We start from the raw sequence: 115,343 nt of genomic DNA, 5'->3' as shown, positions 1-115,343 counted from the left end.
ACGCGTAAAGATGCCGAAAAATACTTTACCGATTATGCCAATGCGATTACCGAGTTAGGCGCCCAAAGCTATAACGAAAGTGAATCACCACGCCCAACGATTTCAATTAAGTTGTCGGCATTGCACCCACGTTACGAAGTCGCTAACGAAGACCGTGTACTAACCGAACTGTATGACACAGTTATTCGCCTGATTAAACTCGCGCGCGGGTTAAATATCGGTATTTCTATCGACGCCGAAGAAGTTGACCGTCTCGAACTGTCGCTAAAACTGTTCCAAAAACTGTTTAATTCTGAAGCCACTAAGGGCTGGGGATTACTGGGTATCGTTGTTCAAGCTTACTCTAAGCGCGCCCTGCCTGTGCTGGTATGGTTAACTCGCCTAGCGAAAGAGCAAGGCGATGAAATCCCGGTTCGCTTAGTTAAAGGCGCTTACTGGGATAGCGAGCTGAAATGGGCGCAGCAGGCTGGCGAAGCCGCTTACCCACTCTACACCCGCAAAGCGGGGACAGACGTTTCTTACTTAGCCTGTGCGCGTTACCTGTTATCCGACGCCACTCGCGGCGCGATTTATCCCCAATTTGCTAGCCACAACGCACAAACTGTAGCGGCAATTTCCGATATGGCGGGCGATCGTAACCACGAATTCCAACGTCTACACGGCATGGGACAAGAGCTGTACGACACCATTCTGTCGGAAGCGGGCGCGAAAGCGGTACGTATCTATGCCCCCATCGGTGCCCATAAGGATCTGCTGCCCTACTTAGTGCGTCGCCTACTGGAAAACGGTGCGAACACCTCGTTCGTGCACAAACTGGTCGATCCGAAAACGCCTATTGAGTCTTTAGTGGTTCACCCACTGAAAACCCTGACAGGCTACAAAACCCTGGCTAACAACAAAATCGTTTTACCTACCGATATTTTCGGTAGCGATCGCAAAAATTCCAAGGGACTCAATATGAACATCATTTCAGAAGCAGAGCCATTCTTCGCGGCCTTAGACAAATTCAAATCGACGCAGTGGCAAGCGGGCCCTCTGGTTAATGGTCAAACCTTAACTGGCGAGCACAAAACCGTGGTTAGCCCATTCGATACCACTCAAACCGTGGGCCAAGTGGCCTTTGCCGACAAAGCGGCTATCGAACAAGCCGTGTCTTCTGCTCATGCAGCTTTCGCCTCTTGGACCCGTACGCCTGTTGAAGTGCGCGCCTCGGCACTGCAAAAGCTTGCGGATCTGTTAGAAGAAAACCGCGAAGAACTGATTGCCCTCTGTACCCGTGAAGCGGGCAAGAGCATTCAAGACAGTATCGACGAAGTGCGTGAAGCCGTAGACTTCTGCCGCTACTACGCGGTACAAGCTAAGAAGCTGATGTCAAAACCTGAACTGCTCCCAGGCCCAACGGGCGAGTTAAACGAACTCTTCCTCCAAGGTCGCGGTGTGTTCGTGTGTATCAGCCCATGGAACTTCCCATTAGCTATCTTCTTGGGCCAAGTCTCAGCAGCCCTCGCTGCAGGTAACACTGTGGTCGCAAAACCCGCTGAACAGACGTCTATCATTGGTTACCGTGCAGTGCAGTTAGCACATCAAGCGGGTATTCCAACGGACGTGCTGCAATATCTACCAGGCACTGGCGCTACCGTAGGTAACGCACTGACGGCTGATGAGCGCATCGGTGGCGTATGCTTTACCGGTTCAACGGGCACAGCCAAACTCATCAACCGCACACTGGCAAACCGTGAAGGCGCAATCATTCCGTTAATCGCCGAAACCGGTGGTCAAAACGCTATGGTGGTTGACTCTACGTCTCAGCCAGAACAAGTGGTTAACGATGTAGTGTCTTCATCCTTCACCAGTGCAGGTCAACGCTGCTCGGCGCTGCGTGTACTCTTCCTACAGGAAGATATTGCAGACCGCGTTATCGATGTTCTGCAAGGTGCGATGGATGAGTTAGTGATTGGCAACCCAAGTTCAGTGAAAACCGACGTAGGCCCAGTTATCGATGCGACCGCGAAGGCTAACCTTGACGCCCATATCGACCATATCAAGCAAGTTGGCAAGCTGATCAAGCAAATGCCATTGCCTGCTGGTACTGAGAATGGCCACTTTGTGTCGCCGACTGCCGTTGAAATCGACTCAATCAAAGTGCTTGAAAAAGAACACTTTGGTCCAATCCTGCACGTGATCCGTTACAAGGCATCTGAACTTGCCCATGTGATCGATGAAATCAACAGCACAGGTTTTGGATTAACCTTAGGTATCCACAGCCGTAACGAAGGCCATGCCCTAGAAGTCGCTGACAAGGTTAACGTAGGTAATGTGTACATCAACCGTAACCAAATCGGCGCAGTCGTTGGCGTACAACCTTTCGGCGGTCAAGGTCTGTCAGGTACTGGCCCTAAAGCCGGTGGTCCACACTACTTAACTCGCTTTGTGACTGAAAAGACCCGCACTAATAACATCACCGCTATCGGCGGTAACGCGACCCTGTTGTCACTGGGTGATAGTGAAGAATAAGCTCTCTCACCTGTGAGAGTTGAACAAAAGCCAGACGGAGTCTGGCTTTTTTATTGGCTAATGAATGCTTATACCTTAAATTCAATTCGAGAAATGAGCACAGAAATCAGCGGCACCCTGAACTTTTCTGCCGTTACACTTTCAGTCGTGGCTTCTTTTTTCATCCTCTGAGACTTTCTCTGTCTCAATTCAGGCCAGTAGTTTTGGTAATGGTTCGTGGAGCCAATAGGCGGCATCATGGTTTCTAGCTATCGTATTCCCTCATTGCCTGCCGCAGGCCCTTGCACTGTTACACCAGTGACACGCCGTGAATACGTCCCTGTAGGCTCTACTAAAACATCCATGTTTTAGAAGGTCACTGGCGCAACAATGCTTGATTTGGTGCAACCATTGATAGTCGAGTAATGCCTGTCCTGACCTCATCTTCAATTTTGTCTTTTCGTTGCAAAATTTAACAATGGGTGTCTCGATAAATCGTTTCTATAATTACACGCAAAAACTACTTATGTTACTTTCGAATACAATTTGCTTACTTGCTCTATTTATAGTTTTTATTCTACAGTTGCGTAACCCAGTTACTCCAATAAGATTACTAAAATTGTGTTCAAAAACTTCGACAGAAACTAACTGTTCACCTTCAATTAGTTCATCACAAACATTGAATAAATCCAAGATAAGTAAACCACTATCGCGCCGGTAGTCTTTTGCCTCAAAAATTACTCTACTCGATTTAGTAAAAGCTTTGACCATTAAGTAGTCGGAATTACTACTCATATTGTTCACAACATGCAAGCTTGCTACTGGATTATTTATACAAGAGTATATATGTTCATCTGCGTTCAGTAGCATCAAGTCATTTAACTGTACAATAATATTGTGATTTTCGCACTCTACCCCTTTGATTTCACTTTCAAAAGCATTGTGTGATATATAAGCTAACCATGGCGTCAATGGCATAAAGTAAAATGGACTTTCGAGCTGTTCGCCTATGTACGTTTTTAGCTGTTGCGGGTAGAAGAACTTTGTAATATCTTCTCGGTTATAAAAACTCCGTATAACTGGCTTATCAGAGGTTAAGAAAGGGATTCGAGTGCTATTAATAATAATCACCGCACATTTATGTAATCGAGTTATAGCCTTTGTATTAGCTAAATATAAAAGCCGTTTTAATGAAATTTCACCGTAAAGAGTTCTATTAAGCTCCCCTCCTTCAAACATATCAGCCCACTCTGATACTTTATCCCATGATTTTTGGTATGTTTTTACTGAGCTTTTCGTTCTAAAAAACTGAACAGCTACAAACAATGAAAGAATCGAAAATATTTCATTAGAAAATTCTCCGTCGAGTAGCTTCTTTACTGCTTGAGCATAATGGCTCTCAATTACAGCAAGATAATTTTCGATAATAGGGCTTTCAGGGTTATCAGACTCTAAATTGTAAAACCTCGTCTCTGTAAAGAGACTATGCCCTAATCCTCTCATTTTCCAAGGTTTATCAAGGTCAGATGAATTAACGAACACACCAGCTTCAAACTCTTCTCTATCTTTTGATATAGAATCATCAATAAAGTGCTTAAGATAGGCTCTTGGTACGATATGTTGATTTTTTTTGTTAGCCACATTTAACCAAATGGTGTAAGTGAATTTATTCAGATACATTGACAGGTGTAGACATAAGACCGTCATTCCGCAGCTAATTCCAGAATTTAAATAGTGTGATCTGGCGATCAGCTTTTCATAAAAACTACGACACCATCTTGACCGCGATCGACAGTTTTGATCTATTACTGCTATTTGACGGTCTCAAAATATGTCTACCCATCCTGTTATTAAACGCTTAGATCACCTTGGTCTCATTGCCGCCTTTTGTCACGAAATTGGCCTGCCACGGATGATAGATGCCGTTATCCCAAAATATTCTGACCACAATGTTTCTCATGGTGACGCGGTATTGGCCATGCTCCTAAATGGACTTGGCTTTCATAGCAGAACACTGCACATGTTCTCGGACTTTTTTAAGACCAAGCCTGTATCTAAGCTACTCGCCAAAGACATTGAAGCACACCACCTGACTGATGATGTACTAGGCCGCACATTAGATGCTCTATACGAAGCCGATGTCTCAGCGCTCTATCAGGTTATTGCTGAGCGTGTTGTTGATAAACTGGGCTTGACGACCGATTCTGTTCATCTTGATATCACTAGCTTCCACGTTGATGGTGAGTATGCACAAGATGAAAACACCAACGTGATTAAGCTTGTAAGAGGTTATAGTCGGGATCATAGGCCAGAGCTTAACCAAGTCGTGCTTGAACTCATCTGTGAAAACCAAGCAGGTATTCCTGTTTACATGCAAGCACTGAGTGGTAACACCAATGATGCCAAGGCATTCGCTGAAGTCACTAAAAGACACATACATTGCCTAAAAGCCGCGCAAAATAGTCGTTACTTTATCGCTGATGCCGCTTTGTACACCGAAGAAAGCATCTCCTCGCTAGATGAGCAAAATCAAAAATTCATTACCCGTGTCCCCATGACCATCAAGCTCGCAAAACAAGCACTACTTGCGCTAGAGCCAGAGCAATTAAGCACTATCGGTCATGGCTACTCAGGATGTTGGATAGACTCGGATTACGGAAAGGTCAATCAACGTTGGTTGCTCGTTCACAGTGAACAGGCCACCAAGCGGGAAGAAATCACTTTCTTCAAGAACTTAGAGAAAAACATAGCAAAAGAAATCAAAGCGTTGGAAAAGCTAAGTAAAAAACCATTCGCTTGTGAAGTTGACGCAGAATTAGCGTTTAACGATTTCAAGAAACAATGTGACTTACTTGGGTTTGAACAAGGCACTCTCATCAAACAGCCGACTTACTCTCATTCGGGCCGCCCAAAGACAGATGAAGCACCGACAGGATACCAATACTTTATCGAAGCCGCCCCCTTCACCGACCTAGAAAAAGTAAAACTGGCTAAGCTCAAAGTAGGCATGTTTATCCTCGCGACGAATGACACCGACAATGAAGCACTCACCATGGCGGCTCTTCTAGCACATTACAAATCGCAACAAAAAGTCGAGCGCGGCTTCCGTTTTCTAAAAAGCCCTGAGTTTTTAACCTCTTCCATCTTCTTGAAAAAGCCTGAGCGCATTGAAGCGTTGCTAATGATAATGACGTTGAGCTTGCTTGTTTACGCTAGTTTAGAACACAAAATCAGAGAACAACTCGCACAAACCGAAGCGTTCTTCCCAAGTATGGTAAAGAACAAGACGACCTCCAGACCGACGGCACGTTGGGTCTTCTTGCAATTCGAAGGCATAGATACGCTAGAGATTAACGGCCAAAGGTTCATCACTGGACTTCAAGATCACCAAACACAACTACTCAAATTACTCGGTAGATTCTATGAGGTAGTTTATTCCTAAATTAGCTGCGGAATGTCGGATAAGAGGCAAACACTAATGAGTGTAGTGATGTGACATGGGATGGATAGTGTAGTGGTCAAGTAAAATTGGCCACGGTTTTAGAGTCATTCCAATATAAACGTTCTGACTCATTTGGCCTTAACCCACCATTATATTGATGAGGTCTGGTCTTGCTGTAATATCCAGTGATGTAGTTTGTGATCTATTTATGTGCTTCTATAAAATTCCCATAACCACTTGCGGGTATCCATTCAGATTTCAAACTTCTAAAGAAACGCTCCGTTGGTGCATTATCCCAACAATTTCCACGACTCATGCTTTGCTCAATCTGAAGATGCCATATTAATTGTCTGAATTTCAAGCTCGTGTAATGTGAGCCTTGATTAAAAAGACAGGACAGGCGCAGATCTTTGGAGATTAATAGCTCGCACAGTTGCTACAGAAGTTCACCATCCCCTCGGAGTTGCCGCAGGGCATTTGCGTTCGTTGCGTGCGTGAGCGAGGCATGGTCGTTCACGTGCATCCATGCACTTCACGACATTCAGGCATCCTGCCTATCAGATGCCGAGATAGCGTCAGTCGAATCAGGGACGAGCGTCTGACGCGATAGCATAAAAACGCTTAATGCCCAAAGGGTTTTCAACTCAGCTAGGGGCGTCTTGGAGCATCCAAGGAGGATAGGACGAGCATTCCTCCTTGGTCGACTCTTGATTAAAAATCAGGGGGTGAAGCCCCATGACGTTGATTCACCTCGGCCGTTAGGCCATGATTCAAGATTCGTGACACAACCCCAACACATTTTTCTCACTCACTTACCTGACAAGAATTTCCTCAAAACTGAGTCTCACTAAGCAAGAGGTTTCAAAGCCAATGTGAGCGGCTTCAAATTGTGAATAGGCGAGATTTGAAAGCGATATGAGGGGATTGCGCCTAAGAGATAAAAACCTTCATAATCGCCGTTCAATCAACTGATTTTTTACTTTCTCAACGTCACTTTCTCAAGGCAACTATGACATTCTCGCTATTAGATATTTCTGCATTGACGTGGTTTATCGTTTCTTGGGCTGGCTATACCGCTTTTGCCCGACGTAAGGCGAAGGATACCGACTGTATTGCCCGTGGCCTGCATAAGCACAGGATCTACTGGATGCTCGAACTGATGACTCGAGGCGTGCGGGTAGGCGATGCGGCGTTATTAGCGAACCTTGAACGCAATATTGCCTTTTTTGCCTCGACCACGCTATTCGTGCTCGCAGGGGTACTAACCCTATTTGCGCAGGTTGAACGCCTTGAGGCCGTGATTGCCACTATTCCCTATGCGACGCCACCAAATCATTCATTGGTACAAGTTAAATTAGCGTTATTAGTGGTCATTTTTGTGATGGCGTTTTTCCAATTTACCTGGTCGATGCGCCAATACGGCTTTGTGAACGTGATGATAGGCGCAGGCCCAATGGATAGCGAAGGCGCCAACGACAACCTCAAAGCCTACGCGCGGCAAATGGCAACGGTGCAAGACCAAGCCGCCCACTCCTATAACTATGGCCTGCGGGCTTACTACTTTTCGATGGCCGTGCTCTGCTGGTTCGTGCACCCTATCCTATTTATTTTGGCTAGCCTGTTTGTGGTGGTCACCCTCTATCGCCGCGAATTTAAATCCCGTGCTGTTATGGCCATTACCGCTGCGAAGGCACATTTAGGAACCGAATACCAAGCGCGAGAAACTCAGCGTCAATCCAAGTAGTCGTCATTTAGCCTGAGACTGCGCCAGTAAAGCGCAGTCTAATTCTTGTTCTATACTCATTGGGTTAATCACCAATCAATAATGGGAGTGAACCATGAGTGATAATCTGTTAACAGTGGATGAAGTGTGCAAGTTGCTGGATAAGAGCCCTGCGACGATTAAACGCTATGCGCGGGAAAACCTGCTCAGCAGCGTGAAAGACGGTGAAGAATTGCGATTCCCCGAAGAAGAGGTCAAACGTTACTTAGCCTTTTCGCAGCGCTTAGGAAGATAAGCCGCCGCGCCTTTGTCGATTCATCCCCAAATGGACTTGGGATGCCTCGCTTATCCTTGTATAGCCATCTGTAACTGTTTGTAAGATAAGAATTCTCGCTGTGATTCCTCTAGCCCAAGTTCTGCGGCTAAGGCGAGGAGCTGCGCTTCATAGATGGGCAACTTAGCTTCATCATTAGTCATGATTGCAAGCTCGGCAAAGTCTCCTAAACCTTCGAGCCAATCAAGCGTTAAATGAAATTCCCCGAGAAAATACACGCTGCGGCGTTTTTTAATCTCAAGCACACATTGATAGCCTAAAGTCCGTAGCATACTTTTGGCCTTGTTGGCATCCGTGATATTGACCGCCTCACAACGGTCTTTCTCGGGTCCTTTCACAATCCACAGCATGATGCCAGAGGGCTGCATCTCACGAATACACAGGCTTTTATGCTCCGCCGCTAACGACACTGAGGGCGAATCAAAATAGCAGTCATGCTCAAGATTATCCTCGAGCATCACCTCGGGGGATTTGGTGCTTAGGCGTGCCCAAAAGGCTTCACGGTCTGTAAGCCGATACTTAAGCTCAACCTCAAACTTGCCGTTAAAATGAGCGTTAATTTGCGGCGCAAGCTGTGCAGGCATAAAATTATTCATCAACTATCTCCATGATTACAACCTAGTTCAACCTAATCGACGATAAAGAGCCTGGTACGCCGCACATTCCTTGAGCAGACTTTGATGATTTCCTGAAGCAACGATTTTACCCTCAGCCATAAGGTGAATTTGGTCCATCTTGGCCATCGCCGTTAAACGATGGCTAATCATGAACAGAGTTTTATCCTTTGCAAATTCAAGTAGTAAACTTAGAATTTCCCGCTCGGTGCGCTTATCTAAGCCCTCGGTTGGCTCATCTAACAGTAACAAAGGCGCATCACGCAGCAATGCCCTTGCCACGCCAATTCGGCGCTGCTCACCGCCCGATAACTGCCGGCCGCCCTCGCCAATCCACATATCGAGAGGCTTGTCGCCTTTAAGTAATTCGCCTAAACCAACCTGTTGTAATACTTGGATAAAACGCTCGTCATTGGCGGTACGCTTTTGCCCTTCTGGCACAGGCAAGGCAATGGCAAGGTTCTCCCGCAGCGTGCCCGCGTACAGGTAAATCCGCTGGCTCACGACTGTCATCGCCGATCTTAATGCGCCCTCGCTATAGTCACTCAATTGATGACCATCAAGGTAAATCTGACCGCTTTGCGCCTGCCACTCTCGGGTAATTAAGGACAATAAACTGGATTTACCGCAGCCAGTGGAGCCCAATAGCGCCACCTTTTGGCCCGGCTTTATCTCGAGGGATAAGCCCTGAAGCACGTGCTGGCTTTCGCTATAACTAAATTGGATATCGCGGATCAGCAATCCACCAGAGGTCGCCTTAAGATCTGTATCTGTACTAAAACGAATATCGCTTTCTTGCTCGGTGATTTCGTTAATACGCGTTGCCGCCAGCACACAACCGGACAAATGTTGGAAGGCGCCCGCAATCGGCATCATCATTTCCACACAGGCCATAGTGGCAAACACCATCAAGGCGAACATCGGGCCGGGAGGCACGGCATCGCCCACGCCATTGGCGGCTAAAAATAGCATCATGATGAGTGCCGAGCCCGTCGCCAGGATCAGCATGGCTTGGCTTAAGGCGGTGATATTCGCCATCGCCCCTTGGCTAGCAAATAACGCCTGCTCAGCCTCGTCGAGCTTGTGTCTGTATCTGGCGTTTGCACCAAATAAACTCAGCTCCGCTTGGCCTTGTAATATATCGAGTAACTGCACTCGATATTGGCGTTTAGTCTCCAGCATATTGCGGCTAGGCGCATGCCCGAGACGATAAAACAACAGTGGTAGCAGCAGCCAAATCACCACTAAAAACAGGCACAAACTTAAGGCCAGCTTGGCATCAAACCATGCGAGGAACAGATACAAAAATGCCGTCATCAGCAAGGAAGCCGCCATCGGCGTCAGTAGTCTTAAATACAGATGGTCGAGCGTATCTATATCCGCCACGAGACGATTGAGCATATCCGCGCGGCGCAATCCTTGTAGATTTTTAGCGCTGAGCGGGAAGAGTTTTCGCCACGCCCACACCCGTAGTTCGGTTAATAATTTAAAGGTTGCCTCATGGGTTGCTAAGCGCTCACCGTAACGACTGGCCGTTCGCGCGATAGAAAGGAAACGCACGCCCCCCGCGGGAGTAAAAAAGTTAAAGGATTGGGAGCCGATAATAGTTAATCCCGCCACCGCCGTCGCCGATAAAAACCAACCCGACAACGACAATAAGCCAATCCCCGCCATCAAAGTGGTAAGGGTGAGCACTAGCCCAATAACCATCATTAACCATTGATGGGAGAACAATCGAATGAAGGGAAGGAGTATTCTCATTGTGCACCTCCCTCTGTTGTCCCTAACGCAATATCGACGCGAGTATCAGGCATTGGTGTATCCAGCTCAATATCGGCTACCGACTCGGTATTTTCATGCAACATGGTTTGGAATAAACCCGCCTGCATAGAAAGAGTCGCAAAGTCGCCTCGCTGGACAATCAATCCCTTATCTAAGACTAAGATCGACTGCATCCGATCGAGCTGATCTAATCGATGGGTCACCATAATGCACATCTTGCCCGCCATCGCACGGTTCAAGGTGAGCGTTAATAGTTGCTCGCTAACACTGTCTAAACTCGCGGAGGGTTCATCAAGGATAAACACCTGCGACGCCTGTGCTAGCGCCCGCGCCAGAGCTATACGTTGTGCCTGCCCAACCGATAGGGTTGATGATTGTTCACCGATAGCTGTCGCTAAACCAAGGGGTTGCATGCGCACAAATTCATGGATATTGGCTTGCTCTAACAAGTGCCACACCTGCTCGTCTGTAATATTAGGATTGGCTAGGGCTACGTTTTCCCGCACTGTGCCATGGAATAACTGTGGCTCTTGTCCAAGCCACGCTAATTGGCGCCGCCAGTAGGCAAAATCAATGCTGGAGAGCTCAACACCATTAATCAGTAACTTGCCTTCATAGGGTAAAAATCCTAATAGCGCGTTGAGTAAACTGGTTTTGCCTGCACCACTTGGGCCAACTAAGGCTAAATGTTCCCCCTGTTTCAATTCAAAACTAATGGGCCCTAATAAGCGGCTGCCATCAACGCTAAAGACCTCAAGTTCTTCAGCTATCAGGCTTTCAATCTTCTCAAGTCTGGTATCACCAACGACTGAGTCTGTTGGCTGAGGCTCGGGATGCTCAAGCAGAGTCATTAAAGCCTGCGCGGCACCAATCGCCTGCGCTTTGGCATGGTAGTGAGTGCCCATATCCCTTAACGGCTGATAAAACTCAGGCGCTAAAATGAGGATAAACAAACCGACAAACAGGCTAAAAGGTAAACCTTCATTCGTATTAGGCCCAATTTGAGCGTGCGCGCCATAGTAGCCAAAATCGAGGTGACCTAAGTAACTAAAACCAAAGTAAACCGCTAATACAGCAATCGACACCGCCGCAAAAAACTCCAGTACCGCCGAGCTTAAAAAAGCCATGCGCAGCACCGACATGGTTCGGCTGCGAAACTCCTCCGATGCCTTTTCAATCACCTTCAGCTCAGCATCGCCTCGATTGAATAGCTTTAAGGTCGCAAGCCCTTTTAATCTATCCATAAAGTGGCCACTTAATCTGGCTAAAGCATTGAAGTTTTTACGATTGGCATCAGCAGCGCCCATACCGACAAGGATCATAAACAGCGGGATAAGGGGCGCGGTTAACAGCAAAATCAGCCCCGCCGCCCAGTTGATGGGAAACACGGCGATGAGGATCAATAAGGGGATCACGCCAGCAAGCGTCATTTGCGGTAAATAACGAGCATAAAAATCTTGTAAATCTTCAACTTGCTCTAACACTATGCTTGCCCAACTGCCAGCGGGTTTGCCTTTAATAAACGCAGGGCCGAGCCGAGTTAATTTATCCATTACCACACTGCGGATCTGTTGGCGTAAACGCCTACCCGCTTCAAAACTGGCACGCTCGCGGCCATAGGCAAGTATTGCTCGCAATAACATTAAGCCAATCAAGGCCATAAAATGCGGCAGATAATCACTCGCGCTGATAACAGTCTGAGCGCTATCGGCGCCGAATCCGAGCAATCCATTACCAATAATCACACCATCGAGGAGAGTAGCAATTAAATAAGCCTGCACGATCAATGCAATAGCACTTAATATTCCACACCAGACCGAAAGTTTAAGAAACCAGCCACAGGCCTTTTTTTGCGACTTGAGCCAAACAAGAAGGGACTTTTCTAACGACTTATCCATGGTGCTCCAACAAAACCAACACTGCAGTAAATTGTAGAAATCGATCTAACGCTTACCAATCAATGCCAAGGACTTGCAATAAGCGAAAAGCTTCGATAGGGACGCAGTATCGCAGGCATCCCCAACAGATGAAACCTTGGACGTATCTTTTGCTAAAAGATTCACGAAAATGCGATGATGATCAATAAATTCAGATTTAGCTCACACAGATAAATACTTCACGCCTATAAACACTTATCTAGAACCACGTATTCGCACTCTCACATATCATCAAACTTAAAAATCTTTGTTGATTAGGGATAACCCTATTTAACGAGGATAAAGACTAAAATATTAGCTAACTGGTCATTAGCGAAATTGTTGGATAAGATAGGAATAATTTTCAAGGAGTTAGATAGCAATGACAAACAAACATTCCGGTTTCACGTTAATAGAACTTGTTGTTGTGATTATTATTTTGGGCATTTTGGCTGTAGTGGCTGCCCCCAAATTTGTTAATTTACAGTCTGATGCGTACAAAAGTCAGTTGTCGGGTGCATTGGCATCAATGAAGTCTGCGGTCACCTTATTCAAGGCAAAATCAGAAATCGCCAACACAGGTACGACTAATCGTGTGGTTTTCGATGGTATTCGGGGCGAGAATTACCAACCTTGGGCCGCAAGCAGTAGTGGCACAGCACCTAGTGCGGGCTACACAACACCACCTGAAATTTTTAATGCCGCAGGCTTAAGCGTGAATGATTGGTCCTACCGTATTTATACATCCAACGGCACCTATCAAGTCATTGCAACCCCAAAGCAAAAGTTAAATCTCGCGACCCCTACTCAAGCAGAGGTATCTGCAACTAATTGTTATATAGACTATAAATGGGAGACAACAGGTGTTCCGACCTATACTAAGGTTGACACAGGTTGCTAATCACTGAGGCTTGTTGACGTTTTGGGCGCAATCAAAACGTCAATAGTGCGCATGTAACCATATTTAGTGACCCTATTTCAGCGCTAAGGCTGAATACCACCGTATTTGACTAACACATGCCAAAGTAGCTTGAGTTCATGGGCTACTTGAGCACGATTACCTCGATCTCGCCAATGCTGGGGCGAATGGTATAAATCCCGCGCAGCAACCCCAATGGCATAAGCATCGACGCTATCGTCAATCGCAATACGTTCGGCCAGAGATGGCATAGTGGGTCCACGGAAATCGCTAGGGATCTGTGCCATATGCAGGCTAAAACCATTATGGTATTGCAGCTCAATGTCGTAACGGTCGCACAACTTAGTTAACGTTGCCCCGATTTCAGTCCCTTTAAAACTCGGATCGGCCACCAGCATGGCAATATCTTCATCGAGTGACACGTCACCGTGAATTTGCGCTTCGATATAATGATCAAGATTTGTCGACATCGGGCGTTCAAAGCGGGTAAGCAATGACGAATTAAGCTGATGCGCCAAATAATGAATCACATTTAGAGGCTTAAAGTCCGCCTTACCCAAGGCATAGTGGCGCTCAAAACTCTCGGTCAGCAGTGCCGCTAGCACATCATCAAAACAAGATAATGTCCCCTTTTCCTTAGGATTACGGTAAGAATCAAGGTAAGTAAAGGTCGAGCGCGTGAGCAATTGTGAGTGGGTGAGCAGATAACAACTGCCAAAACGCGGGGCGGGGCCATCCTGCCACATGCCTAAATCTAAAGCGCCATACTTAGGGCGGGATTTGGTTCCTTTATACACATCGCCAAATAGCTGATTTTCCCAATGATCCCTTGGTCCTCCAAGCTCAGGTGATAACTGCCCATTGGAAATATGGGTCTCGAACTGACTACGGTATTGCCCATCACGTAGAAGCCCTTCGGCGACTGTTAGACCTCGGCTGTCGATTCTGTCGGGATGGAAATGCAGTGCAACGCGGCCACACTGAAATAATTGCTTGAGTGCTAACTGCATCTCCTGCATGGGGATATTCGACATCTGCTGCACGTTTTTAATCACAGCCACGGCCTGCTCACTTCGCCCACGTGCAAGGCGTTCAATATGCTGTATTGCTGTCATAATCCACCCGCCATGAGGCGTTAATATTCCTGAGCAGAACTATCTTAAGAATGCAATGGTGCAGAATTCAACCTGCAAACGGAAAAACATCCCGTGAATCTTTACATATCCCGTTTATGAATATGTCTGGCCAACACTTTGGCAACCTATTGAGGAATCTTGTTAATTTTACCTCAAGTTGAACTACTTATAAGCAATCAAATTAACATAAACGTGATCTTTCGCTAAATACTGAACAAGATACTGATAGGTCGATAAATTAGCCACTAATGAAATAGGATTTTTATGCCTTTATACAACAAAATGCTTTCAGTCGTAGCACTGAGGCCCCTGTTAATGTAAGCTGCACGCCCGCCGTTCAGGCTATACCAAAGCAACGATGCGATGTTGCCACAAGAGATCCATTAATGAGTTTTTCCGCCTTAGGTTTATCCGCACCACTCCAAAAAGCCGTATCCGAACAGGGCTATGACACGCCATCTCCCATCCAAGCGCAGGCAATTCCAGCTGTACTAACGGGCAAAGACGTCATGGCTGCGGCCCAAACGGGAACAGGAAAAACCGCAGGTTTTACGCTGCCATTACTGGAATTACTCGCTAAAGGCCAAAAAGCCAAGTCAGGACAAACTCGCGCCTTAGTCTTAACGCCTACGAGGGAACTGGCGGCACAAGTTGGTGAAAGTGTTGAAACCTATGGTAAATATCTACCACTGCGTTCAGCCGTGGTCTTTGGTGGCGTGCCTATCAACCCGCAAATCAATAAATTACGTCATGGTGTTGATGTGTTAGTTGCCACACCAGGGCGACTATTAGATCTTGTGCAACAAAATGCAGTGAAGTTTAATCAACTTGAGATCTTAGTGCTCGACGAAGCGGATCGTATGTTGGATATGGGCTTTATCCGTGATATCAAAAAAATCCTTGCACTCTTACCCGCTAAGCGACAAAACCTGATGTTTTCAGCCACCTTCTCCGATGAGATCCGTGAGCTTGCAAAAGGGTTAGTCAATCATCCGGTTGAGATTTCCGTCACGCCGCGCAATGCCGCCGCAACGACGGTTAAGCAATGGATTTGCCCCGTTGATAAAACGCAAAAATCAGCCCTGCTGATCCAACTCATCAAACAGGAAAACTGGCAGCAAGTGTTAGTGTTTTCGCGTACTAAACATGGCGCAAACCGACTCGCGAAGAGCCTTATCCAAGCCGACATTAGCGCTGCCGCGATCCACGGTAATAAAAGCCAAGGTGCGCGCACTAAGGCCCTCGCCGACTTTAAGAGCGGTGAAGTTCGCGTATTGGTTGCGACCGATATTGCCGCCCGCGGTTTAGATATCGATCAGTTACCGCAAGTTGTTAACTTTGATTTACCTAACGTGCCTGAAGATTATGTGCATCGCATTGGCCGTACCGGCCGTGCTGGCGCCACAGGCCAAGCCGTTTCATTAGTCAGTAGTGAAGAAATTAAACTGCTTAAAGATATTGAGCGATTAATTAACCGCGTGCTCGAGCGCCAAGAAGTTGCAGGTTTTGGCCCCGTGCATGCTCTGCCCGAAACAACGCTCACTCCCCAAGGCAAAAATCATAAAGTAAAAGCCGTGGCAAGCCAGCGTAAACACCGCAGTGCAGGAAAACCTGCCCCACGATCTGGTTCTGGCCGTGATGTGTCTCAAACATCAAGCGTTCGAGATGGCTGCCACGATAAGCACAGCACGCCATCACGCAACAGCAATGAACATCATAATACCGAGGCAGCAGTTGCACGCTCGCCAAAACCAAAGAGTAAGCATCCTCAGCGCGATGGCGGCACAACTAACAGTGCAACGGCGGGGAACAATGCAAAAGCGAAACCGCATTCAGGTGCACAGCAACGTAGCCATGCAGAACGAAGCGACAAATCAAACAATGATGGACGCCGCCAAGAGCAACCCAAAGGCCGCCATCCACACAGTGCAAAACCAGCTTCGAATGAGCCGAAACAGCACTCACATCGCGCAGATAACCGCCCGAATCGTGTTAAGCCTTAATCGCGTTAACTAATAATCGCCGTTAAGCTTCAGCCAGTTATCCTAAAATACACAATAAAAATGCCCAGAGCCTAAGCGCTGGGCATTTTTATTTTACTAAACAAATTGATATCGATAGTGCTAAATCCCTAGACTGTGCGCACCTTAAATTGCAGCATCGCTTCACGTAATGAATTTGCCTGTTGGGAGAGTGACTCACTAGCTTTAGCCGTTTCAAAAGCGCTGCTAAGCACCGACTCACCTGAATCCCGTATGGTATTGATCCGTTCACTGATATCCTCAGCCGTGACAGCTTGTTCCTCACTCGCGGTAGCCACTTGCGCATTAGCCTGCGATAACTGGGTTAAGGCATCCGAAATCTCAAACAAGTTTTGTTTGATTTGATTGACTAATAGAGAGGAGTCTTTGATTTGTAATTCATTTTTACCAAATGAATCAACAGCTGATTTCGCATCAAGCACTAAAGTTTGAATAAGTTCACTGATTTCCTGTGTAGCCGTTTGGCTACGAGTTGCCAATGCACGAACCTCATCGGCAACCACGGCAAACCCTCGACCTTGCTCACCCGCTCTTGCCGCCTCAATAGAGGCATTTAAAGCTAACAAATTGGTCTGGCCTGCAATCGCATCAACTACAGACACAAAATTTAAAATTTTACCCGTACTGGCCTGTAACTGTTGGATCAGTTGACTGGATTGCTGAGCGCTAGCTACTAATTGTTGAGCAATTTTCTCACTCGCGTCAACAACGGCACAGCTTTCTTTCACTCGGCTTTCCGCTTGTCCAGAGGAGTAGGATGCACTCTCGGCGCTGCTAGCAACTTCAGTAATTGTCGCCGCCATTTGGGTCATGGAGGTGGCAACTTGATCTGTATCTTCCTGCTGACTAAGTATCGCTTTACGGTTATTTTCAGCTACAGCATTAAGCTCTGTAACCATAGATGCGATTTCTTCACTGCGACCAATCACTTGCCCAACGGTTTTACTGAGGGTTAGGGCCATTTGATTCATACTAATAGTCAGCTCGCCCAGTTCATCTTTCGATTCTACTGTTAATTCTCGGCTAAAGTTTCCCGACTCCATCATGGCTGCTGCATTACGCAGGCGCATAATCGAACGCACTATGTACTGACTAAAGGCGATTCCGATAACTAAACCTAAAATCAAAGCGATAGAAGAAATAACTATTAAGCCGTAAATGGCGTCTTGCTCTTCGTTCTCGGTAACAGTGACTGCTGTTTGTGTCATTTGCTCTAAACGCAACGCAAACTGGCTTAGCTGGGTATTAAATTCACCTTGGGTTTGTTCAAGTTCATTCACCTGTTGCACCAATGCCGCAGGATTAGTGCGTTGCTGGATTGCGGCGACCACGGTGGCAAGCTTTAGATCGTAATCTCGATAAACTCGAATAATATTGGTAATTTCTTGGGTTAACAGTTGTGTTTTATCTCGTAACTCTGAAGATTGGGGATATGCTAGCGCCTCATTGAGCATGGTTTGGGTCGACATCAACTCATTATTAATCCGCTCTTTATGTTGAATAACTTCTCCAATAAAGCCGTCAATTAATCGCTCCTGCGCTGAAACGGGTATCTCAGAGGCTCTGAAAGCCTTCTCAAGGCTAATCGAACTCTCAAGCTGCAAGATAGTAACTTCATTCGATAATTTCACTAATGGTATGTTTTCTAATGCAATTGTGTGAATTTCATCAGCAACCCGCTTCATTTTAAGCAAGCTAAATCCTGCTAATAACAGAATCAGTAGCAGCATAATGCCGATTAAACTGCCCATTTTATATCTGATCTGCAAATCTCTTAAGAAGCCAAGCATAAGGATGCTACTCCAACTGCCAATGTCTTATTTGTCTTTATTTAGCATAGTCGGAGTTTTTGGCTTTGCAGTGACGAGCAAGCATGACTAAACAAAAATAGTGGCAATCTGCAAACTTAACGTTTGAGTCTACGACTTAAGCATAAGGAAAATTTGAGACTGAATCTTGGTTAAGCTAAACCGCCATAATAAGAGAGTGGGATGCCATAAACGCCTGTGAAAACTTGCATTTGACGGGAAGATATCCGAAGATCCCAACGCCTTTTTATTGCGTTAAGCCCTAGATGACACACTCAACCTCGACCGACACGCTATTGCCCGATAGCCATAGCCAAATCCGCGCGCAATTTCCCACCCTCTCGCAAATGTTGGGCGATTATCCCCTTTGTTATCTTGATACTGCGGCCACCAGCCAAAAGCCGCAGTGTGTGTTAGAGGCAATGGCACAGTATTACCAATACGACAATGCCAATGTGCACCGTGCGGCGCACCAGTTATCGGCGCGCGCCACCTCAAGTTACGAGAAGGTGCGCGATCAATTGCAGGTATTTATCAATGCCAAGCGCCGTGAAGAAATCATTTTCACCCACGGCACTACTGAGTCCATCAACTTAGTCGCTTTTGGCTTAACGCCCCAACTCAAATCTGGCGACCTTATTTTGATCGACAGCGCCGCCCACCACGCCAACATTGTTCCGTGGCAGGAATTGGCCAAACGCACGGGCGCTATCATTAAACCTATTCCGCTGACTCAAGATTGCCGACTTGATCTTAATGCCTACCAAGCCTTGCTGGAACTGAAACCCAAGGTTGTCGCTCTGTGCCATGTATCCAACGCCTTAGGTACAGTGAATCCTGTTATCGAGTTAGTGCAGCAAGCCAAGGCACAGGGCGCCATCACCTTAGTCGATGGCGCGCAGGCCGTGGCACATTTAAGCGTTGATATGGCCGCCATCGATTGTGATTTTTATGTGTTTTCTGGCCACAAGATGTACGGTCCGACGGGTATTGGCGTGCTTTATGGCCGTTTCGAGATACTAGATAGCCTTACACCGCTGCTTACGGGCGGCGAAATGATCAAACGCGTCAGTTTTGATGGCACCGAATTTGGCAGTTTGCCTAATCGCTTAGAGGCTGGCACACCGCCGATCAGTGCAGTGATTGGCCTTGGCGCCGCTATCCGCTTTTTACAGCTAAGTCTTACCCCAGAGGTTAAGGCCCATGAAGCAGAGCTGCTTGAGTATTTGCAAAACCAACTACGCGCCCTTGGCGATGTGCATCTGTATGGCGCGCATCGCGATAATATTGGCACAGTCGCTTTTAACCTTGCCGATGAACATCATCAGGATGTGGGCATTTTATTAGATCAACAAGGCGTTGCAGTTCGCTGCGGCCATCACTGCGCCATGCCCTTAATGCAAATCCTTAACCTTAAAGGCTGTTGCCGCGCATCGATTGGTATCTACACCAATAAAACCGATATCGACCGCTTTATTGCCGCATTGGCCTCAGTTAAAGAATTGCTACTCTAAGCTTTATCCTGAAAGCCATCAGCAAAACAGATAAAAAGAGGATAGTTTCCCATGACATTGCCAATCATGCCCCCAGTAACCGATTTTGCTTACCAAGTTGAGGATGCTGCGACATTACTAGCACGGTTTGAGCAGGCACCAAACTGGCAGGAAAGATATCGCCAAATCATGTTGTTAGGTAAAGTATTACCGAGCTTAACCAATGAGCTTCGCCTTGAGTCTGCTCAAGTGAAGGGCTGCGAGAGTGATGCCTGGCTGTACCATATTGAGCAAGACGGTAAGCATTATTTTCTGGCCGATAGTGATGCGCGCATCGTGAAGGGGTTAATCGGTTTACTGTTGAGTGCCTGTCACGGCAAACAGAGCGACAAGATACTCGCCTTCGACCCTTCCGCCTATTTCAAACAATTAGGGCTAGAGGGCCAATTAAGTCCCTCGCGAACCAACGGCTTACATGCCTTAGCTAAGGCAATGATTGATGCGGTAAAACCCTAAATCAATCTGCGGGTTAAATCGACAAAAGAGGGATTTAATCAAAGACTTCTATGCTTTAACAGGGTATAAAGAAGTACAAATGAGCTTAATCTCAAGGAGAGTGCACGTCCATGAAGGCTATCAATCACCGTCGCCGAACTCTGCTCAAAGGCCTCAGTGCAGTTACTGGATTGAGCGCCGCCAGTGCATTAAGCCCTTTTGCCAGTTTCTCTAGTCTTGCAGCGCCGCTTCCTCCACGTGCACGGCGCTTATATATCGATGGTTTATCCTTTTTGCCCGATGATTTAGCCGATGTTCGCGCCTCAGGCCTCGATGCCTTTCTGTGTGATATCTCCGCCATTGAAACCATTGAACAAGCCGACGGCACCTTAAACTACAAGCGAACCTATAAAGCCTGCCTGGACAGCATCCAGCAAGCAGCAAAACGGGTGAGCGAGCATCCCGATATCCTCTTACAAGGCTTAACAGGACGCGACATCCAGCTTGCGAGGGAGAGCAATCGCACGGCAGTTTTCTTTCAAATCCAAGGTGCGGACTGTGTTGAAGATGATAGTGATGCCAACCAATGGGCCCGTGTCGATGAGTTTCATCGCCAAGGCCTACGCGCACTGCAACTCACTCACCATTATGGCAATACCTTTGCGGGCGGAGCGCTAGATAACGATGCCAATGGCGGACTCAATAAACCGCTGACGAATCATGGGCGAGCGCTTATCGCAAAACTCAACCAAGCCAATATATTAATCGATGTCAGCCACTCAAGCGCCCAGACCGCGTTAGATGTGGCTAAACTGAGCCGCGCGCCAATCGTTCAAAGCCATGGCGCGGCGCGCGGGATCGTTAAACATGCCCGTTGTAGCCCAGATGAAGTGATCCGTGCTATTGCTAATTCAGGCGGTGTTTTTGGTGTCTTTATGATGAGTTTTTGGCTCACCAATAAGGCCGTCCCAACGATCAATGACTATATCCGCCAATTAGAATATGTGGCCCGGGTCGGTGGAGTTGATTGCGTTGCCATCGCCAACGATTTTCCGCTCAGAGGTCAAGAAAACCTATTAGCCCTGAATAACGAGAATACTCAAGGTGTTAAGGAATACCAGGATTGGTGGTACAGCCTAAGGGCCAAAAAAGTATTAGGCTTTGATGCTGAGCCAAGGCATGTAGTGATCCCTGAGTTAAATCATATCGAACGCATGAGTCGGATTGATGATGCCCTAGCCAAGGCCCGCTTTAAGTCGACCGACCGCGACCGCTTTATGGGCGGCAACTGGCAACGAGTGTTAAATCAAGTATTAATCTAAATCCAATTGATTAAGCAGCGCTATCGCTCTACAGAAAACATTACTTATACCAAAGCATCATAAAATACCGCCAGCCATAGGGTTTCGCCCTCTAAACCAGTCGAAGCGACGCGGTGTTTTTCATGGGGCGTGATGGTGAGATAATCCCCTGGTTTAAGCGTTAACAACCTGCCTTGTTCAAATTCGAGTTGTGCCTCCCCTTTGAGCAACATCACCCATTCATATTGGGTTTGATCGTACCACTCTCCTGTGGGGGTCGAATGGCCTTTAGAGATAATGCGCTCAATCTTCACATTGCCATTTCCGGCAAGGGTTTCAAACACTTCTTGTGAAAGATCACTTGGGAGTGACTGATAAAAATTTTGTAGCATCATGAATCCAGATCTCGACTTAAGGGCAAGATAATCTATTGAGAAACCAAAGTATAACCCGTTATCATAGGCCTATTTGACTTAAGAAATTTACCAGATAAGTCAGTTGTATCATATGGATTTGGAGATGTTGACCTATGTCGTTGTTGAACGCATTTAAAGCAAAGTTGTTTAATACCAAAGAAAAACGCGGCGTCCAGCAAGACATTCCATCTCAAGCAGCTCGGCCGCAAGCCACTCAAGCAGCCTCCTCGTTTAAGCCTTATTTTAGCCTTGCCATCCAAGCCACTCCGGCGCAAGCCAATCGAGTGGATACTCAGGCAGCGATAAATCGATATTATTTTGATAACCCGCAAACCATTGAACTCCTTGGCTGGGAACATAAACATGAGTCCTGTACTTTTCACGATACTCAGTTTGACAGCATTGAGGTCAATGGACCTGGGCAATATTTTTATCTAGGCAAAGATAAAACCTGTAGTCTGCTCCCTCATCCCAATAATGCCCAGCAAACACTATGGCAAGTTGAACTCTATAACCAACAAGATTTAGTGACTTGCCATTTTATTATCGACTCAGCTCATACCGTTCAAGGCGATATGCAAGATTTCTCCAGCCTCACAGGGAAATTGCAGCGTACTTTACATCAAATTCATACCGAGCAAGGGCGCTCGCTGCTGAGGATAATCACCCTATCCCCTAACATCACTCAGGCGGTAGATTGCAATTACTTTGGTGAGCGCAACGGGATAACGCGCCAGCTCAATGCCTTAGGTGTACTGCAATTTGAGGGGCATTTCGTTAATGACCAACAACTTGGCCGCCAAACTTGGTACGACCATGAAGGAAAAATCAATCAAGTCGAAGAACGCCAGCTCGATGGTATGTTACTCACCTACTACCATAGTAATGGTCAGATAAGGGAAACCGCAGAAAAGGATAGCGAAGGCAATTATATCAATCAGTTAAAACGCTATTATGAATCTGGCAATCTATGGCTGACGCGCCCAATGGTGGCAAATCACATCCACGGAATTGAGTATATGTACTATGAGGATGGCAAGCTGCAAGCCGAATTAACCCATGATATGGGTCAGCCTGTTAACGAGCTTTGGTATCATCCCAATGGCAATCTTAAGCAAGAGGTCCACTTCAATCAGGTAGGCAAACGCATTGAGACTTACTATGAAGATGGCCAACTCGCGTGGCGAGTACAACTCAATTCACAGGGAGTAAATGAAGGCCTGCGACAAGAATGGCACCCCAATGGCGTGCTTGCAAAACAGCTCAATTTTAGTAACGGTATCGCCCATGGCAACAGTGAACAATGGTATCCCAATGGGCAGTTAGAACAGTGCATTCCCTTTGAAAATGGCCATGAACAGGGCCTTGCCACTTGGTACCATGAAAATGGCCAACTCGCCCTTGAAATCTACCTTGAAAAGGGCTTAAGAGAAGGATTATTTCGCAGTTACTATGAAAGCGGTGTCCTATCTGCCGAAGGTCAATATCGACATAATCTCTCGATCGCGCCTTTTATTGAATACTATGAAAACCAACAAATTCAAATGTATTTGCCCCATACCCAAGGCAATCGTGATGGCACAGCACGCTGGTTTTATGAAGATGGCACCATCCGCACTATTACAGAATATGTCGTTCGAGAGGGACAGGGTTATCTCAAACAAAGTAGCGCCTACAACAAGCAGGGCATCCTTGAATCCTTTGAGAGCCACTCAAATACTCGCTGCGGCTATCATCTTGAGAATAATCAAAGGCAATACTATCAAGAAGGCACTCCTGATACTCGGATAGAATACTATCAAGATGGGACAATTCGTTGGTTGTTGACTCGCTTAGAAGGGGAACGATACAGCTCAAAATCCTTTTCTGAACAAGGCAAACTCATCGAAACGGGTTTTATCACCTATATCGATGGTGATTACCTTGATGTCGGCCATTGGCAACGATTTACGCCTCAAGGGCAACTGTATCGTGAAGCGTGGCTCAGCGACGATGGTAAGCTCAATGAAAGCCGCCATTATTTTGATGGCGCAGAGGATACACAGGAACAAACTGCAACAATTCAAGCTGGTGCTGATAAAACTCACTTGAATCTTACAGAAGTGACTTCAACTGGAGCAGACACCGCAACCTGGCAGCAAGCAAAACAACCCGCTCCTATCCTCTCTTATCATTTAAAATTTGACCCAGATAGCCAACTCTACGCCATGAAGCGCTATCACCCCAACAGCCAAATCGCTGAGGAGGGTAACCTACACTTCCAAGGAGAAGAGCAATTTTGGGTCGGCATCCATAATCAATATGATGAGCAAGGTCGAATCACACTATCAGAAACTTACACTATGAGCGGCAAACCGATAGAACAGTCTAACGACCTAAACTACCGAGTATTAAATTGATTGGATATAAGCAAGCACACCTGCTTGCTTATAATATCTTGATATAAAAGTATTAAATCAAAAGACTACAGTGCGAAAGTGGCGATAGTCTTTTGGATCCCGACCACATCGGTGCCGCGCTTAAGCTCTTTTACCAGTGGCTCACTTCGACCTGAAATCCAAATTCTTAGCTCGGCATCCATATCGAAATGGCCTGTAGTTTCCACTTCGAAATGGGTGATGGATTTATAGGGCACGGAGTGATAGCTGGTTTTTTGGCCCGTGAGCCCTTGCTTATCAATTAAGATCAAGCGCTTATTGGTAAATACAAACAGATCACGGACCACTTTATAGGCCAGCTTTAATTCTTCCTGAATCCCCATGATTGGGCGCAGCTCTTCGGCCAGCTCCTGTAAATTCACCTCAGAAGCATTTCCGAGCAACCCATCTAATAGTCCCATGCTGACATCCTTTATTATTAAAATTTTTCAATAAAGTATCCTTTCAGTAACCCATAGGCAACAATGAGAAAGCTGAGCAGCTGAAAAACAATAAAAAAGGGAGCATTGAATGCTCAATGCTCCCTTACTATGAAGGCGTTAATTAAAGCGCTTTTTGGCCGCGAACCTGACGGTTTTCACCGACAACCAGCATCTCGCACTTAGGACAATCAAATACTAACTTAAGTACATCGTTACCGATTTCGAGCACCATAGGATCGGCCTTTATTCCCGGCACTTCCTTAGGACAAAGATTAAAGTTAAATCTCAGGCAGTGCTTAGTCACCATCAAAGGCACGTCTTCAGTCACGCCGTTTTTCTCGTAGGTATCTTGAATTTCAATCACGCCATGGCGTTGATAAAAATCCTTCGCCTTTTCGTTTGCCACGTTACCTAAGTAACTTAAGTGTTTGAATGGATACACAGCATCTTGGTTATATTTCCAAGGTTTTGGGCGCTGGTAACCTTCAACACGGGCAAGTTCTAATGCCGCTACCGCATCACGGCGCAGGCCGTTAAGGGTTGAAGCAGGCAGGAACCAAGGCTGAGCGGTTTCGATACTGATCTGGCGCGCCGTAAAATCGGTACTGCCAAGCTTCGATAATTGTGTACGAATCGTCTGCAAGGTTTTTTCAGCGTCGGTGGCGGGTGTCTTTTCGACTTCCAACTCAACCGTAGCACTGAGGCCGTAGATATCGGTTAAAGTCAGCGCTACGCCCATAGCGGTATCGGTTAAACGCATATCTACACCGATAATTCGCTTGGCCGACTCTTTCGCTAACAAGGCTTCAAATGCCTGATTATGGTTACGGTATAAAGTCATACCAACACGTAAATCCCGTGGAACTTGTAACACATGCAGCTTATGGCCTTCGGCGCGGTTTACCCGTAAACCTTGCAACTTGTCGTCGGACTGCTTTGCCATCGCATAATTGGGTGGAAAGTAAGCCAACCCATCACCGTTATTAAATTCGTGGGTTGAACTGACTTGAATAAAACCCTTACCAAGAGCAACCACTTTACCCACATCTTGGCCAATATATTTGGGCGAGCGAAAATCTTTAATCCCTTGGCTACGCTCATGGACAAAATAGTCGGTGCTGCCACGATTAAAGGTTTTTTCGGGATCTGGGGTAAACGTATGCTCAGTACGGCCATGGGATGAAGCCACAAACTCAGGGCGACGCGCCATAATGGCATCGAGTTTTTGGCGATAATGAGCAGTCACGTTTTTTACATAACTTAAATCTTTTAAACGCCCCTCAATTTTGAAGGAGCGAACACCGGCATCAATCAAAGCTTCGAGGTTATCGGTTTGGTTATTATCTTTTAATGAGAGTAAGTGCTCGTTTTGCGCCAACACATCCCCTTGGCGGGTCTTAAGATTGCCCGGCAGACGACACATTTGCGAACATTCGCCGCGGTTAGCACTGCGATTACTAAAGGCATGGCTTAAGTTACATAATCCACTGTAGGCCACACACAGGGCGCCGTGGATAAAGAACTCAATCTGCATATTGGTATGAGCCGCAACCTCACGGATTTGGCTTAAGCCCAACTCGCGCGCCAGTACCACCTGCGAGAATCCCACTTGCTCTAAGAAGGCAACTTTTTCGGGATTACGGTTGTCCATTTGCGTACTAGCATGCAGCGCAATCGGCGGCAGGTTAAGCTGTAAAACCCCCATATCCTGCACAATCAGCGCATCGGCGCCCGCGTTATACACATCCCAAATCAGTTTTTCTGCGGTTTCGAGCTCATCGTCCATCAGAATCGTATTGAGGGCGACAAACACTTGAGCATGATACTTATGTGCAAAAGCACATAGGCGAGCGATATCTTCCACACTGTTACCCGCCGTTGCACGCGCCCCAAATGCTGGACCACCGATATAAACCGCATCGGCACCATGGCGAATGGCTTCAATACCATAATCGGCATTTTTTGCTGGCGCCAATAACTCTAGACGGTTATTAACGTGAGAAAGTGTCTCAGGGGTGTAAATCTCTGGCTGGCTCATACTTCACAGGCTCAAAATGAACAATAACGAAAAAGGTGACGAGTATAACAAAAACTCAAATCCAGCTCTATCTGCAAATCATTTTTCGCTGGATTAAAGCGAGGCGAACTCAGGAGGAGAGACAACAAACTTGCACCCCAGAGCCGAGCGGAGTATCTTTGCCGCGCATTATTGAATAGGCGCGATTATGACTGATTTTATTTACCAACCACCAACAACTCCCTGGCTCGATGTGCTTTACCAAGATAAAGACATTATCGTCGTCAACAAGCCTTCGGGGTTGTTATCAGTGCCTGGTCGCGATCCCGCCCATTACGACAGTGTGTACGCCCGAGTAAAAGCTGAGCATCCGCATTGCCAAATCGTCCATCGCCTTGATATGGCGACCTCAGGTGTAATAGTGGTTGCGCTCATTCGTAGCGCCGAACGCGAATTAAAACGCCAGTTTCATGATAGAGAAACCAGCAAAACCTATCTCGCCAGAGTCGCCGGCCATGTCAAAAACGATACAGGTAGCGTAAATTATCCGCTGATCTGCGACTGGCCCAATCGCCCAAAACAGAAAGTTGACCACGACATTGGCAAGCCATCATTGACCCATTTTGAAGTGTTAAGCCGCGCCAAGCGCTCGACGCTGGTTAAACTCAAGCCGATTACTGGGCGCTCACACCAACTCAGAGTACATATGATGGCACTCGGCCATCCGATCCTAGGCGATGGCTTTTACGCCGATCCACTGGCCAAATCCTTAGCACCGCGATTATTACTCCACGCCGCAGAGCTTACGATCAAACACCCATATACGGGTGAACCTATGACATTCAGCGCTAATGCCTCCTTTTGCGAACCAGAAGGTGAGCAATGATCATTAAAAACAATTAAAAAACGCAAAAGCAGTAGCCATTCCCTATAAAAAAACGTAACTTTATGACAATTCATTATGTTATAGAGAGTTTATTTATGGAAACCGCATTTCAGCGTGATCAGCTAGATAACCATATCCTCGAAGCCTTAATGCAAGACGCGCGCACACCTTTTGCCGAACTTGCCAAACGTTTCGGCGTGAGTGCGGGTACCATTCATGTGCGTGTCGAGAAAATGAAACAAGCGGGGATTATCACGGGTGCCCAGATCACCATCAATCCCAAGGCACTGGGTTACGATGTCTGCTGTTTTATTGGAATTAATCTCAAAAGTGCTGGCGACTACCCCGCCGCCATCGCCAAGCTAAACGCCCTAGAAGAAGTGGTTGAAGCCTACTATACCACTGGCAACTACAGCATTTTTGTCAAAGTCATGTGCCAATCCATCGATGGCCTGCAACATGTGCTGATTAACCGCATCCAATCAATCGACGAAATTCAATCGACTGAAACCCTGATCAGCCTGCAAAACCCGATTACACGGGCAGTAAAGCCTTAATCAACCCACGAATATAAAGCTCAACAAACAGAACGATATATTGCAAAAGTATGACTTAAGTCTTTTTTACTTCAAAAGTGTTAACCGTACGATATTTTTGTGTTACAATTCCATTGCTAGCCACAAAATGCGCAGCATAATTATAACAATTTAGCTACAAGTGCGATTAATTTTGCACTACAAGCATTAATTGACAAGGAATGAAGTTGTGAAGACAAAACTATCTATCGCTATCTCCGCGGCACTATTATCAAGTGCTGCTGTTGCAGGTACAACTGCTCAGTACAATACAACCAATCAAACAACTGATAAGTATGCAGGCTTAAGCGTTACTAAAAATGATAGTAACGAACAAAAACAAGCTGTAGCTTGGATGGTAAAATTAAAGGCACCTTCTCTTGCGCAACAAAGCCAGCTAAAGGGATTTAATAAGCAATCGGTCATGAGCCAAATTGAAAGCTCTCAAACCAAAGTCAAAAATGCAATTAACAGCATGGATGCTGATTTAAAAATTGTTGCAACAACATCAAAATTAGTAAACTCGATTGTTGTGGAAGGTAATCATAAGCAAATTGTATCCCTGCTTAACAACGCTGAAGTAGCGGCTATTCTGCCAATCTATGACTACAAACTAGATGTTGCCGCAAGCGCTGAATACATCAAAGCAAAAGCAGTGATTGATGCAGGTATTGCCTCGGGTAAAGGTCAACGAGTGGCTGTGCTCGATACTGGCGTTGACTATACCCACAAAGCCTTAGGTGGCTCAGGATTAGTTGCTGACTACAAAGCAGCCGTCGCAGCAAAAAGTGAAATGCCAAACTGGCCACAAGGCAAAGTCATTGGAGGTTGGGACTTTGTTAATAATGATCCAAACCCAATTGATGTCAGAACCAATCATGGTACTCATGTAAGCCATTCTGTTGTTGGAATAGCTCCAGATGTTGAGCTGCTCGTATATTCAGTATGTAACTCTGGCTGTTCTGGTATCGCTCAATTAAACGCTCTTGAAGCCTCTATGGATCCAAACGGTGATGGAGACATCAGCGATCGCGTCGACACAGTTAACATGTCGTTAGGCGGTGATTTTGGTGATGTTGAGGACGGCGCCGTTCAAGCCATGATCAATGAAATGGTCAAACTAGGTGTAAACCTTGTGATCTCAGCCGGTAACGATGGTCCAACACCTTTTGTGGTCGGTGGCCCAAGTACCACTAATAGCGCTCTTTCCGTTGGCGCAATGACACATCCAACGACTAAAGTTGGCAAAATTGAAGCATCCATAGCGGGTAATACAGTCACAGCAATTGGTGCTGGATTTAATAAATCCAATGCTTATAGCTTCACAAATACCGTTGCACCGATTGTTTACCCTGCTGCCAATAAAAATGGCTGCGCGGCTTATACTGAAGATTTAACAGGCAAAACGGTGCTAATTGACCGCGGAACCTGTGGTTTTACAGTTAAGGTACTAAATGCTCAACTAAAAGGAGCCTCATTTGTTATTGTGGCTAACAACGCAGCCAATGCTGGTGCGATTGTGATGGGCGGGACCGACGACAAGATCACCATTCCTTCGGTAATGGTTTCTAAGGAAGATGGCGATGCAATAAAAGCTGCACTCGCATCTGGCGATGTTCCATTTAGTATTACATCAACTGAAGTCACTACCGCAGGTGCCATTGCGACCTTTACGTCAAGAGGTCCATCAATCGGCGGAACCTTAAAACCTGAGATCACCGCACCTGGTACTGATATTCTCACCGCACACCCAGGATTAGGTGAAGGATTAAGTCCAATCAGCGGCACATCATTCTCTAGCCCGATTACAGCAGGTGCCGTCAGTATCATTCGTGAAGCCTTACCTCATCGCAATGCATTTGAGGTAAAAGCGACCATCATGAACGCGGCTAACCTTGATGTAACGCTGGAACCTAAAGAAATCAACCCTGATACAGAGCTTGCACCTATCAGCTATATCGGTTCAGGTTTAGTTGACGTAGAAAAAGCCATTAATCTGCCCGTTGCGGCTTGGAATAAAGACACTAAACAAGCGGCGTTAGCCTTTGGCTTATTAGCGCTCAACAAAACCACATCAATCACTAAGACAGTTACTGTTAAAAACTTCTCTACGGCTGAAAAAACTTACGCCTTAAAAGTCGCTCAACGTTTCCAAAACGATCTTGATTCAGGCGCCTTAAGTTTTGCATTACCAGCCAGTGTCACTATTCCTGCCGGACAAACCGTTGATTTTGATGTTACTGCAACGATTGATCCAACTAAGTTGCCAGAATGGACGCTAACCTCATCATATGAACTAGACGGAACTGCTGCAGATGCATCAGTAGCACTGACGCTATCTGAATACGATGGTGCAATTGAGTTCATGGATGGTGAATCGAAAGCACTCCACTTGGTATACCACGTGTTACCTAAAGCAGCGGCGGCAATTTCAGTTGAAACTGAAGTCACTGAAGACGGTTTAGTTCGTACACTAACCAACGTTGGTGCAACCTCAATTACCGATCCATTTACAGCTCCATTGATCGCAACAAGCCCTGTCGACGAATCTAAACGCCATGACTTGTTAAATGCATCGAGTGAACTGTTGCTCAGTAGCTCATGTGATACTGGCATTGCAATCTATAACACCTTACAAATGCGCGATCCTATCGTTCATGCGTTAGTGGCCAGTTATGACGTAGACTATGACCTAAACAATGACGGTGTTTGGGACTACACAGCAGCCACCGCAAACCTAAACTGGTTTAATGATGCCTATCCAAGATCAATCTATGGTTTAGTGGCTAAATATGGCACTTCATCAGGTACGCTAGAGCCTGTTTTCCACGTCACAGGTAATGACTTCCTAACTAGCAAAGTGTGTTTTGAAGACATGGGGTTAACTGAAGCAGACTTAGGTAAAACCATTAAAGTTCGTTACCGTGTAGAAGACAGTGATTGGGCTCCGACACCTTCTGGTGATGAAGACAGTGTTGTTGCATCGCTTGTACTTGATGGCTCAGGAACATCAGCCATGTTAGTGGATAGCGATGGAAAAGAAGTCACTGAACTCAAACCAGGTGAAAGTGCGATTTTAGAAGCTCAAGTTGGTGATAACGCTAAAGGCTTTATGTTCCTGTCGGACTCAGGCTCTATGTCTGTTGTAGCTAATACCACTGATGAAGGTAACTCAGCGCCAACGGTAGAAAACTTAACACTATCAGTTAAGAAAGGTACTGCTGCTGGAACCGTATTAGGACAAATAAAAGCGACTGACCCTGATATGCTGACAAGCCCGTTCTCCGAATTTGTGACTACAGGCTCGAATAGCAGTATGGTTTTAGTTGCTAAAGATGGAACAGTACGCTTAAGTGACGACGCTGTAATTAATCAGCAAAGCAAAACTATGGAAGTTGAAGTTATTGCTCTAGATACGATGGGGAATGCTTCTGCACCAGCCAAAGTGACAGTGTTGATTAATAACACTAAACCAACTGTTGCCCCGACAAACATAGTTATTACTGAGAATACAGCAACTTCAATCAAGGCAAATGGCGTAGATGCCGATAATGACGTATTAACCTATAACTGGGTGCAAACAAGTGGTACGCCAGTATCGTTCACGAATGGTGGAAACCAAATTACCTTTACTACGCCAAATGGATCTCAAGAGTTAACCTTCTCTGTAATTGCAACTGATGGAAAGCTTGAGAGTGACATTGGAACTGTAAAAGTGACAGTTTTAGATAACCCATCCGGCGGTGCGCTGGGTTGGTTAACGGCGTTGTTATTACCTCTGGCGGCAATGCGTCGTCGTATGAAGTAATCTGTTCACATAAGTAAGTAAACAAAAGGGAGTCTAAATGACTCCCTTTTTATTATTCAATGTGTCCTGTCCTGAAATACGTGAGACATTGATGGTATGAACAAGAACCGGATTACGAACGCAGCCCTATGCCTCTGGATATCAGGTAATACGCAACACCCCAAAGTACAGCGCAAAAGCCCACCATGATGCCAATAGAAACCGGAATGCTGATATCGGCAAAACCTAAGAAACCGTAACGGAAGACGTTGATCATATAGACCACAGGGTTCAGTGCCGACACGCCTTGCCAAAAGGATGGCAGTAACGACAGTGAATAAAATACGCCACCTAGGTAAGTTAATGGCGTGAGCACAAACGTCGGGATGATGCTGATATCATCGAAACTCTTAGCAAATACCGCATTAATTAATCCCCCTAAGGAGAACAGCACTGAGGTTAAAAATACCGTCATGACGACTAAGCCTGCATGGTGCAAACTGATGTCGACAAAGAACATGGCGACTAGCGTCACGATTAAACCAACGCATAAGCCCCGAGCTACACCGCCCCCTACATAGCCTGCGATCATCACATAGTGAGGTACGGGAGCGACCATTAACTCCTCAAGATTGCGCTGAAATTTCGCGCTATAGAAAGAGCTCGCCACATTCGAATAGGAGTTAGTGATCACCGACATCATGATTAGGCCTGGCGCGATAAACTCCATATAAGATACACCCCCCATATCACCAATGCGGCTACCGACCAAGTTACCAAAAATCAAAAAATACAAGGTCATAGTGATTGCAGGCGGAACTAAAGTCTGGATCCAGATCCGAGTAAAACGGTTGATTTCCTTGGTTAATATGCTTTTGAAGGCGATAAAATACAGCTGTTTCATGCCTTAGCTCCTTGGGTTTTCTTCACTAACTCCACAAACAATTCTTCTAACCGATTGGACTTATTGCGCATCGACAACACTTCCACATTGGCCGCGGTTAATTGGGTAAACACATCGTTGAGATTGTGATCCTTTGCCACATCGACCTCTAAGGTATGCGGATCGGTTAAACGGCACACCATGCCATCGAGTGTGGGCGCGACATTGATATCGCGGCGAAGGTCGAGGATAAAGGTTTCAAGATTCAGCTTACTCAGCAAGGCCTTCATGCTAGTACACTCCACCAGCACACCCTTATCGATAATGCCGATATTGCGGCACAACATTTCTGCTTCTTCAAGGTAGTGAGTGGTCAGAATGATAGTCACACCCTGCTGGTTGATTTGCTTGAGGAATTCCCACATTGAACGGCGTAGCTCAATATCCACACCCGCGGTTGGTTCATCTAAGATCAGTAACTTAGGTTCGTGTATCAGGGCGCGGGCAATCATTAACCGCCGCTTCATCCCACCCGATAAGGTGCGGGACTGACTATTACGTTTCTCCCACAAATCCAGCTGGCTTAAGTATTTTTGGGCTCGCTCAAGAGCCACGGCCTTAGGTACGCCATAATAACCCGCCTGATTCACCACAATTTGCAGCACAGTTTCAAACTGGTTGAAGTTAAATTCCTGTGGCACTAAACCTATGCACAGCTTGGCTTCCTCGAGTTGCTTATCGATATCAAAATCAAAAACCTGCACAGAGCCAGCAGTTTTCTGCACTAAGGAGCTGATAATCCCAATGGTAGTCGACTTACCCGCGCCGTTAGGGCCTAACAGTGCAAAAAAGTCTCCCTGTTCAACGGTAAGGCTAATGCCCTTTACCGCTTCTACACCGCCTTTGTAGGTTTTTTTTAGCCCCTCGAGTACGAGAGCATGGGCATGCTTGGCCATAGTGCTACCTGATCCTGAAAGAATAAACGAAATACTAAAATGGTGACGAAAACAGCAATTGCAATACGCTAAGCTGTATAAAAACGAATTATGACTCTAATTGATTGAAAAAATAGTTATTAAAAATAACTAATAGATCTCCACACACATAGGTCAGTTACACCAAATCGTATTCGTGTGACCAACTTTCTACACAAAACAAAACTCCCGCCTAGACGGGAGTTTGAGTCATAACGCATCTGAGCTTATTCGAGCGGCACCACTTTGGCGATATAAGGTAAGTTGCGATATTGCTCAGCATAATCGATGCCGTAACCCACAATAAACTCATCTGGGATAGTAAAACCGATAAAGTCGACTTTGACATCCACTTCGCGGCGCTCGGGTTTATCCAACAGAGTGCACAGGGCTAAGCTCTTTGGCTCACGCAATAACAGCATTTCGCGCACTTTGTTTAAGGTGTTGCCCGAGTCAATCAAGTCTTCCACAATCAGCACGTCGCGGCCCGCGATATCCGATTGCACATCCTTCAGCACTTTCACATCCCGTGAGCTGGTCATGGAATTGCCATAACTCGAAACCGACATAAAATCGATTTCAACATGGCCTTTAATACGGCGGCACAGATCAGCCATAAATACGACTGAGCCTTTTAATAATCCCACCATCAGCAAACGCTCGCTGTTGGCATAGTGGGCATTGATTTGCTCAGCCATTTGATCCAATTTTTGGCTAATCTCTTCAGCGGAGATCATCACTTCGGTGGTGTGTTTCATATCAGTCTCAATTGTCGATGTCAGTAGGGGGAGTGTTTGTCATAACCCCAACGACTCGTTAATGCATGGTCAACGCCCAAATGATCGAGGATTCGAGCGACCATGAAGTCTACCAGATCTTCAACCGATTTGGGATTGTGATAAAAGCCAGGCGCCGCAGGCATAATAGTGACACCTAAGCGCGATAGGTTGAGCATATGCTCTAAGTGTATGGCATTAAAGGGAGTTTCCCGCGGAACGAGGATCAGTTGACCACGTTCTTTTAACACCACATCCGCTGCGCGCTCGAGCAAATTATTGCTCATTCCCGTCGCAACAGCTGCCAGTGTCCCCGTTGAGCAAGGACAAATCACCATTTGTTTGGGTGCAGCACTGCCTGAGGCTGGCGGCGAAAACCACTCATCCTTGCCTAATACCACTAACTCGCCAGATAAAGTTGCATTCTTTTCTGCAAGCACCTCTAACAATTGCGCCTTAGCTTTATCGCTGTTAGCACTGAGTTGCAAGCCATGTTCAGTCGCCAGCACCACACGTGCAGCGCTTGAGATCATTAAAAAAACTTGGTAGCCCGAGGCTAATAAGCATTCTAATAACTTCAAACCATAGGGCGCGCCCGAGGCCCCTGTCCAGGCTAAGCTAATGGCTTTATCTGATTTGGCATAGGCCATATTAGTCCGCCTGCTGAACAAACTGAGGGCTGACTTCAAGCGCCGCCAACAGTTTCTTATGTAATCCGCCAAAACCACCGTTACTCATCACCACGATAGTGTCACCCGCTTTTGCCGAGGCAGCCACTTTAGCGACAACATCATCAATTTGATGTAGGACAGTCACAGGGATCACCGCTGCTTCCATCGCCTCTTTCATATTCCAATCGATAGTATCGGCTTGATATAAAAAGGCTTCGTCCGCTTGCAGCATTGAATGGGCCAAAGTGTCTTTATGCACTCCACTCTTCATCGTGTTCGAGCGAGGTTCTAATACGATAGTGATTTTGCTTTGACCGACCTTGGCACGCATACCCTTAATGGTGGTCGCTATCGCCGTTGGATGGTGTGCAAAATCATCGTATACGCTGACGCCGTGGACAGTGCCCAACAACTCTAGGCGACGTTTCGGCGGTACAAAGCGGGTTAATGCATCAATCGCAGCACTCGGTTTAACCCCAACATGGCGCGCGGCTGCAATCGCCATCATAGCGTTTTCAATATTGTGCTGACCAATCAGCGTCCATTCGAGCACGCCTTGTGATTCGCCGTCGAAGAAGACTTCAAACTCATGGCAATCATCACTTAAGGCCTTAGCATGCCAACCTTTAGTCGCATCAGTGGTATGGAAGGTCTCTTGTTCGCTCCAGCAGCCCATATCAATGGTTTGCTTTACCGCGTGGAAATCGGCTGGCCAAATCACTTTGCCTTGTCCTGGCACAGTTCGGATCAAATGATGGAACTGTTTTTGGATCGCCGCTAAATCGGCAAAAATATCAGCATGGTCAAATTCGAGGTTATTAATCACCAGCGTACGGGGATGATAATGCACAAATTTAGAACGCTTATCGAAGAAGGCGCTGTCGTATTCATCGGCTTCGACCACAAAAAATGCCGATTCCCCTAAACGGGCCGACACGCCAAAGTTTTGTGGCACGCCGCCAATCAAGAAACCGGGTTGATAACCACAGTCCTCTAAGATCCACGCCAGCATGCTTGAAGTGGAGGTTTTTCCATGGGTACCAGATACGGCTAATACCCAACGCTCAGGCAGAATATGATCGGCTAAAAACTGTGGTCCAGAGGTGTAAGGGATCCCAAGGTTTAATACCGCTTCGACACAAGGATTACCTCGGCTCATGGCATTACCAATCACCACAAGATCGGGATAACTGCCCGCTTCACCTAACTGACTTGGATCAAAACCTTGAATGAGTTCAATACCTTGCTCTTCAAGCTGCGTACTCATCGGTGGATAGACGTTGGCATCCGAGCCTGTCACTCTGTGCCCTTTTGCCCTAGCCAAGAGTGCAAGACCACCCATGAAGGTTCCACAAATTCCTAAAATATGTACGTGCATACCGCTCGCTCTGATGTTTTTGAATTCAAGGCTATTCTAATCCATAGCACAGCAGATTGGCAGGTTAGGATCTAGGAAAAGCCACATCTTTGGCAAAGATCCTGAGAGTGGAATAAATTTTAACAATTGGCTGAAGTTTAACTAACAGAATTATGCCACTAGGCTCACTTATCCGCGCAAGCTGGCATAGAGCTTGGGATATTGACTGCGGTGACGATTAAAGAGGAATTGACGTAGGGCTTCTCGCTCTTCGGCTTCGGCCTGAAATCTGACAATCGCCAGTCCCTCTTCATGGCGGATAGGCTCGATTTTAACCCGCATGGTTTCACCATCGGGTAACTGTAATTGCAGTTCTTGGCTATCGACCAACTGTTCAAACTGTTGCGGTGATTTAGCACGAATCGCCATGCCAGAACTAGATAAAGACACCACAGACCATTGTTCACCCTGATCTTGGTCGAAGATCCACACATCTTCAGGCTGAGTCAAACGCCAACTCCGCTCAGCCCCTTTTGCGTCTAACACTTCAGGCACCCCAAGAGTTGGCTGTAATTGGCCAAAATCATCGAGGCGCATCTCAAGGGGAAACCAGAGTTTATAGGAGCCGACTTCAGCCAATAGGGTCAGCTTGGCCTTACCCAATAGCGAGGCGAGCGCCTGTGGCACCTCGGTTTTGACCGTTAATACATGGTTAACCAAAGGCTCAGGATGAGCGTCCTCAGTGCTATGGGTTATGCGATTGGGGGAAAATAGCTCTCTAAAACAAGCTAATTCCTCTAAGGTTAAATGCGGCTCATCAACCATACGACAACCTACTCAGATGAATCACTTGTACAAAAAATTACCACCAAAGCGTGATTCTGTATATTTTTTCAGCGATTAATTTGCAAAAAAAGAAAAGTAGGCTAGCAAGGTTAAGATCTGACTCCAATTACCCATTTGCACTATTTGAAGATGGATGATTCCTGAATTTAAGCAACTCACTTATCTTTTTGCTGACTGGCAGGAGGGGCGAATAACAGCTTAAGCCGCTCTGAAAAGCTCAGCCCCTTAGTCGTGACATCACTAAACATATCGCGCCATTCGCTAAAGGTCACTTTGATTGGATTAAAACTGTTGACGGGTTTAGTGATGCCGTAAATCACGGTTTCCTCTTCAGGAACAAAGGTACCGAAAAGTTTGTCCCAGATAATCAAGATACCGGCATAATTTTTATCGATATATTGCGGATTACGCCCATGGTGTACCCTGTGGTGGGAAGGCGTATTAAACAGCCATTCCAATGGGCCGAGTTTTCTCACCGCTTGGGTGTGCACAAAAAACTGTAATCCCAAATTGAGCAGCACCACAAAAACCACCCAATTAGGGTCGAAACCCAAAATTACCAACGGCAACCAAAACACCCACATACCAGCGAAGGGATACATCAAACTCTGGCGAAACGCGGTGCTAAAATTCATATTCTCCGAACTATGGTGCACCACGTGGGCCGCCCACATCCAACGCACTCTATGGCTCGCACGATGGAACCAGTAATAGCAAAAATCTTGGGCAATCATCAGCAGCACAAAGCTGAATGGCCCCATTTGAATATCGAATAATTTCCAACCAAATACCGCAAGATACCATTTAGCGATCAGCAAGCCCGCCAAAATATCCATTCCTTGGTGCATGGCGGCGAGGCTAAAATTACACAACACTTCCTTTGGATAGTAACGGGCGCTAACGGGCAGTTTTTGTCTTCTGTCACCGAAATACCATTCCAGCAACATGCAGACAAAAAACAGTGGAGCCAATACCAGTAACAGCACTTCGGGATGATTAATTAACGCAGCGATATCCATATACCTTTATCCTATTGTTATTATTGTATTAAAGCGTAAATCCGCCCATGGTCTACCAGCGAGCGTAATGATCCTCAGTTAATCCCAATACATTGTTGAGTTGGAATTTCCGCCCCTGATTGTCAATGATAAAACCGCTAAAAAGCCCCAGATATTGACGGAAGTTACTCTTCAGCAAGATAAAATTGCGTTTCTCACTCCGGCAATTTCGCGCGGTAAACTCTAAATCGACGCGGCCATCGTGACTATGAATACGCCAGAGATCTGTGCCCTGGTGGCCATGACGGTCAAATTCAAATTGTACTGATCCGAGTAAATGCCGCTCACCATTGATCCAAAACACATTTTCATTAGCACCAGTTTCATTCACGCCCGCAGCAAGATTTAATCCAATCACTCCGTCGTCAATTTGCGCACTCAGCGATGCCCAACGCCAACTGGTATCTCGGCGCATAAATCCCGCGGAAAAATCATAGCCTGCGAGGGCGAAATTCAATGGCTGCGGTTCATGATCTACGGTGAGTTGTCCTTTGACCGACAAACCATTGTGTTTTTGGGTATAGGTCCAGCCGTTGTATCCCGTGGGGCTACACATGGCCATAGGTAAACTTAAAGGCAATGCATGTAAGGTTAAATCGGCTTGAATGCTTTTAGTATCAATGACTAAATGCCAACTCCCCTCTTGGATTTTAAAGGTTATGCGCTTACCTTTGCCGCCAATGGTTGCCGTGCCATTGGCTGGAGAAGGCGTCATCCGGTAGCCAAACCCAAGGGGTTTTAGCCAGTCCTGCTGAGTTAACCTATTGTTTTTAATATCGTATAAATAACAAAATCCACTGCCAAGGTAGGCGATATCCGCGAGCGCAACACCAATAATATAACGGGGCGTAACGATAGAAATAAATTGAAACTGCTTATAGTCAAACCGTTTCTCCCAAGCCGATGCGGGCTTATCCATAGTATCGAAATAGGCAAAATCCGCTAAACCTAAGCGACTGACTATACCGTCGAAATGACCAAAATGTGGCTGACCTTTGGCATTGATCAAACTGTCGGGGGCGATTTGGGTGATAATCCTAGACATAACTTCGCCTTTGCTTTTGCACTCGAGGGAGCATTTATGCTCTCTTATTTAATGTTGAATTTTTACTCTAACCTGTCATTCATTGCATTAAAAGAGTGCAAGCTCAAATTGTTGTTATTTTGTTGCCGAGAGGAGTTCGGTTTAGTTTCCTCAAAAAGCCATTAAAAAAGCGCCCAAAGGCGCTTAGTTGAGACAAACCTATTTAATCAAATGTTGACGAATCCAGTGGAACACCTCAGTCGTTAAAATCGATAGCTGATACCAAAGTTTACCCCTTGTAACTCTAGCTCTTTCATCGGCACATATTGGTATTCGAGATTTAGCCCAAAGCCAGAGCGAAAACGATATTGCCAACCGATAGCGCCGTAAAAGCCCACATCGTCCGAATCCATCTCCTGCTTTTCAAACTCATAACTCACTTTAGTGTAGGCTGCACCAAGTTTGGCATACAGACTATTACCACGAGACAGAGCATACTCACCGTAAGCAGTAGCTCTCACGCCTTGGTAATCTAAGTCTTTTATATCACTGATCGCACTAACAAGCGCACTCGCCACGCCACCAGAGCCCGCTAAATATCCCGCTTCAAATCCAAAATGCTCGTTGAGCATATAGCGGTAATACAAGTCGCCAGTAAATGTATCACCCGCATCATATTTACCGCTTTTAGTTTCAAACTCTTGGGAACCATAGCCTAAGCTGCCGCCTAACACATGGGGTGAATCGGTGGCATTGGCATTACCAGCAAAACCAGCACATAAAGCGAGAAATAACACGCAAACATTTATTTTTAAGTACTTCATATTGTTAATATTCCATTATTATAAGGTAGTCATATCATAGCCCCCAACCCTGTACAAAAACTGAACACCTATGCATTGTGGCAACAGAGATGATTTCTGGTATGCTGTAACCACTTTTTACTAGCATGAGATTCCACATGAAACGGTTATTATTGACGCTGACTTTTCCTTTACTTTTTGTAGGCTGCGCGAGCCAAAATCCGACTCATATGGCATTTAGTCCACAGGTTCCAGATATTAGCCAACAGACTTCAAGACCGCTGCAAATCTCACTAGACACAATCGACACTCGTAACGCCGAATACGTTGCGCGTTTTATGGAAGAAGGCACCAAAACCCGTTTAGTCGGCCCAAGCGAGCCCCCTAAGTTATTGCTCGACGAAGTATTTCGTAACGGTTTCACTCAAGCGGGATACCAAATCGATCCCAGTGCAACCAACTCTGTTCAAATTCAATTAGAAGAATTACAGATGGATGTCACCAAAAAGACCTTTGGCTACGAAGCCAAACACAGCGTCCGTATCGCAGTCCAAGCACGTAATTCCAATCAAGAATTGGTCAAACGCTATAAAGCCAAGGGCGTCTTAAAAGGCCCATTAACTCCTGACTTTGCCACCTTAGAAATGGATATGAATAAGCTCCTCGGTCAACTCACAGGGGAGATTCTAAATGACCCAGAGTTAAACCAGTTTCTACAACAATAATTGCGCAAGTTTATAATGATTAAGGAAAGAATGATGTTTCGTTGGATATCCGCACTTTTAGTTCTCTGTGCAAGTTATAGCAGCTGGGCGGCAATCGACATTCAACCCGATAGCTTGTATCCACAGGTCGAGTTTGATACGAGTTTAGGTAAGATTGTCGTCGAACTCGATAGAACTCGCGCGCCAATTACGGTTGATAACTTCCTCACCTATGTGGTCAAAGGCGAGTACAACAACACGATTTTCCATCGCGTGATCAGTGACTTTGTGGTGCAAGGCGGTGGGCTGAATCCACAATTAGAAGAGTTGCCAGCGGGCAAGCCGATAGTCAACGAGTCGGGTAATGGTTTATCAAATAGCATGGGCACCATCGCCATGGCGCGCGATAATGAGCCCCATTCTGCCACCCGTCAGTTTTATTTTAATGTTGCGGACAATACAAAGCTTGACCCATCAAAACGTCGTTGGGGATATGCGGTATTTGGTGAAGTGATCGAAGGAAAGCAAGTCCTCGAAGCCATGGCTGTGGTAGAGACCACTACTAATGCCAAACTGAATTGGCCCGATGTGCCAGTAACACCTATCATATTGAAAACAGCTAAATTACTCCCCAAAAAATAATCGAAAAAAATTTGAGCAAAAGCCCTAATCCTGCATCTATACTGTACAAGCAGAAAGAAAGGAGGCAAGGGTGACGATTGAAGAATTTATCGATAATAAAGCGCCCCAACTTGCAGTATATGGGAAAGCGTTTTTGAGTGATGAACTCGATTTCTGCGAGATCCAGCTCTATTTATGGGACACACTTGAAGAATGGCAACAACTCATTCCAACAAGTGAAGCGCAAACAGAAATGGAAACCGTGTTTTGGCACTTGCTCCATAGCTTTAGTAAGTGGCCAGACTGGATGATCCGCGGCAATCAGTACCTGTGTCAGCAGTTGCATGCGTGCTGTGACTTCCTCTGTTTGGGAGGCCAAATGCCCTCGGGTTGTATCGGTATCCGACCTTGAACAATCCCTTCTTAAAAGACTCAGCTTGCTGAGTCTTTTTATTTTTAGCTTTTGCAAACAAAATCGCTCTGAGTATCAAAAGGAGATACCTTGCCCCTTGAACCTAACCACATCTTACCCGTAAGCTAGGCGGATTCGACTCTTCGGCTAATACATATGTCTGTACCCAGCTTTACTCGTCGCACCTTAGATTCCTTGAGTGTTTATTACCATAAACGCGTTTTGATCCTGCTATTACTCGGTTTTTCTGCTGGCCTACCATTAATGCTAGTCTTTTCAACCTTGTCATTTTGGTTACGGGAAGCAGGTGTCGATCGCACCTCTATCGGTTATTTCAGTTGGATAGCCTTAGCCTATGCCTTCAAATGGGCCTGGTCACCGTTAGTAGATAGATTATCACTCCCTTTACTGACGCGCTTTTTAGGCCGGCGACGCGGCTGGATGTTGTTCGCCCAGTTGTTACTGGTCGGTGCAATTTTGGGGATGTCTTTTAGTGATCCCGTTAAAGATCTCGAACGCTTAGCTTTGTTTGCATTAATGGTTGCCTTTGCGTCTGCAACCCAAGATATCGTGATTGACGCCTTTCGGATTGAATCGGCTCCCGAAAAAATGCAAGCAGCCTTAGCGGCGGCCTATCAAGTAGGTTATCGCAGCGCCATGATTGTGGCGACCGCAGGCGCGCTGACCATCGCTGCTTGGGTTGAGCCAGGTAATACCGAATATAACTTAATCGCTTGGCAAACTTCCTATTTAGTCATGGCTGGACTGATGTTTATTGGGGTTTTGACTACGCTCTTTAGCCAAGAGCCACAGGTCGATACTCGCGCCGCCGATGAGACCGAATTAGCGGTCAAACAACGCTTAAGCGAGCGTTACCCTAAACCTATAGCTGCGAGTCTCTCGTGGATTTATACCGCCAGCATCCTGCCCTTTATCGACTTTTTTAAACGCTATGGCCGTAGTGCTATCTTGATTTTATTGCTGATTTCCTGCTACCGGATCTCGGATATTGTGATGGGGATTATGGCCAACGTGTTTTATGTGGACATGGGATTCACTAAGGAAGAAATTGCCTATTTAAGTAAAATCTATGGCCTTATCATGACCTTGGTTGGCGCAGCCTTTGGCGGAGTCCTGTTAGCCCGCTTCGGTACCATGAAGATATTATTTCTTGGCGCGCTGTTGGTTGCTGTCACTAATTTGCTCTTTGCTTGGCAAGCGGTCATTGGTTATAACGTCAGCTTTTTAACCTTTGCCATTTCGGTGGATAACTTCAGTGCGGGGATTGCCACCGCGGCCTTTATCGCCTATTTATCAAGCCTCACCAGCAGCGGCTATAGCGCAACCCAATACGCCCTGCTCTCTTCGATTATGCTGCTCTTCCCTAAGTTTATTGCGGGTTTCTCGGGCGCCTATGTCGACGCATTTGGTTATGTGAACTTCTTTGTCGCTGCCAGTGTGATAGGCTTTCCTGTGTTGTTACTTATTCATTTAGTGAATAAATACGCCCCCCACGTCAGTAACAAACCAGACCAGACCAAGAATAATCAGATATAAAAAAGCCCCAAACCGTAAAGGTTTGGGGCTTACTGTATTTTCCACGCTTAAGTTAGCTTAACGCGAACTCAAGCCAATTTTCATGATTAATCGCGGAAGTTATTGAACTGGAAAGGCTGACCAAGATCTGCTTGACGCACTAACGCCATCACAGCTTGTAAATCATCGCGGGCTTTGCCCGTCACACGCACTGTGTCGCCTTGGATCTGCGATTGCACTTTAATTTTGCTATCTTTGACCATCTTAACGATTTTCTTGGCGATATCCGTCTCGATGCCCTGCTTAAAGCGCACTTTCAGGGAGAAAGTCTTGCCACTGTGAACTGACTTTTCGTCGACATCCATAGTCGAAGGCTCAACATTACGCTTGCTCAATTGGGAACGTAAAATATCTACTAACTGTTTGCACTGGAAATCGTCTTCTGCGGTGAGCGTCACCACATGATCTTTGTAATCGATGCTTGCATCTTTACCGCGAAAATCAAATCGGCCGCTGAGCTCACGGCGAGAGTTTTCGACCGCGTTACGTAACTCAACCTCGTCAACTTCAGACACAATATCAAATGAAGGCATAGTTGCCGCCCCTTAGGTGATTGTAAATACCCATAGTTTACCGACTCCCTCCCCCAAGTTGAAGGTTAACTTTGTCCCAGCAAGATAAAACTCGGCTTAGGGATGACTTTGGCGACACATTTTCCTATTATGGCGTCACACTAAGATAATCAAATTGTATTTGTGATAACTAAACACACCCTATTCAAACTGGCTTTAGCCGTAGCCTTTGTCGTGATCAGTTATCTGGTGTTCTCCAGACCAACCTATTCGCAAAGCATCCCCCATATCGATAAAGTAGGCCATCTTGGAAGCTTTTTCTGCCTCTCGTATCTGACCTATCTCGCCTTTCGTCCTAAGTGGTATTGGCTCTCACTGGTACTTGCAACTTACGCGATGTTAATTGAGATTGTGCAATCCCGCCTACCCTATCGCAGCGCTTCAATAGGTGATGTGTTGGCTGATTTTGCGGGTATTGCCTTGTTTTATTTTTGTCTTTGGGCCTATCGAAAATATGTTAGTGCCGCACAACTCAAGGAAGAATAATGTTAGGCCAAGATGTGCCATTAGCTATAGAGTCTCAAGTCACTAACATCGCGATTTTAGGCGCAGGTGCTGTAGGGCAATTGATTTGCCATCAATTGACTTCGGCGGGATTAGCGGTAGGCTTAATTGCACGGGACTCCTCGGTATCAAACCTTGAAGCAACTGATTGGCAAGACTTGGTATTTAGCCCTTTGTCCCCAAGCGATGCCGTTACTGACTCTGTGTCCTATCGAGTCCCGCTGCTTAGCGCCGACAAAGCCCACTTACAGCAAGTACAACTGTTGATTGTGTGCGTAAAAGCTTATCAAGTCATTGATGCAATAGGTCCTTTACTCAACAAGTTATCGCCACAATGTCATATCCTATTATTACATAATGGTATGGGGCCACATCTCGCGCTCGCACCAATGTTAAATGGCCGCGGCCTAAGCTTAGGCACGACCTCGCAGGGCGTATTACGTCAGTCATGTTGGCAAGTTAAGCAAACCGGCCAAGGCTTAACCCAGTTGGGTCACTTTACCGGCCCGGCGTTACCACAAACGCTGCGAGATAACCTATTACATGCCATCCCAAACAGTGAGTGGGTTGAGGCGATTATCCCCTGTCTTTGGCAAAAACTGGCCGTAAACGCCGCAATCAATCCTCTTACGGCGCTGCATCAATGCCCCAACGGCGCTTTGGCTCAAGCGGAGTTTAGTGACACCATTGCTAGTATCCTAGATGAATTAGTCGACGTTGCCACACATGATGGGATTGAGCTCGACAGGCACTTCTTAGAGGAGCGCGTCTATCGAGTGATTGAACTCACAGCCGCAAACTTCTCATCGATGCACCAAGATGTTGCAAACCACAGACTCACCGAGATAGACCAAATTAATGGCTATATTTGTGACCGCGCCAACGCGCACAGTTTAAGTGCAGCAACTAATGCCAAGATGGTCAGCGCTATTAAACAGCTTTCGGCAATAACGTTACCACGATAACTGCATATTCAATTGATTTTAAATAGATTTAATATAAGCCTGCCGTAGAAAATCATTTTCGATAATACTTAACAGTGTTTAAATGCACCCTAATTGGCTTTTTTACATTTAACGCACCAAGGGCGCGCACCAAGTCAGGGCGTGCTCATCTATTTTTGCACTATTTTGCAGCAAAAATAAGATTTATTTGGGTGCACCACATTATTAACATAATGATAATAAAACGTTTATTGTTGTGGCCTAATTCCTGCTATATCCAACGAACTGATGCCTGATGTTCGTTGGAGAATAAAGTTGAAACTCATCACCGCAATTATTAAACCTTTCAAAATTGATGATGTACGTGAAGCGCTCACTCAACTGGGCGTCCACGGCATGACAGTGACTGAAGTGAGGGGTTTTGGCCGGCAAAAGGGGCACACAGAGCTCTATCGCGGCGCCGAATATGCTGTCGACTTTCTTCCCAAAATGAAGCTTGAAATCGCGATCCACTCAGAGCTTGAAGAAGCTGTAATCGAAGCCATCATCCAAGCCGCTCGCACAGGCAAAGTCGGTGACGGTAAAATTTTTGTCACTCCGCTCGAACAAGTGATCCGCGTTCGCACCTCTGAAGAAGGGAGCGATGCCATATGATCAATCCAAAATCTAAGTGCAGTTATCAAGCGTTACTTATCCTCATCGCGAGTAGCTTTACCGCTCCAGTATTCGCCGATGAGGTGCAGTTAAGTGGTGCCAACACCGCGTGGATTTTAAGTTCATCAGCCTTAGTATTACTGATGACGCTCCCAGGACTGGCATTATTTTACGGTGGACTGGTGCGTAGCAAAAACGTGCTCTCCATTTTAATGCAGTGTTTTTCGATTGCTGCTATTGCCTCAATACTCTGGTTTGTCGTGGGTTACTCCATCGCCTTCGATACAGGCAATGGTTTTATCGGTGGGCTAAATAAAGCATTTTTAGCCAGCATTGGTCGTGAGAGTATGAGCGGTGACATTCCCGAACCTTTGTTTATGCTATTCCAAATGACCTTTGCCATTATCACGCCAGCGCTGATTATCGGCGGCTTTGCTGAGCGAATGAAATTTTCTGCGGTACTCATATTCTCAAGCACTTGGCTGCTGTTAGTCTATGCACCTATCACCCACTGGGTATGGGGTGGCGGCTGGTTAGCTGAGCTTGGGCTCTATGACTTTGCCGGCGGCACAGTCGTACACATTACCGCAGGAGTAGCGGCACTGGTTGCGGCAAAAGTACTTGGCCCACGCAGGGGATTTTTAAACTCAGCGATTATGCCCCACAACTTGACCATGACTGTCACAGGTGCGGGCATGCTGTGGGTGGGCTGGTTTGGCTTTAATGGCGGCAGCGCCTTAGGCGCCAATGGTACAGCGGCAATGGCGATACTCGCGACCCATTTGGCGGCGTCGATGGGTGCCATCACTTGGGCTGGGATTGAATGGTATAAATTTGGTAAAGCCAGCGCACTTGGTATCGTTACAGGTATGGTGGCGGGTTTGGGAACAATCACGCCTGCATCGGGTTATGTTGGCCCAGCAGGAGCCTTAGTGATTGGTTTTCTTGGCGGGGTGGTCTGTTTCTTTTCAACGGTTTACATTAAACAAAAATTGAAGATTGACGACTCTCTCGATGTATTTCCTGTCCATGGTGTAGGCGGCATCCTCGGTACGTTGCTCGCAGGCGTTTTTAGTTCGACTCAACTTGGGATCTTTAGCGGCTATGGTTTTGCCACTGTTAACGACACTATGATTGACCAACTCGGCGTCCAAATGATTGGTATCGCGGCGACCTTTAGTTATACCGCAGTAGTGACTTGGCTCTTGTTTATCGTTATTAGCAAACTCCTTGGAGGACTGCGTGTCAGCAGTGAGCAAGAAGTGAATGGGCTCGATCTTTCTGAACATGAAGAAACGGGTTACAGCCTGTAAGCACATCAACCTCTGCGCAAAACCTATAACCGTCAGGATACCTATCCTGACGGTTGTTGTTAGTTGCGTTTCTTCAGCCAAAGGGCAAGCTCATCTAATTTCATCGGTTTAGCGAATAAATATCCTTGCAGAAAATGCACATCACGACTGATTAAATAATCCGCCTGTTCCTGTGTTTCTACCCCTTCTGCTACAGCGACATAATTCATTTTATGGCAGAGTTCGATAATAGTATCGAGCACATGGGAAGTGACCGAATCTTGGCCTATGGTATCGATAAAGCACTTATCTATTTTAAGGTAGTCCAAGGTAAAGGTTTGCAGCAGCGATAAGGTCGTCTGTCCGGTGCCAAAATCATCAATAGCGACTAAAATGCCAAGCTCACGCAATGCTGTAATTCGCTCGCACATATCCGCCGTTAATAGCTGCCGCTCGGTAATCTCAATCAAAGGTTGAACACCAATTTGAGAAAAAGCATCCTTTAAATAGCGAAATTTAGCTTCAATATCACTTTGAATAAAATGCTCAGGCGCTACGTTAAAGCCAATTCGAAACCCTGGCTGCACGGAAAACAGACTAAAATCGGCTAAAGCGCGTTCAAAAATATAATTAGTTAGCGGCACGATCAGTTGGCTCTGCTCCGCGATGGGAATAAATAGATCTGGCCGCACCAAGCCCATTTGCGGATGTAGCCACCGCACTAATGCCTCAACCCCTTTAGCCTTACCGTCTTCAGTACAAATAATAGGTTGGTATACAAGGAAAAATTCTTTATTTTCGATCCCGCTTCTAATATCGTCGGCCAGTGAATAGCGGTTATTTTTACGCCAAAGATGTAAACCGACTAACCAAGTAAATGCCAAAAAAACGGGGAGCGATAGCCCAAAAGATATCCAGAAGAAGTACCAAAAAAACGCTTGCGAGACCTCAAGTAGGATCACCAATTCCGAATTATCAGCCTTTACGGCAACAACTTTCCCATCACCAAACTGTGGCACAGTCGGCAATGTCGCGCCCTTCAACCCCAATACCACATTCAGCACAGGACGAGGAAACACCTCTGGCTGAATAAAGCTGTCGATAAAATATTGCCCTTCAATAATCACAACCGCTCCACTCGTTTGGTTGGCCTGCGTAGCAATAACAATGATGGCAGGGACACCTAAACGCGCAGGCGTTTCAGGAACAATAAAATAAGTAGGCTCTTTTAGGGTCGGTTCAGGTAAGAGTGTGTTCAGTGGAAAATCAATTTCACCATTTGTGGATGAACAATAAAAACCATAAGCATTAAAAAGCAGTACACCACGATAATAGGGCTTAAACTTCATATACTCATTAAGGTCACTACAATCACCTTGACTAAGAGTGATGGCATACTGGCCAATTGACTCAGACTGGCTTAATAAATCCTCAAGCCGTTTGAGATTAAACTCACCAACTTCATGCACCTTTTTCTCAACCAAATAACTCGTCACCATAAAACTGGATGCGATAGCCAAGACAACAGGAACAGACAACATAATGAATAAATGCTTGCCTGAAAGATCGTACTGAGAGATGAATAAGCGTAAAAGTGACGACAGGCTGTTAATACGATTCTGCATCCGGAATCCTTATCTTGTTGCCGCTATAGCGATTTATCTTGGTTAAACATTGCGTTGCATATGATAAATATAAAACAGCTCAAATACTCATCCCCACATCACGAGTATGGCAGCAACTGCAATGAGTGCTAGACCAAGCATTTCTTTTATTTTTACGCGTTCCTTCAACCAGAATGCGGAAATCAACATCATAAAAAAGATTTCCACTTGGCCTAAGGTTTTCACATAAGGGACAGTTTGTAACGACATCGCACTGAACCAACCAATAGATCCAAAACAACTTGTAGTACTGGTCAGCAAGGTTAACTTAGGCCGTTGTAACAGGCCGATTAATGTTTCTTTATCCTTTAAAACCAAATAACTGGCTAGCACGATTGTTTGCAGGCTAATCACCAACAACAACACCCAAGCCGCACTATGAGGAAAACCGACATCTAACCTCAAACTAGCTTCTCGCACCCAAAGCGAAGTCAGCGCAAAGGCGCTGCCACTGGCAATGCCCAGTATGACGGTACTAAGGGAGAGCTGCCTAAGCCCCTGCTTAGCACTCAGCAAAAATACAGCGATACCGCCCAAGATAACCCCAGCCCAGCCGAGTAAGGATAAATGGGTTCCAAAGAACAATGTTCCTAAGATTGCCGCGACTATTGCCTCACTCTTAGCAAGCCCGGCACCAATAGCAAAGTTTTGCTGCTGGAATAGCTTAACCATCAGGCCGGTCGCAAGGATCTGCATCATGGATGCGCCGATAATAAAGCCGAAAAATTCCGCCGTAAAATGTGGTAAGCCGACATTATTCCAAAGATATAATAGTGCAAGATACAAGGCCGCAATTGGGCCTGCCCAAATAAACCGCGCTAAGGTGACGCCCGCGACCTTAACCTCTTTACTCAGTTGGCTCTGAAAGGCATTGCGCCACGCCTGCATAAACGCAGCGAGCAAGGTAAACAAAATCCACATAAACCTATTTCCACCAAAGCATGTTCTCTTGCTTCGACGCAAAAGATAAGACAAGCATCATACCCCACATGGAAACATTAGACACGACACAAAGACTGATAAATGCCTTTGAGATCATACGCTAGTATGGTCATCGATTAAATAATCGCTATAAAAACGAATAGAAAATATACATAATAATTTGATTATTAATTATGGATGTATAAATTGCATGAAAGAGCCAATAATTGATGCAATAAATGACGCCCATGTATAACCCAACACAGCCATTAAAACCGCGATAGATCCTAATTTAGGATGGAAAGCACTCGCGACAACAGGCGCTGAAGCTGCGCCCTGAAGAATCCCCTGATGATTTACAAATAAATCATCAAATTAGGGTGGAAGCGCATCTTGTTGCATGATCAAATGGTTTCTCCAAAAACTACACTTGGACAACAAGATGCGCGAAGCCAATATCCTACAACATTCTTTACACCAATACTGCCCAGAACTTCACCTAAAACGATTAAACAGCTTGATGCTGGCCTCTAAGGCACTGATTGAATGTAAGACACTGACCTTGACTGAGTTAGGTCGAAATTTACCAACCACGGCCCGAACCAAGCACAACATCAAGCGCATTGATCGTTTGCTCGGCAACACGCATCTGCATCAAGAACGGTTAGCTGTCTACCAATGGCATGCCAGCCTCATCTGTTCTGGTAACCCTATGCCGATTGTGCTCGTCGATTGGTCAGACATCCGAGAGCATAAACGCATCATGGCTCTGCGCGCCTCAATAGCCTTCAATGGCCGCTCTATTACCCTGTATGAGAAGTCCTATCCCCTATCAGAACAATGCTCTAAGGCCTCCCACAACGGTTTTTTAGCGGACTTAGCCAAGATTTTACCTTTGCATGTTACCCCTCTCATCGTGACTGACGCGGGGTTCAAAGTGCCTTGGTACAAAGAGGTTGAGGCGCATGGTTGGTTTTGGCTAAGCCGTATTCGCGGTACAGTTCAATTTGCAGATATTGGCGCTGAAAATTGGCGTGCAGTTCGCAGTACACATGACTTGGCCAACGGTCAAGCGAAGAGCCTGGGTTGTAAGACCTTGACCAAAACTAACCCTATCAATTGCCATCTCACGCTTTATCGTAGCAAACCTAAGGGGCGTACAAATCAGCGTTCAACGAGGACTAATTGCCACCATCCATCGGCAAAAACGTACTCAACATCGGCGAAAGAGCCTTGGGTGTTAGCCAGCAATTTACCACCAGAATCTCGGAGCCCAAAGCAGCTGGTAAACCTGTACGCCAAACGTATGCAAATAGAGGAAACCTTTCGTGACCTCAAAAGCCCGGCATACGGCTTTGGCTTACGCCAAAGTCGTACCAACAGTCCAGAGCGATTCGACATCATCCTACTGATAGCGTTGATGGTTCAATGCCTGTTGTGGCTAGTTGGTTTACACGCACAGCAACAGGGCTGGGATAAGCATTTTCAGGCCAATACCATTGGGCATCGAACGGTACTCTCAACGATTCGCTTGGGATTGGAGGTACTCAGGCGGCCTGATTATCAAATCACGGAGAAAGAATTGCTGGCGGCCTGGGTATTATTCGCCAATCAGTTGCTCAAATATGGCTATGCTATGGCTGATTTATGAGGGGATCCTTCAGAGCTGCGCCCCCAATATTACACTGACTTGCAATAGCAAAATACAATATGGGCAGTTTAAAATATAAACAAAATAATAGTAGAATAATTATATGAGTAAAAAACCAAATCAACCCAATAATAAAATAGTAGAATATGGATTGAAATGAAGCAAACTCAATATTTAATCCAATATTCATAATCATAAAGTACAGCAAAAAAAATGAAACAAACCTGACTTGTTTAACAAACACATGTCTTGCATAGGTCATGGAGAGTAAAATACCTAAAAGTGTTGACAAAATCATAGACCAAAAGAAACTTGACCCTAGGTTATAATGCAATAAATAAGGAAAACAATTATTCACTGTTAGGGATAAAAATTCGGAGACCGAATGACAAAACAAAAAAATAAATAATGAAAAAGAAATGAGTAACATACAGCCAATAAAATGTTTTTTGCCATTTAACCTTGTTATATCATCTTCAATAAAAACAGGTAAATTGTTCAAATCAGCATCCAACATTCTATCAATCGCTTTTTGTTTTTTAGCCAAAAACAACAAAATAGCCATCCATACGCCAGAAAAAACCACATTTATCGTCATCATTACTGCAAAAATGGCCTCGCCAACTTGATGAATTTCTTTGACTACAAGTTGGTTTGCTGTACCACCCAACCAGTTCGCCATTAATGTTGCCATGCCACGCCATGCTGCATCGCCACCTTGCCATAAAAGCTCTTCTGGAAATAATTTAGAGCCAATCCATAAACTAATTGGCCCTCCAATACAAACACCAACAGTTCCGATGAAAAACATCAATAAAATCTTTCCACCGACTGACTTTAATGTAATAAAATCCGTACTCACAATTAGCAAAAATAAACTAAATGGAATTAAGTGCGCTTTAAAATAGTCATCAACACTTGACCTACTTGCATCTACCACATTAAAAAAACTAAATACAGCAGGTAAGGTATAGCAAATGAACATGACAGGAAAAACACTATAAAAGCGTTTAAAAAAAAGACAAGATGAAGAGTTTGAATATAACACAACGACAAGAAGTGAGATTAAAAACATAACGATTCCACATTCTGAAGAAATCATTTATTTCACCCACTTTCTAACTAGCATTATTTAAAAAATTCAAAAAAATATTAGACTGTAATGAAAGCTCATCAGACTCTCGCTGGATTGACCAGTAAGTGCGTTTATAATCCCATCCTTTCAAATCGATCAAACATAACTCCCCCCGCTCTAACTCTTCTTTTATAGCCACATAGGGTAAAACACTCAAACCTATACCCGTTCCAATTGCACGTTTAATCGCCCCAATAGTAGACATACAAATGTCATTTCTGACATACACGTTTAAACTTTTTAACAATTGAACAGCCCTAATATGTGACAGAGAGGACTCATGGTCAAAAACCCACAATTGTTCACTTAAAATATGACTAGAACATGCTTGCTTTGCTACAGGATGTGAGCACCCACTTACAATGCAAAGCTTATCTTGCATCCATTGCTCGCATATTAGATTTCTACTTGCCGGCTTGGCATCAATGAAACCTAAGTCGATTTCTTTTTCTGATACCATTTTTTCAATCACCAGACTATTCTCTATTATGAGTTTAATTTTTACGTCTGGATATTTATCTTTAAATAATGGGATCTTTCTGGATAAAACATAGTTACCAACCGTTTTACTGCTACCGATCACTAAACAACCTTTAACCCCATCCTCAGCAAAATTAAAAAGCTTCTCTAATTCATTTCCCTTACTAAGCATTTCATTAGCATAAGGCAGAATAATTTTTCCATGGGCATTTAGCTCCAAGCCACCACCAGCTCTTTCAAACAGTCGACATCCTAGCGAGTTCTCTAATTCTTTCAGAGCCATACTCACTGCAGGAGTTGACATGTGCATCAGTTTTGCCGCTTTTGAGATCTGCCTCTCGGTACAGATAGCCTTAAAGATCATTAACTGCCTTAACGTAATGCGCATCTACATCCCCAATAAACTCCAGTTGGAACAAGATAAATGAAAGATACATTTTTTAACATGACTGATATCTAATTTTAATAAAGCGGTCTATTAGACCGCTTTATTTGATATGTTCTAAAAAAGGTATCTTGTTGAAAACGAAATCAAAGTATCGTCAAATTCATTATTACCTTTTGAATCTGAGTACTCGCCTTCAAAGTAGCTTACTGCTGCACCAAATGTTAATTCCTTCATCAGATTATAATCGACACCAATTGAATATTGACTCGCATCACTATTATTTAATGTTTTAAGATCTGCACCAGCATTTTTGGTAATTTTCCCCAGACCAGCATCATCTTTAAGGTACTGAAACTTGAAATCATATTTATTAACAGGAATACTCATACTTAATAAATATGAATTGCCTTTAACATTTTCATAAATACTGGATTTAGAATACTGATATATCGCCCCCACTTTTATAGATGAAATAGAAACACCAGCAACAACTCTTGTTGCCTCTAACAAATTTAGTCCATCAGCATAGGCAAGAGAAAGATAACTATTTCCTTTTTTAAATGAAGGATCACCATATACTATACTAACAGCATAATTGTTTTGATTGTCAGCAAGCATTGGATTTTTTTGATTAAAATCATCATCGAAAGCATATGTAATGCCAAGAGACATGCCTGCAACTTTTGCAGTATTGATCGTGACTAAATCACCTAACCGGTCATTACCTGCAATAATCATATTCATATCACTTGATGTAATATTGAATAGATCGACTTTACCTTCTGAAGTTTTGAATACAGTATCATTTCGCCCAAAAACGACACTACCATATTTAACCTTAAAGCCTAAATATGAGTTACGCGGTTTAAAAATATTTGTATCATCATTATCAAAACTTTCAACTCCGGCTTCGAACTTATATATCAAACTAAAATCTTCATGCACATCATAATCACCTTTAATTCCAACGTATGAGGCAAAATTCTCAAGTGAAAAACCATTAACCTTTTCATTACCAGAAATACCATGACTAGAGTTTGATACACCAAGCCACAATCTCCCATAAAAATCTAAGGGCTCAGATAAAGCTTGATTAGAACAAAGTAATAAAGCAACAGGCACAAAACAATTGGTATATTTCATAAATTTCATCCTTTAACATAAAAACGTAATTATGCTAATTCTATGTTAAAGATTCCGTTTGAACTTTAATCACACCTCTAATATAAAAATGATTAATTAAAAATTATTTAAAACAATTTCAATTTTATTTAACCACAACAATTTATTGCGCAACATCACCATTTAGCAATTAATAAAAAAATATCATAAGTGATGATTACCTCAATAAAACTATAATTGGAGAATTATATGAAGTTAACACTTTTAAGTTTTGTCTTGTGCTCCATCTTTTCTACAGCATCTTGGGCTGCAAATGACAAAAATGATCTGGCCTCTTTTCATAAAGAAATGGGAGGATGCAAGAGCTGCCACACTCAACCTGGCAAAGTATCTGACAGTGAAACTTATGAAAATCAGCAATGTAAATCATGTCATGGTGAATACAGTGCTTTGGCTAATCCTAAACTAAAGCTAGATCCTCACGCATCACATTTAGGTGATATTAACTGTACAAGCTGCCATAAAGGTCATGAAAAACCCAAATTATACTGTAATGAGTGCCACTCATTTAAAGGGCTTGAGATGCCTTTTAATAGTGCACAATCTAAAGAACCATGGGATAAAGGTTGGGACAATGATGCAATCAGCAAGGCGATTGCAGCTGGTCCAAAAGAAACGACGGATGTCATTGTTGTCGGAGCGGGAAGCGCAGGGTTTAATGCTGCTATCGCAGCGAAAAAAGCAGGAGCGCAAGTAGTATTACTCGAAAAAGGCCCATTTAGTGGTGGTAACTCTATGCTTGCAGCTGGCGGTTACAATGCAGTAGGAACTGCTCAGCAAAAAGAACATAAAGTGGATGATAAAATTGAATGGTTTGTTGAAGACACAATGAAAGGTGGTCGCTATGCCAATGATCCAAAGTTAGTGCAAATATTAGCTGAGCAATCTGCTGATGGTATTAAATGGTTAGAATCTTTAGGTGCAAACATGGATGACTTAAAACGCTCAGGTGGCGCAAGAGTTGACCGCACCCATAGACCCACAGGAGGTTTAAGCGTTGGTCCACATATCATTGATGTATTGAGAAAAGCTTCAGTAAAAGAAGGGGTCGATACTCGGCTTAATTCTAAAGTTGTCAAACTTGTGATTGATGAAGACCAAAAAATTGTCGGCGTAGTCGTCCATGGAAAACATTCTGGCCACTATATGATTGCTGCTAAATCAGTTGTTCTAGCAACCGGTGGATATGGTTTTAATAAGGAAATGGTCGCATTTTATCGTCCAACGTTTAAAGGGATGACTAGTTCTAATAACATTACTTCCACTGGTGATGGTATTGAGCTTGCCAAAGCAATCGGAGCGAGTATGACCGATATTGATTGGGTACAAGCTCATCCAACTGTGGGAAAAGATAGCCGCATTTTAATCTCCGAAACTGTTCGAGGGGTAGGTGCAATTATGGTTAATAAAGATGGTAATCGTTTTGTCAGTGAATTAACGACTCGCGATAAAGCATCCGATGCCATTCTTAAACAGCCTGAACAATATGCTTGGTTAGTCTTTGATAATGAGCTTTATAAAAAAGCTAAAATGGTTCAGGGATATGACCATTTAGATATGCTTGAAAAAGCAAATACAGTTTCTGAACTTGCTAAAATTACAGGCATGAAAGAAAGCTCATTAGAAAAAACGGTTTCAAACTACAATCGTTATTTTAAACAAGGTAAAGATGAAGAGTTTGCTCGCGAACAAATGCCATTGCCACTAGAAAAGGCGCCTTTTTATGCCGTAAAAGTGGCTCCTGGTATCCACCATACTATGGGTGGTGTCGCCATTGATACCAAAGCTGAAGTGCTCGATATTCAAAGTAAACCATTAGTCGGCTTGTTTGCTGCTGGCGAAGTCACAGGTGGTGTACATGGGTATAATCGCTTAGGTGGCAATGCCGTTGCAGACACTGTGATTTTTGGAAAAATTGCAGGCACTAATGCGGCAAAACATGCGTTAGAAACTAAGTAACTCAAGCTCAGATGTACTAGTTCAGAGAGGCGTGGGAATCGCCTCTCGTCACATCTCATCGCAAGCTTTATTCATCATGATTATTGGCAATCAATTTATTGCCTGACTTCAAAAGCTCCCCAGCTATTTTTGAGAGGTTAATTTAACCTCTCTTTTTTTACTTGCTGGTATCAATTGGCTCGAAGGATTTGACTAAATCATCCATCGCTTTCATCTGCTTCAGATAATTTTCTAACTGGTGCAAAGGTAACGCACATGGACCATCACACTTAGCGTTATCTGGATCTGGGTGAGCTTCGATAAACAGACCTGCTAAGCCTAATGCCATGCCACTACGGGCTAATTCAGTCGCCTGAGCACGACGGCCTCCCGCTGAATCAGCACGGCCACCTGGGCGTTGCAATGCGTGGGTGGCGTCGAAAATCACCGGATAACCCGATTGCTTCATCTCGTCCATACCCAGCATATCTACTACTAGGTTGTTGTAACCGAAGCATGAACCACGTTCACACAGGATAATTTCATCATTACCCGCTTCATTAAACTTAGTGATGATATGGCGCATTTCGTGGGGGGCTAAAAACTGCGGCTTTTTCACGTTGATGATAGCGCCCGTTTTCGCCATCGCGACAACAAGGTCTGTTTGGCGCGCTAAGAAAGCTGGTAATTGAATAATATCAACCACTTCAGCTACAGGCGCACATTGGTAAGGCTCATGCACATCGGTAATGAGTGGCAGATTGAAGGTCTTTTTGATTTCTTCAAAAATCTTTAAGCCTTCTTCCATGCCTGGACCACGGTAAGAGTTGACAGAAGAGCGATTAGCCTTATCGAACGATGCCTTGAAAACATAGGGGATCCCCAGTTTTTGAGTCACTTCGGCATAGGTTTCAGCAATCGACATCGCGAGATCGCGAGACTCAAGCACATTCATGCCACCGAATAGCACAAAAGGTTTATCGTTTGCAATTTCGATTGAACCTAACTTTATGGTTTTATTACTCATCGCAACATCTCTCTCAAATACTAGACTCTGTCCAGCGGAAAACTGAATATTGGCACTAGAGCGACTATACCGCAACTAGCTGTAAAATTTGGCCACAAATCCAAGCCATATACGTTCCTAACACATAACCAAATACGGCTAACAGCACCCCGACGGGAGCTAATGCAGGGTGAAACGCAGCAGCCACAACGGGCGCTGATGCCGCGCCGCCCACGTTAGCCTGACTACCTACCGCCATATAAAATAATGGCGCTTTAATTAGCTTAGCAATCAACAACATAAAGCTAGCGTGCACAATCATCCAAATAATACCCACTAAAAAATATAATGGTGTATCAAGGACTTTGCTTACATCCATATGCAAACCAATGGTCGCCACTAGAATATACAGGAAAGCCGATGCAACCTTAGATGCCCCCGCAGCCTCCAAATGGCGCAAAGGACTAAAAGACATCGCTAAACCTATGGTGGTTACAATCACCACTAACCAGAAGAACTTCGAGGTAAAACTGTAGTCCTCGGTCCAAGGATAATTGGCCTCAAAATACGGGCCGAGGAAATCGGCAGCAATATGGGCTACGCCCGTAATACCAAATCCAACTGCCACGATTAGCATAAGATCACGTAGGCTTGGAATGCGCGCATTTTCAGCGTGATACTGCTCAACTTTGTTCTTTAAAGTTTCAATCGCCGTCGTATCCGCACCAGTTTTAGCATCGATTTCCTTGGCCTTTGACGCCATAAACAACAATACCGCCATCCAAATATTGGCCACAATTACATCAACTGTCACCATCACGGAGAAGATATTGCCACCGACTTCATAAATTTCTTTCATCGCCGCTTGGTTAGCACCGCCGCCAATCCAGCTACCCGCAAGGGTCGTCATACCGCGCCACACCGCATCAGGGCCATCAACACCAATCAGCGATGGCTCGATCAATGACACCAGGAGTAAAGCAATCGGGCCGCCGATGACAATACCGATGGTGCCCGTTAAAAACATGATCACAGCCTTGGGCCCAAGTCCTAAGATGGCTTTTAAATCCACGCTTAAAATCAACAACACCAAACAGGCGGGCAATAAATAGCGAGAAGCAACAGGATAAAGCTGTGATGTATGGCCATCAATCACCCCAAAGGTGTTTAGCAATGAAGGCAAGAAATAGCAGAGTAATAACGCTGGGATGAAACGGTAAAACTTTTGCCAAAATGGATGACTGCTCGTACTGGTATAAAACACAAATCCCAGAATCGTCGCTAAAATCCCCAGCGCTACCGCGTCATTGGTAACTAATGCCGTACTTGCCATGTGTGTTCTCCCTGTTTGGTACAGTTGTTATTGTATTTATGCTAAAAACTGCCGTTTGCAGTTAGTGGGCAAACTTCCCATTCGCCCGGTTAGTTATTGTTTTAGAAAAACAAGAAGAGCCTGTAAGGCTCTCCTTTAAGATTTAATGATAGATTTCAGCGTGTTCACTGAGTTCTTTGAGCTGCATCTTAACGATTTCGATAACAGGATCGTGTGGGCTGTTATCGACAAAATGTTGTAGATCGGCCGCAGCAACATTAATGCATCCAAGTTGCTGCGCAATAAAAGCGCGCTCACGGTTCAAATGCACATCATCGGGATGCCACTGAAGCAACAAGTTACAACACTCCATCGCCGCCTCAAATTGATGGGAAACGATACAACCCGCCTTAAGCTCATGCAGCATGCGCGAAATCAGCTTCTTTACCGACGCCGCCTTTAAGTAACTTGGCTTAAGTTCAGCCGCATTACCCAACTCACCGCGCACTAACACATGCAGCTGGTGTTTCGTCAGCTCTTTACCCGTCAGCGGATCGTGATAACGAACAACGCCACCAACGTTACTGCGAAGCACGGTATTACCCGGTAATAGCAGGGCCTCGAGCTCTAAATCGAGCTGCTTGGCCAGTAGCATCAATACCGTTGCCAGCGTGGTGCTATTACCCTGTTTAGTGATAAGACAAGTGCCTAAGTCCGCCGCTTCGGTGCTGAAGTAATTATCGCGAACACAGAACCCCAAATCTTGATAAAACCAACGAAACAAAGCCGTTAAGCGTTGCTGTTGATCTACCAGATAATGACTTAATACGGCTCCAGCCAATTCAAACCAAGCCCATTTCGCCGCTTCGAGGTTTGAAAAGCCAAGGTGAGCACCTACATCCAATGCCGACTCGGGCAAAGAAATGCCATCTTGCAGAGTGTATTTACCCATTAACCCAATAATACCGCTTGTTTAAAATGCGCCAATTTAGCCGCGTAAACCAACCAACCTATAGCGCCGAGAAAGGCGAAAACTTTGAAAAGTTTGTTTCTGTTGGCTTTTATTGCAATTACACCCAAGGCAATATAAGCAACGACAGCGCCAATCTTTTCGGTCAACCAAGGATCCACAAAGGGATATTGCTTGATCATAAAGCACAAAGTTAAACCAGAAAGTAGCAAGAAAGTGTCAATCACATGGGGAGCGACTTTAAAGACCTTCTTGCCCATCAGTGCTGACTGACGTAAATGCAACACAAAACGAACGACAAAAAACAGCACACTCACGGCAATTAAGGTTAAGTGCAGGTGCTTAACAGCAGGATAAAGACTGTAAAAAGTTTCCATTGTGATACTTATGGCCAGTGACAAAGGCGCTAGTTTACCCTAATCATAACGCCAGACCAATGCCTAACACTCGAGATTCACAGACGGGCCCCGTCGCGCACTTTGCAGGAAACCATGATGAATTTAATGATAATTGACGATGAGTCCACCGAGTTTGCCGACACGGTAAAGCAAAAAATCGTCGAATTTAATCAGCAGCACTGGCAAACGCTGCAACGCCAAAACCTAGGCGTAAAGTTGCAGGATGAGCAAGGCACCTTACTTACGGGCTTAAGCGGCAAGACCTTCGGCAATTGGTTCTTAATCGACTATCTGTGGGTGGATGAAGCATTACGCCAGCAAAACATCGGCTCACGCTTATTACTCGAGGCAGAAAGCAAAGCCAAACAACGCGGCTGCCAATTTGTTCTGCTCGATACCTTAGATTTTCAAGCAAAACCTTTCTATGAGCGCCACGGATATCGTGTGCAGTGGGTACAGCAAGCCTATCCCGAAACCGGCAGTAAATTCTTTATGGTCAAGGTGCTGTAGCTTCTTAAAGATAAAATGTGATTTTAAGACGTCTTGTCATGATCTTATAAAGACTAATAATCTCAACAGATACATAGACAACAACGCCATTGACGGGTAATCAATGGCGTTTTTTGGCACTCAGCTGGATTGGAGCAAATATTAAATTCCAATCAATCCCATCCACTTACCCATAGTGCATCTATCGTTGCTGCCAAAATCCCGCACGGTAGCGACATTTTGGTAACCTAGCTCTGTGAGTTTTGCCCTGAGTTTTACTGCTTGTTCAAAACCATGCTCAAGCAATATATAACCATTGGGCTTTAAATAATCTCGAGCAGTTTTTGCAATGTAGTAAAGATCAGCAAACCCTTCATCGGCGGCGGTGAGCGCACTTTGCGGCTCAAAACGCACATCACCTTGATGTAAATGCTCGTCGGCCTCATCAATATAGGGCGGATTGGAAACAATTAAATCAAAGTCACGGGAAGTGATAGCGCTAAACCAATCGCTTTGTAGTATCTCAACCTGTTCAAGCTTCAGATTAGTGCGATTCGCCTTTGCCAGCGCGACCGCATCTTCCACTTTATCCACCGCGGTAATTTGCCACTCGGCGCGTTCAGAAGCCAAAGCCAGTGCAATCGCGCCGGTTCCCGTTCCCAGATCGAGCACTTTTGCGTGACTTTCAAGGGGTAGGTTGAGGGCGGATTCGACGAGGATCTCAGTATCAGGACGAGGGATCAAGGTCGTGTCATTCACAATAAAGGGCAGTGACCAAAACTCACGCTCGCCAACAATGTGAGCCACAGGTACGCCTTGCTGACGCCGTTGCACCATTTGCTGGAAACGTTTCCACTGTTCTACGCTCAAGGCTTTTTCAGGCCAAGTGTACAGATAAGCACGATTCTTATTGAGGCAATACAATAATAAAACCTCTGCATCCAAATGGGCGGATTCAGAGGTTGAAGCTAGCTGTACATAGGCCCATTGCAGAGCCTCGGCGATACAGGATTGATCAGCCAAAATTACCCCTGCTCATCAGCGAGTGCGGCTAATAAATCTGCCTGATGTTCTTGCATCAGCGGTCCTAAAATCGCATCCAAGTCACCCTCCATCACTTCGTTTAAGCGATATAGGGTTAAGTTAATACGATGTTCACTCACGCGGCCCTGCGGGAAGTTATAGGTACGAATCCGCTCAGAACGGTCACCACTGGCGACCAGACTACGGCGAGTTGACTCTTCAGCGCTGCGGCGTTTTTCATCTTCTACGGCTTGGATACGCGCCGCTAACACGCTCATTGCTTGTGCGCGGTTTTTATGTTGCGAGCGTTGATCCTGACATTCCACCACAATCCCAGTTGGAATATGGGTAATACGAATGGCGGAATCGGTTTTGTTAACGTGCTGACCACCGGCGCCCGATGAGCGGAAAGTATCGACCTTAAGATCGGCAGGATTAATGGAAATCGCTTCTGCTTCAGGCACTTCGTGCATCACCACCACAGTTACGGCAGAGGTGTGAACCCGGCCTTGTGACTCGGTTTCAGGTACACGTTGAACGCGGTGACCACCGGATTCAAATTTAAGTTTACCGTAGGCGCCTTCACCACTGACTTTAACGATGATTTCTTTAAAACCGCCATGCTCGCCTTCGTTCGAGCTCATGATCTCGAGCTGCCAACGGTTGGCTTCAGCATAACGGCTATACATACGGAATAAGTCGCCCGCGAAGATCGCCGCTTCGTCGCCACCCGCACCAGCACGAATTTCGATAAAGGCGTTAGTGTCGTCGTTAGGATCTTTTGGTAGTAACAGAATTTGCAGTTCGGCTTCGAGACGTTCAAGTTCAGCTTTAGCAGCCTTGATTTCTTCCTGCGCCATTTCACGCATTTCAGCGTCATCTTCTTCCAGCATTTCCTTAGCAGACTCGAGATCCGCCTGTGCCTGCTGGTAGGCTTTAAAGCCTGCAACCACTTCTTCTAACTGAGAATATTCTTTGGATAACGCACGAAAACGATCCTGATCGGCAATGACAGACGCATCACCAAGCAAAGCTAAGACTTCTTCGTTGCGCTCAAGCAAGCCTTCCAGCTTGCGGATAACGGATTCCTTCATTTAACTCGCTAACCTTAGTTTTTATCTAATCCGAGCGCTGTTCTTAACTGACCTAATGTATTCAAATCCCCCTGACGGCTCGCCACCGTGAGGGCTTGGGTGGGTGCGTGAATGAGTCTATTGGTCAGGCGATTGGCTAGTTCAATCAATACCTGCTCAGTGTCGCCCCCCTGCGCTAATTTATTCAGGGCGCGTTCCACTAACTCATCCTTTATCGCCATGCTCTGGCTGCGATACTCGCGAATACTATCGACCGACTCTAAAGAACGCACCCACTCCATAAAGAGGTGAGATTGTTCTTCAGTAATTAATTCAGCTTGCTCGGCGGCCTCCTTACGGGAAGCCTTATTCTGCTCAATAATGCTATGCAGGTCGTCCACTGTATACAGAAACGCATCGTCCAAATCGGCGACTTCCGGCTCAATATCCCGGGGAACTGCTATATCAACCAATAACATAGGTTGATGGCGACGCTGCTTTAGCGCTTTTTCTACCATGCCTTTACCAAGGATTGGTAGCGGGCTGGCGGTAGAGGATATCACGATATCGGCTTTAGGGAGAAAATCTGGTATCTGTGCCAGCGTAATTGCCGTGGCATTGAACTCTTCACACATGCTTTGAGCGCGCTCTAAAGTACGGTTTGCCACCACCATAGAGGCAACACCGTTATCCTTAAGATGCTTAGCTACTAGCTCTATCGTTTCACCCGCACCGATTAACAGTACCTTAGTGGTCGACAGCGAAGAGAAGATATGTTTTGCCATGCTCACGGCCGCAAAAGCGACCGATACAGCAGCGGCACCGATTTCGGTTTCGGTACGCACTTTTTTAGCAACAGAGAAAGTATTTTGAAACAAGCGGTCAATAGTTAAGGCGACAGTGCCGGCTTCTTTGGCTTTGACAAAGGCTTGTTTAACTTGACCAAGAATCTGCGGCTCACCCAGGATCAACGAGTCAAGACCCGAAGCAACGCGCATCAAATGCCTCACCGCCTCTTGTCCGTGATAATTGTAGAGGCAGGGCGCGACATCTTTATGCTCTAGGCCATGAAATTCTTCAAGCCATTCAATGATATCGGCCTCATCGCCATTGTTACAATACAACTCAGTGCGATTGCAGGTCGAGACGATAACGGCTTCACCGGAGCGCGTACGACTGGCCAGACTCTTCATGGCATCATGAATTGTGTCTGGAGAGAAGGCGACTTTCTCACGCAGGTCTACCGTGGCTGTTTTATGGTTAATACCGATTGCTACAAGGCTCATCTGACTCTTTTCTAGATTCTTGGCGTCTATCTTAATAAGGGCATTCTACTGAATTGGCCCAACTAAAAACAGAATACGCTTAACAAAACCGAATAAAGGTCTAACTTCTTACCTAAATTTTCTATCAATGATAGACAATTACCGATTAGCACGACTGAAGTTATCCCAAGTGACTGCCAATGGAAATTTTACAAATGGCATTGGTATTCTTTCCAAGCCCTCGTATCATAAGGACTTTGGTATATCAGTTATAGATGAATAATTTGAAGCGCTTCACAAAATCCATTTTCTCTTGTATCGCCTTGAGCGGACTATTGTTTTTAGGCGGCTGTGAAACACTGCCGCCTATGACCGATCTCAGCCCTATTACGGTCGATAATGCAGCCCAAGCTAAAGCGTGGGAGCTACAGGGTAAACTCGCTATCCGCACACCTGAAGATAAGCTCAGTGCCAATCTCTATTGGCGCCACAGCGAGGAGCGCGACGAGCTCACGCTCACGACGATGTTAGGTACTACAGTATTGACTTTGGAGGCGACGCCTCACTCGGCTCACCTACATATTGATGGCAAAGATTTTCGTGATAATAACGCCCAAGCCTTGCTTGAACGCGTCAGCGGCTGGTCCATCCCGATTAATGATTTGCCCCTGTGGATCACAGGACAAACTGGCAGTTTAGATCGTGTTATCGTCGTTGATAGTACAGGTCAAACTAAGCAACTGCAAAATGTGCAAACGCCACCACCTTGGTTAGTCACATTTTTAAGCTGGCAATCCCAAAGTGGCGCTAAGGTGCCTTACCAATTAACGCTCGAACGCGGTGATTTACAGCTCAAGCTTCAGCTCAATCAATGGCAAGCCTTAGGTAAACCCTCAATACTGCTCGGAGAAAAACCTTAGCATGTCCCAAGAGATTTCACGAAATTGGCCAGCTCCCGCCAAACTCAATCTGTTTTTGCATATCAACGGACGCCGCAGTGACGGTTACCATGAGTTGCAAACCCTGTTTCAATTTGTTGACTGTTGCGATCAACTCGACTTTCGAGTCACTGACACACCTGAACTGATTTTGCACTCGGACATGTCAAACGTTGTCGCGGATAGCGATAACTTAATTCTGCGAGCCGCAAAATCACTGCAACAATCTACAGGTTATCGTGGCGGTGCTGAAATCTGGCTCGATAAACGTCTGCCCATGGGCGGCGGTTTAGGCGGTGGCTCCTCGGATGCAGCCACCACACTTGTCGCCTTGAATCAGTTATGGAATACCCAATTGTCTCATGATGAATTAGCGGCAATTGGATTAAAACTCGGTGCCGATATCCCTGTTTTTATTCATGGTTTCGCTGCATTTGCCGAGGGAGTTGGAGAGTGTTTACAGACGGTTAATCCCGCTGAATTATGGTATTTAATCATTGCCCCTGACGCTCATGTTTCTACCGCAGCGGTATTCCAAGATCCGCAGCTGCCGCGTAATACACCTAAGCTTGGCATTGACACTTTACTGAGCCAACCTTGGAGAAATGATTGCCAAGAACTGGTCGTATCTAAATACCCTCAAGTTGCCAAGGCCTTAGGCTGGCTGCTAGAATATGCGCCGTCGAGAATGACCGGAACGGGCGCATGCGTGTTTGGGGAGTTTTCGTCGCAGCAGCAAGCTCTCGCAGCCTTGGCGAAATTACCGTCTGATATGCAAGGATTTGTTGCAAAAGGGATGAATATTTCGCCGCTCATAGTGCGACTCAATCGTCCATAAACTACTTTCTTCTAGAGCAACTTTTTTCACGATCGCCCACGGGTCCGCTCCCGTCCCCGCATCGTCGTTGCTCTAGCCACTAAAATATAAAGCAAACGCCTGAGGTTCATACAGTGCCCGACATCAAGCTCTTTGCTGGGAATGCCACCCCCAGTCTCGCTAAGAAGATAGCCGATCGTCTATTTTGTAAACTCGGAGACGCAGTGGTTGGTCGTTTCAGCGATGGTGAAATCAGTGTCCAAATCAACGAAAATGTACGTGGTGCCGATGTGTTTATCATCCAATCCACCTGCGCGCCGACTAACGATAACCTCATGGAACTGATCGTGATGGTTGATGCGCTACGCCGTGCATCTGCTGGTCGTATCACTGCTGTTATTCCTTACTTTGGTTATGCTCGTCAAGACCGTCGCGTCCGCAGCGCACGTGTACCTATTACGGCAAAAGTGGTTGCTGACTTCCTGTCTAGCGTCGGTGTTGACCGCGTTTTGACCTGTGATTTACACGCTGAGCAGATCCAAGGCTTCTTCGACGTTCCTGTTGATAACGTATTTGGTAGCCCAGTGCTATTAGAAGACATGGTTGCGAAGAAGTTAGATAACCCTGTGGTTGTCTCTCCTGACATCGGTGGCGTGGTTCGTGCTCGCGCAGTGGCAAAACTGTTAGACGATTCTGATTTGGCCATTATCGATAAACGTCGTCCACAGGCAAACGTTGCACAAGTCATGCACATTATCGGCGATGTTCAAGGCCGTGACTGCATTATCGTTGACGATATGATCGACACAGGCGGCACTCTGTGTAAAGCGGCTGAAGCCTTGAAAGAACATGGTGCAAACCGCGTATTTGCTTACGCAACTCACCCAGTGTTCTCTGGCAAAGCGGCTGAAAATATCACCAACTCAGTGATCGATGAAGTGATCGTCACAGATACCGTACCTTTAAGCCCTGAAATGCTGAAAGTGGCGAAAGTGACTCAACTGACGATGTCGGCTGTATTGGCGGAAGCCATTCGCCGTGTAAGCAACGAAGAGTCTATCTCTGCAATGTTCAGCCACTAATCTTACGGCACTTGCATAAAAAAACGCACCTCAAGGTGCGTTTTTTGTTTGCGCGTTTTAGCTTTGGTCTTAGTTTACATTTTAGGATTGAATCGACTTCTGCCTTATCCATCCACAAACGCGCCTCAAAATGCGATAGAAATGCCCCCCAAGGTGCGCCTCATGCATAATCGTCTAGATCTTAAAATGGCTCACAGCACTCACCAAATACTCGGCTCGGGTTCTTAACTCGTCCGATGCCGAAGCATTAGCATCGGCTGCATGGGAAGATTGCTCCGCGATATCGCGGATGACCACAACATTCTTATTCACTTCAGCAGCCACCATACTTTGCTCTTCAATTGCAGCAGCAATCTGCGTACTCATATCCATAATGTTTCGAACGTCATTATTGATAAGCTTTAGTAATTCCCCCGCTGCTGCGGCCTGCTCAGCACTCTCTGCACCTTGTTTTTGGCTCGCATCCATTAATTGCACAATAGAACGGGTTCGGCTTTGCAAGGTTTGAATAATATTAGCAATCTCCTGTGTCGATGTCTGGGTTCGCATCGCTAGACTACGCACCTCATCAGCCACAACAGCAAATCCACGCCCCTGCTCTCCAGCACGCGCCGCTTCAATCGCCGCATTGAGTGCGAGTAAGTTGGTTTGCTCAGCAATGCCGCGGATCACATCAAGCACACTGCCAATGGTTTCGCTATCGCGCTCAAGCTCGTCCACCACTGAAGCACTCGTATTAATTTGCTCAGATAACTGTCTAATTTTAAGAATCGTCTGCTCTACCTCAGTTTGCCCCAACTGAGCGTTATCATGGGTTTTACCCGCTTTGAGTGCCGCAAGCTCGGTCGTTTTAGCGATTTCATCAATGGTGGCGCCCATTTCGGTAATCGCGGTAGCCACCATATCGGTTTCGTTAAGTTGCTGCGCAACACCTTCAGAAGCAAGCATGGCATTCTCTGAGACACTCTTACTTGAGGTGTTGATAGTAGAGACAGAGTCAATAACCTGCTCGATAAGCTGCTGGAAACTGCCCACCATGCTATTGAAATGCTGTGCAATTTCGCCTAACTCATCTTGCGTTGATGCATCGCATCTTAGGGTTAAGTTTTTACTCACTTCGATGCGTGAAATAACCTGTGTAATGCGCGCAACGGGATTAATAATGCTACGGATTATTAAGTAAGTAATTATGCCGAGGATTAATGCAATCATCAGAAAGACAGCGATTCCAATATTCCTGCTGCTCTTTTCTGTATCTTCGATAGATTTGAGAGCAAGTTTATGCAGCTCATCAGCGCTAGATTCTGTTAATTTATTCGCGGCGATTAACTGTGCCATCGTGCCCTGTTTTTCATCTAAACCCAGTTGCTGCTCTTTACTAACGAGGCTTTTAAAGTCTTTTTGATATTGTTCGATCAATGCAACAATTTTATTTTGCGCATCAATATCTAAACTTGATGCCCTTAAGCTGCTATTAAACAAAGCAATATTGGCATCGAAGGTCTCGACATAGCTCATTTCGCGGCGCAACATAAAATCTTTTTCATTGCGTCTAAGCTGCAACATGGCAACTTGCAAAGAAAGTTGATCGTATTCCTTCAGCATGGATTCCACATTATGCACCGCAGTTCTTAAGGTGCCATAGAGACCTGTTTTGGGTGTTAAGCCAATTTCTTGTTGCAGTTGAACAACCTCATTAAAGGCCTGTTGATATTGATTTAAATTGCGGTCAAAACTTTCGAGGGAAGTAATAGGTACATCGTATTTTTTAAAGATTTTTTCAAGCTTAGGAATCATGTCATCAATTGAGGCATGAACTTGTTTATGTTTTTCAACATATTGAATATCTTTACGGCCAAAAAAGTCCTTTTCATTTTTACGCAGTAACAACACATCACGCTCAAGTTCGAGCACGTTTTGCGCCGCGTGGGAGAGTTCCGACTCAACTGAATTTGTATAAAGCTGCAATCCAAACATGGCTATCACGGCCGTTACAGATACGGCAGCACTGAGTAACAATTTCGAGCGGATTAACATAAAAAGCCCCTAATAAATAACATCTCTTAAAAAGATAGTTGGGAGTCACGTCTTTTACAGAAAATATTGTCCTGACATAAAAAGTTCATTTTTCATTTATTGTTTTATCCGCTTCTGAACTTTCTCCATCTTTCGATTCACATTAACAGCCAAGAAAAGTGTCTAACTATGGAAGTATAATCTGTGATTTTACTTTCATAGAGTTATCATTCAGAATACCAACTGGTATAAAACCTGTAAGTTCATAAACTTAACTCTAAATTTTTGCCGCTAATTTTACTATAAAACTCGAACAAGTGATGCTAAATGAACTGATAAAAAATTTATTTTTATCGGATACAAACCTTTTGTGCTTTTCAGAGCGTCCAATCTATAAACATTCACTCAGATGACAGGAAAAGGCTGTGACGGCAGGGAGACTCCCACTCAACAATGCAATGTCAGAATTTGACCTCATCACCTTGGCTAGCCAAGGTAATAGAGCCGCATTTAAGCAGCTGTATTTACACCATCATCCAAGGATATATGCCCTATCACTGCGATTATCTGGCCAAGCCTCGCAGGCAGAAGAAATCACCCAAGAGTGCTTTATTTTGGTGTGGCAGAAATTGCCGCAATTTAGGGGAGAGAGTCAGTTCTCCACTTGGTTACACAGTATTTGTGTAAATCAGGCACTGAGCTTTATCCGTAAGCAAAAGTCGTTTTGGGCACGTTTTATCCCAATGGAGAGTGACGATGAACATTCAAGCGCCGATGAACATTATCAAGGGTTAGACAAGTTGATCCTAAAACTGCCAGAGCGGGCGCGTATCGTGTTTGTACTCTGCGCGATTGAAGGCTATCAACATGAAGAAATTGCACAATTACTTGGTATTGCCGTGGGAACCAGTAAGACCCAGTACCACAGAGCCAAGCAATTACTACAGGAGATGCTGTAATGTCCTTATCTAATAATGCTCGCGAGGCCAAGCTCCAGCAGTTGATTGATGATGCTCCCAAAACACTAACGCCCGAACGGGATCTTTGGCAAGGCATCGAAAAACGTATGGATAAGCCATTAGCGTCGCAACCAGCGAGTCGCCAAGCGCCGCGACTACAAGGTGCGCAATGGGCGATTGCCGCAACTATAGTGCTGGCGGTGTTCTTCGGGTTCTACACTCAAGCTCCGGTAAAAACCTCGCTCCCAGAACAAATCGCCAGCCAAGCTGCGGATGATGAGCAAGTGCTGCAAGCTTTGCTAAGCCAAATAGCCCAGACACATCAAGCCCAGGTGACGAGCCTCGCACAGACCCCAACGGTAGTCGCTTGGCAAACGAGCCGCTTTAGCGCTCCGTTAGAGCAAGGCTTAGCGGAATTACGTCGTGCAGGCGAACAGATTTATCAAGCATTACAGGCTAATCCCACCGACAAACAACTTTGGCAACTCTGGCTTTGGGTGCAACAACGTGAACTCGATTTGCTACAACAAGGCCAAAAACTTCCGATTCAAAACTCAACACAAGGAAATAGCATATGAGCCATTTTACCCTCACGAAAACCAGTCTATTAGTGTCAACACTTTACCTTGGCCTTATGGGCAGCGTGTTCGCCGCTGAAAGTGTGGATAAGCAGTTACCCATTAGCAGCGATACTCTGCTGCAAATCAAAATCCAACGGGGCAGCGTGCAAATTCAAAGCTGGGATAAAAATGAAGTCAGCGTGACCGGCACTTTGGATGAGCTAAGCGAAGGTTTTGTCTTTGAGCAGAAAGGTAACAATCTGAATATCGAAGATAAAATGCCACGCCACTATAACGGCAGTGACAACAATGGCTCAAAGCTCACCATTAAAGTACCTAAAACCGTTAAGCTCAATGCCGATACGATTTCAGCTAATCTACAAATCAGCCAGACTCAAGGCGAGCTTGAACTCAATACCGTTAGTGGCAATATCAGCGCCGATAATTTAGGGGGTAATCCGACGTTACACACTGTCTCAGGCGATATCACCACCAAAGGATTAACAGGTAAAGTGATGTTAGATACAGTTTCTGGCGAGATTAAAGATTCTGAAAGCAAAGGCGAAATAAAATACCGCTTAGTCAGTGGCGATCTCAGCAGCCAAACCTTAGCCGACAAAGTCAACGTCGAGCAGGTTTCAGGCGAAATTAATGGCGACTTTAAAACCGCTAAAGAAGTTAATGTACGTACCGTTAGCGGCGACGCCCAAGTGTCGCTAGCCAAAGCCTTTAATAAAGCCAATCTTGAAAGTGTCAGTGGCGATATGACTTTAAGCTTTGCCGATGTGCCCGATGCCAGCTTCGAGCTCAATGGCGGCCCAGGCGGCAAAATCAAAAACAGCTTGAGCCAAGATGTGCCACAAAGACAAAAATACGTGCCGAATGAATCCTTAAGCTTCCAAACGGGTGCTGGTAGCGCCAGTGTGAAGATGGACACTATTAGCGGTAATCTGATCCTGAAAAAACAATAGCCTTATCAGAAAACACGAATTAGCGATAAAAATAGCAATAAAAATGCCGCTCATCAGGAGCGGCATTTTTTTAGCCAAACGGTGTTAAATCGAAGCGATTTCTTCGCTCGTCAGATAGCGCCATTCGCCTAGGGCAAGTTCGGAATCTAATTCAATTCTACCAATACTTTCACGATGCAAGCCAACCACATGGTTGCCCACCGCGGCAAACATCCGCTTTACTTGATGATACTTACCCTCGGTAATGGTTAAACGCACCAACTGTGGCTCAATGATTTCAAGCACCGCGGGTTTTGTCAGGCCGTCCTCGTTTCTAAGCTCCACTCCAGCGGCAAAGACGCCAATCAGACTCTCATCCACAGGCTCGGCTAACGTCACTAAGTAACGCTTGCCACAGTCTTTTTTGGGCGAAGTGATCCGGTGCGACCACTGGCCATCACTGGTGATAAGCACCAAGCCTGTCGTATCGGCATCTAAACGGCCAGCAATGTGTAATGTTTCAGGCTTTTCGATATCCAGCAAACTCAGTACCGATGGATAGGCTTCATCTATGGTCGAGCAAATCGTATCAACGGGTTTATTGAGCATAAGATAACGCTCACCAACGAGGGAAATAGGCTCGCCGTCGAGGCATACTTGCATCCCCTCAAGCACTTTAAAGCCTGAGTCTTTGACCACAACGCCGTCACAGGTAATCTCACCACGGTGTAAGGCTTTTTTAGCTAGGGAACGTGTAAGTGAGGTACTTTCACAGATAAATTTGTCTAAACGCACTTGATGACTCAACTTCAATAAATGAAAACTGACGTATTATGAGCCCAATCAATAAAAGGACAAAGCCTAAACTAAAACGACATCAGTGCGTCGGCGTAAATAAAATAAGTACCTACTAACTCGGTAATGCTTGCATACGGTATGTTTGCTGCTTTTTAGGTCAATTTAAGTTATGGTAATTTTTAGTTACAACTGCCAGATAATAAATCCATCTTTAAAAGTGTAATCACCTTGTTTCGATTCCCACTAAAGCATTAACATACGTTGCATTGCGCCTGAAGCAATCCCATTTAGAACCCAAATAGCCCCAGATATGGGCACAATAACAAACTCGAAGGAAACGACATGAGAAAAGTACTCATTGGGGGACTGTGTGCCTCACTTATCGCGGGCCTTACTGCCTGTAATGACAAACCAGCACAAGTTAGCGCGCCCGAAACCGCTAAAACCGCCACAGCTGCCGCTGTCACTAAAGCATTGGGTTCTGGTATCGAATTTGAAAACTTTGATAAATCAGTACGTCCACAGGACGATTTCTATAAATATGTTAACGGTACTTGGCTAAAAAAATCTGAAATTCCAGCCGATCGCACTAGCATTGGAGCCTTCTACGATCTGCGTGAAAAATCCCGTGACGATGTCAAAGCGATTATCGAAGAAGTCGCAGCTACGCCAAACCTGGCCGAAGGCACTGACGAGCAAAAAGTGGCCGATCTTTATCGTTCATTTATGGACACTGCCACATTAAACAAACTAGGTGTAACACCACTCAAAGGCGAGTTTGATGCCATCAACGCCTTAAAAGATAAAAACGAACTGGTTAAATACTTCGCCCATAGCCAGATCATGGGCGCAGGCACACCAATGGCGTTCTACATCGATATCGATGCAAAAAACTCTAGCCGTTACGCGACTCACCTGTATCAATACGGCCTAAGCCTGCCAGAAAAAGACTACTACTTTAACGAGTCAGAGCGTTTCGTTAATATTCGTAAAGCTTACTTGGCTCATATCGAAAAAATGTTCACGCTAGCTGGCCTTGCCAATCCAAAAGCCAGTGCAGAATCTATCCTCGCACTTGAAACCGCCATTGCCGCTAAACATTGGGATGTGGTTGAAACCCGCGATAGCACTAAATCCTATAACCTTTATCAAGTTAAAGATCTGCCAAGCTTAGCGCCAGATATCGACTGGACAGGCTACTTAGCGGCATTAGGTGCTGACAAACAAACCGATATTATCGTTAACCAACCAAGCTATATCCAAGGCCTGAACGAAGTCCTCAAAACGACCGAGCTAGCAACTTGGAAAACCTACATGCAATGGCAAGTGCTGACCCACGCGGCGAGCAACTTGAGCGAAGACTTCGACAACGAAAACTTTGCCTTCTTCTCTAAAATCCTTAACGGTCAAGAAGAACAAGAGCCTCGTTGGAAACGCGGTGTTGCCGCAGTTAACGGCGTATTAGGTGAAGTGGTTGGTAAAGTTTACGTGAAGCGTCACTTCGCACCTGAAGCTAAAGAGCGCATGCAAGCACTGGTTGAAAACCTACGCGGAGCCTACGGCGACAGCATCAAAGATCTGACTTGGATGAGCGATACGACTAAACAAGCTGCGGCCGAAAAATTAGCGAAATTCAACCCGAAAATTGGTTATCCAAACAAGTGGGAAGATTACAGCAAGCTGACCATCAAAGCCGATGATTTAATTGGTAACGCGGTACGCGCAAGCGAAGTTGAGCACGCTAAGTCACTGGCTAAGTTAGGTGCACCAATCGATAAAGACGAGTGGCATATGACCCCACAAACGGTTAACGCCTACTACAACCCAACCATGAACGAAATCGTGTTCCCAGCGGCCATTCTGCAACCACCATTCTTCAACATGGAAGCGGATGACGCTGTCAACTACGGTGGTATCGGTGCAGTAATTGGTCACGAAATGGGCCATGGTTTCGATGACCAAGGTGCTAAGTTCGATGGCGATGGTAATATGCGTGACTGGTGGACAGCGAAAGACTTAGAAGAATTCTCTGCCCGTGGTAAAGCCCTGATCGCACAATACGATGGTTACTATGTGTTTGACGATCTGCACGTGAACGGCAGCCTGACCTTAGGTGAAAACATCGGTGACTTATCAGGCGTGACGATTGCTTACCGCGCGTACAAAAAGTCACTCAATGGTAAAGAAGCTCCGGTTATCGACGGCCTGACTGGCGACCAACGTTTCTTCATCGGCTTCACGCAAATTTGGCGTGCAAAAGCCAAAGAAGAAGCTCTGCGTAACCGCGTAGCGACAGATCCACACTCACCAGCGGAATTCCGCGCACTGGGTGCACTGTCTAACATGCCTGAGTTCTACACCACCTATGATGTAAAACCAGGTGATGCTATGTATATCGCGCCAGAGAAACGCGTGAAAATTTGGTAATGCCAAATTAATTCAAGATTGTAGTTAACGCGACATAATCATGAAAGCGCAATGGCGCCGCTCACAATAGCGGTGCCATTTTTTTAGGTGCGAAAAATGTGAACTTAATACCAATCACATTAAATATCTAATCAGTTCAGAGCCTCACAGGCATCTCAATCCAAGGCGCATTGACGCAGAAATGGTTATTCCCTTTTAAGTCAATGTAACACGGGAGTGAGATGCCTGTGAGGCTCCCGCAGGGCGGGGTTGAACGTGCTTTATACTGCGTTTAAGGCTTTCGACAGAGCGCCACTATGCCTTCAAGCCTTCGCCTTGTCTAAAGCCCGTTTAACTCCCGCTGAATGAACAGATATTTAATACGATTGGTATAAACCAAACATGAACAAGTCTTCATCATTGATTCAGCTTTAATTAAGCCACGTCAGCCTATGGTATCCCTGTGATGTGTATCACTCCCATAAGGAAGTAGGCCGTTATGAATAAGTTGTTTCGTACCTTTTTTATCTTTCTACTCTTATTATCGACCCGCACCGGTGTAGCCAATCCTCTAGATATCAATGACAGCAGAGCCGAACGTAGCAGCTATAGCGCAAGGCAAGCTCAAAGCCATGATCTGCAAGGGCTATATGCACTAAATACCCAAACCTTCGACACACCACGCCAATCTTTAAGCTGTTTAGATAAATTGTATTCAAATGCCCCTATTGCCCAAAATGAGCTAGGTAACTTATTGCAACGAGTCACTGCGGATACACAGGCGCAGGTGATTTTGCCCGACGTAAAAAGCTATCAACGCGCCGCCGAGAAAGTCGCCAGTAAATTTAAGGGGGATGCAAGCCAGATCACCGACCTTGCCCGTGCCAGCATCGTCAGTAACAGTATCTCTGAGCTGATGCAAAGCTATTACGCCTTAAGCGAGCAAGCTCAGGTCGTAAAACAGAAAAACCGTTTCGCCGAGCCTAAAGCCTCAGGTTATCGCGACCTTAACTTACTGGTGCGTTTGCCCGAAAGCGGCATGATTGCCGAGGTCCAGTTACACCTTAAGGATATTGCCGACATTAAAAGCGGCCCAGAACACAAGGTTTATGAACAGGTTCAGCAGATTGAAGCGAATGCGATAAAACAGCAACGTGCATTAAGTGAGTTTGAAACGGCACAAATCGCTAAGCTGCGCCAAGAGTCCCATAAGCTGTATCACAAAGCTTGGCTTAACTACAAACGCGTCGATGAAAGACTGCTGCTGACTAACTCAGTTGCTTAATCACCCGTTTGTTTAATCGCTTAACTGTTTAACGCTGTACCACTTCCACTGTTGCGCTGGCTATTTGTGAAAACAGATGCCAGCGCTTTTTTTACGGAGTCACACCAGACTTAGCCCAAAGCGTCACTGCTGCAAATACGCAAACAAAAGCCGAACTATCCCAGCTACAAGCTCACTGCCCTTCCCTCGCATCCAGCCTTGTTTCCCTATATAATCCCGCGCCATAAGGCGACCCTTAAGGACATTCCATGCACGACATTATTGAGCAACTCCAAGAACGCAGTGAAACCGTACCTGTGCCACTCGAGTTACCGACATTCGAGCAGTTAGTGGAGGTTGAGGAACAGATTTTGATCCCGCTGCCACGGGAATTAAAGGAATACCTACTCCATGCCAGTGATGTGATTTATGGTGCGATTGAGCCTGTGACCGCAGCCGATCCCTATTCACACACCTATTTACCCGAAGTCACCTGCTATGCTTGGTCAATCGGCTTGCCGAGGGACTTGATTGCCATCTGCCAATTGGGCGATGACTTTTACTGTATCGATCAGGATGGCCAAGTTCATTTCTGGCAAAACGGTGACTTTACCGATACTTATTGGGAATCCTTCTGGGAATGGGTCGAAGATATTTGGCTTAAAAACAAATACTGATTTTACCGAGATTTTATATTTATCAACTTGAGAACCGCATTATGTCTAAAAATATTGGCTTGAACGCCATCGAAATGAGCTACTTACGCCAATCACTCAGCCTCAGTGCGGCTCAAGTAGGACAACTGACCAACCACAGCGAAGCCGATGTATTAGCCTGGGAAAATGCTGAGACACAGGCCCCTGAACTGGCGCAGAAAAAGCTGTTAGATCTCGACGATATTATCGAGATGCAAGTGCTCAATACCACAGACGGCATCGAAGCCTTATTTAAGAAAGAGCCTAAGCGTCACTTGGCCTTCGTGGTGTATCCAACCCAGGCCGTTTACACCCAATATAATCCGGAATTTTTAAGCTCGCTGCCGTTAACTGAGCTGTACAACACAGCGGCATGGCGCATTAAGAAAGAGTGTAAACTGGTGCTCGAAGTGGATGTTAGCTTAGTCAATCTCGATGTCGAAGCCTACAAGGCATTCCGTGAGCAAAATGGCTTAAGTGAGAGCCGTGAAAGCCGCGCGAAATGGGCGGCGACTCAGCTATAAACGCAAAATAACTTAATCAAAAGGGCAGAAGTGAATCTTCTACCCTTTTGTTTTTAATGCCTAAATCAGATTAAGCCTGCGTCGCAGCAGCGACAGCATCCATTTTGGCCAACGCCGATTTACGCGAAGGACGCGCTGCAATTCTATCGCGATACGCCGCCAATTTAGGCGGGATCTGCTGCTCAAATAAAGTGCCCCACATCAATGTATGTGCCAGCAGAATATCGGCAACCGATAAGGTGTCACCGAGTAAAAAGTCACTATCGGGCAGCATAGCTTCAGCCAAGGCCGCCGCCTTATCAAACTCCCACACAGCGCAAGGCATGATAGAAGGATGACGCTGCGCTTCCGGCAGGGCGAATTTATGCTTGCCTAGGGTCCATAGAGGCTGCTCGAGTTCGGTAATAATAAAGCTCACCCATTGATGATGCAGACCCGATGCCGCACTGCCCGCTTCAGGTAACAACTTGCCAAATTTCTCCGCCAGATACAGGCAAATAGCCGCAGACTCAGACAACACAAGATTATCATCGGTTAACACAGGCACTTTGCCACAGGGATTGAGCGTTAAGAAAGCGGCGCTTCGGTGCTCGCCCTTATTCATATCCACAAACGAAAAGGCCCACTCGGCGCCTAACTCTTCTAGCACCCAGGCGACTCGTAATGCACGGCTGCGGGGCATGCCATATAAGGTGATCATATTAACGTCCTTTTAGTGATGACTGATTAACGAGAACGAAGATACACTCTGTCGCGGCAGAGTAAAATACAAAAACGGCGCCGAAGCGCCGTTTCAAATGACTCGGCCAATGACTCATTAGAAGTTCATTGTCAGTTTGGTATAGATATAACGTCCCATAGGGTTGTGTACAGAAATCACATAACCATAGAGGTCGGTATCACCGTCACCAATCGCAAACGGTGGCTCTTCATCGAACACATTGTTCACGCCTAATGTCAGCTTAAACATCTCGTTGAAACGGTAACTACCTGACATATCAACTAATAACTGTGCATCAACCATACGAGACTTGTTGGTTTCGAAGTCTAACACGCCATCAAAGTCGATATCTGGAGTATCTTCGAATTCACCGATATAACTCAGGTTTACGTTGGCCGCGAAGTTATCCATGGTCCAGTTCGTGGTGAGTAACCAGCGATGTTGTGGGAACTTGTACTCGCCAGTGTAATCGAGACCGTCTTTTTCGAAGTTATGTAAGTAGCTGTACTCTAGACCAAACTTCAAATCACCAAAGTTATCTAACTCAAGACCATAGTGGGTTGACAGGTCAACACCCTGCACATCCTGCGAGCTTAAATTGATAAAGCTTGAGTGAATAATGCTGATAGGACCTAAGGTTTGACCCACTTGCGGTGCTAAACGCTCACACACAGTACTGTTTTGATCATTACAGTTTGCGGTGTAAATATCACCCAATGGCTGCTTATCGATCTTGTTATCTTGAGTAATGCTGTAAACATCGAATCCGATATCAAACTTCTGGCTTGGTGCCCAAATCATCCCCAAGTTCCATGTTTCTGACTCTTCGGCATCCAACTCAGAGTTACCTTGGAATTCAGTGTTGTAGTCGAGCGCTTCACAATCCACACCATCGGCGGCGCAGCGATAAGTATCGATAAAGAAGCTACTTTCGCGAGATGGGCCTAAACCGATTTGTGCTAATGAAGGTGCACGGAAACCCGTTGACCAAGAACCACGGCTCGTCAGCTCATCGGTAATCCCCCATTGGAACGCCACTTTAGGGTTAGTGGTTGAACCAAAATCGCTGTAGTGGTCATAACGACCCGCAAGTTGCAGCTCAAAGTTATCCGTCACTGGAATAGAGAACTCCACATAACCCGCGTATTGGTCACGAGAGGCCGCCGCAGAAACCGCTTCGGTACCGAAAATCAGCCCACGTTGGAATTGTTCATCCGGCACGTCGCTCACGCTTTCTTCACGGTATTCTACACCCGCTGCCATCATAGTATCGCGGTCCGCCAGCGTGAACGCTTGACCCGAAATGTTCGCCGCATATGAAGTCATGCTCGACAAACCTTGGCGGACAAGGCTAGTCGTGATGGCATCGATCACATCCTGCGAGTTCATCGTGCCACCAAAAGGATTGTAGCGGCCAGCATCGATCTCAGCTTGTAGATAATCGGTTCTGACCCAACCTTGGCTACGATCGCCAGTTTGCATCGATTCACTGCGGCCGCGTTGTACCGAGGCTTCCCAATCCCAAGTTTTGATAGTGCCACGTAACCCAGCAACTAAACGCAGGGTATCAGACTCAATATCCCAACGGCGTGCGCCCGCATCCACAGTACGGAAACGACCGATTTCAATATCTTTGCCCCAAGGATTATTAGGGTGGGTACCCGGTACAGTTAAGGCCGCATCTTCATCCAGAGGTGTGGGCGCACCACCCGCAATAGAGGAGTTATGTTGCGCCGCTAACTCGAGGAAAGCAGTTAAATCGTCATTGAAATGGTAATCGAATTGACCAATAGCCCCGATACGTTCAGCTTCAGGGATCACTAGGTTGTAAGGGCCGTAGTCGAATAGACAACTGCCGCTGGCTGTTGCGCGATCGGGCGGACAGGATGGGTCGATAGTCTTCACGCCATCAACATAAAAATAACCGGGGAAACCACGGGAAGAACGAAAATCCTCACCACCATAAGGACTTTGATCCGCAGTGCCAAAACGGCCTAAATCGGTCGCTGACAGCGTTTCGTTTTTAAAGTAATCAAGGATAATAGATGCACTGCCCTTTTCGGATTTGGTTCCCCAGACAACACTCGCAGTGGTTTCATCGTAACCCGTACCAGGGGTGTCGCCGTAACCTAAGTTAACCTCAATACCTTCGATATCTTTTTTCAAGACAATGTTGACTACGCCCGCAATCGCATCGGAACCGTAAATCGCCGACGCACCATCTTTCAGAATATCTATTCGCTCAATCGCTGAAACCGGAATGTTGTTAATGTCGACGAAGGAGTTAGTGATACCTTCAGCAAAAGCACTTGCCGCGACACGACGACCGTTGATCAATACCAGAGTGGCGTCAGGGCCTAAGCCACGTAAACTGATCGAGGCTCCGCCGTTTGCGGTCGAGTCTTGGCTGTTACCACGCGTAGAGAAAGCACCTGCACCGTTCGCAGGCATCCGCTCGAGTAACTGCTGCAGGTTGTCAAACCCCATGTTAGCAATATCTTCTTTGCCGATGGATTGTATCGGCGACGGTCCCTCAATATCGGTACGCTTAATACGAGAACCCGTCACTTCAATACGTTCAACTTTATCAGCACCATTTTCAGCTGCATAGCTAACATTCGGGGCAAACGCCATTGCGATCGCGATAGCACAAGCATTGGGTAGAATCTGAGGTCTTTTCATTTGCATTCCCTAACTTTAGTATTGTTGGAATTAATTTACTTTAATTCAACTTTTTATTAACAATATTCAAGGTAATGTGTTGTGAAACAAAGTCAATGGCCCACTGAAAAAAGTTAAACTTTTGTTACTAATAAAAACCATGTATTTTTCAGCACAAACATCTCAAGATAGTTAACAACTCACTGCATAAAATAGGGACGAAAATGCAAGAACAAACGATTCATGAAGCCGAATTTGAAGCCAACTTAGGCATGTATTGGTTACTCGCTGGGGCCGCTTACTTCACCCTAAGCATTGTAGGTATACCTTTGTTATTGCTTTGGTTTCCTATTGGCTTATGGGGGACGCGTCGCTATATCAACAATATGAGCGCGCGTCTCACCAGCAAAAAACTTATTGTGCGTAGAGGCATATTAACCCGCACCGAAAATACCGTTCCCTTAGATAAAATCACCGATATTGCCTTAATCCAAGGTCCCATAATGCGCCTAATGGGATTACATAAACTCACAGTCGAAACTGCTGGACAATCGGGAACGGGTGCCTTAATCAGTCTAGTGGGCATAGTCGATGCCCCTAGTTTTAGAGCACAGATTTTGGAGCAGAAGGAGCGCTTGAGTGACAAGCATCCGCAATCTGAAGTATTACCCGCTACAAACGATAATGCGCTACTCGGCCAGCTTGTCGAAATAACCGCCAGTTTAAAACGTATCGAAGGCTTACTCGCATCCAAACACGATGCTTAACAGTTAATTCGATCCAAATTTAGAATGTATGCATTAATATCAAACAGATAAATTTTCACCGATAAGGAAGTACGCACCACGCCATGGACAACTCTGAAGTTAAACCACTCTCCATCAATTGGACTGCACAGCTCGCCCTTGGCATACAAGCAATGGGGCCCGGTGTGTTAATGGCCGCCGCCGCGATAGGGGCTTCACATTTAGTATCATCCACTCGCGCCGGCGCAGAATTTGGTTGGCAATTGGCTTGGGTCATTCTTGGCGTAAATTTGCTGAAATACCCCTTCTTTGCCGCGGGTGCGCGCTACACCGCCGCTACGGGCGAAAGTTTACTGCATGGATATCTTAAGCAAGGTCGGGGTTATCTATGGCTATTCACAGGCCTCAATGTGATAGCCTCTATCGCCAGTACCGCGGGAGTTTGCATGTTAACTGCCGCCATGCTCACCCAGTTTATCCCCTTACCTATTGATGTGTTGGCGCTGTTGGTGCTAATAAGCTCACTGTTGTTATTGATTTTAGGTCACTATTCATTGTTGGACAGGCTAACTAAGATCATCATGTTTGCCCTGACACTCACCACATTAATCGCCGTCACCTTGGCATTAGATCATGTAAAACCGCTAGCAAGCCAGTTTATATCCCCCTCTCCTTGGCAGTGGGCCCATGTAGGATTTTTAGTCGCCATGATGGGCTGGATGCCTGCACCGATTGAAGTCAGCGCATGGAATTCATTGTGGTTGCTGGAAAAACAAAAGACTTCACTGGTAACACCATCCCAAGCTCTGCTCGATTTTAACTTAGGCTATATCGTCACCGCCCTGCTGGCAGTGGTCTTTCTAGCCTTGGGCGCCCTGGTAATGCATGGCAGCGGCGAACATTTTTCTGAATCCGGTGCCCAATTTGCAAATCAGTTAATCAACTTATATAGCCAAGTCATGGGCGGTGAAAGCCGCTATTTGATTGGCATAGTGGCGTTTTTATGTATTTTCAGCACCACTGTCACCGTCATCGATGGCTATAGCCGCACCTTGAACATGGGCTGGCAACTACTCGCTCGCGCAACAGTCACCGAAGTCCAGTCGGATAAACGCCTGACAGGCATCATGCTCAGTGTCAGTGCGTTAGGATTATTATTAATCCTGTTTTTTAAGGGCGCACTGCTGCCATTACTGGAGTTTGTGATGATCTTGGCCTTTATGACCACAGTGGTCTTTGCATGGTTAAATTATCGCTTAATGACCAGCAGCCAACTCCCAGAAGCTGACCGCTACGGCACAAAAATGAAATGCCTCTCTTGGATAGGCTTAAGTTATTTACTTATTTTTGCCGTACTTTTTATTTACTGGTACTGGGTAAAGGCCTAGCAGGTGTTCAACGCTAGCGTGATATTAATGATTAACACCACAAATGCTGCTGAATCCTGCATCTTCAGGTTGTTTGGGTATATACTATCTGCTCTTAAACCAGACTGCGCAGCCGCGCCTAGAGATGACCATGATAAACAATGATATTTTGCGCCGTTTGCGCTTCGTATTCGATTTTAGCAACGCCAAAATGATTAAGATTTTTGCCAAAGTGGGTAGAGAAGTCTCCACCGAAGAGATGATTAACTTACTGCGCAAAGAAGAGGAAGAAGGCTATAAGGCCTGTAACGACACCACCCTATGTCAGTTTTTAGATGGTCTAATCATCGAAAAGCGTGGTCTACGTGAAGGTGCTGAAATTCCTAAACCGGTATCAAAATTAAACAATAACTTAATCTTCAAAAAATTACGTGTTGCCCTCGAAATGCGTGAGGAAGATATTGTGGCCACCCTAGCGCTCGCCGAAGTGCAAATGTCTAAATCTGAATTAAGTGCCCTGTTCCGCAACCCGGACCATAAAAACTTCAAAGCCTGTGGCGATCAGATCCTGCGCAACTTTATCCGTGGCTTATCGCTAAAATACCGCGGAGTCTAATGTTTCTTCCGCTTAAAATAACAAACGCAGCCTTGGCTGCGTTTTTGTTTTTATCTCGCCGTTAAACAAGCTTTCGCTTGGCAGATGTATTTACAATCAATTAACAGAACTCTGTTTTAAACAGTAAGAATTGCCTGTGCTGCAAAAAAAGCCACAAATAGCGCACGACACAGGCAACAAAGATCACATTTCGTGATAACCTTACGTGACCTATAGCACGTCTCAAGCACGTACCGAACCACTTAAACAATAACTCAAAGGTTACCCATGGACGATAATAAACGCCCCCTCTATCTTCCGTTTGCAGGACCTGCCATTCTTGAAGCGCCATTGATTAACAAGGGCAGTGCATTTTCTGAAGAAGAGCGTATTTTCTTTAACCTCGAAGGCTTAGTACCCTATGCCATTGAAACTATTGAAGAACAAGCATCGCGCGCCTACGATCAGTTCAGAAGTTTCAATAACGATCTCGATAAGCACATTTATCTGCGCAACATTCAAGACACCAACGAAACCCTGTTTTATCGTTTAGTGCAAAATCATATCAGCGAAATGATGCCAATTATCTACACCCCAACGGTAGGTTTGGCCTGTGAGCGCTTCTCGAAAAACTATCGCCGTAACCGTGGTCTGTTCATCTCCTACCCAAACAAAGACAGAATTGACGACATCCTCAATAACTCAACTCGCCAAAAAGTAAAAATCATCGTTGTGACCGACGGTGAGCGCATCTTAGGCTTAGGCGACCAAGGTATTGGTGGCATGGGGATCCCGATTGGTAAATTGTCACTGTACACCAGCTGTGGTGGGATCAGCCCCGCATACACACTACCCATTACCTTAGACGTAGGTACCGATAATCCACAGTTGCTGGAAGATCCTATGTACATGGGTTGGCGCCATCCACGTATTGGCGGCGAAGAGTATGCCGAGTTTATCGAAGCCTTTATGCAAGCCGTGCATGTACGTTGGCCAGATACACTGATCCAATTCGAAGATTTTGCCCAAAAGAATGCGATGCCAATCCTTGAGCGTTATAAGGATCGCTACTGCTGTTTTAACGATGACATTCAAGGCACCGCCGCTGTGACTGTGGGTTCATTACTCGCCGCCTGTAAAGCCGCGGGCACTGAACTTAACAAACAACGAGTTGCCTTCTTAGGTGCGGGTAGCGCGGGCTGCGGTATTGCCGAAGCCATCGTTGCGCAGATGGTGTCAGAAGGTATCAGCGACGAGCAAGCCCGCAGCCAAGTCTGCATGGTTGACCGTTGGGGCCTGCTGCTAGACAACATGCCGAACCTGTTGCCATTCCAACAAAAATTGGCTCAAAAATGTGCCGATATCAGCAACTGGAATAACTTCAGCGATAATATTTCACTGCTCGATGTGGTCAATAACGCTAAGCCAACGGTACTGATTGGCGTATCGGGCGCACCGGGTCTATTTACCGAAGAAATTGTTCGTGCAATGCATAGCCACTGCGAACGTCCAATTATCTTCCCACTGTCGAACCCCACCAGCCGTGTTGAAGCGACGCCAAAAGACATTCTGCACTGGACGTCTGGCCAAGCCTTAGTGGCAACGGGTAGCCCGTTCGAACCTGTGGTTGTTGATGGCGAGACCTATGAAATCGCGCAATGTAACAACAGCTTTATCTTCCCAGGCATTGGTTTAGGTGTACTCGCCTCGGGTGCCCGCCATGTCTCCGATGCGATGTTAATGGCATCGAGCCGCGCGCTCGCCGAATGCTCACCGTTAGCCATTAATGGCTCAGGGCCACTACTGCCAAAACTGGAAGATATTCACTCAGTGAGTAAGCATATTGCGTTTGCCGTCGGTAAAGTAGCGATTGAACAAGGACTATCCTTGCCTGCGAGTGATGAGCTGCTGATGCAATCTATCGAAGATAATTTCTGGAAGCCAGAGTACCGCCGTTATAAGCGTACTTCTTTCTAATTTCAGACATTATTCCAATAAAAAGCCCGTCAATCGACGGGCTTTTTATTGGGTAAAACTCACAGCTTAAGGCGCCATCACCTGTTTAAAGCTATTGAGCATAGAGCGATCGGTGCGGGCCTTTTTCAACTTACGCAGGCTTTCTTTGAGCGACTCATCGGCCAAACGGGTAAATATCCCGTTGTATTCCTTCTCGTTAATCGCTTCGTCCGTATCCGCCTGCTCAGAAATCTCCTGTGCAACACGGCTGAGTTGCAACCAAGCATTAGCGATATAAAAACCATGGAATTCAGCCTGTGGCATTAAATTACGCGCACTGGCGGGTAACGCATCCCACGCTTGGCTAAATTTAGTTTCTCTGTCTTCTAACAGCTCGGCACATAAACCTTGATAGGCCGCTAATAGGCTCTCGGGCAATTTCGCCATAGGTAACACTTTATTGGCAACATTGTAAGAAATGCGCTCGGCAGTTTCGCGATACTCAACTGATACTTCAGCCATAATGACTCTCTTTTATAAACAACTTAAAATTGACCGCTAATATATAAACCATAAACCCCATTATGGGCTAACGGTGTCACTGTGATCCCTTTATAGGGCTCAGTAAAATACCAACCCGCCAGTGCACCAATCGCAGCGCCGGCGAGGACATCTTCTAAATAGTGCTTATCGCTCTCGACTCGGGTATAACCCACATAAGTCGCAGCAAGATACGCCGGCAGACCATATTGCCAGCCATAACGCTGCTGAATAAACGTGGCTGCCATAAAACTATCCGAGGTGTGTCCGGATGGGAAAGAATCATCACTACTGCCATCGGGTCTATCCTTATTGACACCCAGCTTAAGCCCTTCGACTATGACTCGGCTCGAGACTGCTGCTTTAAGTAATTGCCATGAGCCTTCATTACCCTCTTCATAGAATAGGGTCGCGCCCAAAGCCGTCGCCGGCAGGAGTAAATGAACCACATCGCCCGAGGTCTCGATATCATCCGAGTTTGCCCAACTCGCTCCCGTGAACAGTAACAGTGCGGCACAGAGTAATTTTTTCAAGAGTTTTCCTTATTGGGTGAGATCCAAGGCGACGTTTATACCTTGATAGCGGAATGAATGCAAAAATTGCCAATACACAATGTAAACAATTAGTGAAAAACTTATGTTAGGATAATAGTTAGCTATCTGTTTCAAAGTGAACAGGAAATCTATCTCTTGCGATATTGCCGACGATTCTTTGCCATAGCACTACTCCTCTTCACTGGGCAAGCATACCTAGCTTTAGCTGAAGAGCCGCCACAGGTCGAACAAATATTCAAATTATTTGATAGCGGCGAGACAATGTCCCGTGAAGCCATCGAGAAAAATATTGCTTTACTAGAGCAGTACATCTCAAGTGATGATATAGAACGTATTGAAAAACTGAACCAAATCAAGTGCTGGAGCCAACCTTCAGATGATGAAGGCCAAATAACTAACGCGCTTAATTATGCCGAGCAAATGCTCTCACATATTCCATCTACCGCTTCGGCCCATTTTATTACCGATATAACCCTTTGCCATGCTTGGTTTTTACAGCTAAGTGGTGATATTAGCGGAGCTATGGAAGGTTATAATAAAGGCGTGAAAAGCGCATACGCGCATGAAGATATAAAACTCATTGCCGATGCCCGCAGTCTTCGTGGAGCACTACACTCCTATATTGGTGACTTTTCAGAGGCATTAGACGATCTTGTCACCGCCCAAGGGCTTTATGAATCATTAAATCTCACAGGCTGGGCCAATATAAACTTGACCGATATTGCCACCAGCTTTAGACGCTATGGCGACCCTGAAAGCGCAATAAAATACTATCAAAAACTCAAAGAGTTATATTTAAAAAATGGCAATATGGATCAAGTTGCTGGTGTAACTTCAGATATTGGACTCGCCCTAGATGAAATAGGGGAGCATGAGCAAGCAATAGAGAACTTTCGCTTTAGTTACCAATATTTTAAAGATCACAAGTACAAGCTTGTGGCTGCAATAAATGCAACGAATATTGCCTACAGTCTTATTCAATTAAACCGGTTACAGGAAGCGGAAAACTATTTAAAGGAGGCTGCACTCGACATTACAGAGAAAGAGCCCGGAGCTTATAGTTTTATGAAGCTGTTTATGGCAAAAATCCTTTTTCAACAAGCTCTTTACCCAGAGGCGCTAACTGAACTAGCCTCAGCCGAAAATGCTTTTCGGACCATGCATAATGACCGTGGTCTTGTTCAACTGTTACAACTCAAGAGTGATATCTATGCTGCGATGGGGGACTTACAGCAAGCCTACTATACTCTGCAGCAATTTGTTGATCTAACGAAGAAAGTTGATAACAACTCCACGGCTCACCAGACAACGGAATTAAAAGTAAAATTTGATACCAGTAGGATCGAATCTGAAAACAAGCGATTGATTGATAACCAAAAATTAAAAGAGCAAGAATTAGCCTTGCTCGAAAAAAATAAGTCACTACAGCTTATCATTCTGCTGTTGACGGGCTGTATTTTGGGCATAGTGTCGCTATTTGCCTATAAGCAAGTGCACAGAAACCGCCAACTACAAACCATCGCCTTAACCGATTATCTCACCCAATTGCCTAATCGCAGGCATATATATGCCCAAGCAGAACAGTATTTTCAGCAAGCGATTAAACAGCAAATGCCTTTTTCGATCATCATCTTCGATGCCGATCATTTTAAAAAAATCAACGATAACTTCGGCCACGAAATTGGCGACCAAGCACTTTTAACCATAGCCCAGGCCTGCAAAGAATTTGCCGCGGACCGCAATCAAGTCGGCAGGATCGGCGGTGAGGAGTTTTTGATCTTATTACCCAATACCAGCGCTGAACGCGTTTGGGAGCTGGCCCATGAATTACAAAGCTTAATCAGCCGTTACGGCACCATTAATTTACCGGAAGAGTTAAAACTGACCGTCAGTGCAGGAGTTGCCACCTTATGTCCAGAGACAAAGCCTCAAGATGAAAGCTTTGCCCGTTTACTGAAACGGGCAGATAGCGCGCTGTACGAAGCCAAAAATGCCGGAAGAAACTGTGTTAAAGCTGCAGAACTTACCTGCTAGCTGAATTATTTTTACGCCAAAAAATCTGATTGTCGAGGGGGGGCTGCAGTGCGCCAAACCATTTTTGATAGACCTTTGCAAACTCCCCTGACTCTTTTAGCTTTTCTAACTCAACTTGCCAACGCTGCACAGTCTCGGCAGGTGTCCCCTTCGAGAAAGCAAGATAAAGATGGATTTCAGCGATAATATAAACAGGTTTAATAGCCGACTCCTTCGCCCCAACATCTTCAAGTATATGCTTTACCGCCAGATCAGCCTGACACCAGAATCGTATCCGCGAAAACAACAGCTGTTTAGCCGATTGCTGTGGAAAACTTGCCACTAAGAGGGCATTAACTCCCTGCTGTTGCAACAGTTGTGCCCCCACAGACTCTCGATACACACCAACGATTCCCGCCGTATTCACATCTAACAAGTGATTGATGCTGATAGGATCGTCCGCTCTGGTGTAAAGAGTAATGTTGCTAGTCGCGATGGGGCCAATAAAATCAAAATTGGCTTCCCGCTCATCGCTAATAGATGTCGCAAACAGCAGCACATTTGCCGTTGTACTCGCGATCGAATACGCCCGCGCCCAAGGCAATACTTCAATTTTTTCTTGCTGTCCAAGGCGAGCTTGCAGCATATTCACCAGTTCCACCCCAAAACCAGTGGGTACACCATCTTGCTCAAAACTCATAGGCGGCCAAGCTTCTGTGACTAAACGCACTGGAGCGGCTACCGCAAAGCTTAGCCCTGAATAACCTAAGCTCACACCTAATAACAATCGATAGCAGTACTTGGAAATGGCGGATAACATAGGCAAGGCCGAAGGGGAGGTTAATCTTAATCATAGATCTAATTTACGCACAGAAGAAAGTAACAATTGCTGTTTGGCTTAAATCCCCGAAACACTAAACTCGTCCGTAGCGGCTTAAAACTGCTATCATAGAGCCATCTTATTAAGTTCAACGCAGCTTCCATGTCAACCACAGCAACCTCTCCCGCCAATATTCCCGACGCAGCAACACTTAGTCGTCTTGCCATGCAAATCAAGAACTGGGGAAAGGCGCTCGGTTTTGCCCAAATAGGGATTTGTGACACCGATTTAACCGCGGAAGAAGCTAAGTTGGAAGCGTGGTTAGATAAAGGATATCACGGAGAAATGGCCTACATGGCTACCCATGGCATGATGCGCGCTCGCCCCCATGAATTGCATCCAGGCACAGTTCGAGTGATTTCAGCACGGATGGATTATTTGCCACCGGAGGCGGGCTTTGCCACTAACTTAGCTTCACCGAATATGGGCTATATCTCGCGTTATGCGGGCGGCAGGGATTACCACAAACTCATCCGTGCCCGCTTAAAAAAGCTGGGCGATCAAATCAGTAGCGAGCTTGTCGCCTTGGGGTTTGATGCCGCCGACTTTAGGCCCTTTGTCGATTCTGCCCCTGTGCTGGAACGTCCACTCGCCGAAAAAGCTGGCATAGGTTGGACAGGTAAGCACTCACTTATCCTTAATCACGATGCCGGTAGCTGGTTCTTCCTCGGAGAATTGCTGATCAACCTGCCCTTACCCGTAGACATTCCGATTCAAGAAGACTGCCACACCTGCGTGGCCTGCATCACCTCCTGCCCGACAGGCGCCATTGTTGAGCCTTATACCGTGGATGCTCGGCGCTGTATTTCTTATCTAACAATCGAATTGCAGGGTGCCATTCCAGAAGAGTTTCGCCCTTTGATGGGCAATCGCATTTACGGTTGTGATGATTGTCAGTTGGTGTGCCCGGTCAATCGCGAAGCACCACTGACCCTGGAGAGTGATTTCCATATTCGGCCTAAGCTCAAGCAGCCAGAACTGCTTACCTTATTCGCTTGGAGCGAAGCCGAGTTTCTCAAACAGACCGAAGGCAGCGCTATTCGCCGTATTGGTCATCAGCGCTGGCTACGCAATATCGCCGTAGCACTCGGCAATGCGCCGAGTTCGCCACAAATCATTGCCGCCCTCGAGCAACGTAAAGCCCAAGCGGATATCGATGATATGGTGAAAGAACATATCGATTGGGCCCTAGCGCGGCAACATGCGGGCGGCTCACAAGCCAATAACCGAAAAACCGAACGACTGGTTCGGGTCATTCAAAAAGGCCTGCCACGGGATGCCTAGCATCCTTGCTGCATGCTTTAATTCATACTGGCAACAATCACTTGCGTGGCATCAAAACAGGCAAAGCATGGCTCGCCTACTTTGAGCGTTTGAATATCGGCCAATGGCATCACCGAATAGATAATCTCTTTACCGCCAATTTCTATGGCTAGTTCAGCCTTATCGGCAAGTTCAGTCACACTCAGTAAGTGCCCACTGACGCAGTTTTGCCCAATGCTCTGGCAGGCATAACGACTGGCCGTCACTGCGGGTGCCTTAAACAACAATAAAATCGATTGGTCCAAGGCTAACTGCAGACGCTCAAAACTGGCATGGGTCACTGAGATTTGGATCTGTTGCCCCCCCGCCAATGTCACCTTCAGGCTGTCATTCAAACCGAGTGACTCAATGCTGTGGATACGCCCCGTTAACTGGTTGCGGGCACTGGTTTTAAGGGAGAAATGCGCCATCACATCCAACAAACTGTGCATATCGACCGAATCATCCAGCAACGCTGACAGCGCCATTTCCTGCACCTGCGAGGTGATGGAATACACCTTAAGTAAACGCTCACCAAACTCGGTAAGTTTGGCGCCACCACCGCCCTTACCCCCCTTTTCGCTGCTGACGACGGGCTCGGGCATAGTGGTGTTCATCTCGTTTATTGCATCCCACGCGGCCTTATAGCTGATCCCCGCCAACTTAGCGCCCTGGCTGATAGACCCAGTATTAGCCACTTGGCGTAGCAAAGCTATCCGCCGAGGATTGGCGAAGGGTTTGTCCCCCAATGACAATGTCAATAGTGCGTGTAAGTCCATGTTCCTGCGCGCCTTAGCTTAAGTGAATGCTATTGTCCCCGATCAATCTTGAGATACCAATACGTACGGTCGGAATTCTCCGCCGAGGTATTAGCGTTTTCGCCAATAAACCGAGCCGAGATCACTAATTTACGCATCGGGACTTGAATGATCGATATGTAGATTGGTATATATCGATATACTTTTTATCACGGAGGAACATCATGAGCTCGCTCAAACACTTTTTACGCTTTACCACAGCCTCAGTCGTTGGCTTAGCCCTCAGTTGCAGCATCAGCTTTGCCGCAGACAAAGAACAAGTGACGGTTTTTGCCGCCGCATCCCTCACGAATGCGCTTAATGAGATTGGCCAGCAGTACGAAAAGGAACATCAAACGAAAGTGATTTTCTCCTTCGCCTCCTCCTCAACGCTCGCCAAACAAATCGCTAATGGTGCGCCCGCCGATCTGTTTATCTCCGCCAACCAAAAATGGATGGATTACCTCGTCGAGGCCAAGGCGGTCAATGCCAATAGCCGCATTACCCTGTTAAAAAATACCTTAGTGCTGATTGCCGAAAAGAATAGCCCAGTAGACCAAGTCACCCTAAACAGCGATTGGGATATTAAGGCCGCGGTCAATGGCAGCCGCTTAGCGGTGGGCGACCCAGATCATGTCCCAGCCGGACAATACGCCAAGCAAGCGCTTGAAAACCTGAATCTTTGGAAAACCGCCGAGCCACTGCTGGCGAGAGCAAACAATGTCCGCGCCGCTCTAGCATTGGTAGAACAGGGCGAAGCACCGCTTGGTATCGTGTACTCGACCGATGCCAAAGTCGCGCAAAAGATTAAAATTGTGGCAACCTTCCCCGCCACCAGCTATAGCCCGATTGAATATCCCAGCGCCTTAACAAAGCAGGAATCAACCGCCAGCGCTAAAGACTTTAATCAATACCTTCAAAGCTCAAGTGCAAAAGCAGTATTTGAAAAATATGGCTTTGGAGTGAACTAGTGCTGAGTGATGTTTTAGTAAGTGGCTCGCTGTTTAACGGGCCACTGCTCAGCGAATACGAAACCGCCGCGCTACTGCTGAGCCTCAAAGTCTCGGCGGTTGCCGTGCTCGCCAGTTTACCCTTAGGCATTTTATGCGCTTGGTTGCTAGCGCGCGTGGAGTTTCCCGGTAAGGCTATCTTCGACAGTCTCCTACATCTCCCACTGGTGTTACCGCCCGTGGTGGTGGGTTACCTGCTGCTCATCAGTATGGGGCGTCAGGGCGTAATCGGGCAGTGGCTCTATAACTGGTTTGGCATAAGTTTTAGCTTTAGCTGGCGAGGTGCGGCACTCGCCGCCGCAGTGGTCTCCTTTCCTCTGATGGTCAGAGCCATACGTCAATCCTTCGAAACCGTTGATATTCGCCTCGAACAGGCGGCGCGCACCTTGGGAAGCAGCCGCTGGCGGGTATTTTTGACCATTACCCTGCCACTCACCTCGCCCGGCATAGTCTCTGGGATGATCATCGCCTTTGCCCGCAGCCTAGGGGAATTTGGCTCGACAATTACCTTCGTCTCTAATATTCCCGGCGAAACTCGCACCATTCCGCTGGCCATGTATTCCTTTATCGAAACACCGGGAGCGGAATATCAGGCAATGCGCCTGTGTATCATCTCGATAGTAATAGCCCTGGCTTCTTTGCTCGCCTCCCAATGGCTCACGAAAAAAGCCCTCAAAAGAACGGCAAGTGTATGTTAAACATCAATATTGAAAAACAACTCGGCCAACTACAACTTAAGGTGAACACCCAGTTACCTTTACAGGGCGTCACCGCCGTATTCGGCCGCTCAGGAGCGGGCAAAACCTCCTTAGTGAATTTACTCGGCGGATTAACCACGCCAGACAAAGGCGAGATTAGCTTGGGCGATACACTATTGTTCAAGCATAAAACCGTTAATCTGCCCTCTGAAAAACGCCGAATTGGCTATGTCTTTCAAGAAGCGAGATTATTTCCCCATTACAGTGTGAAGGGCAATCTCACCTATGGAATGCGCTATAAAGCACCTGAATTGTTCGACAAAGTGGTCTCGCTACTGGGTATAGAAAAACTTTTAAGCCGCTATCCCAGCACACTGTCTGGCGGTGAAAAACAACGGGTCGCCATTGGCCGAGCCCTACTCATCTCGCCGCAAATGCTATTGATGGACGAGCCCTTAGCTTCCCTCGATTTACCCCGAAAACGCGAATTGCTGCCTTACCTACAAACCCTAGCGCAGGAATTGAAGCTACCAATCGTCTATGTGAGCCACAGCTTGGATGAAATCCTACAACTTGCCGACCATATGTTGGTGTTGCATCAAGGAAAAATGATCGCCCAAGGACCGCTAACACAGGTATGGAATAGTGAACAAATGCGCCCCTGGGTACCATTGCAGGAATTAAGTTCGCTGCTGAGCGCCAGAATCTCCGACAGACATCCTGATTATCCAATGACCAGACTGTTGATGGATGACGGCAATCAGCTCTGGGTCAGCGGCCAATTGCCGCCCACCCATAAACAGTTAAAGGTGCGCATTCAAGCGAACCATGTTTCGGTTTGCACTGAGGAGCCTAAAGGCTCGAGTATCCGTAACTTACTCAAAGGAAAAATAAAAGAGCTCTACCCCAGCGATAATGGCGAGCAAATTCAGCTTAAAATTGCCCTAGGTAAAGACGAACTGTGGGCCAACATCACCCCATGGGCTTGTGACGAGTTACAACTAACTCCCGGCAAAAATATCTATGCCCAAATCAAAGGCGTGACTATGACGCAAATGGATATTGCTGAGTCCCACTGAGTGGAATATTTAGCGCAAAATTCAGACACAAAAAAACCGACTCTAGGTCGGTTTTAATCCCTTTGAAGGGATGGTACCAGAGGACGGACTCGAACCGTCACGCTTTTAAGGGCGGCGGATTTTGAAAAGATAGTGCTTAAAACCACTTTTATTTTTCAGCAAGTTACGACATCATTATCGCACTTTGCAAATTCTTTGCAAAACCCACATCAGACGCTGACCATGAGCAAACAACTCGAACGACACGATATTTCAGACGAATTATACGTCTATAAGCAGGATAATAGCGAGCGTTGGTACGCGCGGATTAAAGTTGCTGGCAAGTGGATTGCTAAAGCCACAAAGCAAAAGGAAAAAGAGAAAGCCATAGCCATGGCTCACCGCCTACAAGTGGAATTCGAGTTCATGGATGAACATAACATTATAGTTAGCTCTAAACGTTTTCGTGACGTAGCAGATAAAGTCATTCAAGTTATGAAGGATATAATCGAAAAGGATGAAGAAAAAGACAAAGACAAAGACAAAGACAAAGACAAAGACAAACAGAATCCAAAAAAGCACAAACTAACAACCTACATTCAGGTACTTCGCAAGTACCATATCCCCTTTTTCGACCGAACTTACATCACCTCTATCGACAGTGACAAGCTACGTGAATTTGATAAATGGCGAATAGAGCAATTCGGCCGTGAGCCAGCAAAGTCGACGCTACTGAACCACAATGCTGCCATGCAGTTAGTGTTCAAAGAAGCTGTCGACAACAAGTGGATGCTGGCAGCCCAAGTGCCATCTCTATCGACTAAAGGTGCTGAGTCACAGCGACGTGCACACTTCACACCAGAAGAGTATGAAAAAGCCTTTGATGCAGTGGTTGCCTTGGAGGAAAACAGCCGTAAAGAAAAGACCAGACAAATCCGTGAATTGCTCATCGATTATATGGAATTTGCTGTCTACACAGGTATCAGGGCTGGTACTGAAATGGATAATTTAACGTGGGGCGATATCCGCTTCCAGACCAATGGCATTGCTGTTCAGTTCTTTATCACCGTCACCAAGGGCAAAACCATAAAGCATACTGGCACTCGTGAGATTGTGTGCCGTGAAGAGGTCCTGTCGAGCTTACAATCATTGCGCGAACGATTCCCAAACCGGAAGCCCACAGACAAGCTCTTCCGTTTAGCCGATGGAAACACAACTAATGAGCTAACGAAGACCTTTGAAAAGGCGTTGAAAAACGCAGGTTTAAAGAACTCCCCACATGGTGATAGGTCACTTTACTCCTTACGTCACAGTTATATCACTTGGCAACTCTTAGCGGGGGTCAATATGGAAGTCTTGGCGAAACAATGTGGTACTAGTGTTGCAATGATTGAAAAACACTATAGCCATGTAATCCCTAAGATGTTCAGTAAGGAGTTGTCTGGTGTTGACCTCGGTGAAGTAACAGTCAAAAAATCGATTAGAAAACGCAGTGATAAGCACCTTAATATATTGAAGGAAAAGTATAAAGAGTGGGAAGCACACTACAAAAAAGTGGGTTGTATTTAAATATAAAACAACGCTTAAACTCTAAGAGATGCACGAGTTGGTAACAACTCATGCGGCTCACAGTCGAGCACGTCTGCAATCTTATACAACATGTCAAGCGTTAAGTTTACCTCAGCTCTTTCTATACGGCCGATGTAACTACGGTCAATTTCTGCCCTTAACGCTAACTCATCCTGAGATAAGCCCCTGAGCTTTCTCATTTTACGCATCGCATGACCTAATTCAGTCGCTAAAGTTTTCATAGTGTCTCCTTGATCACAAGGCAACCACTATGTGAATTTGCTTACCAACTAACCACGGATTACAATCTGCATTTGATGCTTATAGTCCTCTTTTAAGCCATTGAGCACACTTGGATTCTGCATATACCGCAACCAATAGCTCTATTAACATCACAAGGAAAAGTAATGAACACCTATAACGTAATTTTTAAAGGTGAGATAGCTGAAGGAAAAGACCGTCAGAAACTGAGTGTGGCCTTAGCAAAGTTTCTTAAAATTCCAGAAGAAAAAGCACACCTACTGTTTTCTGGTAACCCTATATGCATTAAGAAGGCCTTAAGTGAGGGTGAGGCTAATGCACTAAAAGCAAAGCTGAATTCTGTGGGTATTATTACCTACACCAAACTTGCGCCAGCTCAAAAACCTGTCGCCATAACGTCTGAAACACAGCCTAAAGTGGTAACACCAACTAAGACAAAGCCTGTCATAGCCGTAAAGCCAGCAGTGAAATCCTATGATGAGTTAAGTAAAGGTTGGCAAAAGGTCTTTGCTGAGTTTGACCTTAGAGAAGCAGATAAATTAGGGCTACTGGCTTGCGCTAAACATCCTGCGCATACATCGAGACCTAAAAGTCAGCAGCTAAAGGCAAATTTTGTTGTTAACTTTAACATACTTGCGTTTCTGTTTGGTCCTTTGTATTACATTGCCAAAGGTATGTGGAAGAAAGGACTTTACCTCACCTTAATGCTAGTCATGGCAAACATTGGTATCTATATGGTTTGGGAGCTGTTTTCTGGCTCAGAGTTGATTGATAGGCTATTACCTTCGCTTAACTGTGCTATTTTTGGTGTGCTGGCTAATTATGACTATTACCGCTACTACAAGCTCAATGAAACAATATGGTCTTGGATGCCAAAATGGATGCAAAACTGGTGGGGAATTTTAGTTGCGTATTTTTTTGGATTAGCAATCCTTTTGGGAGCGGCTTTCCTAAGTGTTGTAGCAGAAGAATCAGGGGGAACCAGTAGCGTCAAAGACAGTTATCTCAATGGATACGAACAAACCACGGTAGGCTTAGCCTTTGATAACTGGTCACCTTGTAAAAAAGTTAATTGGGAATTACAACAAAGCACTAATGGCATCAGGACGGTGACATATCATTGCCTGACAGACCTATCGGTCTTCAAGAAAACTTTGCATACTGCCGCCCTGAGAATGACTGGTGATGAAAAAAAAGGGGTTCCTCAAAATTTAGACGCTGCCTCATTACAAGTCGCATTTACCTTGAACCATGATAACTCTTACACTGTAAGCCATGTCTTGTGGGATTTTGATCTCGGGCAAACTCATTCACAACGTTATATAACAATAGACAATGCTTTGGTGGATATTTATCGTAATCAACTCAGTTTGAGTGTTCAAGAACTCCTTACCATACAAAATCTACTGCTCAACAGCGTAATTGGAGAACAACGTAAATTTGAAAATAATGCGGGCAGGTAATTTTCATAAAAAGTAGGATTAAGATAGTAAAAATAAGGTGTTATGGCACTTTCCCCTGCGCTATAGCCACATTACATGGCCGTTACTGACATATGTGAGCATGGGCATTTGGACAGTCCGAGTCACATCAGATAGCAATTTCGTCAACAGAGCGGCATATAAACTTACATTCCTATTAACAGTAAGTTCTTCTATCCATTACCATTCTAGACCATAATATACCTCACAAATTCAGGAACTTAAAATGACACTATATAAACGCGAGTTTGGTGAAAGCTTTAATTTAGGCTTTGACCATTCCGAATTCCCTTGGTTGGTTGATAAGAGTTGGCACAATGATGTCTGCCCTAGCTTTACTTTTAAAGCAGGTTCCCAGTACCTAGTCCTTTGGGTGGACTATGAAGAACCTGATAGACGCGAACTTGGGCAAGAGCGCTATGTAGTAATGACAGCCACCAATGAAGGAACTGATACCGAGCCAGAAATATACGCAGATGAAGGGAGCGAAGTGGTGCTAGCAACAGAAAGCCCATCAGAATTAACGGCGTATCTGAGACAATTAGCCTCAGCACATTAATCATGGACATACAATCCAGATGGATTTCGCGCTGGCTATTGCAAGCATTTGAATCGAAATTAAGTATAGGAAAAATATGATGAATAAATTTGAGTTAGGCGCTGATGGTGTTGGTGATGTTCCAGACTATCTGGCACAGGAGGGATTGGAATTAGCGGTTATTTACTTTGAGGAAAACGATTTAGACCCCGCTGAATGTTATTTCGCCTACAAGCAGGCACCGGATTCTGAGCTGGGTCAGGCTTGGTACGCTGCGGAGACCGAAGCCAATAGAGTTATTCAAGGAAACAAAAAATATGATAACTCTATGATTGTGTTAGTTAATGAGTTGGCTTAACCCCGTCACTTTAGTACTACGTATTATCTGAAATGCTGGCAGCCTATGAAAGTGACTCAAACTGAGCAGCTATGACGTCTGTTTAATCAGTTCATCATGTAACCTACGGATAAACTCTTCAGAACTCACGCCTAGCGCGCCAATAAGCCCTTCAAGCGAATCAAGGGTGATGTTACGAACGGAGCGTTCAACTCCCGAAATGTAGGTGCGGTCAATGCCAGATTTCCTTGCCAATTGTTCTTGGCTTAACCCTGCCTCATTGCGCAATAGCCTTAACGTTACCGCTGTTGCCAGTTTAATACTCATAGTCAGTCCTACACATAACAATAGACAGGATGCTCCCAAATCTTTGCCTTAGGCGCAACCGACTATGAGTCACATACCACACCAGAACTGAACTAATGCAATGTAATCCCAAAGATATTCAGTAAGGAGTTGTTTGGTTTTGAGATCTTTGGAGTAACATTCAAAAGATTAATTATGAGAAACTAATAAATCAAAAGTCATTTTCACAATCACTATAATGTCAAATAATATCAATTACATAAGACCACCCCCAACTTCATCTGTCAACACAGAACTCAAAAGCGATACAAAAGTGGTGCAACTGAAGAGCTCACTCATGTAAGATCGAAAAACTCTTTTGATTGCACTTTATCTCCGATATTTACACTTCTCATCTGAAGCAAGAATAAACACAAGATTATGAAAATGAGCAATAACATTAAAATTCAAAACGCTACAAGTCAGACAGTCTCAGTATCAGATGATAATTCTAAGTTTAGATGTGTCGACTTCTTTGCTGGGAGCGGCCTTGTATCTGAAGCAATCAAAGCTGAATTCGAAACTGTGTGGGCAAATGACATTTGCGAAAAAAAGCAAAAAGTTTTCATTGCCAATCACAACCCTGCTGTATTTCACCTTGATTCAATTGAGAAAGTTAGTGGTATGGATTTACCAGAACATGAGCTTTCATGGGCGAGCTTTCCCTGCCAAGATTTGTCTTTAGCTGGACATATGAATGGGATTCAGAGCAGCCGAAGTGGGATGGTTTGGGAGTGGTTACGCATAATAGATGAAATTCCACAAAAACCTCCTATCGTAGTGGCTGAGAATGTGGTTGGTTTAGTGTCTTCGAAACAAGGAGAGCATTACGTTGCGCTTCACAACTCCTTATTGGCTAGAGGGTACAATGTTGGCGCAGTCATGCTCGATGCTGAGAATTGGGTTCCACAATCCCGTCCAAGAGTTTTTGTGATTGGTATCGATAAGAACATCCCTCTCGACGGGTTTATTAGTGATGGTCCAAATTGGGCTCATTCAAAGGCCATTATCAATGTTTCAACAAAAGTCCAAAACTGGATATGGTGGAACTTAACCCCTCCGACGAAGCGAACAATTGGATTAGATGCTCTAATCGAGATAGACCTACCTTTCGATTCAGAAGAAAAAGTAAAACATAACATCAGCTTAATCCCTGAAAACCATATGGCCAAACTAAAAGACGCCATTAGCAAAGGTCATACTGTTTTTCCCGGTTATAAAAGAATTAGAAATGGTAGGCAGGTATTAGAAATTCGCTTTGATAATGTAGCTGGATGCTTAAGAACGCCATCAGGGGGTAGTAGTAGGCAATACCTCGTAATTTATAGAAATGGTGAATTAGGTACACGACTACTATCAATAAAAGAGACGGCAAGACTGATGGGGGCAGGTGATACTTATATCATCCCTGGCACATACAACCAAGGCTACAAAGCGATGGGTGATGCAGTAGCTGTACCCGCCGTTAGCTACCTAAGTAAGCATCTTCTCTTACCTTTAGCAGAAAAGACGAATGCATACTTCATTGCCAATCAGAATGAGATGAGAAAGGATTTTTTAAATGCGATTTCAAAATTAGATCAGAAGATAAACAAACTGGCAGGTTAAATTTCACCCAGTCACACTTTATCGTGCCCAAAACATGCAATTTTGTATCTAAAATCATAAATATCCTCTTGCTTGAGGGGTGTGTTCAGGGTAACATGCCTCCCACTTTGACAGGGGTCGTTAGCTCAGTCGGTAGAGCAGTTGGCTTTTAACCAATTGGTCGAAGGTTCGAATCCTTCACGACCCACCAAAGTTTCATTTTTCCTCTCGATACTCTATTTACTCCCAACATTTCGCCGTCTGCTTCCCATTTATCTGAAAAAGCTTACTGAAAAATAAGTCTCTCCATTGCAGCTATCGGAATCCTAGCGACTATAGCGAACTAAATGCCTGACTGTGCAAATTCTTCTTCAATTCTTACTCTTTATAGGATTAAATGACTCCAAAAATGAAATGGAGGATTTGTCGAAGTGATTGATTATGGTACAGGAAGTAGTCCATTTGAGACTGAAGAATTACGTAAGTCCCTATCAAAATTTCTAGATAGTGAGTTTCATGGGCAAAAGGTCGGAAATTACAAATTTGGTGTTTATGCATTTTACGACTATGAATTAGAACCTATCTATGTTGGACAGACCAAAGAAAGTTTAAGAACTCGTATCAGAAGACACCTAACAAATCGAAGAACAGATGCTGTGGCAATGTCAGTGCTTGATCCTATGGAAGTGTACCAAATTTGCGTCTGGCCGATTACAGACTTTAAAGGTAAAGATCAGAAGTTAGTACTTGATGCTTTAGAAAGAAAAGTACATGACTTAGCTATAGAACAGTCAAAGTTTCGTGCGATTCTTAACGAAAAAGAACCTCCACAACCCCTGTTAGATATTGAACTCCCAGAATCATTTAGTGGGACAATCATTTCCCCTGAAGTGCTAGCGCTTAGAAGTCATCCGGACTCAAGAATAGCCCGTAGAGCAGCAACAATTGCGAGTCTTTCGCACATAATTAGTGAACGCAAGGTCAACAATGGATTACGGAACACTCTTATTACTCAAGTGGTACGTCTAAAATGGTTGTCGGAGAAAAGACTTGATGAATTAGTAAAAGCGCATCCAAATTCTGACTCAGCGAATGACGATGAATAATAAGGTGTATTAGCTTATACGAGATCTGACACATCATCTTGAAAAGATGAGGGTTACCTGTTTTGATAAAGGTGAATCGCCACTCCTTAATTAGAAGTCTTATAGACTCATTTCGAAGTGGAGCCACTGAATACAGCCAAGAAATATTGATGCTAAAAAAAGTTCATGAACAACTTCTGAACTGACATACCCTGTCAGTATACTGTGATAATGTGGATCTAAATAATAAACGAGAGATGGTTATGGATAATCTATCGCGCAACGAGATTTTAGCACAACGCCTAGCTCAGATTCTGCTGCAGTTGTTCGAGAGTGGTAAAGTCTCACGAAATGAACTGGCTAACAAATTCAATGTTAGCGAAAGAACTATCTACCGCGATTTGAGTCGCATTGGATCGGTCGTTTCATGCTCAAAGGATGGGGTCTACAGGATATTAACTGAAAAACCAAAGAAAGATGAACTTCCAGATATTAGCAGCCTCAGTGAAAAAACAGGTTTAGGAAAGTTATTACCTGTTTCTGAAACAAGCCCACTACCTAGTTTACTGTCGGCGATAGAATATAAACGAATCAAAATTTTGCCTTTGCCACCTGAACAGTTAACTTCAGAACATCAGAAAAAAGTTTTCAGTCGATTAGATTCGGCAATCAAGGACTGCAAAATTTGTTCAATTCAATACAAAGGTAAATTACGCACAGTCCGGCCGTACCGATTGATGAGCTTAAAAGGCGTTTGGTATCTAGCTGCAACTGACATCGAACTCAACATCAAGGCTTACCAAGTCAGTGGCATTGAATGGTTAGATGTGAAAAAGGCAACATTCGTAGCTGATACCGATATCAATGGCTATCTCGATACTGAAGACGATGCTTGGTTTAGCTTGAAGAAAAAGGAAGTGACAGTCGAAATTCAACCAGCGATTGCTCGCTACTTTGAACGGCGAAACATTTTGCCACAGCAAAAAATCATCAGTAAAACGACAGAAGGTAAGTTGATTGTTACAACTCAAATAGCTCACCGAGATCAGTTATTCCCAACACTGCGTTTTTGGCTTCCAAACGTGCGAATACTGAAACCTGAAATAGAGGCAGAAACTTTTCTTGAGCAACTTTCTCTGCACTTGCAACAAATATCTCAAAAGCATAGTTTTAGTTTTGATACTATTTAAAGAGATATTAAATGAATCGTGCATTTATTTTTTTCCGAAAGCTATTTGAACACCTTTGTGTATTGCTGAATAAAAATCAAATTTCAATGACTGATACATCGTAATTAGAACAGTTATATCCAAAGACCAATGCGATAGTTGATAAGGATATTGAAAACGCAAATCGCAAATTAATAGCGGGGTGTTGTCCCAGTATTTGGGTGCAATACAATTTTTAAAAATCTGGATGATTCAATTGGCAGACAAGGATAATCATGGATTCAATCACAGTACAAAATATCGTGTTCACAGAAAATGATTTCGAGTTGCTCAACAGTAGTGAGTATCAGGAGACTTTTGCTACAAGAGTTGAGGCGGAAATCTTTGGTTGCGAAGAGAATTCCAAGAACACCGCAGTTTGCATCAGAGACTTTGTCGATTCCTATTCACAATATAAACACTCCATGGAACTTGAAACGTGGTTGATTCAGGAATTGCGCAAGCACACCGGCATCTGGGAGAGCGAAACAGATTTGTTGGATTCGGCTCACGATATAGTCGAAAGCGTGAAACAACGAAACAATGACCGAATAGAATTACAACAGCACCTTGATAAGGGAATGAGTCAAGAAAGCTGGTTCGCGAAAAAAATCGAGGAAGGCGCACAAGCCAGCGGTTCCGTCAGTGTGAGTGCATATGTATCAGACATCGATCAGCAGTTGGAAACCGCCACTCGAGACAACTGGAATGCTATTCGTAATCTCGATGGTAGTATCAATCAGACACGCAATCTTGATGGTTTTATTGCAGAAAGACACCACGCTGATACCTTCAACATTGATGCTGTGACCAAAGGCAGCAAATTGCGCGCTGAGGTCTTATCCCCTGAATCGGGCCAGTGCTATGGGAAAAACTCGGTTGACATCGTCATCAAGGACGGGAATGGCAAAGTTATTCGCCGCTATCAAGCCAAATATGGGAAAGACGCAGACGCGACATCTGAACTATTTAAAAAAGGCGATTATCGCGGCCAGCAAAAGCTTGTTCCCAAAGGTCAAGGTAATGATATTAGCAAAAGGAACACAGAAGTAATTGAAGCTGACGGTGTGTCGTCCACTCCTCTATCCAAGGAAGAAGCCAAGGTATTGCAAGAAAAAGCGCAGCGCGAGCATGAAGCTCGGCAATACAAATGGGATGGGGTCAACCGCATTGAAATTGCTAAGCACATTGGTAAACAAGCTCTATTAAGCGCTTGCATCACCGCCAGTTTTCATGGTGTGCGTATTCTAAGTCGGCGTGTATGGAACTCCCTCACGGGGCAAAAAAATCAAAGCGCTAGCGCGGATATGCAGGAATTTTTTAGTAGTAGTCTTAAGGGGGCCGCGGATGTTGGTTTGCAAACTGCTGTTTCAGGCGGTCTGATGGTGGCTTGTCGTAATGGATGGCTAGGGGATGCGCTTAAAGCAACGCCTGCAGGTAAAATTGCCCAGATGGCGATCATTGGTATGGAAAGTGCCAAAGCTATGTACAAGTATGCAAAAGGCGAAATAAGCGGTCAGGAAACTCTGGAACACTGCGGACGTACATCGGTTGTAACAGTAGCTGGCTTATATGGAGCAGTTGAAGGTACTGCAGTTGGCGCAGCTTGGGGGAGTGTATTGGGGCCGGCAGGAACAGTTGTCGGAGGATTTGTTGGTGGAATGGTCGGAGGCATTGCTGGCAGTACGTTTGGTGAAACGGTTTATGAAGGTAGCAAGGCTATAGTCAAAACTGCAGTTAACGTTGCTAGCTCGGTCGTTAGTTCGACCATTGATGCCATCTCAAATTCAGCTAACTCAGTGAGAAATTTATTCTCTAGTATTTTTAACTGATGAACTCCCCCAATTAGCAAACTAAGACTAGTCATTGACAAAGGACAATTACAAAATGAGCCAGCCTAACTTTACTGAGAAGCTGACGGACTATATACATTCAGGCTGTGCTTGTGTGTTTATTCAGACCAGCGAGGAAGTCCGTCTTGATGCGTTGCTGGCGCAATTAGCTGAAACGGAAGGTTTTCATATTCTTGAATGGAATCTTGGCTATGGCTGGGTTAATCCACAAAACAAACAACCACTTCCCGGGAATGACATCAACCAGTTAGTTACGCTCTCGCAATCTCTGCCTAGTTTAAGAGATGAAGATCTCGACAATAAACTGATTGTCATCAAGAACGCTAAATCAGCATTGGTGGAAGATCAGCATGCCCGTGCTCGTCTGCAGCAGCTAATTAATCGTATCCATCGTAATCACGAAGGTTTAAGTGCAGTTCTGATTATCAGCGAATTTATGCAACTGCCACAGGAAATCGAAGCTGGTACCCAGATTCTGCCCTTACCTTTGCCCTCACGCGATGATATAGGCAAGCAAATCGATCATCTGGCCTCGCAGTACGGATTGCAGTTTGAGGATGAACAACGAACAGCTGTCTGCAATGCTTGTGCTGGACTTACCCTGCTGCAGATTCGTCAGGTCATTCTGCGGATTAAGAAAAAGCACTCTTCTTTTGATCGTGACGCTATTACAGCCATCCTGCACGAAAAAGAAAACCTTATCAGCAAAAGTGGAATGCTGGAAATGGTCAAAGTCAATGAAAGTATCGACGACCTAGGCGGTTTGGAAGAATTGAAAGAGTGGCTGCGTGAACGCGCGGCGCTGATACGCCAAATAGAAAAACTAGAATCAATTAATATAGCTGCTCCCAAAGGCGTATTGTTAGCTGGCATGCCTGGCTGTGGCAAATCACTTGCAGCTAAGGCGGCGGCTAATCTGTTCCAATTGCCATTGCTACGTCTCGACATGGGTAGCCTTCTCGGTAAATACGTTGGTGAAAGTGAGTCGAACATGCGCCGAGCACTGGCCACGGCTGAAAGTATCAGCCCTTGCATATTATGGATCGACGAATTGGAAAAAGCCTTTGCCCAGACCAGTAATGGTGGCGGGGCATCCGAAGTAACTTCACGCTTACTTGGCTATTTCTTGACCTGGATGCAAGACAAACCGGGAACTGTATTTGTGTTTGCCACGGCCAATGACATCACAGCATTGCCACCTGAATTGTTAAGGAAAGGACGCTTTGATGAAGTATTTTATGTTGGCTTTCCAAACCAGCAGGAACGTGAAGCTATTTTGCGTGTCAGGCTACAGAAATCGCAGCAAAACCTTGATGAACTCGATCTCATCGCGCTGGCAGCAGTCTGCCGCGATTATTGCGGTGCCGACATCCATAATGCAGTCAATTTGGCACTGGAAAAAACTGTGCTCGGTAGCTGTCAATATGTAAGCCAAGACAACTTGCGTGCAGCTATCGCTGCTACAGTCCCATTGAGCCAGAGTCAGTACGATAAGATTCAGAGCTACGAAACTTTGTTCGAACAACTCAAACTTCGTAGTGCATCTCGCCAAATTGGTGAAAGTTTGGCGCAAATGAAAAAGTGGATTGATGATCCAAATCATCTCCGTCGTCGTAAGCTTGCAGAACATCCAGATTGTCCAGAGTCAATACATGAAAAGCTTATTCTGGATATTGAAGAAAGCGTTATTGAGGCTGTTCTGAAAAATCCATGTTGTACAGAGAAAATATTGGCTTTGGTTATTACTCAATGTTGCCCTGCAGAGGTAAATCAAGAAATATCGGCGGCGCAAATAAAATTAAGAGATAAAGCGCTGAAGTTAGCAGCAAGACATCCGAATATCCCGCTAGATTTAGTCGAAGTCATGCTACAAGAAAAGCGGTTAAATCCAACACTAAACTTCTGGTGGGGTATACAAAGCAATTCGTCAATCACGGTTGAGTTGCGGGATCGTTTATTACAATCTTCACCAGAATTACAAATTCTGGAATCAAATAACGAAAGATTATTAAAACGAGCGGTATTAGCTGAAAAGGAATATATCTGTCAAGATGTTCAGAATATTTTGGCAAAAGATAACGAATATATTGTAAGGAAATCCATAGCAACAAACCCAATAATATCAGCTGATACTCAAAAAATTCTTTTAAGTGATAATGTAGAAATTGTTCGTTCTGAACTTGCTAAAAATACAAACCTTAAACAATCGACTCAAAGCTTGCTCACAAAAGATAAAGAACGCTACGTAAGGGAGTCACTTGCAGCCAATTTAACAATTTCTGAAGAAACACAACATATTTTAGTTAATGATTTGGAAGAATACGTTCGTTCCGAACTTGCTAAAAATACAAGGCTTACTCAATCGACTCAAAGCCTGCTCACAAAAGATAAAGCACGCTACGTAAGGGAGTCACTTGCAGCCAATTTAACAATTTCTGAAGAAACACAACATATTTTAGTTAATGATTTGGAAGAATACGTTCGTTCCGAACTTGCTAAAAATACAAGGCTTACTCAATCGACTCAAAGCTTGCTCACAAAAGATAAAGAACGCTACGTAAGGGAGTCACTTGCAGCCAATTTAACAATTTCTGAAGAAACACAACATATTTTAGTTAATGATTTGGAAGAATACGTTCGTTCCGAACTTGCTAAAAATACAAGGCTTACTCAATCGACTCAAGAGATTCTAACTAAGGATAGAGAAGAATATGTCCGCAGCAGTTTGGCTTGTAATCCAACAATTTCCTTCAATAATCAGAATGTTCTAGCGGCAGATAGTGACGATAGAGTTAGAGCTTCTCTTGCTCGAAATACTGAAATAACAAAAGAAATTCAGCTAGTTCTTATCAAGAATAGTGAAAGTAATGTTCGGGAAAGCCTTGCACAAAATGTTAACTGCCTCCCTGAATTACAAAATCTCTTGGTTAAGGATGAGTGCAAGGGTGTTCGCAGTTATCTTGCTGAAAACCCTAATTGCTTGCATGTGTTGCAAGGTGTTTTAGTAAATGATCCTGATAAAGATGTTCGGGAAGCTCTTGCCAGAAACAAAAAATGTGCATTGGAATTTCAGATTACTCTTTTAAATGATTGCAGCCAAACTAATAGATATCGGATTGCACGTCAAGCTACGGACTCTTTGGCGCTTCAAAGCATACTTGCAAAGGACGATAACAGTGATGTAAGGCTAGCTCTTGCACAGAACCACAAATGTCTCCATGCAATCCAAGCTATTCTTGTACACGATAATGATAGTGACATCAGGGAGGCTCTTGCTGCGAATCCAAACATTTCTGAAGAAACGCGGTACATTCTAGCAAATGACGTCAAAAAATATGTGAGAACTGCACTTTATTCTAACCACAACGTTTCACCTGAAATACTTAAATATGATTACATTACTGAAGCTCTTTACTATACACACACGCAATTAATGATGTCTTTTGGAGATGAACCTGAACTCACAAAGGAGGAACAAAATATACTAGCTTCTGACAGCCCGAGCAGCTTAAGAGAGTCGCTTGCCCGAGATACTCGATACCATGAGACGCAGAATATTTTGGCCAAAGACAATCGAAACTCTGTTATTCAGGCGCTTGCTGATAATCCACATCTTTCCCAAGAGGTTAAGAACATTCTTTCTAAGAAATATGATTGGGTCACCTTTTAACTGTGTACTAGTTCAGGTCTGAACTAGTACACAGTTTAGCGTCCGTTGCACTTTAATCAAACCATTGCCGAGGTACATTAGGATGTATGCGACTCACACAACACGTCCTGCACTTTAATATACATTAACGTGCAGAAATTGTGTGTTTACACGCATATTTTCGCTGTTTCAGCAGAAAACTACAGTAAAACGCGATTTAGCCGCTATTACGCAAATAAACTGCATAACTAGTCAATTATCGAGTGTTATAACGCAAGACGCTTCACTATTTCTCTATTAGAGCGAATAGTATCACTGACATCTGCAAAGTGTTGTGACTGACTAAATTTAGCCACAGTTTTAGAAGCTTCTCTCTGATTCATTTGGGCTCAATCCTGAATTGTAATGATGTTTCACTAACTTTTTAGAAGTAACACATTAATTTTGCTATCCGCAATGTGGCTGCGGATAGCTGAGTAAGATAGGCAATGAAAAATGACTTTACACACACCGGAGCCATAGTATGACCCTCACTTTATCACAAAGTAAAAGCCTACTCATTGCTTACTACCAGAGTTTTCCTAATGCTATTAAGCAAAGCATGCTCAATACTTCATTACACCCTCTGAATGAGTTGCTTGCTGTTTGCCTGTCACATTATAAAGGCAAAGCTATTGGCCCAAATGATGAAGTTTCATTTAGCATAAAATTGAATCCCGACGCATTATTTAACTTCGAGGTTAACAACCTATTCATTTCAGACTTTATTCAACTAGAACAAGATCTTGAAAAAGTAGGACATCAAGCTGCTCACAAATGTCGCGACTATAATTTTAGTGAATATCTTGCAGACGTTTGCGCTTTCACCTCATCGATCACTCATAAAAATGGACTTTCATATAATGCTTTAGCAGATCATTTAATATCGGAGTCAGAAATAAGTGACAATATTTTAAATGATATCCCTCCCTATGAAGACTTGGGTTGTAACTATTTAAGCAATTGTTGGGACAATAATGATTCACAAAATAGAACGCACACACCAAGTATACATTTCACCCAGCACAAAAATCATCGACTTAGCCATATAGATATTGCAGAGCTCATCAAATTCGGCGATGAACGTGTTCAAGAGTTGCTTAACAACCTAGCTTGGATGATAAAAGCTAAACATGATTTAATTAGCGGACGTCAGGAAACAGCCCCAATATTTATTGGAGAAGAGCTGTTTCTGGCGGCCGCGGTTGGTTGCATTGGCCTTGCCAATGAATTCGCTAAGGTATTTGGTATTCCAACATTTACACTTCGTTTTCCAAAAGCATGCATTCAATTGCGAAAAATGCTTATGGAACAGGTGCTTGAAAGAACAACAGAAAGTACTGTAGATTCTGTTCGTGGTGTAAGCAAGCATTGGTTTGCTATTGCTGAGGATGCCCATAAGCACAAACTTATGTTTGAACATGAAACGCAAGCATTCATGACAAAGCTGTTAATGAGAGAAGATGACCAACGTATTGGACTATCCATAGTAGATATTTCGAGCTTAAACACTTGGATTAAACAGCAAAATAATAAACATCACCTTACATCATCAATGAATCATTTAATCAAGGATTTCATTGATATCAATATGATAAAAGATGAAACAGTGCCGTTTTTACAAGCAAAGCAGGTTAAACAACATCTACATAACAAAGTGATTGGGCAACCACTAGCTACAGAAAATATATCAGCACATCTTTGTGCTTTATTACTAGGTAAACACCATACCAAACATCTTGGCGTGTCCACCTTTTTAGGAACCAGTGGTACAGGAAAAACCTACTTAGCAGGTTGTATTGGAGATATATTTACCAATACTTTGTCGCTGGAGTACCAAGTAAAGATCCTTAATATGGAACAATATTCTGATGCTAGAGATGCCATGAAGTTGTTTGGTTCGGGAGCACAATATATCGACTCAGCATTGGGAGACCTTACATTATCAGTGACTAAAAACCCACGAACCATAATTCTGTTTGACGAAATCGAAAAAGCGCATCCTCAGGTTGTACAGTCACTGCTCACCCTTATTGATAAAGGGTATGCGTTGGATCAGACAACCAAACGAAAAATCGATTTTTCTCTTTGCTATTTTATTTTTACTTCTAACATCGGTAGCGGTGAGTTTTCCGCTGCAAACGCCAATCTTGAATTTGATCCAGTGGAAATCCTAACAAGAAGAAACAAGGATAAAGACAGAGTACTTTCCCCTGAAATGGCAAACCGACTTGCGGCCGGAAATATTACAGTATTTAAGCCATTTAAAGCAAAAGATCTCGTTAAAATTGCCTATAGAGAAGCTATTAATTCTCATCAGCGTAGTAAGATAAAATGGCCAGTCAGCACATTGCCAGAAATAATCCTTGCCAGCTTGGGGGGCAGTGCTACCCCAAGGTCGATTGCGACTCAGTTAAATAAAATCGAAGGAAGGATTATTAATGAACTAATAGATAAGCTACCTGATTATCAGATGAATCACCTAAACAAAATACGTTTTTCATCAACGCAATTAATAGAGCAAGAGATGGTCAGTTTCAGCATAGTGTCATCACAAACTTTCATACCAATTTGCAACGATTCTAATGTAGAGGTGTTTTCTGGTAGTGAGTTGACTAGTATTGAAGCTGCATTTGCCAGTAAAGCAAACGCGATACTAATTGACGAGTCAAGCATGACAGTTGAGACGTCCTCAGTCATCCAATTAATGAAAATGCATCCCGAGAAGGTGATTTATACTTGTAGCTTTGAGTCTCAATCTTCAAAAATTACAAGCTTTAGTGAAACCATCCAATCGCATTATGGAATGAAAGAAAGCGCTTGTGCTGAAATTTTTAATCAAGTTATTTCAGAGGTTCAGTCTCAGAATAGATTAATCATGGCAACAGAAAACTCACTTCGCCGAAATATCGGCGTGACCTTTGATTTTGGGTATCAATTGATGAACGACGGCATTGAAGTTAGATTTTGTAGTTTTTCCCAAAAGCAAAGGGTTAGCGCAAAAGATGCCAAATTACCTTTCCTAAGTTTTGCAGGTAAACCCACAGGTTCATTAAATGATGTGGTTGGGCTTGAAAGTGTTAAAAAGCGTTTAAGCTTAATAGCAAGGTCTATGGAAGATAAACACTCACAGCTTGCTGAACATTTTAGTTTGCCAAAAGGTTATCTGTTAACTGGAGCACCCGGAACAGGAAAAACCCATTTGGCTCGCTCACTTGCAGCAGAAAGCGACATGTTCTTTTTTGCTGTCAACTCGGCAGATCTTTTGCTCGGTAACCCTGTCGATAACATAAACCAGTTGTTTGACATAGCCAGAAGATACGCGCCCAGCATTATATTCCTTGATGAAATTGACTCTATCGCTAAGTCACGGCAACTGACTGGTGCACAACATGCCGTTGTTGTTAACGCGCTACTCACTGCAATGGATGGCTTTCATAAAGATGACAGCAAGATATTTATCTTAGCGGCAACAAACAATGCGGATGAGTTGGACTCGGCTTTAAAAAGAGCGGGACGATTCGACAGAACGATTTACTTTAACCTTCCCTGTAAAGAGGCTAGATCTGTCTGTATCCAGCAATGGTTTGATAAACAGCTTATAGAGTTAACTCCTTGTCTTAAAGAAGAATTAGTTACCATGCTGGAGGGCGCGACGATTGGCCGCATCCGTGAAATTTTTAATCACTCCGTCCTATGCAGTGTGGAAGAAAACACACCTTGGCACCCTCAATCTTTAATAGAGGAAATAAGGGCTGCCAAGCTCGGCAGTGTGACTCTCTCGCTGAAGCAGTCTGAAGTGCAGCTAGCCAATACAGCCTATCACGAAGCAGGACATTTGGTAGCTCATAAGCTACTGCTCCCTGATGTACCAGTGGATTTCGCATCCATTCAGCCTAGGGGGGCTGCATTGGGTATGGTAGTACCCGGCCAGTCTGAACATGAGCCCTTGCTTTCGAAGCATCGCATTAAAGCCTATCTTCAAGTACTACTGGCTGGTATCGCAGCTGAGCAAATGATTGGCCTCAAAGATGATGCACAAACTATTGGCGGAACGGATGATCGCAGAAAAGCCACACTTCTCGCCAAGCGGGCAATTGTTGACTGGGGCATGTCAGAACAGTTTGGTCTAGCGATTCCATCGGAGCTCAATACCAGTAATATTCAAGTAAACACTGAAATCAATGACTGGTTAACGTCTGCATTCAATGACGTTCGCGACTTACTATCAAACAATAAGTTACTGTTAGATAAGGTGAGTGATGCGCTTATAGAAAAAGAACAATTGGATAAGAGCGATATAGATAGATTATTTTCATCTTTGCTGTCTGTTTACCAGATAACTAATGCTGCATAGCGAACTGTGACTAGCTCAAAGGTATAAGCTTTTGGCGTAGAGTTCTGAATTATCCCATTCTAACCACAATTAGAATGGGATAATTTTCATCTGTAATAAATATACTCAATTCCTTCTAACCAATTATACTTTTTGACTTCACACTCGCCGTTCTGAGTACCAAGATCAAAGTTATTTTTAATTAGAAACCTTTTTACTTTCTCCGAATTATGATAACTCATTCCTTCGATTTTATTGATACTCTTAGTACGGCGGCCCCCCATACTAATGAGCTTATGCTCTATGAAGACATTTCCTGAGTAGTAAGTTCCTTCGAAATATGGATAGCCAGTATTCCCCTCAAAACGATAGTCTATTTCATACCAGCAGGATATCTCTTCTGAATCAACATATACCCCTAATATTTTATTCTTAATAGTATACTCGACTAAAGAGGAAGGAGCTCCTCCATCAAAATTTTTATCAATAACATCTACGTAGCCATATTCCATCAAAAAATCTAATGAAAATGGAATCTGTTCGCATTCAGATGGAGTGTAAAAATCACCCAAAGGAGTCATTAGATTGAAACAAGCATCAACCTCACCCATGTTTTCACAAAGAGTATCGAAATCTATTTTCCTCGCAGCAAAATCAACTATTATAGACAATAATTTATTATACTTAGATTGATTCTCAGAATAGTCTCCAATTAGATACAATCCATACAACTTCTTTAATAACCTATGATTAACAAACACCAATTTATTACTTTCAACTCTAGATATAATCCCTTGCAAAACATTTAACTTAATTGCTATTTGATGCTGATTTAACTTATGCTTTTCAGTAATCAATTTAATAAGGGAAGATATTGGCATTAACAATACAGCATAATAATCATGCAGGCATTTTTCACAAAATGCAAACTCTAACTCAAACCCTTTACCACCTACATTAGAAACTGCACCATATTGTTTATGTCTATGAGTGCTCAAAAATAGGTAATATCCATCGATTTCTTTGGTGGTCTCATATAAATTAAAGTCATAATCTTTAGCATTGCAAAAATCACATAGCACACACTCTTTTTCAGTATTGCTGATGACTTTAAAAAAGTCTGATTTTATAACGTTATTTATTCCTATTTGCTCATCATTAAGATCCTCTGAACTTCTATTAACATACACTGTGTCTGGTGGGTAGCCATAATAACCTAAACTGGACTTTATGTTGAAACCAGATATTTCAAAAGTGTATTTAGATAATTGTTTACGCAAGCTTTCTCTGTTTAATGAATGTTGTTTTGTCTTTTTCAGACGATGAAGTGTTGCCTCCCCAATATACATATCGTCAGCTAACTTTTTAATGTTGGCCTTTGTAGGTCGCAGGTTAGTTTTCCGAACAAGCCAGTCCCATACACTTTCGTTAATTTCCCAACCACCTAGACGAGAGTTAATCTCATTCCATAGAACAACATGTGCGTCCATTAATTCCATAATTTACATCCCCAAATACTTAACCTTGTAGTGGTGAAACCATCAATTTTAGTGCGATTGGTACAAACGTGTTTACGAGGCATGTAGATTTCTCCATCAAAGGGCTCTTAAAGCTTCATCCTGATGTAATAGCGAAATCAGTCTAAAACAAATAATTGATGGCAACCAGCAGCAATACAAGTCTCGATAGACACTGTTAAATAAAAAATCTGCTCCTTTCAGAAAATCTCAATATTTATGACCAGCTAAAACTTAACTCATTGAAAACATATCTAAAACTAACATTTTAGAGACAATGCATGTAAAAACCACACAAGTTATCAAAAAGTGTATAGCAAAACCATGCACTTTTTGATTATACCTTTAGGCACTATAGTTCACACAGCCAAAAGTCACATAGCAGCAAGAGGTGGAACATGAAATCGGTCACAATACTCACAATCAGCAGCTGTTGCAGCAAATTCAATGTTGAAAATCTGAATAATGCTACACGTATTATTTGTGCCACTTATGGAGTTTCTGAGTTTCAGGTTTTGGATGAATTGAGGGATATCTTTGAATTCGGCCTAGATAAATCCAGATGCTCTACTGAGCGCATCATAAATCTTTGGGAAGACTATTGTGCTGATCAGTTTTTAATTAACTGTGAAGAGCTCGGAATTGCGGCCTAATTGATTGATTTTTAGTTACCTTCAATCTTCCAAAAGGGTTGATGAAATGAAAAACACAGAGCGTTTATTCATGATAGCTAAAGAAGTATTGTCAGTATTTAATCCCACGACTATTAAACAGTTAGTGGAACAATTTGGAGTATCAGAGAATACAGCCAAAAACGATCTGCTTGAGCTGGAATCTCAGGGGGTTGCTTACTGTGCCAATCCAAATGGTAAGCCACAGCTCTGGTTTGCGGTACAGAATTCTCCTTCGTTAGAAATGACCCTTGAATTGGCGATAGCACTGAGTCTCGTGAGTAAGTCTGTGCAGAGAATATTACCTCCAGAGATATATAGGTCTATTGAGCATG

97 protein-coding genes, 1 tRNA gene and 1 pseudogene (2 of these 99 cut by a window edge) are annotated in these 115,343 nt (G+C 44.9%); 55 read left to right on the top strand and 44 right to left on the bottom strand.

Annotated elements, in window-relative coordinates; genetic code table 11:
* Positions 1 to 2,514 carry the 3' portion of a bifunctional proline dehydrogenase/L-glutamate gamma-semialdehyde dehydrogenase PutA gene (gene putA, locus FJD32_RS04725; RefSeq protein WP_181159773.1) on the top strand. The gene continues 681 nt to the left of window position 1, outside the view, so 2,514 of the gene's 3,195 nt are visible here — the last part of the coding sequence; its start codon lies beyond the left edge, outside the window; its stop codon occupies positions 2,512 to 2,514.
* 486 nt (positions 2,515 to 3,000) lie between these two features.
* On the opposite strand, the gene FJD32_RS04720 is transcribed toward putA, so the two are convergent.
* Positions 3,001 to 4,134, bottom strand: a complete 1,134-nt coding sequence (locus FJD32_RS04720; protein WP_181160263.1) for a DUF4238 domain-containing protein — start codon at positions 4,132 to 4,134, stop codon at positions 3,001 to 3,003.
* Positions 4,135 to 4,324: 190 nt separating this feature from the next.
* On the opposite strand from FJD32_RS04720, the gene FJD32_RS04715 reads away from it, so the two are divergent.
* The gene (locus tag FJD32_RS04715; RefSeq protein ID WP_011787758.1) at positions 4,325 to 5,935 is read left to right on the top strand and encodes an IS1634-like element ISSpu7 family transposase; all 1,611 of its coding nucleotides are present in this window, start codon (positions 4,325 to 4,327) and stop codon (positions 5,933 to 5,935) included.
* Positions 5,936 to 6,011: 76 nt separating this feature from the next.
* On the opposite strand, the pseudogene FJD32_RS04710 reads toward FJD32_RS04715, so the two are convergent.
* Positions 6,012 to 6,317, bottom strand: a pseudogene (locus tag FJD32_RS04710) (integrase core domain-containing protein); the annotation flags it as partial.
* A gap of 627 nt (positions 6,318 to 6,944) precedes the next feature.
* Here FJD32_RS04710 and FJD32_RS04705 point away from each other — a divergent pair.
* Positions 6,945 to 7,679 carry a DUF599 domain-containing protein gene (locus FJD32_RS04705; RefSeq protein ID WP_037421785.1) on the top strand — a complete coding sequence of 245 codons (735 nt, stop codon included), beginning with the start codon at positions 6,945 to 6,947 and terminating at the stop codon, positions 7,677 to 7,679.
* 94 nt (positions 7,680 to 7,773) lie between these two features.
* A complete protein-coding gene (locus tag FJD32_RS04700) occupies positions 7,774 to 7,953 on the top strand; it encodes a helix-turn-helix domain-containing protein (RefSeq protein WP_011623867.1) in 180 nt (59 codons plus the stop codon).
* A gap of 50 nt (positions 7,954 to 8,003) precedes the next feature.
* Here the strand turns inward: FJD32_RS04700 and cyaB are convergent, their stop codons facing one another.
* Genes cyaB through cydD form a run of 3 tightly spaced genes read right to left on the bottom strand, consistent with a single transcriptional unit; the run spans position 8,004 to position 12,286 of the window.
* Positions 8,004 to 8,588, bottom strand: coding sequence for a class IV adenylate cyclase (gene cyaB / locus FJD32_RS04695; protein ID WP_055647746.1), 585 nt, complete (start codon positions 8,586 to 8,588; stop codon positions 8,004 to 8,006).
* Positions 8,589 to 8,615: 27 nt separating this feature from the next.
* The gene (cydC, locus tag FJD32_RS04690) at positions 8,616 to 10,367 is read right to left on the bottom strand and encodes a cysteine/glutathione ABC transporter ATP-binding protein/permease CydC (RefSeq protein WP_055647745.1); all 1,752 of its coding nucleotides are present in this window, start codon (positions 10,365 to 10,367) and stop codon (positions 8,616 to 8,618) included.
* A complete protein-coding gene (gene cydD, locus FJD32_RS04685) occupies positions 10,364 to 12,286 on the bottom strand; it encodes a cysteine/glutathione ABC transporter permease/ATP-binding protein CydD (protein ID WP_055647744.1) in 1,923 nt (640 codons plus the stop codon). The genes cydC and cydD overlap by 4 nt, the downstream gene beginning before the upstream one ends.
* 400 nt (positions 12,287 to 12,686) lie before the next feature.
* Between cydD and FJD32_RS04680 the strand changes: the two genes are divergently transcribed.
* Positions 12,687 to 13,205 carry a type II secretion system protein gene (locus tag FJD32_RS04680; RefSeq protein WP_055647743.1) on the top strand — a complete coding sequence of 173 codons (519 nt, stop codon included), beginning with the start codon at positions 12,687 to 12,689 and terminating at the stop codon, positions 13,203 to 13,205.
* 83 nt (positions 13,206 to 13,288) lie between these two features.
* Here FJD32_RS04680 and FJD32_RS04675 read toward each other — a convergent pair whose 3' ends face one another.
* On the bottom strand, positions 13,289 to 14,338 hold the full coding sequence (locus tag FJD32_RS04675) for a DUF3626 domain-containing protein (protein WP_088586740.1): 1,050 nt from the start codon (positions 14,336 to 14,338) through the stop codon (positions 13,289 to 13,291).
* 407 nt (positions 14,339 to 14,745) lie between these two features.
* Between FJD32_RS04675 and FJD32_RS04670 the strand changes: the two genes are divergently transcribed.
* On the top strand, positions 14,746 to 16,362 hold the full coding sequence (locus FJD32_RS04670; RefSeq protein ID WP_140907010.1) for a DEAD/DEAH box helicase: 1,617 nt from the start codon (positions 14,746 to 14,748) through the stop codon (positions 16,360 to 16,362).
* A gap of 128 nt (positions 16,363 to 16,490) precedes the next feature.
* On the opposite strand, the gene FJD32_RS04665 is transcribed toward FJD32_RS04670, so the two are convergent.
* The gene (locus FJD32_RS04665) at positions 16,491 to 18,191 is read right to left on the bottom strand and encodes a methyl-accepting chemotaxis protein (RefSeq protein WP_140907009.1); all 1,701 of its coding nucleotides are present in this window, start codon (positions 18,189 to 18,191) and stop codon (positions 16,491 to 16,493) included.
* Between the two features lie 284 nt (positions 18,192 to 18,475).
* Between FJD32_RS04665 and FJD32_RS04660 the strand changes: the two genes are divergently transcribed.
* The 3 genes from FJD32_RS04660 (at position 18,476) to FJD32_RS04650 (ending at position 21,519) form a co-directional block, all read left to right on the top strand.
* On the top strand, positions 18,476 to 19,723 hold the full coding sequence (locus FJD32_RS04660) for a cysteine desulfurase (RefSeq protein WP_140907008.1): 1,248 nt from the start codon (positions 18,476 to 18,478) through the stop codon (positions 19,721 to 19,723).
* A gap of 51 nt (positions 19,724 to 19,774) precedes the next feature.
* Positions 19,775 to 20,218, top strand: coding sequence for a SufE family protein (locus tag FJD32_RS04655; protein WP_140907007.1), 444 nt, complete (start codon positions 19,775 to 19,777; stop codon positions 20,216 to 20,218).
* Between the two features lie 110 nt (positions 20,219 to 20,328).
* Complete coding sequence (locus tag FJD32_RS04650) at positions 20,329 to 21,519, top strand: membrane dipeptidase (protein ID WP_088586736.1); 1,191 nt, start codon at positions 20,329 to 20,331, stop codon at positions 21,517 to 21,519.
* 44 nt (positions 21,520 to 21,563) lie between these two features.
* Here FJD32_RS04650 and FJD32_RS04645 read toward each other — a convergent pair whose 3' ends face one another.
* Positions 21,564 to 21,890: a cupin domain-containing protein gene (locus FJD32_RS04645; RefSeq protein ID WP_140907006.1), complete on the bottom strand. Its 327-nt coding sequence runs from the start codon at positions 21,888 to 21,890 to the stop codon at positions 21,564 to 21,566.
* Between the two features lie 137 nt (positions 21,891 to 22,027).
* Here FJD32_RS04645 and FJD32_RS04640 point away from each other — a divergent pair, with 137 nt between their 5' ends.
* Entirely contained in the window at positions 22,028 to 24,313 is a 2,286-nt protein-coding gene (locus FJD32_RS04640) for a toxin-antitoxin system YwqK family antitoxin (protein WP_140907005.1), read from the top strand.
* A 65-nt stretch (positions 24,314 to 24,378) separates the two neighbouring features.
* Here the strand turns inward: FJD32_RS04640 and FJD32_RS04635 are convergent, their stop codons facing one another.
* Both FJD32_RS04635 and FJD32_RS04630 read right to left on the bottom strand, forming a co-directional pair.
* Complete coding sequence (locus FJD32_RS04635) at positions 24,379 to 24,753, bottom strand: PH domain-containing protein (protein ID WP_037421824.1); 375 nt, start codon at positions 24,751 to 24,753, stop codon at positions 24,379 to 24,381.
* Positions 24,754 to 24,895: 142 nt separating this feature from the next.
* Positions 24,896 to 26,812 carry a U32 family peptidase gene (locus FJD32_RS04630; RefSeq protein WP_140907004.1) on the bottom strand — a complete coding sequence of 639 codons (1,917 nt, stop codon included), beginning with the start codon at positions 26,810 to 26,812 and terminating at the stop codon, positions 24,896 to 24,898.
* Positions 26,813 to 26,999: 187 nt separating this feature from the next.
* On the opposite strand from FJD32_RS04630, the gene rluA reads away from it, so the two are divergent.
* From rluA to FJD32_RS04615, 3 genes are all read left to right on the top strand, one after another.
* Positions 27,000 to 27,677 (top strand): bifunctional tRNA pseudouridine(32) synthase/23S rRNA pseudouridine(746) synthase RluA, encoded by a 678-nt coding sequence (gene rluA, locus FJD32_RS04625; RefSeq protein ID WP_055647735.1) that lies wholly within the window; start codon positions 27,000 to 27,002, stop codon positions 27,675 to 27,677.
* A 95-nt stretch (positions 27,678 to 27,772) separates the two neighbouring features.
* Positions 27,773 to 28,234 carry a transcriptional regulator AsnC gene (asnC, locus tag FJD32_RS04620; RefSeq protein WP_011073571.1) on the top strand — a complete coding sequence of 154 codons (462 nt, stop codon included), beginning with the start codon at positions 27,773 to 27,775 and terminating at the stop codon, positions 28,232 to 28,234.
* 208 nt (positions 28,235 to 28,442) lie between these two features.
* Positions 28,443 to 32,060 carry a S8 family serine peptidase gene (locus FJD32_RS04615; RefSeq protein WP_140907003.1) on the top strand — a complete coding sequence of 1,206 codons (3,618 nt, stop codon included), beginning with the start codon at positions 28,443 to 28,445 and terminating at the stop codon, positions 32,058 to 32,060.
* Between the two features lie 112 nt (positions 32,061 to 32,172).
* On the opposite strand, the gene FJD32_RS04610 is transcribed toward FJD32_RS04615, so the two are convergent.
* The 9 genes from FJD32_RS04610 to FJD32_RS04570 all read right to left on the bottom strand — a co-directional run bounded on the left by FJD32_RS04610 (position 32,173) and on the right by FJD32_RS04570 (position 40,452).
* Positions 32,173 to 32,943, bottom strand: a complete 771-nt coding sequence (locus FJD32_RS04610) for an ABC transporter permease (RefSeq protein ID WP_140907002.1) — start codon at positions 32,941 to 32,943, stop codon at positions 32,173 to 32,175.
* Positions 32,940 to 33,878 carry an ABC transporter ATP-binding protein gene (locus tag FJD32_RS04605; protein ID WP_140907001.1) on the bottom strand — a complete coding sequence of 313 codons (939 nt, stop codon included), beginning with the start codon at positions 33,876 to 33,878 and terminating at the stop codon, positions 32,940 to 32,942. Before FJD32_RS04605 ends, FJD32_RS04610 begins: the two co-directional genes overlap by 4 nt.
* A 245-nt stretch (positions 33,879 to 34,123) precedes the next feature.
* The gene (hpt, locus tag FJD32_RS04600) at positions 34,124 to 34,654 is read right to left on the bottom strand and encodes a hypoxanthine phosphoribosyltransferase (RefSeq protein WP_037421839.1); all 531 of its coding nucleotides are present in this window, start codon (positions 34,652 to 34,654) and stop codon (positions 34,124 to 34,126) included.
* A 20-nt stretch (positions 34,655 to 34,674) separates the two neighbouring features.
* On the bottom strand, positions 34,675 to 35,322 hold the full coding sequence (locus FJD32_RS04595; RefSeq protein WP_037427822.1) for a flavin prenyltransferase UbiX: 648 nt from the start codon (positions 35,320 to 35,322) through the stop codon (positions 34,675 to 34,677).
* A 1-nt stretch (position 35,323) separates the two neighbouring features.
* On the bottom strand, positions 35,324 to 36,721 hold the full coding sequence (gene mpl, locus FJD32_RS04590; RefSeq protein WP_140907000.1) for a UDP-N-acetylmuramate:L-alanyl-gamma-D-glutamyl-meso-diaminopimelate ligase: 1,398 nt from the start codon (positions 36,719 to 36,721) through the stop codon (positions 35,324 to 35,326).
* A gap of 168 nt (positions 36,722 to 36,889) precedes the next feature.
* Positions 36,890 to 37,525 carry a hypothetical protein gene (locus tag FJD32_RS04585; RefSeq protein WP_055647732.1) on the bottom strand — a complete coding sequence of 212 codons (636 nt, stop codon included), beginning with the start codon at positions 37,523 to 37,525 and terminating at the stop codon, positions 36,890 to 36,892.
* A 176-nt stretch (positions 37,526 to 37,701) separates the two neighbouring features.
* Complete coding sequence (locus FJD32_RS04580) at positions 37,702 to 38,565, bottom strand: sterol desaturase family protein (RefSeq protein ID WP_140906999.1); 864 nt, start codon at positions 38,563 to 38,565, stop codon at positions 37,702 to 37,704.
* A gap of 52 nt (positions 38,566 to 38,617) precedes the next feature.
* Positions 38,618 to 39,649, bottom strand: coding sequence for a DUF2804 domain-containing protein (locus FJD32_RS04575; RefSeq protein WP_140906998.1), 1,032 nt, complete (start codon positions 39,647 to 39,649; stop codon positions 38,618 to 38,620).
* Between the two features lie 242 nt (positions 39,650 to 39,891).
* Complete coding sequence (locus tag FJD32_RS04570; RefSeq protein ID WP_037427830.1) at positions 39,892 to 40,452, bottom strand: porin family protein; 561 nt, start codon at positions 40,450 to 40,452, stop codon at positions 39,892 to 39,894.
* A gap of 137 nt (positions 40,453 to 40,589) precedes the next feature.
* Between FJD32_RS04570 and FJD32_RS04565 the strand changes: the two genes are divergently transcribed.
* The 4 genes from FJD32_RS04565 (at position 40,590) to FJD32_RS04550 (ending at position 43,725) form a co-directional block, all read left to right on the top strand.
* Positions 40,590 to 41,156 (top strand): YajG family lipoprotein, encoded by a 567-nt coding sequence (locus tag FJD32_RS04565; protein WP_037421857.1) that lies wholly within the window; start codon positions 40,590 to 40,592, stop codon positions 41,154 to 41,156.
* A 33-nt stretch (positions 41,157 to 41,189) separates the two neighbouring features.
* Positions 41,190 to 41,777 carry a peptidylprolyl isomerase gene (locus FJD32_RS04560; protein ID WP_011073582.1) on the top strand — a complete coding sequence of 196 codons (588 nt, stop codon included), beginning with the start codon at positions 41,190 to 41,192 and terminating at the stop codon, positions 41,775 to 41,777.
* A 70-nt stretch (positions 41,778 to 41,847) separates the two neighbouring features.
* Complete coding sequence (locus FJD32_RS04555; RefSeq protein ID WP_037421860.1) at positions 41,848 to 42,168, top strand: hypothetical protein; 321 nt, start codon at positions 41,848 to 41,850, stop codon at positions 42,166 to 42,168.
* A 156-nt stretch (positions 42,169 to 42,324) separates the two neighbouring features.
* A complete protein-coding gene (locus FJD32_RS04550; RefSeq protein WP_055647728.1) occupies positions 42,325 to 43,725 on the top strand; it encodes an MFS transporter in 1,401 nt (466 codons plus the stop codon).
* An 86-nt stretch (positions 43,726 to 43,811) separates the two neighbouring features.
* Here the strand turns inward: FJD32_RS04550 and FJD32_RS04545 are convergent, their stop codons facing one another.
* Entirely contained in the window at positions 43,812 to 44,297 is a 486-nt protein-coding gene (locus FJD32_RS04545; RefSeq protein WP_037422293.1) for a YajQ family cyclic di-GMP-binding protein, read from the bottom strand.
* Between the two features lie 162 nt (positions 44,298 to 44,459).
* Between FJD32_RS04545 and FJD32_RS04540 the strand changes: the two genes are divergently transcribed.
* The 4 genes from FJD32_RS04540 to FJD32_RS04525 all read left to right on the top strand — a co-directional run bounded on the left by FJD32_RS04540 (position 44,460) and on the right by FJD32_RS04525 (position 47,751).
* Positions 44,460 to 44,822 carry a VanZ family protein gene (locus FJD32_RS04540; protein ID WP_037422291.1) on the top strand — a complete coding sequence of 121 codons (363 nt, stop codon included), beginning with the start codon at positions 44,460 to 44,462 and terminating at the stop codon, positions 44,820 to 44,822.
* Positions 44,822 to 45,805, top strand: a complete 984-nt coding sequence (locus FJD32_RS04535) for a 2-dehydropantoate 2-reductase (RefSeq protein ID WP_055647727.1) — start codon at positions 44,822 to 44,824, stop codon at positions 45,803 to 45,805. Before FJD32_RS04540 ends, FJD32_RS04535 begins: the two co-directional genes overlap by 1 nt.
* Positions 45,806 to 46,099: 294 nt before the next feature.
* Positions 46,100 to 46,438 carry a P-II family nitrogen regulator gene (locus FJD32_RS04530; protein ID WP_037422289.1) on the top strand — a complete coding sequence of 113 codons (339 nt, stop codon included), beginning with the start codon at positions 46,100 to 46,102 and terminating at the stop codon, positions 46,436 to 46,438.
* On the top strand, positions 46,435 to 47,751 hold the full coding sequence (locus tag FJD32_RS04525; protein ID WP_055647726.1) for an ammonium transporter: 1,317 nt from the start codon (positions 46,435 to 46,437) through the stop codon (positions 47,749 to 47,751). Before FJD32_RS04530 ends, FJD32_RS04525 begins: the two co-directional genes overlap by 4 nt.
* Before the next feature lie 59 nt (positions 47,752 to 47,810).
* Here FJD32_RS04525 and FJD32_RS04520 read toward each other — a convergent pair whose 3' ends face one another.
* From FJD32_RS04520 to FJD32_RS25235, 3 genes are all read right to left on the bottom strand, one after another.
* Complete coding sequence (locus FJD32_RS04520; RefSeq protein WP_055647725.1) at positions 47,811 to 49,355, bottom strand: EAL domain-containing protein; 1,545 nt, start codon at positions 49,353 to 49,355, stop codon at positions 47,811 to 47,813.
* Positions 49,356 to 49,442: 87 nt separating this feature from the next.
* The gene (locus FJD32_RS04515; protein WP_037422284.1) at positions 49,443 to 50,315 is read right to left on the bottom strand and encodes a DMT family transporter; all 873 of its coding nucleotides are present in this window, start codon (positions 50,313 to 50,315) and stop codon (positions 49,443 to 49,445) included.
* A gap of 192 nt (positions 50,316 to 50,507) precedes the next feature.
* Complete coding sequence (locus FJD32_RS25235; RefSeq protein ID WP_140907011.1) at positions 50,508 to 50,660, bottom strand: DUF819 family protein; 153 nt, start codon at positions 50,658 to 50,660, stop codon at positions 50,508 to 50,510.
* Positions 50,661 to 50,757: 97 nt separating this feature from the next.
* On the opposite strand from FJD32_RS25235, the gene FJD32_RS04505 reads away from it, so the two are divergent.
* Entirely contained in the window at positions 50,758 to 51,966 is a 1,209-nt protein-coding gene (locus FJD32_RS04505; RefSeq protein ID WP_001206290.1) for an IS4-like element IS10A family transposase, read from the top strand.
* On the opposite strand, the gene FJD32_RS04500 is transcribed toward FJD32_RS04505, so the two are convergent.
* From FJD32_RS04500 to FJD32_RS04490, 3 genes are all read right to left on the bottom strand, one after another.
* Positions 51,950 to 53,068, bottom strand: a complete 1,119-nt coding sequence (locus FJD32_RS04500) for a DUF819 family protein (protein WP_140906569.1) — start codon at positions 53,066 to 53,068, stop codon at positions 51,950 to 51,952. The two genes, FJD32_RS04505 and FJD32_RS04500, sit on opposite strands and share 17 nt — an antisense overlap.
* A gap of 16 nt (positions 53,069 to 53,084) precedes the next feature.
* On the bottom strand, positions 53,085 to 53,969 hold the full coding sequence (locus FJD32_RS04495) for a LysR family transcriptional regulator (protein WP_140906570.1): 885 nt from the start codon (positions 53,967 to 53,969) through the stop codon (positions 53,085 to 53,087).
* Between the two features lie 114 nt (positions 53,970 to 54,083).
* Positions 54,084 to 55,112 (bottom strand): porin, encoded by a 1,029-nt coding sequence (locus tag FJD32_RS04490; RefSeq protein ID WP_240199989.1) that lies wholly within the window; start codon positions 55,110 to 55,112, stop codon positions 54,084 to 54,086.
* 228 nt (positions 55,113 to 55,340) lie between these two features.
* Here FJD32_RS04490 and FJD32_RS04485 point away from each other — a divergent pair, with 228 nt between their 5' ends.
* Positions 55,341 to 57,110, top strand: a complete 1,770-nt coding sequence (locus FJD32_RS04485; protein WP_047539441.1) for a flavocytochrome c — start codon at positions 55,341 to 55,343, stop codon at positions 57,108 to 57,110.
* A 157-nt stretch (positions 57,111 to 57,267) separates the two neighbouring features.
* Here FJD32_RS04485 and kdsA read toward each other — a convergent pair whose 3' ends face one another.
* From kdsA to FJD32_RS04465, 4 genes are all read right to left on the bottom strand, one after another.
* Positions 57,268 to 58,116 carry a 3-deoxy-8-phosphooctulonate synthase gene (kdsA, locus tag FJD32_RS04480; protein ID WP_140906572.1) on the bottom strand — a complete coding sequence of 283 codons (849 nt, stop codon included), beginning with the start codon at positions 58,114 to 58,116 and terminating at the stop codon, positions 57,268 to 57,270.
* 64 nt (positions 58,117 to 58,180) lie between these two features.
* On the bottom strand, positions 58,181 to 59,428 hold the full coding sequence (locus tag FJD32_RS04475) for a DUF819 family protein (RefSeq protein WP_037422269.1): 1,248 nt from the start codon (positions 59,426 to 59,428) through the stop codon (positions 58,181 to 58,183).
* A gap of 142 nt (positions 59,429 to 59,570) precedes the next feature.
* Positions 59,571 to 60,359 (bottom strand): tetratricopeptide repeat protein, encoded by a 789-nt coding sequence (locus tag FJD32_RS04470; protein WP_140906573.1) that lies wholly within the window; start codon positions 60,357 to 60,359, stop codon positions 59,571 to 59,573.
* Positions 60,359 to 60,754, bottom strand: a complete 396-nt coding sequence (locus FJD32_RS04465; RefSeq protein ID WP_037422264.1) for a SirB2 family protein — start codon at positions 60,752 to 60,754, stop codon at positions 60,359 to 60,361. The genes FJD32_RS04470 and FJD32_RS04465 overlap by 1 nt, the downstream gene beginning before the upstream one ends.
* A 117-nt stretch (positions 60,755 to 60,871) precedes the next feature.
* Here FJD32_RS04465 and FJD32_RS04460 point away from each other — a divergent pair, with 117 nt between their 5' ends.
* On the top strand, positions 60,872 to 61,285 hold the full coding sequence (locus FJD32_RS04460; RefSeq protein WP_140906574.1) for a GNAT family N-acetyltransferase: 414 nt from the start codon (positions 60,872 to 60,874) through the stop codon (positions 61,283 to 61,285).
* Positions 61,286 to 61,426: 141 nt separating this feature from the next.
* Here the strand turns inward: FJD32_RS04460 and prmC are convergent, their stop codons facing one another.
* Genes prmC through hemA form a run of 3 tightly spaced genes read right to left on the bottom strand, consistent with a single transcriptional unit; the run spans position 61,427 to position 64,646 of the window.
* Complete coding sequence (gene prmC / locus FJD32_RS04455; RefSeq protein WP_037427846.1) at positions 61,427 to 62,287, bottom strand: peptide chain release factor N(5)-glutamine methyltransferase; 861 nt, start codon at positions 62,285 to 62,287, stop codon at positions 61,427 to 61,429.
* 2 nt (positions 62,288 to 62,289) lie between these two features.
* A complete protein-coding gene (gene prfA, locus FJD32_RS04450) occupies positions 62,290 to 63,381 on the bottom strand; it encodes a peptide chain release factor 1 (protein WP_037422256.1) in 1,092 nt (363 codons plus the stop codon).
* 14 nt (positions 63,382 to 63,395) lie between these two features.
* Positions 63,396 to 64,646: a glutamyl-tRNA reductase gene (gene hemA / locus FJD32_RS04445; RefSeq protein WP_037422253.1), complete on the bottom strand. Its 1,251-nt coding sequence runs from the start codon at positions 64,644 to 64,646 to the stop codon at positions 63,396 to 63,398.
* A gap of 254 nt (positions 64,647 to 64,900) precedes the next feature.
* Here hemA and lolB point away from each other — a divergent pair, with 254 nt between their 5' ends.
* From lolB to FJD32_RS04430, 3 genes are all read left to right on the top strand, one after another.
* Positions 64,901 to 65,545, top strand: coding sequence for a lipoprotein insertase outer membrane protein LolB (gene lolB / locus FJD32_RS04440; RefSeq protein ID WP_088586711.1), 645 nt, complete (start codon positions 64,901 to 64,903; stop codon positions 65,543 to 65,545).
* Between the two features lies 1 nt (position 65,546).
* On the top strand, positions 65,547 to 66,401 hold the full coding sequence (gene ispE / locus FJD32_RS04435; RefSeq protein ID WP_140906575.1) for a 4-(cytidine 5'-diphospho)-2-C-methyl-D-erythritol kinase: 855 nt from the start codon (positions 65,547 to 65,549) through the stop codon (positions 66,399 to 66,401).
* Positions 66,402 to 66,514: 113 nt separating this feature from the next.
* Positions 66,515 to 67,462 (top strand): ribose-phosphate pyrophosphokinase, encoded by a 948-nt coding sequence (locus FJD32_RS04430; protein ID WP_037422243.1) that lies wholly within the window; start codon positions 66,515 to 66,517, stop codon positions 67,460 to 67,462.
* A gap of 174 nt (positions 67,463 to 67,636) precedes the next feature.
* Here FJD32_RS04430 and FJD32_RS04425 read toward each other — a convergent pair whose 3' ends face one another.
* Positions 67,637 to 69,499 (bottom strand): methyl-accepting chemotaxis protein, encoded by a 1,863-nt coding sequence (locus FJD32_RS04425; protein ID WP_055647718.1) that lies wholly within the window; start codon positions 69,497 to 69,499, stop codon positions 67,637 to 67,639.
* 404 nt (positions 69,500 to 69,903) lie between these two features.
* Here FJD32_RS04425 and FJD32_RS04420 point away from each other — a divergent pair, with 404 nt between their 5' ends.
* From FJD32_RS04420 to FJD32_RS04410, 3 genes are read left to right on the top strand one after another with little or no spacing between them, the layout of a single operon-like run.
* Positions 69,904 to 70,437 carry an RNA polymerase sigma factor gene (locus FJD32_RS04420; RefSeq protein WP_037422238.1) on the top strand — a complete coding sequence of 178 codons (534 nt, stop codon included), beginning with the start codon at positions 69,904 to 69,906 and terminating at the stop codon, positions 70,435 to 70,437.
* Positions 70,437 to 71,015: an anti-sigma factor gene (locus FJD32_RS04415; protein ID WP_037427854.1), complete on the top strand. Its 579-nt coding sequence runs from the start codon at positions 70,437 to 70,439 to the stop codon at positions 71,013 to 71,015. Before FJD32_RS04420 ends, FJD32_RS04415 begins: the two co-directional genes overlap by 1 nt.
* Positions 71,012 to 71,968 (top strand): DUF4097 family beta strand repeat-containing protein, encoded by a 957-nt coding sequence (locus FJD32_RS04410; RefSeq protein WP_037427855.1) that lies wholly within the window; start codon positions 71,012 to 71,014, stop codon positions 71,966 to 71,968. Before FJD32_RS04415 ends, FJD32_RS04410 begins: the two co-directional genes overlap by 4 nt.
* A gap of 84 nt (positions 71,969 to 72,052) precedes the next feature.
* Here the strand turns inward: FJD32_RS04410 and rsuA are convergent, their stop codons facing one another.
* Positions 72,053 to 72,742: a 16S rRNA pseudouridine(516) synthase RsuA gene (gene rsuA / locus FJD32_RS04405; RefSeq protein ID WP_037427857.1), complete on the bottom strand. Its 690-nt coding sequence runs from the start codon at positions 72,740 to 72,742 to the stop codon at positions 72,053 to 72,055.
* A 345-nt stretch (positions 72,743 to 73,087) separates the two neighbouring features.
* Between rsuA and FJD32_RS04400 the strand changes: the two genes are divergently transcribed.
* From FJD32_RS04400 to FJD32_RS04385, 4 genes are all read left to right on the top strand, one after another.
* Complete coding sequence (locus FJD32_RS04400; protein ID WP_055647716.1) at positions 73,088 to 75,172, top strand: M13-type metalloendopeptidase; 2,085 nt, start codon at positions 73,088 to 73,090, stop codon at positions 75,170 to 75,172.
* Between the two features lie 478 nt (positions 75,173 to 75,650).
* Positions 75,651 to 76,436, top strand: a complete 786-nt coding sequence (locus FJD32_RS04395) for a RelA/SpoT domain-containing protein (protein WP_088586707.1) — start codon at positions 75,651 to 75,653, stop codon at positions 76,434 to 76,436.
* Between the two features lie 248 nt (positions 76,437 to 76,684).
* Positions 76,685 to 77,092: an SMI1/KNR4 family protein gene (locus FJD32_RS04390; protein ID WP_011623923.1), complete on the top strand. Its 408-nt coding sequence runs from the start codon at positions 76,685 to 76,687 to the stop codon at positions 77,090 to 77,092.
* A gap of 41 nt (positions 77,093 to 77,133) precedes the next feature.
* On the top strand, positions 77,134 to 77,634 hold the full coding sequence (locus FJD32_RS04385; protein WP_011623924.1) for a DUF4447 family protein: 501 nt from the start codon (positions 77,134 to 77,136) through the stop codon (positions 77,632 to 77,634).
* A 70-nt stretch (positions 77,635 to 77,704) separates the two neighbouring features.
* On the opposite strand, the gene FJD32_RS04380 is transcribed toward FJD32_RS04385, so the two are convergent.
* Both FJD32_RS04380 and FJD32_RS04375 read right to left on the bottom strand, forming a co-directional pair.
* The gene (locus FJD32_RS04380) at positions 77,705 to 78,334 is read right to left on the bottom strand and encodes a glutathione S-transferase family protein (RefSeq protein WP_055647715.1); all 630 of its coding nucleotides are present in this window, start codon (positions 78,332 to 78,334) and stop codon (positions 77,705 to 77,707) included.
* A gap of 117 nt (positions 78,335 to 78,451) precedes the next feature.
* Complete coding sequence (locus FJD32_RS04375; RefSeq protein ID WP_140906576.1) at positions 78,452 to 81,037, bottom strand: TonB-dependent receptor; 2,586 nt, start codon at positions 81,035 to 81,037, stop codon at positions 78,452 to 78,454.
* Positions 81,038 to 81,240: 203 nt separating this feature from the next.
* Here FJD32_RS04375 and FJD32_RS04370 point away from each other — a divergent pair, with 203 nt between their 5' ends.
* From FJD32_RS04370 to FJD32_RS04355, 4 genes are all read left to right on the top strand, one after another.
* Complete coding sequence (locus FJD32_RS04370; RefSeq protein WP_140906577.1) at positions 81,241 to 81,783, top strand: PH domain-containing protein; 543 nt, start codon at positions 81,241 to 81,243, stop codon at positions 81,781 to 81,783.
* A gap of 83 nt (positions 81,784 to 81,866) precedes the next feature.
* On the top strand, positions 81,867 to 83,150 hold the full coding sequence (locus tag FJD32_RS04365; RefSeq protein WP_140906578.1) for an Nramp family divalent metal transporter: 1,284 nt from the start codon (positions 81,867 to 81,869) through the stop codon (positions 83,148 to 83,150).
* A gap of 130 nt (positions 83,151 to 83,280) precedes the next feature.
* On the top strand, positions 83,281 to 83,745 hold the full coding sequence (locus FJD32_RS04360) for a DUF1456 family protein (protein WP_037422212.1): 465 nt from the start codon (positions 83,281 to 83,283) through the stop codon (positions 83,743 to 83,745).
* Positions 83,746 to 84,012: 267 nt separating this feature from the next.
* Positions 84,013 to 85,701 (top strand): NAD-dependent malic enzyme, encoded by a 1,689-nt coding sequence (locus FJD32_RS04355; protein WP_023268525.1) that lies wholly within the window; start codon positions 84,013 to 84,015, stop codon positions 85,699 to 85,701.
* 66 nt (positions 85,702 to 85,767) lie between these two features.
* Here the strand turns inward: FJD32_RS04355 and FJD32_RS04350 are convergent, their stop codons facing one another.
* Together FJD32_RS04350 and FJD32_RS04345 are read right to left on the bottom strand one after the other, a co-directional pair.
* A complete protein-coding gene (locus tag FJD32_RS04350) occupies positions 85,768 to 86,202 on the bottom strand; it encodes a DUF3069 domain-containing protein (protein ID WP_037422197.1) in 435 nt (144 codons plus the stop codon).
* A 23-nt stretch (positions 86,203 to 86,225) separates the two neighbouring features.
* Positions 86,226 to 86,753 (bottom strand): phosphatase PAP2 family protein, encoded by a 528-nt coding sequence (locus tag FJD32_RS04345; protein ID WP_037422195.1) that lies wholly within the window; start codon positions 86,751 to 86,753, stop codon positions 86,226 to 86,228.
* Between the two features lie 114 nt (positions 86,754 to 86,867).
* Between FJD32_RS04345 and FJD32_RS04340 the strand changes: the two genes are divergently transcribed.
* Complete coding sequence (locus tag FJD32_RS04340) at positions 86,868 to 88,808, top strand: GGDEF domain-containing protein (RefSeq protein WP_051714211.1); 1,941 nt, start codon at positions 86,868 to 86,870, stop codon at positions 88,806 to 88,808.
* Here FJD32_RS04340 and FJD32_RS04335 read toward each other — a convergent pair.
* A complete protein-coding gene (locus FJD32_RS04335; RefSeq protein WP_037422191.1) occupies positions 88,798 to 89,607 on the bottom strand; it encodes a transporter substrate-binding domain-containing protein in 810 nt (269 codons plus the stop codon). The two genes, FJD32_RS04340 and FJD32_RS04335, sit on opposite strands and share 11 nt — an antisense overlap.
* Before the next feature lie 162 nt (positions 89,608 to 89,769).
* Between FJD32_RS04335 and queG the strand changes: the two genes are divergently transcribed.
* Positions 89,770 to 90,951, top strand: coding sequence for a tRNA epoxyqueuosine(34) reductase QueG (gene queG, locus FJD32_RS04330; RefSeq protein ID WP_037422189.1), 1,182 nt, complete (start codon positions 89,770 to 89,772; stop codon positions 90,949 to 90,951).
* 17 nt (positions 90,952 to 90,968) lie between these two features.
* Here queG and FJD32_RS04325 read toward each other — a convergent pair whose 3' ends face one another.
* Positions 90,969 to 91,748: a TOBE domain-containing protein gene (locus FJD32_RS04325; protein WP_140906579.1), complete on the bottom strand. Its 780-nt coding sequence runs from the start codon at positions 91,746 to 91,748 to the stop codon at positions 90,969 to 90,971.
* 203 nt (positions 91,749 to 91,951) lie between these two features.
* Here FJD32_RS04325 and modA point away from each other — a divergent pair, with 203 nt between their 5' ends.
* From modA to FJD32_RS04305, 4 genes are all read left to right on the top strand, one after another.
* Positions 91,952 to 92,737 carry a molybdate ABC transporter substrate-binding protein gene (gene modA, locus FJD32_RS04320; protein WP_140906580.1) on the top strand — a complete coding sequence of 262 codons (786 nt, stop codon included), beginning with the start codon at positions 91,952 to 91,954 and terminating at the stop codon, positions 92,735 to 92,737.
* Positions 92,737 to 93,474, top strand: a complete 738-nt coding sequence (gene modB / locus FJD32_RS04315) for a molybdate ABC transporter permease subunit (protein WP_088586704.1) — start codon at positions 92,737 to 92,739, stop codon at positions 93,472 to 93,474. The genes modA and modB overlap by 1 nt, the downstream gene beginning before the upstream one ends.
* The gene (gene modC, locus FJD32_RS04310) at positions 93,468 to 94,553 is read left to right on the top strand and encodes a molybdenum ABC transporter ATP-binding protein ModC (protein ID WP_140906581.1); all 1,086 of its coding nucleotides are present in this window, start codon (positions 93,468 to 93,470) and stop codon (positions 94,551 to 94,553) included. Before modB ends, modC begins: the two co-directional genes overlap by 7 nt.
* A 222-nt stretch (positions 94,554 to 94,775) precedes the next feature.
* Positions 94,776 to 96,101, top strand: a complete 1,326-nt coding sequence (locus FJD32_RS04305; RefSeq protein WP_140906582.1) for a site-specific integrase — start codon at positions 94,776 to 94,778, stop codon at positions 96,099 to 96,101.
* Between the two features lie 14 nt (positions 96,102 to 96,115).
* Here the strand turns inward: FJD32_RS04305 and FJD32_RS04300 are convergent, their stop codons facing one another.
* A complete protein-coding gene (locus FJD32_RS04300) occupies positions 96,116 to 96,343 on the bottom strand; it encodes a helix-turn-helix transcriptional regulator (RefSeq protein ID WP_140906583.1) in 228 nt (75 codons plus the stop codon).
* 165 nt (positions 96,344 to 96,508) lie between these two features.
* Here FJD32_RS04300 and FJD32_RS04295 point away from each other — a divergent pair, with 165 nt between their 5' ends.
* The 3 genes from FJD32_RS04295 to FJD32_RS04285 all read left to right on the top strand — a co-directional run bounded on the left by FJD32_RS04295 (position 96,509) and on the right by FJD32_RS04285 (position 98,739).
* Positions 96,509 to 97,825: a DUF2628 domain-containing protein gene (locus tag FJD32_RS04295; protein ID WP_140906584.1), complete on the top strand. Its 1,317-nt coding sequence runs from the start codon at positions 96,509 to 96,511 to the stop codon at positions 97,823 to 97,825.
* A gap of 244 nt (positions 97,826 to 98,069) precedes the next feature.
* A complete protein-coding gene (locus FJD32_RS04290; protein WP_140906585.1) occupies positions 98,070 to 98,402 on the top strand; it encodes a hypothetical protein in 333 nt (110 codons plus the stop codon).
* Between the two features lie 76 nt (positions 98,403 to 98,478).
* Positions 98,479 to 98,739, top strand: coding sequence for a hypothetical protein (locus tag FJD32_RS04285; RefSeq protein ID WP_140916744.1), 261 nt, complete (start codon positions 98,479 to 98,481; stop codon positions 98,737 to 98,739).
* Between the two features lie 69 nt (positions 98,740 to 98,808).
* Here the strand turns inward: FJD32_RS04285 and FJD32_RS04280 are convergent, their stop codons facing one another.
* Positions 98,809 to 99,045 (bottom strand): helix-turn-helix transcriptional regulator, encoded by a 237-nt coding sequence (locus FJD32_RS04280; RefSeq protein ID WP_140906587.1) that lies wholly within the window; start codon positions 99,043 to 99,045, stop codon positions 98,809 to 98,811.
* A 405-nt stretch (positions 99,046 to 99,450) separates the two neighbouring features.
* Between FJD32_RS04280 and FJD32_RS04275 the strand changes: the two genes are divergently transcribed.
* The 7 genes from FJD32_RS04275 (at position 99,451) to FJD32_RS04245 (ending at position 112,841) form a co-directional block, all read left to right on the top strand.
* On the top strand, positions 99,451 to 100,671 hold the full coding sequence (locus FJD32_RS04275; protein ID WP_140906618.1) for a DNA cytosine methyltransferase: 1,221 nt from the start codon (positions 99,451 to 99,453) through the stop codon (positions 100,669 to 100,671).
* Positions 100,672 to 100,785: 114 nt separating this feature from the next.
* Positions 100,786 to 100,861, top strand: a tRNA-Lys gene (locus FJD32_RS04270).
* A 220-nt stretch (positions 100,862 to 101,081) separates the two neighbouring features.
* Complete coding sequence (locus FJD32_RS04265) at positions 101,082 to 101,756, top strand: GIY-YIG nuclease family protein (RefSeq protein ID WP_140906588.1); 675 nt, start codon at positions 101,082 to 101,084, stop codon at positions 101,754 to 101,756.
* A gap of 242 nt (positions 101,757 to 101,998) precedes the next feature.
* The gene (locus tag FJD32_RS04260) at positions 101,999 to 102,925 is read left to right on the top strand and encodes a WYL domain-containing protein (RefSeq protein WP_140906589.1); all 927 of its coding nucleotides are present in this window, start codon (positions 101,999 to 102,001) and stop codon (positions 102,923 to 102,925) included.
* Positions 102,926 to 103,179: 254 nt separating this feature from the next.
* Positions 103,180 to 104,775: a hypothetical protein gene (locus FJD32_RS04255; protein ID WP_140906590.1), complete on the top strand. Its 1,596-nt coding sequence runs from the start codon at positions 103,180 to 103,182 to the stop codon at positions 104,773 to 104,775.
* Positions 104,776 to 104,830: 55 nt separating this feature from the next.
* Entirely contained in the window at positions 104,831 to 108,466 is a 3,636-nt protein-coding gene (locus tag FJD32_RS04250) for an AAA family ATPase (protein ID WP_140906591.1), read from the top strand.
* 502 nt (positions 108,467 to 108,968) lie between these two features.
* Positions 108,969 to 112,841: an AAA family ATPase gene (locus FJD32_RS04245; RefSeq protein WP_140906592.1), complete on the top strand. Its 3,873-nt coding sequence runs from the start codon at positions 108,969 to 108,971 to the stop codon at positions 112,839 to 112,841.
* 86 nt (positions 112,842 to 112,927) lie between these two features.
* Here FJD32_RS04245 and FJD32_RS04240 read toward each other — a convergent pair whose 3' ends face one another.
* Positions 112,928 to 114,319: a hypothetical protein gene (locus FJD32_RS04240; protein WP_140906593.1), complete on the bottom strand. Its 1,392-nt coding sequence runs from the start codon at positions 114,317 to 114,319 to the stop codon at positions 112,928 to 112,930.
* 717 nt (positions 114,320 to 115,036) lie between these two features.
* Between FJD32_RS04240 and FJD32_RS04235 the strand changes: the two genes are divergently transcribed.
* A protein-coding gene (locus tag FJD32_RS04235) for a DeoR family transcriptional regulator (RefSeq protein WP_140906595.1) crosses the window boundary here: on the top strand, positions 115,037 to 115,343 show its 5' portion. It continues 359 nt past the right edge of the window; 307 of the gene's 666 nt are visible here — the first part of the coding sequence; it begins with the start codon at positions 115,037 to 115,039; its stop codon lies off the right edge, out of view.

The sequence above is a fragment of the Shewanella sp. LC6 genome, from assembly GCF_006385735.2.
Classification (GTDB): Bacteria; Pseudomonadota; Gammaproteobacteria; order Enterobacterales; family Shewanellaceae; genus Shewanella; species Shewanella xiamenensis.
The sequence above is the reverse complement of the archived record's forward strand: the minus strand, read 5'-3'. Positions and strand labels throughout refer to the sequence as shown.

What these genes read in the sequence shown, in the direction of transcription:
- FJD32_RS04335 (WP_037422191.1), bottom strand. Translation starts at nt 89,607, where the DNA reads ATGTTATCCGCCATTTCCAAGTACTGCTATCGATTGTTATTAGGTGTG.
- FJD32_RS04645 (WP_140907006.1), bottom strand. Translation starts at nt 21,890, where the DNA reads ATGCTACAAAATTTTTATCAGTCACTCCCAAGTGATCTTTCACAAGAA.
- asnC (WP_011073571.1), top strand. Translation starts at nt 27,773, where the DNA reads ATGGAAACCGCATTTCAGCGTGATCAGCTAGATAACCATATCCTCGAA.
- FJD32_RS04630 (WP_140907004.1), bottom strand. Translation starts at nt 26,812, where the DNA reads ATGAGCCAGCCAGAGATTTACACCCCTGAGACACTTTCTCACGTTAAT.
- FJD32_RS04300 (WP_140906583.1), bottom strand. Translation starts at nt 96,343, where the DNA reads ATGAAAACTTTAGCGACTGAATTAGGTCATGCGATGCGTAAAATGAGA.
- FJD32_RS04280 (WP_140906587.1), bottom strand. Translation starts at nt 99,045, where the DNA reads ATGAGTATTAAACTGGCAACAGCGGTAACGTTAAGGCTATTGCGCAAT.
- FJD32_RS04385 (WP_011623924.1), top strand. Translation starts at nt 77,134, where the DNA reads ATGTCTAAAAATATTGGCTTGAACGCCATCGAAATGAGCTACTTACGC.
- mpl (WP_140907000.1), bottom strand. Translation starts at nt 36,721, where the DNA reads ATGCACGTACATATTTTAGGAATTTGTGGAACCTTCATGGGTGGTCTT.
- FJD32_RS04475 (WP_037422269.1), bottom strand. Translation starts at nt 59,428, where the DNA reads ATGGCAAGTACGGCATTAGTTACCAATGACGCGGTAGCGCTGGGGATT.
- FJD32_RS04705 (WP_037421785.1), top strand. Translation starts at nt 6,945, where the DNA reads ATGACATTCTCGCTATTAGATATTTCTGCATTGACGTGGTTTATCGTT.
- FJD32_RS04295 (WP_140906584.1), top strand. Translation starts at nt 96,509, where the DNA reads ATGAACACCTATAACGTAATTTTTAAAGGTGAGATAGCTGAAGGAAAA.
- cydC (WP_055647745.1), bottom strand. Translation starts at nt 10,367, where the DNA reads ATGAGAATACTCCTTCCCTTCATTCGATTGTTCTCCCATCAATGGTTA.
- FJD32_RS04715 (WP_011787758.1), top strand. Translation starts at nt 4,325, where the DNA reads ATGTCTACCCATCCTGTTATTAAACGCTTAGATCACCTTGGTCTCATT.
- FJD32_RS04415 (WP_037427854.1), top strand. Translation starts at nt 70,437, where the DNA reads ATGTCCTTATCTAATAATGCTCGCGAGGCCAAGCTCCAGCAGTTGATT.
- FJD32_RS04670 (WP_140907010.1), top strand. Translation starts at nt 14,746, where the DNA reads ATGAGTTTTTCCGCCTTAGGTTTATCCGCACCACTCCAAAAAGCCGTA.
- FJD32_RS04290 (WP_140906585.1), top strand. Translation starts at nt 98,070, where the DNA reads ATGACACTATATAAACGCGAGTTTGGTGAAAGCTTTAATTTAGGCTTT.
- FJD32_RS04660 (WP_140907008.1), top strand. Translation starts at nt 18,476, where the DNA reads ATGACACACTCAACCTCGACCGACACGCTATTGCCCGATAGCCATAGC.
- FJD32_RS04610 (WP_140907002.1), bottom strand. Translation starts at nt 32,943, where the DNA reads ATGAAACAGCTGTATTTTATCGCCTTCAAAAGCATATTAACCAAGGAA.
- FJD32_RS04570 (WP_037427830.1), bottom strand. Translation starts at nt 40,452, where the DNA reads ATGAAGTACTTAAAAATAAATGTTTGCGTGTTATTTCTCGCTTTATGT.
- FJD32_RS04395 (WP_088586707.1), top strand. Translation starts at nt 75,651, where the DNA reads ATGAATAAGTTGTTTCGTACCTTTTTTATCTTTCTACTCTTATTATCG.
- FJD32_RS04360 (WP_037422212.1), top strand. Translation starts at nt 83,281, where the DNA reads ATGATAAACAATGATATTTTGCGCCGTTTGCGCTTCGTATTCGATTTT.
- modA (WP_140906580.1), top strand. Translation starts at nt 91,952, where the DNA reads ATGAGCTCGCTCAAACACTTTTTACGCTTTACCACAGCCTCAGTCGTT.
- FJD32_RS04245 (WP_140906592.1), top strand. Translation starts at nt 108,969, where the DNA reads ATGACCCTCACTTTATCACAAAGTAAAAGCCTACTCATTGCTTACTAC.
- FJD32_RS04305 (WP_140906582.1), top strand. Translation starts at nt 94,776, where the DNA reads ATGAGCAAACAACTCGAACGACACGATATTTCAGACGAATTATACGTC.
- FJD32_RS04355 (WP_023268525.1), top strand. Translation starts at nt 84,013, where the DNA reads ATGGACGATAATAAACGCCCCCTCTATCTTCCGTTTGCAGGACCTGCC.
- kdsA (WP_140906572.1), bottom strand. Translation starts at nt 58,116, where the DNA reads ATGAGTAATAAAACCATAAAGTTAGGTTCAATCGAAATTGCAAACGAT.
- FJD32_RS04255 (WP_140906590.1), top strand. Translation starts at nt 103,180, where the DNA reads ATGGATTCAATCACAGTACAAAATATCGTGTTCACAGAAAATGATTTC.
- FJD32_RS04275 (WP_140906618.1), top strand. Translation starts at nt 99,451, where the DNA reads ATGAGCAATAACATTAAAATTCAAAACGCTACAAGTCAGACAGTCTCA.
- FJD32_RS04665 (WP_140907009.1), bottom strand. Translation starts at nt 18,191, where the DNA reads ATGCTTGGCTTCTTAAGAGATTTGCAGATCAGATATAAAATGGGCAGT.
- FJD32_RS04240 (WP_140906593.1), bottom strand. Translation starts at nt 114,319, where the DNA reads ATGGAATTAATGGACGCACATGTTGTTCTATGGAATGAGATTAACTCT.
- cyaB (WP_055647746.1), bottom strand. Translation starts at nt 8,588, where the DNA reads ATGAATAATTTTATGCCTGCACAGCTTGCGCCGCAAATTAACGCTCAT.
- rluA (WP_055647735.1), top strand. Translation starts at nt 27,000, where the DNA reads ATGACTGATTTTATTTACCAACCACCAACAACTCCCTGGCTCGATGTG.
- FJD32_RS04350 (WP_037422197.1), bottom strand. Translation starts at nt 86,202, where the DNA reads ATGGCTGAAGTATCAGTTGAGTATCGCGAAACTGCCGAGCGCATTTCT.
- FJD32_RS04580 (WP_140906999.1), bottom strand. Translation starts at nt 38,565, where the DNA reads ATGGATATCGCTGCGTTAATTAATCATCCCGAAGTGCTGTTACTGGTA.
- FJD32_RS04700 (WP_011623867.1), top strand. Translation starts at nt 7,774, where the DNA reads ATGAGTGATAATCTGTTAACAGTGGATGAAGTGTGCAAGTTGCTGGAT.
- FJD32_RS04285 (WP_140916744.1), top strand. Translation starts at nt 98,479, where the DNA reads ATGATGAATAAATTTGAGTTAGGCGCTGATGGTGTTGGTGATGTTCCA.
- queG (WP_037422189.1), top strand. Translation starts at nt 89,770, where the DNA reads ATGTCAACCACAGCAACCTCTCCCGCCAATATTCCCGACGCAGCAACA.
- FJD32_RS04370 (WP_140906577.1), top strand. Translation starts at nt 81,241, where the DNA reads ATGCAAGAACAAACGATTCATGAAGCCGAATTTGAAGCCAACTTAGGC.
- FJD32_RS04465 (WP_037422264.1), bottom strand. Translation starts at nt 60,754, where the DNA reads ATGGAAACTTTTTACAGTCTTTATCCTGCTGTTAAGCACCTGCACTTA.
- FJD32_RS04495 (WP_140906570.1), bottom strand. Translation starts at nt 53,969, where the DNA reads ATGCGCATTACGTTAAGGCAGTTAATGATCTTTAAGGCTATCTGTACC.
- FJD32_RS04410 (WP_037427855.1), top strand. Translation starts at nt 71,012, where the DNA reads ATGAGCCATTTTACCCTCACGAAAACCAGTCTATTAGTGTCAACACTT.
- FJD32_RS04565 (WP_037421857.1), top strand. Translation starts at nt 40,590, where the DNA reads ATGAAACGGTTATTATTGACGCTGACTTTTCCTTTACTTTTTGTAGGC.
- FJD32_RS04635 (WP_037421824.1), bottom strand. Translation starts at nt 24,753, where the DNA reads ATGGGACTATTAGATGGGTTGCTCGGAAATGCTTCTGAGGTGAATTTA.
- FJD32_RS04650 (WP_088586736.1), top strand. Translation starts at nt 20,329, where the DNA reads ATGAAGGCTATCAATCACCGTCGCCGAACTCTGCTCAAAGGCCTCAGT.
- FJD32_RS04515 (WP_037422284.1), bottom strand. Translation starts at nt 50,315, where the DNA reads ATGTGGATTTTGTTTACCTTGCTCGCTGCGTTTATGCAGGCGTGGCGC.
- FJD32_RS04365 (WP_140906578.1), top strand. Translation starts at nt 81,867, where the DNA reads ATGGACAACTCTGAAGTTAAACCACTCTCCATCAATTGGACTGCACAG.
- FJD32_RS04380 (WP_055647715.1), bottom strand. Translation starts at nt 78,334, where the DNA reads ATGATCACCTTATATGGCATGCCCCGCAGCCGTGCATTACGAGTCGCC.
- FJD32_RS04485 (WP_047539441.1), top strand. Translation starts at nt 55,341, where the DNA reads ATGAAGTTAACACTTTTAAGTTTTGTCTTGTGCTCCATCTTTTCTACA.
- FJD32_RS04560 (WP_011073582.1), top strand. Translation starts at nt 41,190, where the DNA reads ATGTTTCGTTGGATATCCGCACTTTTAGTTCTCTGTGCAAGTTATAGC.
- hpt (WP_037421839.1), bottom strand. Translation starts at nt 34,654, where the DNA reads ATGAAACACACCACCGAAGTGATGATCTCCGCTGAAGAGATTAGCCAA.
- lolB (WP_088586711.1), top strand. Translation starts at nt 64,901, where the DNA reads ATGAATAATTTGAAGCGCTTCACAAAATCCATTTTCTCTTGTATCGCC.
- FJD32_RS04460 (WP_140906574.1), top strand. Translation starts at nt 60,872, where the DNA reads ATGAATTTAATGATAATTGACGATGAGTCCACCGAGTTTGCCGACACG.
- FJD32_RS04260 (WP_140906589.1), top strand. Translation starts at nt 101,999, where the DNA reads ATGGATAATCTATCGCGCAACGAGATTTTAGCACAACGCCTAGCTCAG.
- FJD32_RS04550 (WP_055647728.1), top strand. Translation starts at nt 42,325, where the DNA reads ATGTCTGTACCCAGCTTTACTCGTCGCACCTTAGATTCCTTGAGTGTT.
- FJD32_RS04400 (WP_055647716.1), top strand. Translation starts at nt 73,088, where the DNA reads ATGAGAAAAGTACTCATTGGGGGACTGTGTGCCTCACTTATCGCGGGC.
- FJD32_RS04680 (WP_055647743.1), top strand. Translation starts at nt 12,687, where the DNA reads ATGACAAACAAACATTCCGGTTTCACGTTAATAGAACTTGTTGTTGTG.
- FJD32_RS04545 (WP_037422293.1), bottom strand. Translation starts at nt 44,297, where the DNA reads ATGCCTTCATTTGATATTGTGTCTGAAGTTGACGAGGTTGAGTTACGT.
- FJD32_RS04425 (WP_055647718.1), bottom strand. Translation starts at nt 69,499, where the DNA reads ATGTTAATCCGCTCGAAATTGTTACTCAGTGCTGCCGTATCTGTAACG.
- FJD32_RS04575 (WP_140906998.1), bottom strand. Translation starts at nt 39,649, where the DNA reads ATGTCTAGGATTATCACCCAAATCGCCCCCGACAGTTTGATCAATGCC.
- FJD32_RS04250 (WP_140906591.1), top strand. Translation starts at nt 104,831, where the DNA reads ATGAGCCAGCCTAACTTTACTGAGAAGCTGACGGACTATATACATTCA.
- FJD32_RS04640 (WP_140907005.1), top strand. Translation starts at nt 22,028, where the DNA reads ATGTCGTTGTTGAACGCATTTAAAGCAAAGTTGTTTAATACCAAAGAA.
- hemA (WP_037422253.1), bottom strand. Translation starts at nt 64,646, where the DNA reads ATGAGCCTTGTAGCAATCGGTATTAACCATAAAACAGCCACGGTAGAC.
- FJD32_RS04585 (WP_055647732.1), bottom strand. Translation starts at nt 37,525, where the DNA reads ATGGTTGATGAGCCGCATTTAACCTTAGAGGAATTAGCTTGTTTTAGA.
- FJD32_RS04520 (WP_055647725.1), bottom strand. Translation starts at nt 49,355, where the DNA reads ATGCAGAATCGTATTAACAGCCTGTCGTCACTTTTACGCTTATTCATC.
- FJD32_RS04390 (WP_011623923.1), top strand. Translation starts at nt 76,685, where the DNA reads ATGCACGACATTATTGAGCAACTCCAAGAACGCAGTGAAACCGTACCT.
- FJD32_RS04525 (WP_055647726.1), top strand. Translation starts at nt 46,435, where the DNA reads ATGATCAATCCAAAATCTAAGTGCAGTTATCAAGCGTTACTTATCCTC.
- cydD (WP_055647744.1), bottom strand. Translation starts at nt 12,286, where the DNA reads ATGGATAAGTCGTTAGAAAAGTCCCTTCTTGTTTGGCTCAAGTCGCAA.
- FJD32_RS04500 (WP_140906569.1), bottom strand. Translation starts at nt 53,068, where the DNA reads ATGATTTCTTCAGAATGTGGAATCGTTATGTTTTTAATCTCACTTCTT.
- FJD32_RS04605 (WP_140907001.1), bottom strand. Translation starts at nt 33,878, where the DNA reads ATGGCCAAGCATGCCCATGCTCTCGTACTCGAGGGGCTAAAAAAAACC.
- FJD32_RS04595 (WP_037427822.1), bottom strand. Translation starts at nt 35,322, where the DNA reads ATGGCCTATGCCAAATCAGATAAAGCCATTAGCTTAGCCTGGACAGGG.
- FJD32_RS04490 (WP_240199989.1), bottom strand. Translation starts at nt 55,112, where the DNA reads ATGAAATATACCAATTGTTTTGTGCCTGTTGCTTTATTACTTTGTTCT.
- FJD32_RS04655 (WP_140907007.1), top strand. Translation starts at nt 19,775, where the DNA reads ATGACATTGCCAATCATGCCCCCAGTAACCGATTTTGCTTACCAAGTT.
- FJD32_RS04325 (WP_140906579.1), bottom strand. Translation starts at nt 91,748, where the DNA reads ATGGACTTACACGCACTATTGACATTGTCATTGGGGGACAAACCCTTC.
- FJD32_RS04375 (WP_140906576.1), bottom strand. Translation starts at nt 81,037, where the DNA reads ATGAAAAGACCTCAGATTCTACCCAATGCTTGTGCTATCGCGATCGCA.
- FJD32_RS04535 (WP_055647727.1), top strand. Translation starts at nt 44,822, where the DNA reads ATGTTAGGCCAAGATGTGCCATTAGCTATAGAGTCTCAAGTCACTAAC.
- modC (WP_140906581.1), top strand. Translation starts at nt 93,468, where the DNA reads ATGTTAAACATCAATATTGAAAAACAACTCGGCCAACTACAACTTAAG.
- FJD32_RS04675 (WP_088586740.1), bottom strand. Translation starts at nt 14,338, where the DNA reads ATGACAGCAATACAGCATATTGAACGCCTTGCACGTGGGCGAAGTGAG.
- prfA (WP_037422256.1), bottom strand. Translation starts at nt 63,381, where the DNA reads ATGAAGGAATCCGTTATCCGCAAGCTGGAAGGCTTGCTTGAGCGCAAC.
- FJD32_RS04470 (WP_140906573.1), bottom strand. Translation starts at nt 60,359, where the DNA reads ATGGGTAAATACACTCTGCAAGATGGCATTTCTTTGCCCGAGTCGGCA.
- ispE (WP_140906575.1), top strand. Translation starts at nt 65,547, where the DNA reads ATGTCCCAAGAGATTTCACGAAATTGGCCAGCTCCCGCCAAACTCAAT.
- FJD32_RS04505 (WP_001206290.1), top strand. Translation starts at nt 50,758, where the DNA reads ATGCGCGAAGCCAATATCCTACAACATTCTTTACACCAATACTGCCCA.